Raw genomic sequence first — 113250 nt, forward strand, 5'->3', positions numbered from 1 at the left:
CGGCGAAGGCCGTCTCCCGGCCCGCTTCGGTGGGCGGAGGGGACGGCCTTCGCCGTGTCCGGGGGCGGGCGCGCAGCACCGCGGTGATCGCCGCCCGGTACCGCGTCCAGGGGCTCGCCGGGCCGCATGACGCCTCCGTCACCTGATGCGGTGAACTCCGCCTTGGCCCGTGGACACCGCGGGTAGGGCCCTGCTGATCTCTTGCGGGGGCCGGTCCAACGGCCCCCGCTCCTTTGGACGAAGGGCCTACCACGCCGTGACGCAGCCGTTCCGACTGCCGGATTTCTACGTGCCGTATCCGGCGCGACTCAACCCCCACCTGGAGGAGGCGAGGGTCCACGCCAAGCAGTGGGCGCGCGGCCTCGCGATGCTGGAGGGGTCCGGCGTCTGGGAGGAGAGCGACCTCGACTCGCACGACTACGCCCTGCTCTGCTCGTACACCCACCCCGACTGCGACGCCGAGGCGCTGTCGCTGGTCACCGACTGGTACGTGTGGGTGTTCTTCTTCGACGACCACTTCCTGGAGACCTTCAAGCGCTCGCAGGACCGCGTCGGCGCCAAGGCGTACCTCGACCGGCTGGCCGCCTTCATGCCGATGAACCTGGCCGACGGCTTTCCCGAACCCACCAATCCCGTGGAGGCCGGCCTCGCCGACCTGTGGCGGCGAACCGTTCCCTCGATGTCGGCGGACTGGCGGGAACGGTTCTCCACGTCCACCAAGAACCTCCTCGACGAATCGATGTGGGAGCTCGCCAATATCGACATCGGGCGGGTGGCCAACCCCCTGGAGTACATCGAGATGCGCCGCAAGGTGGGCGGCGCCCCCTGGTCGGCCGGGCTGGTCGAGTACGTCGCCGCCGAGGTCCCGGCGCGCGTCGCGCACTCGCGCCCGCTGGGCGTGCTGCGGGACGCCTTCTCCGACGCGGTCCACATCAGGAACGACCTCTTCAGCTACGAGCGGGAGGTCACCGACGAGGGCGAACTCTCCAACGCCGTCCTCGTCCTGGAGACGTTCCTCGGCTGCACCACGCAGGAGGCCGCGGAGGCCTCCAACGACCTTCTCACCTCCCGCCTCCAGCAGTTCGAACAGACCGCCCTGCACGAACTGCCCCAGCTCTTCATCGACTTATCACTCGAACCGGACGAGATCGCGGCCGTCCTCGCCTACGCCAAGGGCCTCCAGGACTGGCAGTCCGGCGGACACGAGTGGCACATGGTCTCCAGCCGCTACATGAACAAGGAGGCCAGGGCGACCGCCCCGGCCTCGCTTCCCTTCATGCCGTCCGGACTCGGCACCAGCGCCCTCGACCTGCGGTCGGTCTTCAACCGGCGCTCGATGGAACTGCGCCGCCGCTCCTTCACCCACGTCCCCTTCCAGCGGACCGGGCCCTCCGTCATCCCGGAGATCTACATGCCCCACCGGCTCACGCTGAGCCCTCATCTGGCGCACGCCCGAGAGGAGTCGGTGGCCTGGGCCCGTCGGACGGGTCTGTTGGATCCGCAGCCGGGCGACCCCGGTTCGGCGATCTGGACCGAGGAGAAGCTGCGCGGCTACGACTTCGCGGTCTGCTCGGCCGGGATCGACCCGGACGCCACTCCCGGCGAACTCGCCCTCAACGCCTGCTGGCTGACCTGGGGCACGTACGCGGACGACTACTACCCGGTGGTGTTCGCGCAGACCAGGAACCCGGCGGCGGCCAAGGCGGCCACGGCCGGGCTGATCGCCATGATGCCCGTCGACCACGCCGAGCAGCCGTCGCCGTCGACCGCGCTGGAACGGGGCCTCGCCGACCTGTGGGTGCGCACCGGCGCCGGCATGTCGGTGGAGCAGCGCGCCGAGTTCCGCGCGACGGTGGTGGACATGCTGGAGAGCTGGCTCTGGGAGGTGGACAACGCCGTCCACCACCGCATTCCGGACCCGGTGGACTACGCGGAGATGCGCCGGCGCACCTTCGGCAGCCAGCTCACCATGTACCTGTGCCGGCTGGGGCACGAGGGCCGGGGCATCCCCGGGGAGATCTACGCCTCGGGGACCGTCCGCTCGCTGGAGAACGCCGTCGCGGACGCGGCCTGCCTGGTCAACGACATCTACTCCTACCAGAAGGAGGTGGAGTTCGAGGGCGAGGTCCACAACCACATCCTGGTGACCCAGAACTTCTTCGACATCGGCTACCCGGAGGCCCTGCACATCTGCCATGCGCTGATGACCCGTCGCACCGAGGAGTTCGAGCACATCGTGGCGAACCAGCTGCCGGTGCTCTGCGACGACTTCCGCCTCGGGGCCGGGGCGCGGGCCGCCCTGGACGCGTACGTGGGAGAACTCCGCGACTGGCACGCGGGGGTCCTCAACTGGCACGCCACGATCCGCCGTTACCGGCCGGAGGATCTGGAGCGGCCCGGTGGCGGCCTCGTCGGCGCGGTGCTCGGTTCCGGCTTCGGCATGGCCGCCGCGCGGCTGCGCCCGCCCGCGTGAGTCCCGCGGCGGGGGCGGTCCGTGTCTGCCGCCGCTTCCCTGCTCAGAACTCGTCCGCCGTGTGCGGCAGTACGGGCGTGCGCAGGGCGTCGTCCAGGGCCGCGGCCGTTCCGGGGGTGCGCTCCTGGACCAGACCGGCGGCGACCAGCTCGGCGACCCGGGTCCCGCCCAGGTAGCAGGCGGCCAGCTCGCGCACGTCGAGGGCCAGGTCGGCGGGGCCGTCCGTGGGACCGTACGCCGCCCCGTGCGGCCCGGCCTTGAGGCGGAAGCGCCCGGCATTGTCGGGCAGCCGTGCGTCGCGGACCTCCAGCACCAGTTCGACCGGTGCGGCCCAGGACCGCGCGGTCAGCGCCGCGCGTACGTCGACCAGGCGCAGCCAGAGCGCCGGGAACTGGGCGGTGACCCGTACCTGGTCCCGGTCGGCGGCGAAGTGCAGCAGCGGGTCGTCGACCGGGCGGCCCCATGCGCGGACCTTGCCCGTGAGGTCGAGGGAGGCCAGGCACTCCCAGAGGGCGGCGGCCACCGCCGGCGTGTCCGCCTCCAGTTCGTCGACCCGGACCAGGCCCGGGGTGCGGGTGGCGGGGGCGTCGCCCTCCGGCTTGGTGCGGTAGACGACGTAACCGGCGATGGGCTCGCCCGGATCGCCCAGGACGATGATCCTGGGCGGGCTCAGCTCCTCGTCCTCCTCGTCCTGTTCGGTGAGCCACTCTTCGCGCCAGCGTTCGGGGCTGCGGCGGGGGCGGCCGGGCCGGCCGGCGCGGGTGGCCTCGTGGAAGGGGGCGATGACGTCGAGCGCGTCCGCCGGGTCGACGAGCCGCAACGGGCGCCGGTCCGGGTCGATGCGCAGGGCCAGCGGCCGGGTGGAGTCGATCTCCACGGTGGCGCCGGTGGTGGCGCCGCCGTAGCCGAAGCGGCCGTAGATCGCGGCCTCCGAGGCCCACAGCGCGGCGATCGGGCGGCCGGAGTGGCGGGCGCGCCGCATCATCCGCGCCATCATGCCGGTGAGCACGCCGCGGCGCCGATGGGTGGGCGCGACGCAGACGAAGGTGAGCCCGGGGCAGGGCAGGTCCGCGCCGGGCACCGAGAGCCGGAAGTCGTGCGCGGCCATGAAGCCGACCAGGGCGTCCCCGTCGTAGGCACCGATCCGGTCGCAGCGCGCGAGCAGCGCGTGGTGCCGCTCCCTGACCTGCCTCTCGGGCCGGTCGTGGAAGACCAGGTAGGCGAGCTCCAGGGCACGGTCGATGTCGGCCTCGGGTACCTCACGGATGTCCACCATGATCGCGAGACTAATCGGTCATCGTGGACCAGTCACACCATAATGGCTTGATCTGCGCGTTCGGCCGGTTCCAGCCGTGCTTCCGTCGGTCCGGACGGCCCGCTCAGCGGCCGGCCGGACCAGTCCAGGCGGCCGGCACGTGGCCGAGCCGGATGCGCTGGGGGTGGTCGCCTACGGGTACGGACACCCGCTTGGCGCCGGTGGCGAAGTCGATGGCCGTGACCCGGTCGGTGCCGCTCTCGGAGATCACACAGGCCGTCCCGTCGCCGGAGACCGTGGCCCAGTAGGGCTTCGCGGCGGGCACGAGCGGCCCTTCGGTGAGGGTGGCACGGTCCACGACGGTCGCGTAGTCGTCCATGGTTCCCGCGATGCAGAGTTTGGCCCCGTCGGGACTCATCGACATGCCGTGGTGGCGGGAGTCGTTGACCCAGGTGGTGCGGTTGGTACTGGTGGCCGGGTTGGCGGGGAGCTCCTTGAGGCGGGTGATGCGGTCGGTGGCCACGTCGTACTCCAGGAAGCCGCCGAAGAAGGAGACCTGGAAGTAGAGCTTCGACTCGTCGGGGCTGAAGGACACAGGGCGTACGGAGTCGGACAGGTCCCGGCGGCCGAAGGCGTCCAGCCGCTCCCGCATGTCGATCACCCGGACGGTGCGGAAGGTCTGGGCGTCGACCACGGTGATCTTCCGGTCGCCCTTCGTCCAGTCCAGCCAGGGCGCGTCGAGGGCCGTGTTCACCTCACCGATGGAGCTGTTCCACAGGTGGCGGCCGTCGTGGGTGAAGGTGTTCTCGTGCGGCTTGTCGCCGGTGCGGAAGGAACCGATCTGCCGCCCGGTGGCGATGTCCAGGACGTGCACCGTGTTGGAGGTGGAGGCCGAGACGGCGATGCGGGTCCCGTCCGGGGAGACCGCCATGTGGTCGGAGCGGTAACCGGACACCGGAAAGCGCCAGTTGATCCGCCCGGAGGTCAGGTCGATGGAGACGACGTCGGCGAAGCTGGGGCGGGACGCGACGACCGCGGAACCGTCCGGGGTGGTGAACATGTCGTCGACGAACTGGTCGTGGCCCTCACCGGCGCTTTCCCGGATGCCGAGGAAGAAGGCGAGCTTCACGGGGTTGAGGTAGATCTCGCGGAGCCGCTCCGCCCGGTCGGGGATCACGTCGATCCGGCCGACCTTGGCGAGGTCACCGGTGGAGGCGAGGACATCGGCCGTCCCCTCCCAGTTGTTCCCCACGAAGAGCACCTCGCGCAGGCCGCCCGCCGGGGCGGCCGGGACCTCCGGGGAGGGCGCGAAGGCGGTCAGCAGGGCGGCCGCGGCCAGCACGCCCAGGATTCGCACAGTACGCAACATCCGCTCAACTCCGTTGTGAGGAAGGGATGGAGAGGCCTCCGATTACCGGCGGGTAAAATAGGGGGAACGCCGGAAGGGCGCAACCCCCACAGGGTGCGCCCTTTTCTCACCTTCCGCCCTCACTCCTTCAAGCGACGGAGCCGATCCTGTCGACCACCGTGTTCGCGGCGTCCGGGTGGATGGGGATGTGCGCGCCGGTCAGGGCCGCGCCGCTGCCGCCGCGGCGGTTGGCGACGATCTCCGCGGCGATGGACAGCGCGGTCTCCTCCGGGGAGCGGGCGCCGAGGTCGAGGCCGATCGGGGAGCGCAGCCGGGCCAGTTCGAGCTCGGTGACGCCGACGGCGCGCAGCCGCTGGTTGCGGTCCTCGTGTGTGCGGCGGGAGCCCATGGCCCCGACGTAGGCGACCGGCAGCCTCAGGGCCAGCTCCAGGAGCGGGACGTCGAACTTGGCGTCGTGGGTGAGCACGCACAACACGGTCCGGCCGTCGACCTCGGTCCTCTCGAGGTAGCGGTGCGGCCAGTCCACGACGATCTCGTCGGCCTCGGGGAAGCGGTTCTTCGTCGCGAAGACGGGCCGCGCATCGCAGACGGTCACCCGGTAGCCGAGGAAGGCGCCGATCCGCACGAGCGCGGAGGCGAAGTCGATGGCGCCGAAGACGATCATCCGCGGCGGCGGCACGCTGGCCTCGACGAGGACCTTCAGCGGCTCTCCGCAGAGCCCGCCGTCGGCGCCGATCTCCAGCACACCGGTCCGGCCGGCGTCCAGCATGGCGCGGGCTTCCTCGGCGACGGTGCGGTCCAGCTCCGGGTGTCCGCCGAGGCCACCCTCGAAGGGCCCCTCGGTACGGACGAGCACGGCGCGGCCCATCAGCTCGGCGGGCCCCTCGGCCACCCGGGCCAGCGCGGCGGCCTCGCCGCGGGAGGCGGCGGCCAGCGCGGCCTCGAACACCGCGCGCGCGGGTGAGCCCGCAGGAACCGGGGTGACCAGGATGTCGATGATCCCACCGCAGGTCAGCCCCACCGCGAAGGCATCGTCGTCGCTGTAGCCGAAGCGCTCCTGAACGGTCTCGCCGTCCTCCAGCGCCTGCCGGCACAGCTCGTACACCGCACCCTCCACACACCCGCCGGAGACCGAGCCGATGGCCGTCCCCTCGCTGTCGACGGCGAGGGCGGCACCGGGCTGCCGGGGCGCGCTGCCGCCGACCGCCACGACCGTCGCGACGGCGAAGTCACGTCCCTGCTGTACCCACCGGTTCAGCTCGTCGGCGATGTCCAGCATGTGCGGCCTCCTCGGAGGATTCGGTTCCAGTATCGGGTACGCGCAGGTGCGGTTTCACTGCGGAGCGGACGGTCCGGGTCGGCGGGCGACCCGGACCGTCCGTGCCCGGGGTCAGCCGACCCCGAGCCAGCCCTCGATCGGGTGCAGGGCGAAGAAGACGACGAAGATGCCGGTCAGCGCCCACATGAAGCCGCCGATCTCCCGGGCCTTGCCCTGAGCGACCTTGATGGCGACGTAGGAGAGCACACCGGCGGCGACGCCGGCCGTGATCGAGTAGGTGAACGGCATGATCACGACGGTCAGGAAGACCGGGATCGCCGTCGCGCTGTCGGCCCAGTCCACGTGGCGGGCGTTCTGCATCATCATCGCGCCGATGACCACCAGGGCCGCCGAGGCGACCTCACCCGGGACGATCTGCGTGATCGGGGTGAAGAAGAGGCAGGCCGCGAAGAACAGGCCGGTCACGACCGAGGCGAGACCCGTGCGGGCACCCTCGCCGACACCGGTCGCGGACTCGACGAACACCGTCTGGCCGGAGCCGCCCGAGACGCCGCCGATGGCGCCGCCGGCGCCGTCGATGAAGAGTGCCTTGGACAGGCCCGGCATGCGGCCCTTGTCGTCGGCCAGCTTCGCCTCGGTGCCGACACCGATGATGGTGGCCATCGCGTCGAAGAAGCCCGCCAGCACCAGGGTGAAGACGATCATGCCGACCGTCATGTAGCCGACGTCGCCCCAGCCGCCGAACGAGACGTCGCCGAAGAGCGAGAAGTCGGGCATCGAGACCGCGGAGCCGGACAGCTCCGGCGGGCCGCTGCGCCAGGCCTTGGGGTCGATGTTCGCGACGGCGTTCACGATGGCCGCGACGACGGTGCCGCCGACGATGCCGATCAGGATCGCGCCGGGGATCTTGCGGGCCTGCAGCATGAAGATCGCGAGCAGGGTGAGGCAGAAGATCAGGACGGGCCAGCCGGCGAGCTCACCGACCGAGCCGAGCTGCAGCGGGGGGCCCTGCTCGGGCCCGCGGCCGACGAAGCCGGCCTTCACCAGGCCGATCAGGGCGACGAACATGCCGATGCCCATGGTGATCGCGTGCTTGAGCGCGAGGGGGATCGCATTCATGATCATCTCTCGGAGGCCGGTGACGACCAGGAGACAGATCACGACACCGTAGACCACGCACATGCCCATGGCCTGCGGCCAGGTCATCTGGGGGGCCACCTGCGAGGCGAGCACGCCGGAGACGGAGAGTCCGGCGGCGAGGGCCAGCGGGACCTTGCCGACGAAGCCCATGAGGAGCGTCGTGACGGCCGCCGCGAACGCCGTGGCGGTGATGATGGCCGAGGCCTGCATCGACGTGCCGGCGACGTCCTTGCCCGACAGGAGCAGCGGGTTGAGCAGGAGGATGTACGCCATGGCCATGAAGGTCGTGATACCGCCACGAACCTCGTTGCCGACGTTGGATCCTCTGTGGGTTATGTGAAAGTAGCGGTCGAGCCAAGAGCTGCCCGCCGGAGTGGGGGAGCCGTCTCCGGCTTCCTCCGCGGTGGTCTTGGACTCCACTGACGACTGGGTCATGGTGCCTAACTCCCAAGGTTCAAAGGGGCACCCGCTTGGGGATTGGAGATTGCGGGATTTGGGATGGTGCGTTTGGCTGCACGACCCGGGGTGACGGCCCGAGGCGACGCGAATGTTCACTGCGTGTACTGCGGGTAGTGCGGGGTGACCGCTGGTACTACGGGGGGGTTTCGCAGGGGTACTGCCGGCTGAAGGGACCGCGAGCGGTGCGGTACTTCGTAGGTGCTCCGGGCGGTGCGGCGGTGAAGTGTGACGTTCCCGAGTCACACCGCCCGGAGAGTCCGAGGGGGTCCGGGGGCCTCGCGGCCCCCGGACCGGGTCCGTCCTAGAGGGTCCCGGTGAGGGCTTCCGGACGGATCGGGGTCTTGTTGAGCTCCAGCCCGGTCGCCTGCCGGATCGCCGCGAGGACGGCCGGGGTGGACGACAGGGTCGGGGCCTCGCCCAGACCGCGAAGGCCGTACGGCGCGTTCGGGTCGGCGAGCTCCAGGACGTCGACCGGGATGGTCGGGGTGTCGAGGATGGTCGGGATCAGGTAGTCCGTGAAGGAGGGGTTGCGCACCTTCGCGGTCTTCGGGTCCACGATGATCTCCTCCATGACCGCCACGCCGAGGCCCTGGGTGGTACCACCCTGGATCTGGCCGACCACGGAGAGCATGTTGAGGGCCTTGCCCACGTCCTGGGCGGTCGCGAGCTCGACGACCTTGACCAGGCCGAGCTCGGTGTCCACCTCGACGACCGCACGGTGGGCGGCGAAGGTGTACTGGACGTGGCCGTCGCCCTGGCCGGTCTTCAGGTCGAAGGCGACCGTCGGACGGTGGCGGAACTCCAGCTCGAGGTCGATCGCCTCGTCCTCCAGGATGTCGGCGATGTCCGCGAGGACCTCGCCGCCGTCGGTGACGACCTTGCCGCCCTCCAGGAGGAGCTCGGCGTGGGCCCAGGCCGGGTGGTAGGAGCCGTTCTTGCGGCGGCCCATCTCCAGCAGCGCCTCGCGGACGTGCTCGCAGGTGTTCTTCACGGCGCCACCGGTCATGTACGTCTGCCGCGAGGCGGACGTGGAACCGGCGGAGCCGACCTGCGTGTCGGCCGGGTGGATGGTCACCTGGGTGACGCCGAGCTCGGTGCGGGCGATCTGTGCGTGGACGGTGACACCGCCCTGGCCGACCTCCGCCATCGCCGTGTGGACCATCGCGACGGGCTCGCCGTTGATGACTTCCAGGCGGACGCGCGCGGTGGAGTAGTCGTCGAAGCCCTCGGAGAAGCCGACGTTCTTGATGCCGACCGCGTAGCCGACGCCGCGGACGACGCCCTCGCCGTGGGTGGTGTTCGACAGGCCGCCCGGCAGCGCGCGGACGTCCGCGCCCTCGCCTGCGGTCTCCCACTGGCGCTCCGGCGGCAGCGGGCGGGCCTTGACCCGGCGCAGCAGCTCGGCGACCGGCGCCGGGGAGTCCACGACCTGGCCGGTGGGCATGATCGTGCCCATCTCCATGGCGTTCAGCTGGCGGAACTCGACCGGGTCCATGCCCAGCTTCGCCGCGAGCTTGTCCATCTGGGCCTCATAGGCGAAGCAGGCCTGGACGGCACCGAAGCCGCGCATCGCGCCGCAGGGCGGGTTGTTCGTGTAGAGGGCGACCGCCTCGATGTCGACGTCGTCGATGACGTACGGGCCGACGGAGAGGGAGGACGCGTTGCCGACGACGGCCGGGGAGGCCGAGGCGTACGCACCGCCGTCGAGCACGATCCTGCACTTCATGTGCGTGATCTTGCCGTCCTTGGTGGCACCGTGCTCGTACCAGAGCTTCGCCGGGTGGCGGTGCACGTGGCCGAAGAAGGACTCGAAGCGGTTGTAGACGATCTTGACCGGCTTGTTGGTCGCGAGGGCCAGCAGGCAGGCGTGGATCTGCATGGAGATGTCCTCGCGGCCGCCGAAGGCACCGCCGACGCCGGAGAGCGTCATGCGTACCTTCTCCTCGGGCAGGCCGAGGACGGGGGCGATCTGCTTGAGGTCCGAGTGCAGCCACTGGGTGGCGACGTAGAGGTCGACACCGCCGTCCTCGGAGGGCACGGCGAGACCGGACTCCGGGCCGAGGAAGGCCTGGTCCTGCATGCCGAAGGTGTACTCGCCCTCGACGATGACGTCGGCGCGCTTGCGGGCCTCCGCCACGTCGCCGCGGATGATCGGCTGGCGGTGCACGATGTTCGGGTGCGGGACGTGACCGGCGTGGTGGTCGTCGCGGCCCGGGTGGATCAGCGGCGCGTCGGCGGCGAGGGCGGAGGCCTCGTCCGTGACGAGCGGCAGCTCCTTGTAGTCGATCTTGATCTTGGCGGCCGCGCGGCGTGCGGTCTCCGGGTGGTCGGCGGCGACGAGGGCGACCGGCTCACCGTGGTGGCGTACCCGGCCGTTGGCGAGGACCGGGGTGTCCTGGATCTCCAGGCCGTAGTTCTTCATCGCGGCCGGCAGGTCGTCGTACGTCAGCACCGAGTAGACGCCCGGCATGGCGAGCGCCTCGGAAATGTCGATGGAGACGATCTCGGCGTGGGCGACGGTGCTGCGCAGGGTCTGGCCCCACAGCATGTCCTCGTGCCACATGTCCGAGGAGTACGCGAACTCGCCGGTGACCTTCAGGGTGCCGTCCGGGCGCAGCGTGGACTCGCCGATGCCGCCCTTGTTGTGCTTCTGGGTGACGTTCGTCGGCGTACCCACGGTGCGGGTGTTCTGAGCCATGATCAGACCGCCTCTCCCTGACGGGCGGCCGCGAGGCGGACCGCGTCGAGGATCTTCTCGTAGCCCGTGCAGCGGCAGAGGTTGCCGGACAGGGCCTCACGGATGTCCTGGTCGGACGGGTCGGCGTTCTGCTCCAGGAGGGCGTCGGCCTGGACCAGCAGACCCGGGGTGCAGAAGCCGCACTGGACGGCGCCGGCGTCGATGAACGCCTGCTGGATGCTGGAGAGCTCGACGCCCTCACCGGTCTGCGAGTCGGTGCCCTTGGCGGACCACTGCTTGGCCTCGTCCGTGGACACGCCCTTGCCGCCGCCGCACGCGCCGGTGCCGCAGCCGTGGCCGTGCTCCTCGCGCTGCTTGGCGAAATCGGCCAGACCCTCGACGGTCACGACGTCGCGGCCCTCGACCTGGCCGGCGGCCACCAGACAGGAACAGACCGGCACGCCGTCGAGGCGCACCGTGCACGAACCGCACTCGCCCTGCTCGCAGGCGTTCTTGGAGCCGGGAAGACCCAGGCGCTCACGCAGCACGTAGAGAAGGGACTCGCCCTCCCAGACGTCGTCGGCTTCCTGCGGACGACCGTTGACGGTGAAATTGACGCGCATGATTACGCAGCCCCTTCAAGCGAGCGGCCGTTCGTGCCGCGGTACTGCTCCCAGGTCCAGACGAGCTGGCGGCGAGCGAGGATGCCGACCGCGTGACGGCGGTACTTCGCCGTGCCACGGACGTCGTCGATCGGGTTGCACGCCGCGGAGGCGAGCTCACCGAACTGCTTGGCGATCGACGGGGTGATGACCTTGCCGTTGTCCCAGAAACCGCCCTCTTCGAGCGCGGCGTTGAGGAACTCCTCGGCGGCCTTGGCCCGGACCGGGGTCGGGGCGGCCGAACCGATGCCCGTACGCACGGTGCGGGTGTCGGCATGCAGGGCGAGGCCGAAACCGCACACCGCGATGACCATCGCGTTGCGGGTGCCGACCTTCGAGTACTGCTGGGGGCCCGTGGCGTTCTTGATGTGGACCGTCTTGATGAGCTCGTCGGCGGCCAGCGCATTGCGCTTGACGCCGGTGTAGAACTCGTCGATCGGGATCATGCGCGAGCCGCGTACGGACTCGACCTCGACCTCGCAGCCGGCGGCCAGCAGGGCGGGGTGGGAGTCACCGGCGGGCGAGGCGCAGCCGAGGTTGCCGCCGACACCACCGCGGTTGCGGATCTGCGGGGACGCGACCGTGTGCGAGGCGAGCGCGAGACCCGGCAGGGTGGGCCGCAGGTTCTCCATGATCTGGGTGTACGGGACGGAGGCGCCGAGCGTGGTGACCTCCTCGCCTACCTCCCACTCCCGCAGCAGCTCGATGCGGTTGAGGTCAAGGAGGTACTCCGGACGGCGGTGGTCGAAGTTGATCTCGACCATGATGTCGGTGCCACCCGCAATCGGCACAGCTGTGGGGTACTCGGCCTTAGCGGCGAGCGCCTCCTCCCAGCTGGCGGGGCGAAGGAAGTCCATGTCGGCTCTCTTCTTCTTAATCGGGTCGTTCACTTCAAGCCAGGAGGCCCAATGGCCCTCGACTGGTCGTTCACGTGCTGTTAACGCGGTGTGGACTCAGTACACAAGCCGCCCGTCCCCCGGGTGCAGTCACCGAAACCATGAAGGAGTTGGCTGACGGCCTCCCTCGTCTTGTAGATTCGTATGAAAGGCAGGATGCGACGACCTGCCCGATTTCCAACGGCAACATTCGAGACAGATCGGCGGCGACATCATGCGGCTGCGCGCACTGCTGGAGACCGAGGCGCTGGGGCTGCGGCTGCTCGGCGGCGAGGACGAACTCGACCGTACGGTCCGCGGGGTCATGACGACCGACCTGCGTGATCCCAGCCGGTACCTGTCCGGGGGCGAACTGGTCCTCACCGGCCTGGCGTGGCGGCGAAATTCGGCCGACTCCGAGCCGTTCGTACGAATCCTCGCGGGCGCCGGCGTCGCGGGGCTGGCGGCGGGCGAGGCGGAGCTGGGCGACATCCCGGACGATCTCGTTTCGGCCTGTGTGCGCAACCGGCTGCCGCTGTTCGCAGTGAACGAGGACGTTGCATTCGCCACGATCACGGAATACGTCGTGCGGCAGGTCTCGGGCGAGCGTGCCGGGGACCTGGCGGCCGTCGTGGACCGCCACCGCCGCCTGATGACATCGGGTCCGGCAGGAGGCGGACCCGATGTGGTGCTGGATCTCCTCACCACCGACCTCGACCTCCGGGCCTGGGTCCTGTCCCCCACCGGCCGGCAGATCGCCGGAGCGGGAGAGCCGCTGGCGCCGGGCATCTGCGCAGCGCTGGCGGGCGAGCACCTCGCGGCGGTCCGGACGGGCCGCAGGGGACCGCACCGGATCTCCATCCAGGGTATTACCTACTCGCTCTTCCCGATCAGGGGACACGGCCGCGGCGCGGCCGGCCCGGCCGCCCGCGACGTGCGCGAGACCGTGCTGTCCGACTGGCTGCTGGCCGTCGAGGCGGACGCCGGCGACTGGCCGGCCGAGCGCCTGGACCTGCTGCAGGGCGTCACCCAGCTGATCGCCGTGGAACGCGACCGGCGCGACGCCGCCCGGACCGTGCGCCGCCGCCTCGCGCAGGAGGTCCTGGAGCTGGTCCAGACGGGTGCCGCGCCCGCCGAGATCGCCGCCCGTCTGCGGGTCGCGGCCCCGGTGCTGCTGCCCGGGCTGGGTGCCGCACCGCACTGGCAGGTCGTGGTGGCCCGGGTGGACTGGGACAGTGGGGACATCCCCGGCGGCCCGGTCGCCCAGTCGCTCCTGGAGGAGATCCTCGTCGACCCCTCGGTCTCGGGCCCGGAGCCTTCCGACCGGATCGCGGTGGCCCACGCGGGTGACGAGGCCATCGCGCTGGTGCCGCTGCCGTCGCTGTCCGGGGACGCCGGGGAGGACAAGGGACCGGATTCGGCACTGCACGCCGACGAGCTGCTGGCGACCGTACGGGACCCCCTGGCGGCCGGCCTGGCCGACGACGGCCGGCTCACGCTGGGCGTCAGCGCGGCCGTGCACTCCGCCGAAGGGCTGCGCGGGGCGCTGGAGGAGGCCCGGCACGCCCGCCGGGTCGCGGCGGCCCGGCCGGGCCGGGTCTGCGCGGCGGGCCACCACGAGCTCGCCTCGCACGTGCTGCTGCTGCCGTTCGTGCCGGACGACGTGCGCCGCGCCTTCACCGCCCGACTGCTGGACCCGCTGCGCGACTACGACCGGCGCCACCGGGCGGAGCTCATCCCGACCCTGGAGGCCTTCCTCGACTGCGACGGCTCCTGGACCCGCTGCGCGACCCGCCTGCACCTGCACGTCAACACGCTGCGCTACCGGGTCGGGCGAATCGAGCAGTTGACGGGGCGGGACCTCTCCCGGCTGGAGGACAAGCTCGATTTCTTCCTGGCACTGCGCATGAGCTGAGGAGATCCGCTCCGCCGCCCGCCGCGGCGCGGCGGGCGGCGCTGATGATCCGTCCGGACTTTGTGAAAGAGTTCACCCGACCCCTTGGCCGGAGCCCGCGATCCGTGCTCTCATTTCGCCCCAGGGCTCAACCATGTGCTGCTTGATTGCTTTGGGGAGGGCAATGTGGCGGACACCGCCATGTCGGGTGCCGGTTCCACCGGGGGGGACGACCCCCTCCAGCGGGCGATATGGCGGCTGCGTTCGCGCGGCTGTTGGACCGACGCGGCGGCGCTGCTGACGCCCCGCGTCGGCGGGGCGGGCCAGGCTGCCGCCGCCGTGCAGCGCACCGCGCTGCTGGTGGAGCGTTGTCTGTTCACGGGCCAGGGCTGGGCGGAGGCCGAGGACGCGCTCCGGGTCGCCGAGGCGGTCGCCCAGGACGACGACGACCGGGGCGCGGCGGCGTGCGAGCGGGGCCAGCTGGCCTACGCCGCGACCGTACTGGGCGTGCGCGACCGGGCCGACGAGGCCCGCTCCGCGCTGGGCCGGGCGGCCGCCCTGCTGTCACCGGGCTCCCGGACCCGTCCGCTGCTGGATTTCCGCCGCGGCCTGGTGGCCGAGCACCTCGCGGACGCCCCGCAGTCGGCGCGGCCGGCCTACCGGCGCGCCCACGCGGGGGCCGAGGCACACGGGGACACCCTGCTGCTGTCGTTCACCTTCCGACACCTGGCCGCGCTGGCCCTGCGGGACGGCGAGGTGGCCGAGGCCCGCGAGGGGTTCGCGGAGTCGCTGCGGATCCGGGAGGACCTGGGGTTCCTGATCGGCACGGCTCCGGCGCTGGCGGCGCTCGCCGAGGCCGAGCCGGAGCCGGAGGCCACCCGGCTGCGCGCGGAGGCCCGCCGGCTGTTCCACCTGCTGGGCGGCATCCCCACCTGGCTCGCGGACCAGCTGCACCCGGCGCCTGCGGTGTAGCCCGTCCGACCGCGCAGGCCGCCCGCCGGCCCGCGGTGCGGGGCGTCCGTACCGCGCCCGCCCAGGGGTCAGGCTCCGGCGAAGTGCTCCCGTACGAGGGATTCCACCACCGGGAGGTCACGGGCGATCAGGGCCTCCAGCAGGGCCGCGTGCTCGGCCGCGTCCGCGACGAGGTCGGCCTGCCGGACCCTCGGGGCGCCCGGTAGGGGCCACTGGGCCCGGCGGTGGAGTTCCTCCGCCACCTGCACCAGCTGGTCGTTGCCGGCCAGCCGGAGCACCGCCCGGTGGAAGGCCCGGTCCGCCTCCGCGTAACCCGGCACGTCGCCCCCGGCCGCCGCCTCGGCCGTGGCGGCGACGGCCGGGCGCAGGGCCTGCCAGGTGGCTTCGGGCACGGTGCGGGCCAGTCGCAGCATGACCGGGACTTCGAGCAGTGCCCGAACCTCGGCCAGTTCGGCGCGTTCCCGCGGGGTGCGCGACAGGACGCGGAAGCCCCGGTTCGGGAGGCATTCCACCGCTCCCTCGACGGCCAGCTGCTGCATCGCCTCGCGCACGGGGGTCGCGGAGACGCCGAAGCGCTCCCCCAGCGCCGGGCCGGAGTAGATCTCCCCCGGTACGAGCTCCCCGTCGACCAGGGCCGCGCGCAGGGCGTCGAGGACCTGCCCGCGCACCGAATGGCGCAGTACCTTCCGCTGTTGTGCCGGTACCCGGGGGTGGGCCGTTTCGCGCACGCGGTCCTCCTCATCCGGGTCTCGACCTGTCCCGAGAATAGGTGACGCACCGCGCGAGGGGCCGTTCGCACCCCCTCCAGTCAGGTAAGGTAAGGCTTACCTGTTAACGATCGTGTGATCGGTGGCCCGCCATGACCGTCCCGGCCCTCCCGGCGCCGACCCCCGCCCCGCCCGGCTCCGCGGTGGCGGACGCCTACGCCCGACTGGCCGACGTGTACGGCGGGCTGCGCGTCATCGAGCGGGCCGCGCACGAACCCTCCCCACGCGGTGCGGGGTGGGTCGGCGCGGACGAGCTCGCGGCCGGCGGGCCCACCCTGGACGCCTTCCTCGCCTGGGACGACACCCAGGTCCTGCGGGACTACGGGACCAGGGCGCGGCCCGATGTGATCGCGGGCTTCGGGCTGCACCGGTACGCGTGGCCGGCCTGCCTGCTGATCACCCTCCCGTGGTTCCTCCACCGGCGGGTCCCCCGACTCCCGGTGGCCGAGGTCTCCTTCCACCGGGCCCTCGGCCGGATGAGCGTGCACGTCGGGAGCTTCGCCTGCCTGCCGGACGACCCGGCCGCCGACCTCCCCGGGGCCCGGGTCGTGCCCGACGAGGAGGCGCTGCGCGCGGAGGTGCGGGCCGCGGTCGCCTTGCACCTCGAACCGCTACTGGAGGGTTTCGGCCCGCGCCTGCGGCGCGGCCGGCGCGCCCTGTGGGGCATGGTGACCGACGAGGTCGTCGAAGGCCTCTGGTACGCCGGCCGCGTGCTCGGCGAGGAGAGCCGCGCGACGGCCGAACTGGAGGCACTCCTGCCGGGCTCGACGGCCCCGTACACCGGGGGCGCCGGATTCCGCACACTCCCGGGCCCGGACGGCGTCGAACTGCCCACCCGGGACCGGGCCAGTTGCTGCCTCTTCTACACGATCCGGCCGGAGGACACCTGCGTCACCTGCCCGCGCACCTGCGACGCCGACCGCATCACCCGCCTCACGGCCGAGGCCGCCTGACGCTCCGGACGCCGGGACGGCGGCCCACCGGGTCGCGCCCGGCGACAGGAGTGCGACGGTCGGCCCGACGAGCGGCGGCGACGAGGCCGACCCACCCGTAGAGGGGGCCATAATCGAACTCAACTCCACTTCTGCGGACGTCAGTTCGAGACACAACACCCTATCCGGCGGGCCCCGCCCCCCGTTGGCGTCCACTTGCCCCGAAACCCGCGTGCACGGCGCACCGGCTGCGCCACTATGGCGCCCGGAAAGCCGCACGACCGCATACGCGAGGCAAGGGACATCCGCATGAGACTGACCGACATATCGCTGGACTGGCTGCTGCCCGGCAGTCTGCTGATCCTGGGCGTGCTTGCGGCGGTTGCGGTCTTGGCGCGGGGAAAGCGCGAGAGCGAGAAGGCTGCGGCCGAGGACAGCTGGGAACGCAGCGAGGAGCGGCGGCGGCGCAAGGAAGCCGTCTACGGAACCGCCTCGTACGTGCTGCTCTTCTGCTGCGCGGCCGTGGCCGCCGCACTCTCCTTCCACGGGCTGGTCGGCTTCGGCCGGCAGAACCTCAACCTCTCCGGGGGCTGGGAGTACCTCGTGCCCTTCGGCCTCGACGGCGCCGCCATGTTCTGCTCGGTGCTCGCCGTCCGCGAAGCCAGCCACGGTGACGCGGCCCTCGGTTCACGCATGCTGGTCTGGCTGTTCGCGGGGGCGGCCGCCTGGTTCAACTGGGTGCACGCTCCGCGCGGGTTGGGCCACGACGGCGCTCCACAGTTCTTCGCGGGGATGTCGCTCTCGGCTGCCGTCCTCTTCGACCGCGCCCTCAAGCAGACCCGCCGGGCGGCGCTGCGCGAACAGGGCCTGATCCCGCGGCCGTTGCCACAGATCCGGATGGTCCGCTGGCTGCGGGCCCCCCGGGAGACCTTCGGCGCATGGTCCCTCATGCTGCTGGAGGGGGTGCGCACCCTCGACGAGGCCGTGGACGAGGTGCGCGAGGACAAGAAGGAGCGGGAGCAGGACCGGCACCGCAGGCGCGACCAGAACCGGCTCGACCGGGCGCGCATCAAGGCGCTGGGACGGCAGCACCGGGCGTTCGGGAGGTCCCGCGGCCGCCAGGTGGAGCTCCCGGAACTGACGCAGGGAGCGGGCTCCGCGCCGGTCGGCGCGGAGCCGGCCATACCGGAATCGGGACAGCTGCCGCTACGCCGCCGGCCCTCCCTGCAGGCCGTCAACCCCACCGAATCCCTTGATGGGACCGGGACCCGGATGGTGGACCTCACCGCCGAGGACGACACCCAGACGATCCCCCGGCTGGACTCGCTGGAGCGCAAACTGAAGGACCTGGAGCAGCAGTTCGGCTGAACCGGGCCCGGGCTCGGCCCCGGGGACAGCCCGCAGGACCCGCCCGTTCAGGCGGGTCCTGCGGCGTACGGGAGCTCGCGACGCAGGTCGAGCTCGAACCACACCACCTTGCCGCCGCCGAGGGCGAGCGGGTCCACGCCCCAGTCGTCGGCCAGCGCCTCCACCAGTACCAGTCCCCGGCCGTGCGTACCGTCGTCGGCGGTCGGTACGTACGGCCGGGGCCGGCGCACGGCGTGGTCGCGGACCTCCACCCGTAACCGCGTAGCCGTGAGGCTCGCGGACACCTCCGCACCCCGGTCGGTGTGGACGAGGGCGTTGGTGACGAGCTCCGTGATCAGCAGTTCGGCCACGGCCGTCGCCTCGTTCCCGCACCGGTGGCGCATCAGCTCCCTGAGGGACCGGCGGACCTCGCCCACCGCCTTCAGGTCCGCGCGGCGCACGCTCCGGCTGATGCGCAGCATGTCCCCCGCCGCCCCGCCCTCGGCGGTGGACGGCTCGCGCGGCCCCGGCGCCCCTCTGCTCCACAGCTTCCCCGTCTTCGCCCCCACCCGCACGGCGGTGTCCCTCCCGTGTCCACTGCTCTCGAACAGGTCTACGGGATGCATGCCCCCCGGGGGGATCCGCACTCCTTCGGGCTTACGGGCGGGGCACGTTGCGCAGGTTGGATCGAGCCATCTGGATCATTCGCCCCACCCCGCCGTCGAGCACGATCTTGCTGGCGGAGAGTGCGAATCCGGTCACCATCTCGGCGCTGATCTTCGGAGGAATCGACAGGGCCGCAGGGTCGGTCACCACGTCGACCAGAGCGGGTCCCGGATGCCGGAACGCGTCCTTCAAAGCACCGCTGAGCTGCTTGGGCTTCACCACGCGCACCCCGTAGGCGCCCGCGGCGCGGGCGATCGCGGCGAAGTCCGGGTTCTTGTTCCGCGTCCCGTAGGAGGGCAGGCCGGAAACCAGCATCTCCAACTCGACCATCCCGAGGGATGAGTTGTTGAAGAGCACCACTTTGACGGGGAGTTCGTACTGCACCAGGGTGAGGAAATCTCCCATCAGCATGGAGAAACCGCCGTCGCCGGACATCGACACCACTTGACGACTGCGGTCGGTGAACTGTGCGCCGATGGCCTGCGGGAGCGCGTTGGCCATCGAGCCGTGGCTGAAGGAACCGATGATGCGCCGCTTGCCGTTCGGGGAAAGATAGCGCGCCGCCCACACATTGCACATGCCCGTGTCGACCGTGAACACCGCGTCCTCGTCGGCCAGTTCGTCGAGCACCGAGGCCACGTACTCCGGGTGGATCGGCGTGTGCTTCTCGACCTTGCGGGTGTAGGCCTTCACCACCCCCTCCAGGGCGTCCGCATGCTTCGTCAGCATCCGGTCCAGGAAGCGGCGGTCCGTCTTCGCCTTCACCCGCGCGTTCAAGACGCGCAGGGTCTCGCGCACGTCTCCCCACACGGCGAGATCCAGCTGGGAACGCCGTCCGAGGTGCTCGGGGCGGATGTCGACCTGGACGATCTTCACGTCGTCGGGCAGGAAGGAGTTGTACGGGAAGTCCGTGCCGAGCAGGATCAGCAGGTCGCACTCGTGGGTGGCCTCGTAGGCCGCGCCGTAGCCGAGCAGCCCGCTCATCCCGACGTCGTAGGGGTTGTCGTACTGGATCCATTCCTTGCCGCGCAGCGCGTGCCCGACGGGGGCCTTGACCCGGCCGGCGAACTCCATCACCTCGGCGTGCGCCCCGGCCGTGCCGCTGCCGCAGAACAGCGTGACCCGCTGAGCCTCGTCGACGAGCCGGACCAACTTCTCGATCTCGTCGTCGCCGGGCCGTACGGTGGGCCTGGCGGTGACGAGGGCGTGCTCCACCGCCCTGTCCGGGGCGGGTCGGGCGGCGATGTCCCCGGGAAGCGCGACCACGCTGACCCCGCTGCGGCCGATGGCGTGCTGCACGGCGCTCTGCAGCAGCCGGGGCATCTGCTGCGGGTTGGAGATCAGCTCGCTGTAGTGGCTGCACTCGCGGAAGAGCTGGTCGGGGTGGGTCTCCTGGAAGTAGCCCAGGCCGATCTCGCCGGAGGGGATGTGCGAGGCCAGCGCGAGGACCGGTGCCATCGAGCGCTGGGCGTCGTACAGCCCGTTGATCAGGTGCAGGTTTCCCGGGCCGCAGGAGCCGGCGCAGGCGGCGAGGCGGCCGGTGATCTGGGCCTCGGCACCTGCCGCGAAGGCTGCGGTCTCCTCGTGGCGGACCTGGATCCACTCGATGCCGTCCGTCCGGCGGATCGCGTCCACCACGGGATTGAGGCTGTCGCCGACGACTCCGTACATCCGCCGCACCCCGGCGCGCACCAGGATGCCGACGAACTGCTCCGCCACGTTCTGCTTGGCCATGCCTCCCATCCAGCCATGCCCGCGCCGGTTACGCCTCCCAGACGGCGGCAGCCGTGCGGTCGTCGGCGTACCCCTTGAGGCGAAGCTGGGTGTCGGCGAGGAAGGCAGCCAGGCCGGGAGGCTCCGGTTCGGCCCAGCGGGCGGCGAGCTCCGCCCGGAGGGCGGCCTCCTCCCGCATCGGCTCCGCCAGGCCGCCCGAGCACAGCAGCAGGGTGTCCCCCGGCCGGGCCACAGACGCCCGGAACCGGAAGGCGCTGCCGGGCTCGTCCGCCGCGTCCGCCGGCTCGGTGGCGTCGGCCGCGGGGGCAGGCACGGGTGCGGCAGGCCCGGTGGGCTCCAGGTCCTCCCATTGGCCCGAACGGAGGCGGAACAGTCCGCCCGCGCCGGCGCCGAAGCACACCCGGGTGCGGCATTCGGGATCAACCGGGAGCAGCAGCCCGCGCAGTCCCGCCGTGTACTGCTCCTCCGCGAGCCCCAGCTCGGCGGCGCGGGCCCGCAGGCGTCCGTAGCCACGGTCGGTGAGCCGCTGCAGGCCCGAGCGCAGCGCGTCGCGGCGACCGGCCCGGATGTCGTCGGCCAGCCGGCCCTGGCTGCGGCCGACGGTCGCGGCGACCGTGCGGCACAGTTCGGCGGCGGCCTCCGCGGCGCCCGGAGCGGCCCGGTCGCCGCCGGCCAGAGCCACCAGCACCAGGGCGTCGTCGCCGCTTCCGAAGCGGGCGGTGAGCAGGAAGTCCCGACGGGTCTCGCCCCGGTAGCGGGCGGAATCGCCGCGCAGGGAGGCGGCCCGGAGGGTGTGGGCGCCGTAACGGGCGCCCTCCAGAACGGTGTCCGGGACCAGCGCGTCGAGTGCGGCCGGATCCGCAGGCGGGAGCGGGCCCGGCTCGGCGGCGTAGGTGGGGGCGCGGTCGCCGAGGTGGCGCACTTCGGGCCGCTGCCGCGGCGCGGCCGCCTCCGCGACGGGCGGGGCGGCGGGTTCGGGCGGGGCCCCGGGCTGCGGCACCTCCCTGGTGCGGTCCTCCCGGCGCGGTGCCCCGGCCGGCCGGGTGGGCAGCTCCGGGCCGGGCGCCGGCGGGACCTCGACGCCCCCGAGGGCGTAGCCGGTGGCTCCGCCGGTACGCGGATCGCGCGGCTGGGCCCCGTGCCAGGGCGGGGCCGGGGGCGGCGGCGCGGCGTACCGCTCTCCGGGCGGGGCAGCGGCGTCCGCGGCGGGCGGCTGCGCGGCGGGCGCCCCGGCTGGAGCGTCGGGAGTCGCGGCCGGTGCGTCGGGAGTCGCGGCCGGCGGCCGGCCGTACGTCCGGCCGGGCAGCGGCACCTGCACCGCCGGCTGGTCAAGTGCGGGGCCGACGGGCCGCGGCGGGACCTGCCGCTCGCCGGGCGGGGCCGCTTCCGGGGCGGGTGGCACGGCTGGTCGCGCCGGCGGCCCGGCCGGTGCGTCACCGGCCGCCGACGCGGCAGGCGTCGGCGGCGGTACGGACCGCTCGCCGGGCGGGGCGGCCACGGGCGCGGGCCGGGCGTCGGGGGCCGGACGCGGCGGCGGGACCGGCCCTGCCGTCGGGGGCCGGGCGGGTTCCCGACGGAGGCCGTCCGGCAGTGGCGGCCGCACGGGTGGGCCGGTGTCCGGTTCGGTCCGCGGGGACGGCAGGGACCCGCGCCCCTGCCCGAGCCCGGCATCACGTACCGGCTCCGGCGGCGCGGGAGGCGATGCCCCGACCGGGTCGCCCGTGACACCGGCCGCCGACCGGAACCGGTGGTCGAGGGTGTCCCCCGGGTCGGGTGCCGGGCCCGTGTCCGGGTCCTCGTAGAGCTTCTGCCACCAGTCGTCCGCGCCCTGCTGACTCATGCCCTCATTCTCGGCCCGCGGTGGGGGCCGAAAACGCCGAATGCACGAAAAGGGCCGCCCGGCCCGCGGCCCGGTGGTCCCCTCCCGTCCCACCCGTACGGATCAGCGCATCTCGCACATCCGCACGACCTCCCGAGTGGCCACCCCGGCGGCCGGGGCGTGGACGCCCGCCCGGTCCGGGCACACCGCTCCCCTCGGGCGAATTCCGGCCAACCACTGCATTGCACGGCAAGCTGCCGCGTAAATGGCGTCTGATCGAAGGATGTTGGTGCTGTGGTGGCGCAACCTTGGCAGAGGGGAGGGGGATGCGGCGATGATGTCGGCGGCGGGTTCGCGCCGTGGCCGCTTCCCGCCAGGCGCGGTGTCGAAAGGGTGGTGGACGGGTTGCTGGGTGCCATAGGCCTGGACGAGGGCCAGGAGTCTGCGTACCGCGTGCTGGTGGCGCTGGGCGCGGCCGAGGTCCCCGACCTCGCGCACCGGCTGACCCTGCCGGTGCCGCAGACCGAACGGGCCCTGCGCCATCTGGAGCGGCACGGGCTGGCCGCCCGGTCCTCGGCCCGGCCGGGGCGCTGGGTCGCGGCCCCGCCGGGGGTCGCGCTCGGGGCCCTGCTGACCCGGCAGCGGCACGAGCTGGAGCAGGCCGAGACGGCGGCGGCGCGGCTGGCGGAAGAGTACCGGGCGGAGGCGTCCGAACCGTCCGTGCACGACCTCGTGGAGCTGGTGCAGGGCGCGAGCGCGGTGGCGCACCGCTTCCACCAGCTCCGGCTGGGCGCGGAGAAGGAGGTGTGCGCCCTGGTCGGCGGAGGCTCCCCGGTGCCGACCGGACCGGACGGCGAGGCGGAGGGCCGCGGCTCGGCGGGCGGTGTCGGCCACCGGGTGGTGATCGAGCGGGAGGTGCTGGCCCTGCCGGGCGGAATCCGGGAGGTCTCCTCGGCGCTGGCCCGGGGCGAGCAAGTCCGGGTGGCGGCGGAGGTCCCGACGAAGCTGGTGATCGCGGACCGGACCCGTGCCATCGTCCCGCTGACGGGGCGCGGCGCGGAGCCGGCGGCGCTGGTGGTGCACCCGTCCGGGCTCCTGGAGTCGCTGACGGGCCTGTTCGAGGCGGTGTGGCGGGAGTCGCTGCCGCTGCGGCTGGGCACGGCCGGTTCGCCGGAGGAGTTCGGGACGGTACCGGACGCCACGGATCTGGAGATCCTCTCGCTGCTGCTGGCGGGTATGACGGACGCGAGCGCGGCCAAGCACTTGGAGCTCGGCCTGCGGACGGTACAGCGGCGGGTCAAGGGGCTCATGGAGGCGGCCGGGGTGACGACCCGGCTGCAGCTCGGCTGGCACGCGTACGAGCGTGGCTGGGTGGCCCGGTAGCCTGCGGTCGGGCACGCTGGGCGGGTGGACGTGCCGCAGCTGCTCCTGGTGGGTCTGGTGTTGCTGCTCGGGCTCGTCGGGGTGCTGGTGCCCGGGGTGCCCGGGACCTGGTTGGTGTGGGCGGGGCTGATGTGGTGGGCCCTGCACGAGCGGTCAGTGCTGGCGTGGTCCCTACTGGTCGCGGCGACGGCACTGCTGCTGGTGGTCCAGGTGGTGAAGTGGCAGCTGCCGCCCCGGCGGACGCACGGGCTGCCGGCCACCCCCCGGACGGCGGCCTTCGCCGGTGCCGGCGCGCTGCTGGGCTTCGTACTGGTTCCCGTGGTGGGGGCCGTCCCGGGATTCATGGGCGGCATCTACCTCTGCGAGCGGTTGCGCCTGGGCGGGCACGGCGAGGCCTGGGCGTCGACGCGGGCGGTGATGCGGGCGGTGGGCACGAGCGTGCTGGTGGAACTGTTCGGGTGCCTGTTGGTGGTGGGGGCATGGGTCGGCGCGGTGGCCGCGGAGTAGGACGCGGCCGGACCGCCCGTCCGGGCACCAGGGCACTCGAACCGCCCGGCCGGGAAGACGGGAGCCCCGGGCCGGTCGACCCGGGGCGGGGTGGGCGGGTCAGGCGCGGCCGCCACGCTTGGCAGCGTAATTCGCCCGGCCCTCTGCCGACTTCAGCCGCCAGTCGCGGCGGATCTCCGACCGGAGCCGGGCGTCCGTCTTGGCCACGATCCGCTGGTTCTCGCGCAGGAGCTTGCGGTAACTCTCCAGACGCCGTTCCGGCAGGACCCCCGACTCCAGCGCGGCGAGCACCGCGCACCCCGGCTCCGCCTCGTGGGCGCAGTCGTGGAAGCGGCATTCGGCGGCGTAGTCCTCGATCTCGGAGAAGACCTGCCCCACGCCCGCCTCCGCGTCGAAGAGCCCGACGCCGCGCAGGCCCGGGGTGTCGATGAGGACCCCTCCGCCGGGCAGGAGGAGGAGGTTGCGGGTGGTCGTGGTGTGGCGGCCCTTGCCGTCGGCGTCGCGGGTGGCTTGGACCTCCATGGCGTCCGCGCCGAGCAGCGCGTTCGCCAGGGTGGACTTGCCCGCGCCGGAGACGCCCAGCAGGACGCTCGTACCGTCGGCGACGATCGCACCGAGGACGTCGGTGCCCTCCCCGGTGCGGGAGGAGACCGTGAGGACCGGGACGCCTGGGGCGGTGGTCTCCACGTCCTGAACCAGGTGGCCGAGGGTGACCGGGTCCGGGACCAGGTCCGCCTTGGTGAGGACGACCAGCGGCTGCGCCCCCGACTCCGAGGAGTCGGCCGGTGTACGCAGCAGTGCCGCACCGCTCGAACTGGCCATCGCGAGCGCAAGGAACCGTTCGATCCGCCCGAGGTCGAGTTCGACCGCGAGCGACACACAGATGACGATGTGATCGATGTTGGTGGCCAGCACCTGACCTTCGGAACGCTTGGACGACGTCGACCGGACGAACGCGGTCCGCCGAGGCAGGACGGTCCGCGCGTACCGCGGATCACTGCCCTCGGGATCGACGGCGACCCAGTCCCCCGTGCACACGACCTTCATCGGGTCATGGGGAACGACGAAAGCGGTGTCGGCACGGACGACGCCGTCAGGGGTGGCCACATCACACTGACCGCGATCGACCCGGACGACCCGGCCCGGGACCAGGCCCTGGGATGCGTACGGGGCGAACTCGGCCTCCCAGCCACCGTCCCAGCCGTAGGCGGCGAGCGGGTGCTGGATCGCGGAAGAGGAAAACGGGTGGAGCGGAGCGTTGGACAAGGGGAACCCTTCGAAGGGTGGCCCCGGCGGCGCGCTCCGAGCGCGCGGATCGTGTGGGTGTCAGCCGGAGACCACAGGGGTGGGAACGATGAACTCCTGAATGCGGGCAGAGCCCGTCACCGTGACAGTCATCAATGTCCTCACCTCCTGCTTCTTCTCAACGAATCCATACGGTGTCCTCGGCAACGACCCAGCCGCGCCGTGGAACGAGCAGAACCATAGCCCCACCCCCGGACACGGCACCACCGATTAAATCCTGGGCCCACCTGCACCACGCCGACAGCGGGCGGACCAGCGTCACGCCGCATGTCGTACAGCGTCCTGCGCGAGAACTCCTCGGTTCGTAGCGCAGTACACCCACGCCCGGAGCGGTCGCAGTATCCCGGTCGACGGCCCCCATCCGCAGCGTGGATTCACAGAAGCAGCCGCACAACTAGCCTTACTGGCAGGCGAGTTGCTAGCACAATTGGCATGTCCCTGAAAGCTAGAGGTGTGTAGGGTGCATGGCGTTCGAATGAGATCACTTGTTCGACGTCAACGGGGAGGTACTTTCGTGAAGCTCAGAGGGGGGACCCTCGCGGTGGGGGCGGCCGTTCTGGCGCTGAGTCTGGGGCTTGCCCCCGCCTCGGCGTTCGGGGTGGACTCCGCGCCTCAGCAGGAGAACGCGGCGGCCCAGGCCGTGAACGACCCGTACGTGCCGAAGGGCAGGGCCGGCTGGACCGTCAAGCCCGGCCCTGAGCCGGTCGGCCTCGACGCCGCCTCGCCGACCGAGGATGTCATGCCCGTCGTGGCTGACCGTATCTACGAACTGGGTGCGGAGCGTGGATTCACGCGTCAGCAGACGGACTACAAGAATCGGTCGATCACGGTGCTCTGGAAGGGCACTCCGCCGGCCGATGTGACTGCCTACGCGGCCAGCAAGCCGCTCGGCGTGACCGTCGAACTCACCGGGGGAGCCAAGTACTCGCGCGCCGAGGCCGAGGCGGCGCGCACGCGCATCCTGAACAGCCCGGCAAGCGCCCGCCTGGGGATCACCTGGAGTGATCTCAACGACGACGGCAGCGGGGTCACGGTCGGCATCGCCTCAAGTCCGCGCAGTGCAGTCGCCCAGGAACGGCTGGCCGAGCTGCGTGAGACCGCCCGGATCCCGGACGTTGCGCTCAAGCTCGGTGTGGAGCCGGCCGTCGGCTACTCGCGGGGCAATGACGCCCCGCCGTGGAAGGGTGGCATCCGAACCCGTCACCCCGGGGGAAGCTGTTCCAGCGGGTTCGCCGTGCTGGCCGGCTCCGCCGGACGGTTGATCAGCGCGGGACACTGCGACCGCACCGGCAACGGAGCCGTCTATGACGGTGCCGGGCAGCTCATCGCCCCCGGCGGCTCCTCCGTGGCATACAGCCCGGGCATCGATTCCCTGCTGATCGACCCGTCGAACTCCCCCGCCACCACTCCGAGCATCTTCCGCGGCGGATACGCGAGCACCTCCACTTCGGTGGTGAAGAACTGGTACTCGAACTGGCCCGGAGACCCGGTGTGTTCCTCGGGCGCGAGCACGGGTGAGCACTGCGGCACGGTCTACGACGACGGCGACGTCGTCACACTCTACGGAGCGAACGTCGGCGTGATCCAGGTCGCGGCTCCGTCCGGCCAGATCATGGGCGGCCAGGGCGACAGTGGCGCACCGATGTTCAAGAAGGTCACCGGTGGGGTACAGGCCCGAGGGATTCTGCTGGGCCCGGACCTTACCGCCGGCTCCTCGACGTACTCGTGCGGTTCCACCGACCCGAACGTCGGTTTGATCCAGTGTTCGCGCTGGATCAACTATGTGCCCATCAGCACCATCCTGAACACCTGGGGCGTCTCCCTCGAAACCGGGTGAAAATCCCCGACCTCTGGCCGGCAGCCGCACCAGCGGCCCGCACCGTTCGTCTCGGCGACGGTGCGGGCCGTGTCCCCTTGCACACGTCATGTTGGAATGGCTACATCACGCGAAGGAGCGGGACGCGATGCCCGATACCCCTGACCAGCACACCAGCGCCACCGACAGGGCAGCGCTGACGGTGGAACGGAGTTCGCGTCGGGCCCTCCGTGGCGTGGTCGCTCTCGCGGGCTGCCTGCTCGTCGCCACGGCGACCGCGGCGTGCGCAGGAGCGAGTGCGGAGAACCCGAAGGCCGGGGGCACCCCCGCGGCGGTGAAGCCGGCGAACGCCGACTCGGCGGCCACCACGCACCAGAAGACCCCCGCCCAGATCGTGACCCGAGAGGCCGACGACCCCTTCCCCGGGCTCTTCGCCCATCTTCCCGGGACACTCGTGGTCACCGACGGCAACTGTGTCGGGGTGAAGACCGCCAAGAACGCGCAGCCGGAGTTGATCGCGTGGGGCCACGGCTGGTCGGCCCGTGAGGAGAACGGCACGACGGCCGTGTACGACGCCGAAGGAAAGCTCTTCGCCAAGGAAGGCGACACGGTGGGCCTGGCCGGCGGATACCTGGACCAGTTCGCCGATCATCCGTGCGCCACCGGCCGCGTCTTCGAAGCGAACGGCACCCAGGCCACCTCGTAAGCCGGCCAACCCTCTGTGCCCCGTGGTGGACCTTCGCCTTCCTCCGGGACCAGCGGGGGCATGAGGGCACCGACGGCAGGCGTCCGTGATCACGGCTTCCGTGTCGGGGCCACTTCGCTTCCGCGCCCTCAGCCGCGTGCCGGGCCGACCCGCCGGGCCAGCACCTGTCCCGGCCAGTCGCCGGACAGGAAGCGCTCGGTGGGGGCGAAGCCGCTGCGCTCGTAGAAGGCGACCAGTTCGCCGCCACCGCCCGCCCAGCAGTCGACCCGCAGGAGGGCGACGCCGGCCCGCCGGGTCTCCTCGGCGGCGTGCGCGAGCAGCGCCGCCCCGATGCCCCGGCCCGCGTGCCGCCGGTCCGAGACCAGCAGCCGCACGTACCGCTCGGGCTCGCCGGCCGGCGCGATCGGCAGCTGCGGGCTGGGCCCGTGGTCCAGGACCAGGGCGCCGACGGGCACACCGTCCAGCTCGGCGACGTACGGGGTGTTCTCGGTCGTGTACCGCTCGACCCGCTCCGGCCCGCCGGGACGCTGCGAGTACGGCGTCGTGCCCCACTGCTCGGTGTTGCCGCGGGCATTCATCCAGGCCACGGCGGAGTCGAGCATGTCCAGCAGGGCCGGTGCGTCCGCCGGGCCACCCGGTCGGATCCGCATCGCGTGTGCGGTGTCGTTCATGGCGGAAGCCTATGCGGCGGTGGTCCGTGCGGCCTCACCCGGGCTGGACCGGCGGGTGGTCGATGCCGTCGACGAGGACGCCGGCGCGGGTCGGTCCCACTCCCGGCGGACGGCTGGTCGGCGTCGTACGGGGCCGAGGGCCGACCGGCCTCCGGGCCCGGCCGGTCAGTGCTTGCGCAGGCGCGAGGAATAGTCCTCGGGCGGCAGGAACCGCGACCAGCGCTCCGGGAACTCCGACGGCATGCCCTCGTCCTCGTCGTCCTCCGACTCGCCCTCCGCCATCGCCCGCCAGGCGGCGGCCCGCGCGACCAGCTGCGCGGCCTCCGCCTCGCGGGCCCGCTCGTTGGCCTCGCGCGCCGCCGCCGTGGCCACCGAGGGCCAGACGCGGTCGATGGCGGCGTTGACGGCGGCGCCGACAAGGACCGCGAAGGCCGAGATGCCGATCCAGAGCAGCACGGCGACGGGCGCGGCCAGGGAGCCGTAGATGGTCGGCCCCTCCACGGTGTTGGTGAGGTAGATCCGCAGCAGGAACGAGCCGAGCACCCACATCGCCAGTGCCACCAGCGCGCCCGGGACGTCCTCGATCCACGGTGAGCGCACGGGCACGGACACGTGGTAGAGCGTGGTCAGGAAGGCGATGGACAGCAGGGTCACGGTCGGCCAGTACAGGACGGCGATCACCTCGGTCCCCCAGGGCACCAGCCGGACGACGGCGTCCGGCCCCACCACCATCAGCGGCAGCACGATCGCCCCGATGAGCAGGGCGATGACGTAGAGCAGAAAGGCCAGCAGCCGGGTCTTGACGATGCCGCGATGACCGTCAAGTCCGTACATCACGGTGATGGTGTCGATGAACACGTTGACGGCCCGGGACCCCGACCACAGGGCGAAGGCGAAACCGAGCGAGATCAGGTCGGGTCTGCCGCTGCGGGTGACGTCGTCCAGCAGGGGTTTGGCGATGTCGTTGACGCCGCGGTCGGACAGCACCGTGCCGACCGCGCGCAGGATGTTCTCCTCGATGCTCTCGACCGTACGGGTGTCGGTCCACCCGTCGACGTAGCCGAGCAGGCCCAGCAGGCCCAGGAAGAGCGGGGGCAGCGAGAGCAGGGTGAAGAAGGCCGCCTCGGCCGCCAGCCCGAGGATGCGGTACTCGATACACGAGTTGACGGTGTCCTTCAACAGCAGCCAGCCCATCTTCCGCTTCGAGACGTTGCGGTAGAGGGCGCGGGCCCGGTGGAGCCGTCCTGGGATCCGCTCGGGTGTTTCTTTTGCTGGCTGCACGTCCTTACGGTATCCGCATGGCAGCCACCACCCACACAGTCAGCAACCAGGCCCCGCCGCTGGTGGGCCACGACGTCTTCACCGGCGATCGGGCCCTGACCGAGGGCATCGAGCGACACCTGGCGTCCGCGGATCCCGAACTCCTCGGCGAGGTACGGGAGGAGCTCACCGCCCTCGGGCGCGCAGCCGGATCGGCGCAGGCCCAGGAATGGGGCGCGCAGGCGAACGACAACCCTCCGAAACTGCGCACGCACGACCGGTACGGGAACCGTATCGACGAAGTCGAATTCCACCCTGCGTGGCATCGGCTGCTCGGGCACGCGGTGGGCTCCGGGCTGACCGACGCCTGGGGGCGTCCGTCCGGGCATCTGCGCCGGGCCGCCGGGTTCTTCCTGTGGTCGCAGGCCGAGGCGGGCCACGGCTGCCCGGTCTCGATGACGCACGCGGCCGTGCCGGCCCTGCGGGCCGATCCGTCGATCGCGGCCGCATGGGAGCCGCGACTGACCTCGCACGTGTACGAGGAGGGGCTGCGGCCGGCCGCGCAGAAGGCCGGTGTGCTCTTCGGCATGGGGATGACGGAGAAGCAGGGCGGCAGTGACGTACGGGCCAACACGACAGCCGCCGTGCCGCTGGACGCGTCCGGGGAGTACCTGCTGACCGGGCACAAGTGGTTCTGCTCGGCTCCGATGTGCGACGGCTTCCTGGTGCTGGCCCAGGCTCCGGGCGGGCTGACCTGCTTCCTGGTGCCCCGGGTGCTGGAGGACGGCACGCGCAACGTCTTCGCGATCCAGCGGCTGAAGGACAAGCTGGGCAACAGGTCGAACGCGTCCAGCGAGGTCGAGTTCGACGGGACCTGGGCGCGGCGAGTCGGCGAGGAGGGCCGCGGGGTGCGGACCATCATCGAGATGGTCGCGGCGACCCGGCTGGACTGCGTCATCGGCTCGGCCGCGCTGATGCGGCAGGCGCTGACGCAGGCGGTGCATCATGCGGAGCACCGCTCTGCCTTCGGAGCACTGCTCGTCGACCAGCCGCTGATGCGCAACGTGCTCGCGGACCTCGCCCTGGAGTCGGAGGCAGCCACCACCCTGACGCTGCGGCTGGCCGCCGCCAACGACGCCGGGACCGAACAGGAGAAGGCCTTCCTGCGGCTCGCCGTGCCGGCCGCGAAGTACTGGGTGACCAAGCGGTGTACGCCGATGGTGGCCGAGGCCCTGGAGTGTCTGGGGGGCAACGGCTACGTCGAGGAGTCCGGGCTGCCGAGACTGCTGCGCGAATCGCCGCTGAACTCCATCTGGGAGGGCTCGGGCAACGTCCAGGCCCTGGACGTGCTGCGCGCCCTGCAGCGGGAGCCGCAGGCGCTGAACGCCTTCCTCCAGGAGGTCGGCCTGGCCCGGGGCGCCGACCACAGGCTGGACTCGGCCATCAAGGACCTGCTGACGGACCTCGCCGATCTGGAGGGCATCGAGGGGCGGGCCCGCCGCGTGGTGGAGCGCATGGCCCTGGTACTGCAGGGATCGCTACTGGTCCGCTGGGCTCCGCCGGAGGTCGCGGACGCGTTCTGCGCCTCGCGGCTGGGCGGTGACTGGGGCACGGCCTTCGGCACGCTGCCGCACAGCCTGGACCTGCGCGCGGTCGTGGAACGGGCGCGGATCGCGGGCTAGGGAGGAACCCCCGTCGGGCTCCCCTGCGGTCCCCAAACCGCTCCGAGCCGGATCCGGGCCCGTCTACCGGCTCAGAGGTGGCGCCGCGCCGACTCGGCACCACCTCTGAACCGAAGCCCCGAGGAGGAGCTGTCACGCCGCTCGGGCGGCGTCCGGACATTTTCGGTCGGACGATCGGGACTTGGCGAGAGTTGCATACCGTTGCAACCTTTGAGTCGGCAGCCGCCCGCCGGACGTGCCGGGGGAAGCGGCCCCCCGGCACCTGCGGACCTCCGGGCGGCCGGCGTCGTACGTCCTGTTCGCACGGGGAGGTTCAGGTGGCCGACAGCACAGACATGACGGTCGATGTGGCACGCATCTCGGCCATGCACCCTCGGGAGGCCACCCGGCTGCTCAAGGGGGTGCGCGCGGCCGCGCTCGCCGGCGACCGCCCGCCGGCCGTGCCCCGCCCGGAGATCGCGGAGTCCTGGCGCCGGATGCTGGCCGGCGGCGTGCACCCGGACCGGGACGCGCGCTCGCGGATGCTGTCGGACTGCGAGACGGAGGAGCGGCGCACCGTCTCCCCGCTGCGGGAGGTCCTGCCCGTGTTGCGGGAAGGGCTGCTGCCCGCGCTCGACGGGGCGCTCCACATCATGGTCGTCGCGGACGTGGACGGGCGGCTGCTGTGGCGGGAGGGGCACAGCTCCATCCTGCGCAAGGCCGACCGACTCGGTTTCACGGTCGGGGCGGACTGGGACGAGGCCGTGGTCGGTACGAACGGGGTGGGGACCGCCCTGGTGACCCGGCGGCCGGTGCAGGTGTTCTCGGCGGAGCACTTCGTCTCCAGCCACCACGACTGGACCTGCGCGGGGGCGCCCGTGCGGGACCCGCGGGACGGGCGGCTGCTGGGCGTGGTCGACGTCAGCGGGCCACTGGCCACCATGCACCCGGCGACGCTGGCCTGGGTGAGCTCGGTGGCCCGGCTGGCGGAGCGGGAGCTGCGGATCCGGCACCTGGAGTCGCTGGAGCGGCTGCGGACGGTGGCGGCCCCGCTGCTGGCCGGGCTGCCGGGACGGGCGCTGGCCGTGGACCTGCACGGCTGGACGGCCGCGGTGACGGGGCTGGCCCCGGTGGACCGGATCCCGCTGCCGAAGGACTTCGCGCCGGGCCGGATGTGGGTGCCGCAGCTGGGCGACTGCGTGGCGGAGCCGCTGCCGGGCGGCTGGCTGCTGCGGATCGCGCAGGACGCCGCGGCCACTGCGGCGACCCGGGTCGTACTGGACCTCAGCCGGGCCGGTGCGTGGTCGGCGACGGTGTACGGGGCGTCCGGGAGCTGGTCGCAGGAGCTGAGCCCGCGCCATGCGGAGCTGCTGTACCTGCTGGCGGAGAGCCCACGGGGGTGCACGGCGGCGGAGCTGTCGGCGGAGCTGTTCGGAGACCCGACCCGCACCGTGACGGTCCGGGCCGAGCTGTCGCGCGTGCGCCGCAACCTCGCGGGGGTCCTGGCGCACCGGCCGTACCGGTTCGCGCAGGACGTGGAGGTGGAGCTGATCCACCCGGAGGACCCGGCCCGGCTGCTCCCGCACTCGACGGCCCCGGCGGTGGTGCGGGCCCGCCTGGGCCGGACGCGGCCCGGCATGGTTCCCTGAGCTGCATGCGCACCCTCACACTCACCACCTGGTCGCTGGAGATGACCTCTCCGGCAGACCTCGTCCCGGCGGCTCCGGCGGGCCCGGAGATATCCGTCGTGCGGTCGGAGGTCCCCTCCCCCGAGTTCAGCCGCTTCCTCTACGCCTCGGTCGGCGGCGACATCCACTGGACCGACCGGTTGTCGCTGACCCGCGCGCAGTGGGTGGCACAGCTCGACCGGCCGGGCGTGGAGACCTGGGTGGCGTACGACCGCGGCACGCCGGCGGGGTACGTGGAGCTCGACCCGCAGGACGACGGCGTGGTGGAGATCATGTACTTCGGCCTGCTCCCCGACTTCCGCGGCCGCCGCATCGGCGGGCATCTGCTGACCGTCGGCGTGGAACGGGCCTGGGACCTCGCGTCGCGCTGGCCGGAGCGCGAGGCGACCCGCCGGGTGTGGGTCCACACCTGCAGCCAGGACGGCCCGACGGCGATGAGCAACTACCAGCGCCGCGGGTTCAAGGTCTTCCGGACGGAGACGGAACAGAAGGAAGAGACCCCGACCCCGGGCCCCTGGCCCGGCGCGTAGTCACGGCGCCTGCCGCGCGGCCCGTCCTCCCGGTTCGCGCGGCCCGTCCGCGGGAGGGGCCGCCGCGCGCGGCGGCACGGCCAGAGACCTCACCCGCCCCTTCCGCCCCTTCCGCTTCGTCCCGGCGGGACGCCGTGGGCGGGCCCCCGGACGCCGCCCCGCAGGCCCCACCTGCCGCGTCCGCGCGTGACCCCCGTCACGCCGTCCCAATATGCGGGACCAGTTCGTCCGAATCGTGGACAGTAGTGGACTCCTCCAATCGGCCCATGACACGCTTCCGCCATGAATGGAGCTGGAATTGCCTTGGTGAGTCGGCGGCACGTCGACCTCGGCCGCATGTCCAGCGCCATCTGTCCGGCGTGCTGACGGAACCAGCAACCGCCACACATCGCCGCAATCCCGGCATCGTCGCCGTGGAAGTGTCGATCATCGCAGTCCCCTGAAGGCCGAACTCCGCCCCGCTCTCCGGTCACCCCGGCACAGCGCGGGCAATCAGCCGCACCCGCTCAGCGACCAGGGGTCACGCCACCCCGCCCGCTTCACCCGCCCCTGCCCTGAGCCGCCCACGAAGGACGTACCGCCATGGCCGCCACCCCCGAAACGCCCGCGCCCGCCGCCGCAGCCGCCGCGCGCCGCAAGACCGGCCGTCACCGCGGCGAGGGACAGTGGGCCGTCGGACACCACACGCCCCTCAACGGCAACGAGCAGTTCAAGAAGGACGACGACGGTCTCAATGTGCGGACACGCATTGAGACGATCTACGCCCACCGGGGCTTCGACTCCATCGACCCCAACGACCTGCGCGGCCGCATGCGCTGGTGGGGTCTCTACACCCAGCGCAAGCCCGGGATCGACGGCGGCAAGACCGCGATCCTGGAGCCGGAGGAGCTGGACGACAAGTACTTCATGCTGCGCGTCCGCATCGACGGCGGCCGGCTGACCACCGAGCAGCTGCGCGTCATCGGCGAGATCTCCGAGGAGTTCGCACGCGGCACCGCCGACCTCACCGACCGCCAGAACGTGCAGTACCACTGGATCCGGATCGAGGACGTCCCGGAGATCTGGCGCCGCCTGGAGGCCGTCGGCCTGTCCACCACCGAGGCCTGCGGTGACACGCCCCGCGTGATCCTCGGCTCGCCCGTCGCCGGCATCGCCCAGGACGAGATCATCGACGGCACGCCCGCCATCGACGAGATCTACCGCCGCATCGTGGGCAACAAGGACTTCTCCAACCTGCCCCGCAAGTTCAAGTCCGCCGTCTCCGGTTCGCCGCTCCTCGACGTGGCGCACGAGATCAACGACATCGCGTTCGTGGGCGTGAACCACCCCGAGCACGGTCCCGGCTTCGACGTCTGGGTCGGCGGGGGCCTCTCCACCAACCCCAAGCTCGGTGTGCGCCTGGGTACCTGGGTCTCGCTCGACGAGGTCCCGGACGTGTACGAGGGCGTCATCTCGATCTTCCGCGACTACGGCTACCGCCGGCTGCGCACCCGCGCCCGTCTGAAGTTCCTCGTGGCCGACTGGGGTGCGGCCAGGTTCCGCCAGGTCCTGGAGGACGAGTACCTGAAGCGGAAGCTGACCGACGGCCCCGCGCCCGAGCAGCCCTCCGGCCAGTGGCGCGACCACGTCGGGGTCCACGAGCAGAACGACGGCAAGTTCTACGTCGGCTTCGCGCCCCGTGTGGGCCGCGTGGACGGCGCCACCCTGACCAAGATCGCGGACATTGCGGAGCAGCACGGCTCCGGCCGCCTGCGCACCACCGCCGAGCAGAAGATGATCGTGCTCGACATCGAGGCCGACAAGGTCGACTCGGTCGTCGAGGCGCTGGAGGCGCTGGACCTGCGGGTCAAGCCGTCCCCGTTCCGCCGCGGCACCATGGCCTGCACCGGCATCGAGTTCTGCAAGCTGGCCATCGTCGAGACCAAGGCGCGGGGCGCCTCGCTCATCGACGAGCTGGAGCGCCGCCTGCCGGACTTCGCCGAGCCGCTCACCATCAACATCAACGGCTGCCCGAACGCCTGCGCCCGCATCCAGGTCGCGGACATCGGTCTCAAGGGGCAGCTGGTCCTGGACGACGACGGCAACCAGGTGGAGGGCTACCAGGTCCACCTGGGCGGTGCCCTCGGCCTGGAGGCCGGCTTCGGCCGCAAGGTCCGCGGCCTCAAGGTCACCTCGGCCGGTCTGCCCGACTACGTCGAGCGGGTCGTCACGTGCTACGAGGAGCAGCGCGAGGACGGCGAGCGCTTCGCGGCCTGGGTCGCCCGCGCGGACGAGAAGAGCCTCTCGTGAGCGAGCGGGCCGCCCCCTTCTACTGCCCCTACTGCGGCGACGAGGACCTGTTCCCCCACGAGACGGGCCACGGCGCGTGGGAGTGCCGGGCCTGCAACCGGGCCTTCCAGCTGAAGTACCTCGGGCTGCTGGCCCGGGGCGTCCGGTCCGGTGCAGCCGGATCAACGGGATCTGCGGAATCAGCGGGATCAGCGGGAGGGGACGAGATATGACCACCACTCAAGATGCCAGTCTCAAGAACGCGGCGCTGAAGTCGGCCACCCTCAAGGAGCTGGCCGAGCAGGCGGGCCGCGACCTGGAGGACGCCTCCGCGCTGGACATCCTGCGCTGGGCGGTCGACACCTTCGGCGGGAAGTTCGCCGTGACCTCCTCCATGGAGGACGCGGTCGTCGCCCACCTGGCCTCGCGGGTCCTCCCCGGCGTGGACGTGGTCTTCCTCGACACGGGCTACCACTTCGAGGAGACCATCGGCACCCGGGACGCGGTCGACGCGGTGATGGACGTCAACGTCATCACGCTGACCCCGCGGCAGAGCGTCGCCGAGCAGGACGCCGAGTACGGGCCGAAGCTGCACGACCGGGACCCTGACCTGTGCTGCGCGCTGCGCAAGGTCAAGCCGCTGGAAGAGGGCCTGACCGCGTACGACGCGTGGGCGACGGGCCTGCGCCGCGACGAGTCCCCGACCCGGGCGAACACCCCGGTGGTCGGCTGGGACGAGAAGCGGCAGAAGGTCAAGGTCTCGCCGATCGCCCGGTGGACGCAGGACGACGTGGACGCGTACGTGGCCGAGCACGGCGTACTCACCAACCCGCTGCTGATGGACGGCTACGCCTCCGTCGGCTGCGCCCCCTGCACCCGCCGCGTGGCGGAGGGCGAGGACGCGCGGTCCGGCCGCTGGGCTGGGCGGGGCAAGACCGAGTGCGGGCTGCACGGCTGATGACGACCAGTGAAGAACCTACGGAGACAGAGCAGATGAGCGTGAGCGACCAGGGCGCCACCGTGTGGCTGACCGGGCTGCCGAGCGCGGGCAAGACCACCATCGCCTACGCGCTGGCCGAGCGGCTGCGCGCCGAGGGTCACCGGGTGGAGGTGCTCGACGGGGACGAGATCCGCGAGTTCCTCTCCGCCGGCCTGGGCTTCGGCCGCGAGGACCGGCACACCAACGTGCAGCGGATCGGCTTCGTCGCCGAACTCCTCGCGAGCAACGGCGTCAAGGCACTGGTGCCGGTGATCGCGCCGTTCGCCGACAGCCGCGAGGCCGTCCGCAAGCGGCACGCGGCCGCGGCGACGGAGTACCTCGAAGTGCACGTGGCCACTCCGGTCGAGGTGTGCTCCGAGCGTGACGTGAAGGGCCTGTACGCCAAGCAGGCCGCGGGCGAGATCACCGGTCTGACCGGGGTCGACGACCCGTACGAGGCACCGGAGTCCCCGGACCTCCGTATCGAGTCGCACACGCAGACCGTGCAGGAGTCGGCTGCGGCCCTGCACGCGCTGCTCACCGAGAGGGGTCTGGCATGACGACGACCGTCGCACACGTCCACGAGGAGACGGACGCGCCCTACGCGCTGTCGCACCTGGACGCCCTGGAATCCGAGGCCGTGCACATCTTCCGGGAGGTGGCGGGTGAGTTCGAGAAGCCGGTGATCCTCTTCTCCGGCGGCAAGGACTCCATCGTCATGCTGCACCTGGCGCTGAAGGCGTTCGCGCCGGCACCGGTGCCCTTCGCGCTGCTGCACGTCGACACCGGCCACAACTTCCCCGAGGTGCTCGACTACCGCGACCGAACCGTCACCGAGCACGGACTGCGCCTGCACGTCGCGTCCGTCCAGGACTACATCGACGCCGGCACCCTGCGCGAACGCCCCGACGGCACCCGCAACCCGCTACAGACCGTCCCGCTGACCGAGGCCATCCACAACCTGAAGTTCGACGCCGTCTTCGGCGGCGGCCGCCGCGACGAGGAGAAGGCCCGCGCCAAAGAACGCGTCTTCTCCCTGCGCGACGAGTTCTCCCAGTGGGACCCCCGCCGCCAGCGCCCCGAACTCTGGCAGCTCTACAACGGCCGGCACGCCCCCGGCGAACACGTCCGCGTCTTCCCGCTCTCCAACTGGACCGAGCTGGACGTGTGGCAGTACATCTCCCGCGAGGGCATCGAACTGCCCGAGATCTACTTCGCCCACGAGCGCGAGGTCTTCCGACGCAACGGCATGTGGCTGACCGCCGGCGAGTGGGGCGGCCCCAAGGAAGACGAGACCACCGAAACCCGGCTCATCCGCTACCGCACCGTCGGCGACATGTCCTGCACCGGCGCCGTCGACTCCGACGCCACCACACTCGACGCCGTGATCGCCGAGATCGCCGTCTCCCGCCTCACCGAGCGGGGCGCGACCCGCGCCGACGACAAGATGTCCGAGGCCGCGATGGAAGACCGCAAGCGCGAAGGGTACTTCTAGACATGACCAGCACCACCGACCAGGTCGCCGGACTCGACGACCTCGCAGCGACCACCCTGCTGCGCTTCGCGACCGCCGGCTCCGTCGACGACGGCAAGTCCACCCTGGTGGGCCGCCTCCTACACGACTCCAAATCGGTCCTGACCGACCAGATGGAAGCCGTCGAGGCCGTCTCCGCCCGACGCGGCCAGGACGCCCCCGACCTCGCCCTCCTCACCGACGGCCTGCGCGCCGAACGCGAGCAGGGCATCACCATCGACGTCGCCTACCGCTACTTCGCCACCGCCCGCCGCCGGTTCATCCTCGCCGACACCCCCGGCCACGTGCAGTACACCCGGAACATGGTCACCGGCGCCTCCACCGCCGACCTCGCCGTCGTCCTCGTCGACGCCCGCAACGGCGTCATCGAGCAGACCCGCCGACACGCCGCCGTCGCCGCCCTCCTGCGCGTCCCCCACGTCGTCCTCGCCGTCAACAAGATGGACCTCGTCGGCTACGCCGAATCGGTCTTCGCCACGATCGCCGAGGAATTCACCGCCTACGCCTCGGACCTGGGCGTCCCGGAGATCACCGCGATCCCGATCTCGGCGCTCGCCGGCGACAACGTCGTGGAACCCTCCGCCAACATGGACTGGTACGGCGGCCCCACCGTGCTGGAGCACCTGGAGACCGTCCCGGTCAGCCACGACCTCACCGCCTGCCCGGCACGTTTCCCGGTGCAGTACGTGATCCGCCCGCAGACCCCCGAGCACCCCGACTACCGCGGCTACGCGGGCCAGATCGCCTCCGGCGTCCTGCGTGTCGGCGAGGCCGTCACGGTCCTGCCGTCCGGGCGCACCTCGGTCATCGAGGGCATCGACGCGCTGGGCGAGCCGGTGGACATCGCCTGGGCGCCGCAGTCGGTGACGGTGCGTCTGAAGGACGACATCGACATCTCGCGCGGCGATCTGATCGCACCGTCCGCCAACGCCCCGGCCACCACGCAGGACGTCGTGGCGACCGTCTGCCACGTGGCCGACCAGCCGCTGGCCGTCGGCGCCCGGGTGCTCATCAAGCACACGACCCGCACGGTCAAGGCGATCGTCAAGGAGATCCCCTCCCGGCTGACCCTGGACGACCTGTCCCAGCACCCGGACCCCGGACAGCTGGTGGCCAACGACATCGGGCGGGTCGTCGTCCGCACCGCCGAGCCCCTGGCGCTCGACGCGTACGCCGACTCCCGCCGCACCGGGTCCTTCCTGCTGATCGACCCGGCCGACGGGACCACCCTGGCGGCGGGCATGGCGGGCGAGTCCTTCGCCTCCCAGGCCGAGGCCGCCGACGCGGTCCGGGACGACGACGGTTGGGACTTCTAGCCGTGTCCGCCGGTCCTTACTCGACCTTCGCGAAAGAGGGCGGCCGCATCGGCAGCGGCGCCCTCGGCAGCGGCCAGGGAGGGGTGGCGCGATGTGCGCGGTGAGCGCTCCCGTCGTCCACGAGCCGTACCCGCCGCTGTTCCACCGACGAAGACCCGCGCCGTAACCCACGGCGCGCCGAGAGGAAGTCCTCCCGTGCCTGCCATCCGTACCACCCTGCGCCGCGGCCTCGCCGCGGCCGCCGCCCTGCCGTTCCTGATCGGCGCGCTCGCCTCCTGCGGCTACGGCTCCCAGGCGGAGGACACGGGCGACGACACGGCGAACGCCGCCGCCTCCAACGGCAGGAAGCTGTCGGCTTCCGAGGTGCGCATCGGGTACTTCCCGAACCTCACCCACGCCACCGCGCTGGTCGGCCTCCAGGAAGGGCTGATCCAGCAGGAGCTCGGCGCCACCAGGATCAAGCCGCAGGTCTTCAACGCCGGCCCGTCCGAGATCGAGGCGCTCAACGGCGGTTCCCTCGACATCGGTTTCATCGGTCCCTCGCCGTCGATCAACGCCTACGTGAAGTCGAAGGGCCGGAACCTGCGGATCATCTCCGGGTCGGCGTCGGGTGGCGTGAAGCTGGTCGTGAACCCGGACAAGGTCAAGACCCTGGACGACCTCAGGGGCAAGAAGATCGCCACCCCGCAGAAGGGGAACACGCAGGACGTCGCGTTCCTCAACTGGATCTCCGAGAGGGGCTGGACGGTCGACCCGGAGTCCGGCAAGGGGGATGTCTCGGTCGTCCGCACGGACAACAAGGTGGCCCCGGACGCCTTCCGGCAGGGCTCCGTCGACGGCGCCTGGGTGCCCGAGCCGACGGCCTCCAAGCTGGTCTCCGACGGCGGCTCCGTCCTCCTCGACGAGACCGACCTGTGGCCCGAGAAGACGTTCGTGATCACGAACGTCATCGTGTCGCAGAAGTTCCTCAGGGAGCACCCCGACGTGGTCGAGGCCGCGCTCGCCGGCACGGTGAAGACCAACGAGTGGATCAACGCCAACCCGGAGAAGGCGAAGGCATCCGCCAACGCCAAGCTGGCGGCGGACAGCGGCAGGGGGCTCGACCCGAAGGTCATCGATCCGGCCTGGCCGAGCATCGAGATCACCGACGATCCGCTCGCCTCGACGCTGAGGACCCAGTCGGAGTGGGCGGTCAAGGCCGGCCTCATCGAGCAGCCCGACCTGACCGGCATCTACGACCTGACGCTCCTGAACAAGGTGCTCAAGGCCGCCGGCAAGCCCGAGGTCCCCGACGCCGGCCTCGGTGCCGAGTAACCCGCAGTCCAGCCAACCCAGGAGGTGACGACCATGGCCACGACACTCGCCAAGGCTGCCGAGGGCACCGCCCACGCGGCGGCGCACGCCGCCCGTATCGAGCACGTCTCGAAGTCCTTCTCCGGCCCGGCCGGAGCGCAGCTCGTCCTGGACGACATCAGCCTCGATGTCGCTCCCGGAGAGTTCGTCACCCTCCTGGGGGCGTCCGGCTGCGGAAAGTCCACCCTGCTCAACCTGGTGGCCGGCCTCGACAAGCCGTCCACGGGAGCCATCGAGACCCCCGGCGGCCGCCCCGCGCTCATGTTCCAGGAGCACGCCCTCTTCCCGTGGCTGACCGCGGGCAAGAACATCGAACTCGCCCTGCGCCTGCGCGGGGTCGCCCGGGCCGACCGCACGGCCGAGGCCGAACGCCTGCTGGAGCTGGTCCGCCTCGGCGGCGCCCACGGCAAGCGCGTGCACGAGCTCTCCGGCGGCATGCGCCAGCGCGTCGCCCTGGCCCGAGCGCTCGCCCAGGACAGCCGCCTGCTCCTGATGGACGAACCGTTCGCGGCCCTCGACGCCATCACCCGCGACGTCCTTCACGGCGAACTCACCCGCATCTGGCAGGAGACGGGGCTGTCCGTCCTGTTCGTCACCCACAACGTGCGCGAAGCCGTCCGTCTCGCCCAGCGCGTGGTCCTGCTCTCCTCCCGCCCGGGACGGGTCGCGAAGGAATGGACCGTGGACATCCCGCAGCCGCGCCGCATCGAGGACGCGGACGTCGCGGAACTGTCCCTCGAGATCACTGAACACCTGCGTGGGGAGATCCGCCGCCATGGCCAGCACTGATACGAAGGCGAAGACGGACGACCTCGCGGGCCTGGAGGCCGGGCTCGACGCCCTGGACGCGGTCCAGACCCACCGAACGCCGGTCCGCGAGGTCCTCGTCAGGAAGGCCCTGCCGCCGTTCCTGGCGGTCGGCCTGGTCCTGGTGCTCTGGCAGGTCCTGGTCTCCCTGAAGCTCACCGACGAGACAAAGCTCCCCGCCCCCTCCGCGGTGTGGGACAGCCTGTCCGACATGTGGCTGAAGGGGACCCTGCTGGAGGTCATCTGGACCTCCGTGTCTCGTGGTCTGCTCGGCTTCCTGCTGGCCCTGGCCATCGGCACTCCACTCGGCCTGATCGTCGCCCGGGTGAAGTTCGTGCGCGCCGCGATCGGCCCGATCCTCCAGGGCCTGCAGTCCCTGCCGTCCGTGGCGTGGGTACCGCCTGCCGTGCTCTGGTTCGGCCTCAACGACGCCATGATGTTCACGGTCATCCTGCTGGGCGCCGTCCCGTCCATCGCCAACGGCCTCGTCTCCGGTATCGACCAGGTCCCGCCGCTGTTCCTGCGAGCCGGCCGCACGCTCGGTGCCACGGGCCTGCGCGGCGCCTGGCACGTGGTCATGCCGGCCGCGCTGCCGGGCTACGTGGCCGGCCTCAAGCAGGGCTGGGCGTTCTCCTGGCGCTCGCTGATGGCCGCCGAGATCATCGCCTCCTCCCCCGACCTCGGCCTGGGCCTGGGCCAGCTGCTGGAGAACGGCCGCAACAACATCGACCTGCCCGGGGTGTTCCTCGCGATCATCCTGATCCTCGTCGTCGGCATCGCCATCGACCTGCTGATCTTCAGCCCCCTGGAGCGGTACGTCCTGCGCAGCCGCGGCCTGCTGGTGAGGAGCTGATCCGCGTGGCGTCCGTACTGCTGGTCATCGCCCACGGCAGCCGCGACCCACGGCACGCCGCGACCGTGCACGCCCTCACCCGGCGGGTGCGGGCGCTGCGCCCCGGACTGCGGGTGGAGACGGCCTTCCTGGACTTCAACGCCCCGCGGGTCGATCAGGTGCTGTCGGCGCTGCACGCCGAAGGCGCCCGCGACGTGGTGGCCCTGCCACTGCTACTGACCCGGGCCTTCCACGCGAAGGCCGACATCCCGGCGGCGCTGTCGGACGCGCTGACGCGTCTGCCGGGCCTGTCGGTCTCGGTGGCGGACGTCCTCGGCCCGTCGCCGCTGCTCGTCGAGGCTCTCGAACGCCGGCTGTCCGAAGCCGGCCTCTCCCCGGCGGACCGGGCCACCACCGCGGTGGTGCTCGCGTCCGCCGGCTCCACGGACCCGGAGGCGATCGCAGTGATCGCTGAAATCGCGCGGGAGTGGCGGCACACCGGTTGGTGCGCCGTGCGGCCTGCGTTCGCCTCCGCCGCTCTGCCCCGTACGGAGGACGCCGTACGGGCCCTGCGCGCCGAGGGCTTCGCCCGGGTCGCGGTGGCGCCGTACGTCATCGCCCCCGGCCGGCTCCCCGACCGCATCGCGGCCGGCGCCGAGGCCGCAGGCGCCGACGTGGTGGCCGACGTCCTGGGCGCCGCCCCGGAACTGGCGCGACTGCTGCTGCGCCGCTACGACGCGGCTGCCGCGGCGCCCGCGCGGCGACCGGCGCTGACGGCCTGAGGGCCTGAGGGCCCCGCCCGCTACGCCCGGGCGGCGGCCTCGTCGGCCAGGGCCGTCAGGTCCGCGACGGACATCGCGCCCGGCGGCAGGCCCTCGCGGGCGAAGATGTTCGCCGCGTGCCGCAGGACGTCGTTGACCGGGGTGGGCACCCCGTGCAGACGGCCCAGCAGCGAGATCTCCCCGTTGAGGTAGTCCGCCTCGACCGAGCCCGTGCCGCGCGCCAGGCTCTGCCAGGAGGACCCGCCCCGCACGCCCGGCGGCTGGTCCACCTTCCCGTCGCGGGCCTGCGACTGCTCCGCGTCCGAGGCGTAGGCGATGCCGGCGGCACCGAAGGCGGCCTTCCCCTCGCGGACGGCCCGCAGCAGCAGCGCCGCCTTCGCCGGGTCGGGCTCCGGGCCGGTCGTCGCCTGGATCGCGTTGCCCAGGTTCCCCAGCAGCTTCGCGTACTTCCAGCGCATGACGTCCTCGACGGGCGGCGCCTCGAAGCCTGCCCGGTCGAGGTCGGCCGCGACCGCCCGGGCGAGCGCGTCGGTGCCGCCCGCGGCCCGGCCCAGGTGCAGGATGCCGGTCAGCGGGGTGCACAGCGCCGAGACCACTCCCGGCTCCAGGAAGGTGGCGGGCAGCCAGACGCACACCCCGTACACGCGCGCGAAGCGCCGCAGCGCCAGCCGCTCGCTCTCCACGCCGTTCTGCGCGCAGAGCACCGGGAGCCGCTGTGCGGCCGTGCCGCCGCCCGCGACCTCGGCGTCGCCCCACGCGTCGAGCGCCGCGACCGCGTCCTGGGTCTTGACCGCCAGCAACAGCACGTCGTCCGGGCGCAGTTCGCCCATCTCGTCCGGTCCGGTGACCACCGGCAGCCGGTGCACCCGGCTGCCGTCCGCCGTCGTCAGGCGCAGCCCCCCGACGCGCAGGGCCTCCGCGTGTGCGCCGCGCGCGGCGAGGACGACCTCGCCGCCCGCCTCCGCGAGCCGTCCGCCGATGGTGGCGCCGACGGCGCCCGCGCCGATGATGATGTACCGCATGCCGATGAGCCTGGCACACCCCGCCCCGGGCGTCGCCCCCGGGGGCCCGGGGCGCGGCGGCCGGGGGCCAGGATGATCCCCATGAGTGCTGATGAAGAGGGCGGCAGTGTGGCCATGGCGATCGCGGGCGAGATCCTGTTGATGAGCCCCGGCGTGCGGACGTCGAGGACGTTGACGGATCCGCTCCTCGATCCGGAGTTCGTCGAGGTGGGCGCCTCGGGCCGCAGGTGGGACAGGGAAGCGATGCTCGCGGCGCTGCCGGACCTGGAGGGCGGCTGCGCCGGCGGGCCGCGGTACGAGCCGGCCGGCCTGGCGGGTGTCGAACTGGCACCGGGGTTGGTGCACCTCACCTACGAGACCGTGATCGGCGGGCGGCGGGCGCGCAGGAGTTCGCTCTGGCGGTTGTCCGAGGACGGGACCGGCTGGCGGATGTACTACCACCAGGCCACCCCGGTGCCGGGCGGGTGAGGACCCGGCACGTGGTCAGGCGCCGGTCATCTCCACGAGCTTGGCGACGGTGTTCCAGTTGCGGGTGGTCACGTCGATGCCCTTGACGACGGCTGGCCTGGCGAGGGCCTCCGCCAGCTTGGAGCGGCCCAGGCCGTCAGGGGCGTAGAGGTAGAGGACGCGGTCGCCGAGCCGGTACTCCTCGGGGAGGAACGCGGCCGCGTCGAGCGCGGCGAAGCGCTCCGCGCCGGGCTGCTCGGAGAGGAAGGTGGCGTGGAGCTGCCTGCCCTCCAGCTCCGCCGCCGGGAAGGGGCACGCCTGCTCGACCGCGCGCAGGTACGCGCCGTCGAGCACCAGGCACGCGACCCGGAAGCCGAAGTGGGCCTCGATGGCCGCCTCCAGTTCCCGGGCGAGCGCCACCGGATCGGTCTGCGCACTGCTGAAGACGGCGTTGCCGCTCTGCAGGTACGTCTGCACGTCACCGTGCCCCAGTCCTTCGATCACGGAGCGCAGCTCCGCCATCGGGACCTTCTTGCTGCCGCCGACATTGATCCCGCGCAGCAGCGCCGCGTACTTCGTCGTCACCGTGGTCTTCGTCATGGGGGCACCCTAGGGTGCGCCTACGACAGTTCCGCCTCGATGAGGTCGGCGGCCCGGCGTGTGCCGCCCTCGGCGGCCATCCCGGCACGGATCTCCTCGGCGCGGGCGGCGACGGCGGGATCGGCGACGAGAGCGAGGACCGCCTCGCGGAGGGTGGCCGCATCCGCGTCGGCCATCGGGACGTGCCGGGCCACGCCCAGGGAGGCCAACACGTCGGCGTTGCCGAACTGGTCGACGGCCTGGGGGACGGCGACCATCGGGGTGGCGGTGGCCAGCCCCTCCTGGCTGCCGCCGGCGCCCGCGTGGGTGATGAAGGCGTCGGCCTGGCGCAGGATGTCCAGCTGGGGCACCCAGCGGTGGACCTCCACGTTGGCGGGGATCTCACCGAGGTCCGCCTGGTCGGTGTGCCTGCCGATCTGCAGGACGACGTACCAGTCGGGCAGGTCGGCGAAGGCGTCGATGCAGGCGCGGTAGAAGGCGGGCTGCTTGGTGAAGGCCGAGCCGAGCGAGACCAGGACGACCTTCCTGCCGCGGGCGGCCTCGGGCCTGGTCCAGGTGCCCTGGGCGGCGCTGCGGTCGCCCTGGCAGGCTCCGACGAAGGTGTGGACGGACTCGTCGACGCGGTCGGCGTGGGGTTGGAGGGCCTTGGGGATGAGGACGAGGCTGCGGCGGGGGCGGCCCTGGAAGCGGTCGACCTGGCTGCCGAGGCCGTTCTCGGTGAGCCACGCCGCGAACGCGGCGTAGTAGGCCTGCCCGCGTTCGGAGGCCTTCAGCTCGGCGAACATCGGCTCGGCCACCTCCTGTTCGTACCCCTCCCAGGCGACGAGGTTCGGGGAGAGCGAAACGGCGGGGACGCCCCAGCGGTGGGCGAGCACCGGCGCCGGGTAGGCGGTGATGTCGTGGAGGACGAGGTCTGGTTCGTCGCCCTCGAAGGCGGCGGCGAGCTGCGGGAGGGCCTGGACCGCGTCGTTCAGGAAGGTCTCCAGGTGGTCGATGAGTTCGGTGCCCCAGGCCTCCGGTTCGTCTTCGGTGGGGAGGGTGGAGGTGTAGACCACGGGTGTGGCACCGGTCCCGGCGACCTGCTCGGCGAAGGAGGCGGGGATGGCGTAGCTGACCCGGTGGCCGCGGGCGACGAGCTCCCGGATCACCTCGATGCTGGGGTTCACGTGCCCGGGCGCGGCGATGGAGAACATGGCGATGTGGGCGGGCTTGGCGGAGGTCATGGCCCGACCCTAACGAGACGAGACGTCTCGTGCAATCATTTTCAGGTCGTCCTGGACGGCCCCGGGGAGGCGGACGGGTCACGGCCGGCCGGGTCGGCGGGATCGACGGCGCGGCAGGGCGCCAGCACGCGCTCGACGTCGAGGGTGAGCGAGTCGAGCCAGGTCTGGGCGGCGAAGAACTCCGCCGGGGCGACGCCCTCCGGGCGCCGCGCCGCACCGCCCGCACCACTCGCACCGCCCGCACCACTGGTTCCGCCCACACCGCCCGTACCACTGGTTCCGCCCGCACCGCCCGTACCGTCTGCTCCCTCCGGTCCCGCTGCTCCCTCTACTCCCTCCGTCACGGCCGCCCGGCCGGCGGCCCCGCCAGCGCGCGCCGCGGTCTCCGGCGGCACCGCGGCCGCCCACCGCGCCGCACCCCGCATCCGGGCCGCCACCCCGTCCGCCCGATCACCGAGCCGCTCCCCGTTGCCCGGCCCGAGGTCCGGGCCGGCCCGGGCGAGCAGCCTCCGGGATCCCCAGAGCACGTGGTGGCCGGTGATCATGGCGGCCTGCCAGTCCGGAGCCCCGGCCACCGGGGCCCGCGGCTCGCTCTGGCGCTGCGCGTACGCGCACTCCGCCAGCGAGAGCGCGAGCCTCAGCGCCCGGTCGTCGGGCGCGGTGTCCCGTCTCCCGGCGGCCACGGCGGCTGCGGTCGCCTCGACCGTCTCGGCCTCCCTCGCCAGCAGCAGCGCGACCGCGCGGTGCAGCTCCGCCTGCGCTCCCCGCGGCCAGGCGAGCAGCCCGAAGACGATGCCGATCATGCTCCCGACGACCACGTCCATGAGCCGGATCTCGGCCAGCCGCCAGGTCACGGGCGCCAGCTGCGCGAAGACGAAGGACACCACGAGGGTGAACATGCCCTGGGCCCAGCCCACGCCCCGGACCGGCCCGACCAGGAAGGCGACGAGCATCACCAGCGGCAGGACGACGGCGTAGACGGTGGTGTGGCCGCCGACCAGGACCAGGACCCCGGCGGCGAGGAGCGCGCCGAGCAGGGTTCCGGCGAGCGCTTGGCGGACGGTCGCCCTCGTCTGGGTGACCGTGGTCCGGGTCAGGCTGAGGACGGCCAGCATCGCCCAGAAGCCGTGGGGCAGCGATTCGACGCCGGCGACCGCACGGGCGGCCGCGAGCGCGAGGCTGATCCGGACGGCGTTCTGGAAGTGCACGGAGCGCGGCCCTGCGTGGGCCGCCAGCCGGTGCCACCACAGGCCGGGCGCGCGCCGGCCCGCGTACCAGAACCGGCCGGAGTCCGTCCCGGTCGGCATCGGGGCGCGCCTGCCCCGGACCGCCAGCTCGGCCGCGGTGGCGAAGGCCACGGCTGCGTCCGCCACCTCCAGCAGCGCCGCGCGGCGGCGGCCGCGCACCTCGGTGACCGGCTGCGGCTCCCGCTCGGCCGCCTCCCTCACCTCTTCCCGCAGTCGCCGCAGGGCGGCGGCCCCGTCGGTCGCCCGGCCCGTCCCGGCCAGCAGGGCACTGGTCTCGGCGGCCGACCGACCGACCGCCTCCAGCAGCTCCAGTCCGGTCTTCGCCGGCGCCAGGCCCGGGGGCGGTGGAGGCAGGCCGGCCAGCCGCCCGAGCAGGGTCCGCACCCCCAGGCCGGTGTGAGCGAGGGCCCGGTCGCGCAGGCCGGGCCCGGCGGGGCGCTCGGCCTCCTCCACATGGAGGGGGCGCAGGGACTCACCGGCCTTCCGGGCGGCCTCCACCTCGGCCGCCGGCAGCGTGTACGGCGGGCGGCCCAGCTCGGCGGCGAAGCGGGCGGCGGTGTCGCCCGCCCCGGCGACGAGCTCGCGGTAGGTGGTGCCGCGCGGTTCCGGTAGGACGAACTTCTCGGCGAGGACGAGCAGGACCAGGCCGAAGATCGCACCCCCCAGCCGTTCGCCGAGGGTGCCGGGCGCGTAGGGCGGGAAGCACGGCAGGATGTAGAGCAGTTGCAACCCGGGGGCGGCACCGGCGGCCCGGGGGCCGGCCGCGGCCACGAAGGCGATGGCGAAACCGAAGACCAGCATGCCTGCCACGGCGGTCCAGGTCCGCACGGCGAGGAAGGTGCCGGCGGTCAGCAGCAGGCACGCCACCGGCAGCGTCCTGACCACGACGGCGGCCCGCTGTTCACCGGTGCCGGGGATGCGGGACAGGGCCGCCATCGATACCACCGCGAAGAGTGCGTACGTCGCCGCCACGGGCCGGTCCAGCCCGTACAGGCACGCGTAGAACGCGGTGCAGGCGCTGAGGGTGGTGCGGATCGCGTGCCGCGCCACCCTGCTGGGGCCGCGGCCCGCGCTCACGTGTTCTTCGGCAACCACCACTCCAGCATCGGGCGAGTCAGCGCGGGCCACCACCCGCCGACCACAGCCACAGCGGGTTTGCCAGGTCGGCCCACGAAGCGATTGAATGAATGAACATGCATTCATTAATAAGGAGGTGGCCGGTCGTGGCACGCCCACGCGGAGTCGAGGACGCGGTGATCCTGCAGGCCGCGGCTCGGGTCATGGGCCGGGTCGGGCCCGTGGGCCTCACCCTGGCGGCCGTGGCCGGCGAGGTCGGTCTGGTGCCCGGCACCCTCGTACAGCGCTTCGGCTCCAAGCGCGGGCTCCTGCTGGCGCTCGCCGACCGGTCCGCCGAGGAGGCGGGCGAGCTGGCCTCGCGGGCCCGCGCGGCCCACCCGTCCGCGCTCGGGGCCCTGGCGGCTCTGGTGTCGCAAAACCTGGCCGGGATGGACACGCCGGAGAGCTTCGCCCACCACTTGGCCTTCCTGTGCACGGACCTGACCGATCCGCAGCTGTACGAACGCGCCCTGGCCGTGCACCGCGCCCAGCGGCGGGCGATCGAGGAGTTGCTGGCCGAGGCCGTCGCCGCGGGCGAGCTCCGTGCCGACACGGACGTCGCGGGCCTGGCCGGCACCGTGCAGGCGATCACCGCCGGCGCGGGCCTGGCCTGGGCCGTGGAACGCCGGGGCACCCTCGCGCAGCGGCTGCGGCGGGAACTCGACACCGTACTGCGCCCCCGTCTGGCGCCGGTCCACCCCGACGAACCGGAGGAATCATGACGACCGACGCACGCCCGCTGGCCGGCAAGGTGGCCCTGGTCGCGGGCGGCACCCGCGGCGGCGGCCGGGGCATCGCCGTGGAGCTCGGCCGCGCCGGCGCGACCGTATACGTCACTGGGCGCAGCAGCAGCGGTGCTGGGCGGTCGGACCTGGACCGTCCGGAGACGATCGAGGACACGGCGGCGCGGATCACGGCGGCGGGGGGCCTGGGCATCGCCGTCCGCACTGACCACAGCCGCCCGGAGGAGGTCCGGGCCCTCGTCGAGCGGATCGCCGCCGAACAGGCGGGGCGGCTCGATGTCCTGGTCGACTCGGTGTGGGGCGGAGACCCGCTGACCGACTGGGAGCACCCGCTGTGGGAACAGGACCTGGAGACCGGCCTGCGGCTGCTGCGCCAGGCGGTGGAGACCCACCTGATCACGAGCCGGTTCGCGCTGCCGCTGATGGTCGCGCGCGGGAGCGGCCTGGTGGTCGAGGTGACCGACGGCAACACCGCCCGCTACCGCGGTTCGCTCTTCTACGACCTGGCCAAGTCCGCGGTGATCCGCCTGGCGTTCGCGCAGGCCGCCGAGCTCAGGCCGCACGGCGTCGCCGCCGTGGCGATCACCCCGGGCTTCCTGCGTTCGGAGGCCGTGCTCGACCATTTCGGCGTCACCGAGGCCACCTGGCGCGACGGCGTGGCACAGGACCCGGACTTCGCCCACTCCGAGTCCCCCGCGTACCTGGGCCGGGCGGTCGCGGCGCTGGCCGCCGACCCCCGGATCATGGCCAAGTCGGGCCGGGCCCTGGCCACGTGGGGCCTGTACCGGGAGTACGGGTTCACCGACGCCGACGGCACCCGGCCCGACTTCGCCGCCCACTGGGCGAAGAGCCTGGAGGCGGAGCACGGCCCGCTGGGCGACCCCCTCTGACCGGGCGGTGGCGCAACGCGGTGGTAGAACGGCGGCATGGACGAAGCACGGGCCAGGGACGTACTGACGACGGCGGGCCTCACCGGGGACGTCGGCCGGGGCGGGGCCGCGGAGCCCGTCCTGCTCGCGCTCGGCGAGAACGCCGTGTTCGCCGTCGGCGCCCTCGTGGTCAAGGTGGGCCGGGAGGCCTCGCTGCTGGAGCGGGCCGAGCGCGAACTGATGGTGGCGGACTGGTTCGCCGCCGCCGGCATCCCGGCGGTCCGCGCCGCCGAGCCGAAGCCGCGGCTGGTGGGCGGCCATCCGCTGACCCTGTGGCACCGGCTCCCGGACCCGGTGCGGCCCGCGGGGCCCGAGGACCTGGCGGTGCTGCTGCGGGCCGTCCACGCGCTCCCCGAGCCGCCGTTCGCCCTGCCGGCGCGGGACCTGCTGGGGGGTGTGGAGCGCTGGCTGCGGCTGGCGGGGGACGCGATCGACCCGGCCGACGCGGCGTACCTGCGCGCCCGCCGCGACGCCTGCGCGGACGCGTTGGCGGGCCTGTCCCCGCACCTGCCCCCCGGTCCGGTCCACGGCGACGCCCTGCCGCGCAATGTCCACGTCGGCCCGGACGGCCCGGCCCTCGTCGACCTGGAGACCGTGTCGGTGGACCTGCGCGAGCACGACCTGGTGGTGATGGCCCTGTCCCACGACCGGTACGGGATGCCCGCCGGGGAGTACGACGCCTTCGCGGCGGTGTACGGATGGGACGTCCGCGACTGGGAGGGCTGCGCGGTCCTGCGCGGCGCCCGCGAGACCGCCGGCTGCGCCTGGGTCGCCCAGCACGCACCCGCCCGCCCGGGCGCCCTGGCCGAGTTCCGCCGCCGCGTGGCCTCGCTCAGGGACGGCGACCTGCGGACGCGGTGGCATGCCTTCTAGCGCTGTGGCCGGATGGGCGTGCCGGCTCGCGGCGTGCGGTGCGGTGCATCGCACGGTGGAGGGCCGCAGCTCGTACCCGGCGTCCTCGCACGGTCCGACGACGCAGCGAGGTGCCGTGCCGGGGGCCGTGAGGCGGTGAACCCTTCCGGTCACAGCACCATCCTCCCGACCCGCAGGGTCGCTGACGCGCGTCGATGCACCTGGGCCGCGACCCCGACGCTGGTGGGCACGCCACCGGCCTGCGAACATCTGCGGATGATCACACTATCCGACGACCTCGGACACCTCTCCTACGTCGTCACCGGCGACGGGCCGCCCGTCGTGCTGGTGCACGCCGGGATCGCCGACCACCACATGTGGGACGCGGTCGTCCCCGCTCTCGCGGAACGGCACTCGGTCATCCGCTACGACCTGCGGGGCTTCGGGCAGTCCGCGCCGCCGAGCGGTCCGTTCAGGGAGACCGACGACCTGCGCCGGCTCCTGGACCACCTCGGGCACGAGCGCGTCCGGCTCGTGGGCGCGTCCTGGGGCGGCCGGGTGGCCGTGGACTTCGCCCTCACCCACCCGGACCGGGTCCACTCCCTGGCCCTGCTGGCCGCGCCGTGGCCCGGGTACGACTGGTCCGCGGAGATGATCGCCTACGACGAGGCCGAGACGCGGGCGCTGGCCTCGGGCGACCTGGACGCCGCCGTCGCCGCGAACCTGGACATGTGGGTGCGCGGGCCGGCCCGCGCGTGGGAGGACGTCGCGGCCGGACTGGCCGAGCGGCTCCGGGAGCCGATCCGCACCTCGCTGGTGAACCAGGACGCCGTCGGGGAGCACGCGCAGGGCGTCGTCCGGGGCGACCTGTCCGGCATCGCCGTACCCGCCCTGGTCGGGATCGGCGCACTCGACGTCGCCGACTTCCAGGACATCGGCCGGCGCTACGCCCACGAGATCCCCGGCGCCACCCTGGTCGAATTCCCGACCGCCGCCCACCTCATCGCGATGGACGCGCCCGCCGAACTCACGGCGCAGCTGATCCCGTTCCTCGCCCGCTGACGGCCCGCCGGTCCCTGCACCGGCCCGTCCGGCCGGGTCCGGTCAGACCGGCAGCGGGTCGCGCAGGGGCCAGGCCGTGTCGATCACCGCGTCCGGGGTGCCCTGGCGGCGCAGGTAGGACTGGAAGTCCCGGGCCCAGCGGGCATGCCAGGTGCCCTGCTGTGCGTGCAGGTCGGCCGGGGTCAGCTCGGCCACCTGGGGGTGCCGCTCGGCTATCGCGCGGGCCACCTGGACCGCGGCCAGGGCGTCCGAGCCGGCGTCGTGCGCCGACTCCAGGGTGACCCCGTACACTCCACAGACCGCCTCCAGGGTCCGCTTGCCGCGCCGGAAGCGGTCCACGGCCCGGTCGATGGTCAGCGGGTCCACCACCGGACCGGTCCGCGCCCCGCCCAGCCGCTCGGCCAGCGAGGGCAGTTCGTGCCGGGCCAGTTCGGCGCTGAGCAACGTGAGGTCGAAGGCCGCGTTGTAGGCGACGACCACGGCCCCCGCACGCCAGTGTCCGACCAGCGCCTCCGCGACCTCGTCGGCGACCTCCCGCACCGGGCGGCCCTCGGCGACCGCCCGTTCCGTGCTGATTCCGTGGATGGCCGAGGCCCCCTCGGGGATCGGTATCCCCGGATCCGCCAGCCAGCCGCGCCGCTCGTGCACCGCACCGCCGCGCACTTCGACCACGGCCGCCGTCACGATCCTCGATTCGCCCGGCTCCGTGCCGGTCGTCTCCAGGTCGAACCCGATCAGCACCCGGCCGTGCCAGCCCCCCGTACCGCGCTGGTCCTCCACCCCTCGTCCCTCCCCCGTACGTCTTCGGTCAACGGGTTTCAGCCTGCCACGGGCCACTGACAGGCCGGGCGTCCCCCTCCCGGGAGGTGCTCACGACACCGGCCGGGAGTCCTCCCACATCGACTCGAACTCCTCCCGGTAGGTCGCGAACAGTCCGTGGTCCGCGTCCTTGGGCACCCCGCGTCCGCCACCGCGCAGCACCAGGACGGGCGATTCCATGCCGCGCGCCCGCCGCAGGTATGACTGGACCACCGCGATGCCCGAGGCCTGCCCCTCCACCAGGTACGCGGTGAACCGCGGCGTCTCGTCGAAGACGTGGATCTCGAAGCGCGAGGGGTCCCGCAGGCCCGCCCTGACCCGCCGCACGTGCAGGATGTTCATCTCGACCGAGCGGCTCAGCTCGCCCTTGCGCAGTCCCAGCTCCCGCTCGCGCCGTTTGACCGCGCTGCTCGCCGGGTTCAGGAACAGCAGGCGCACCCGGCAGCCCGCCTCCGTCAGTCGGACGAGTCTTCGCCCCGAGAAGTTCTGCACCAGCAGGTTGAGCCCTATCCCGATGCCGTCGAGCCGCCGCGCGCCCCCGAAGAGGTCCTCCGCCGGCAGGTTGCGCTGGAGCCGGACCCGGTCCGGATGGACCGAGACCACGTCCGCGTACCGGTCACCCACCAGGTCCTCGACGGCGTCGATCGGCAGCCGGTCCGCGGCGGGGCTGCCGGAGCCCCCGCCGAGCACCTCCAGCAGCCGCGCCGAGGCCCGCTCGGCCTGCTCCAGCACGGGCCGCGACAGTGCCCGGTTGCGGGAGACGACGTTGCGGGTGACCTCCAGCTCGTCCAGGGCCAGCTCGATCTCGCGCCGGTCGTCGAAGTACGGCTCGAAGCAGGGCCAGTGCTGGACCATCAGCTCCCGCAGCTGCGGGAGGGTCAGGAAGCTCAGCACGTTGTCGTCGGCGGAGTCGAGCAGATAGCCCTTGCGGCGGCTGACCTCGCGCACGGCCACGGCCCGCTGCACCCACTCCTGCCCGGCGGGGCCGGCGGCCGCGACGACCCAGTCGTCCCCGCCGTGCACCGGTTCGTAGATCGGCCTCAGCACCGCGCCGACCACCGACCGCAGCCGCTGTTCGATCAGGTTGAGCCAGATGTAGGCCCGGCCGGCCCGCTGCGCCCGCGTACGGACCTCGGTCCAGGCCTCCGCACCCCAGTCCAGTTCGGCGCCGGCCCGGGCGATCCCGGCCTCCGCCGGTCCGCCCGCCAGGGAGACCGCCCCTGCCGGGACCTCCGTCGGCGTCCCGCCGGGGACGCCGCCTGGGGCGTCCGCCGGGCCACCCTCGTGACTGCCGTCACCAGGGGGCAGCTCCAGACCTCCCGAGCTCACCCGTGCACCGCCTTCTGCGTCTGGACGCCCGTCTCCAGTGATCACGGAAGGGTATCCCGCGCGCGCGGCCCGATGCAGCCCGATGGCCCGCACCACGGCCGTCCATTGACCCATTATCCGATGCACAGACAGTCCGCTGACCCGCATATCAGGCCTGCGGGTCACCCGGCAGGACCACTGCCAAGTCCGCGCGTGAGGGCCCACTTTCGGGGAAGATCTGGCAGTGACGCGGTCCATGCCGGATCATCCGGGACGTCTTTCGACACCGAGGGAAGAGTCGTTGTCTATGCAGGTCTGGCCGGGACAGGCGTATCCCCTCGGCGCCACGTACGACGGCGCCGGGACCAACTTCGCGGTCTACTCAGAGGCCGCACGGCGCATCGAGCTGTGCCTCCTCCACGACGACGGTTCCGAGACCGCCGTCGAACTGCGGGAGACGGACGCCTTCGTGCGCCACGCGTACCTGCCCGGCATCATGCCCGGGCAGCGCTACGGCTTCCGCGTGCACGGCCCCTACGAGCCCGAGCGCGGCCGGCGCTGCAACGCGGCGAAGCTGCTGCTGGACCCGTACGCGCGGGCGATCAGCGGGCGGGTCGACTGGAACGAGGCGGTGTACGGCTACCACTTCGGCCGCCCCGACTCCCGCAACGACCTGGACTCCGCCCCGCACACCATGAGCTCGGTGGTGGTGAACCCGTACTTCGACTGGGCCAACGACCGCCCTCCGCGGCACGAGTACCACCACACCGTGCTGTACGAGGCCCACGTCAAGGGCCTGACCATGCGTCATCCCGACCTGCCCGAGGAACTGCGCGGCACCTACGGGGCGCTCGCCCACCCGGCGGTCATCGGCCATCTCACCAAGCTCGGGGTGACCGCGCTGGAGCTGATGCCGGTGCACCAGTTCGTCAACGACCACCGGCTGGTCAACGACGGGCTGAGCAACTACTGGGGCTACAACACGATCGGCTTCTTCGCCCCGCACAACGGCTACGCCTCGGGCGACCGCGGCCAGCAGGTGCTGGAGTTCAAATCGGCCGTGCGGGCCCTGCACGAGGCGGGCATCGAGGTGATCCTCGACGTGGTCTACAACCACACCGCCGAAGGCAACCACCTGGGCCCGACGCTGTCCTTCCGGGGTCTGGACAACGCTTCCTACTACCGGCTGTCGGACGATCCTCGGCACTACATGGACACCACGGGCACGGGGAACTCGCTGCTGATGCGCTCCCCCCACGTGCTCCAGCTGATCATGGACTCGCTGCGCTACTGGGTCACCGAGATGCACGTGGACGGCTTCCGATTCGACCTCGCGGCGACGCTGGCCCGCCAGTTCCACGAGGTGGACCGGCTGTCGTCGTTCTTCGACCTGGTCCAGCAGGACCCGGTGGTCAGCCAGGTGAAGCTGATCGCGGAGCCGTGGGACCTCGGCGAGGGCGGCTACCAGGTGGGCAACTTCCCGCCGCTGTGGACGGAGTGGAACGGCAAGTACCGGGACACCGTCAGGGACCTGTGGCGCGGGCAGCCGCGCACCCTCGCCGAGTTCGCCGGGCGGTTGACGGGGTCCTCGGACCTCTACCAGGACGACGGACGGCGGCCGCTGGCGTCCATCAACTTCACCACCTGCCACGACGGCTTCACGCTGAACGACCTCGTCTCGTACAACGACAAGCACAACGAGGCGAACCGGGAGGGCAACCGGGACGGCGAGAGCCACAACCGGTCGTGGAACTGCGGGGTCGAGGGTCCGACCGAGGACCCTGAGGTCCTGGCGCTGCGCGAACGGCAGATGCGCAACTTCACCGCCACCCTGCTGCTGTCGCAGGGGGTTCCGATGCTCAGCCACGGCGACGAGTTCGGCCGCACGCAGGGCGGCAACAACAACGCCTACTGCCAGGACAACGAACTGGCGTGGGTGCACTGGCCCGAGCCCGGCAAACCGGCCCCGTCGCTGCTGGAGTTCACCCGCCGCATGGTGTGGCTGCGCCGCGACCACCCGGTCTTCCGGCGGCGCAGGTTCTTCCACGGGAGGCCGGTGGAGGGCACCCACGACGAGCTCTCCGACATCGCCTGGTTCACCCCGCACGGCGAGGAGATGCGGGCGCGCGACTGGCAGGCGCAGCATGCGCGGGCGCTGACGGTGTTCCTGAACGGGGAGGCGATCTCCGAGCCGGGCAGCCGCGGGGAGCGGATCACCGACGACTCGTTCCTGCTGATGTTCAACGCGGCTCCGGAACCGCAGGAGTTCACCGTTCCGCCGGGGCACGGCGCACAGTGGCGGCTGGTGGTGGACACCTCCCGGCCGGACGTACTGCCACCCGGCACCGGGCCGCAGTACGCGGCCGGCGACCGGGTGGCGCTGACGGGGCGGTGCCTGGTGGTGCTTCAGCGGCCGGCGTAGGCGGGGTCCGGGTCCGGCTGCCGGACCGTTTCGGCGTCCGGTCCGCCGGCCGGTGCACCGTTCGGCCCGCCGGCCGGCTCCGCGGGCGGCTCGCCGGCCGGTGCACCGTGCGTACGGGCGGCGGGCACGCGGGTGACGAGGGCGAGGGCCAGGCAGAGCGCGGCGGCTCCCACGGCCACGGCGAAGGCCCCGCTGGGGCCGTACCGCTCGGCGAGGCGCCCGGCGACGACCAGGGCCACGGCCTGCCCGGCGACCAGGCTGCTGGCGGCGAAGGCCATCGCGGTGGCGAGCCGGGCCGGTTCCACGGCGCGCTCGGTCAGCGCGAACGCGGTGATCAGGTGCGGTGCATAGGCGGCTCCGAGCACGGTGACGACCGCGTACAGCGGCCACAGGCCGTCGGTGACCAGCAGAGGCGCCGAGAACACCAGGGCGGCGCCGGTCGCCACCCGCCAGCGCAGCCGCAGCCCGAAGCGGGCGGGCAGCGCGCCGAGTGCGAGGCCGACGGCGGCGCTGACGATGCCCATCGCCGCGTAGACGACGGCGGCCTGGTCCGGAACTCCGAGACGGATGGTGAGCGCGGTGATGCCGGCCTGGCACGCACCGAACATCACGCCCTGGAGAGCGAGGGAGCCCCGTACGGCATGGACCACGGCGGGCGGCCGGCGCCGCCCTCCCGTGCGCCGTTCCCGCGCCGGGGAGCCGGCGGTGGCGGCGGCGGTCGGGTGCAGGGCGAAGGCGCTGCCGAAGACGGCGACGAGGCAGGCCGCGCCCGCCAGGGCGAAGGCCGGATGGGCGACCAGGGAGGCGAGTCCGACCAGGGCGGGTCCGAAGACGAAGGAGACCTCGTCCAGGGTGCCTTCGAGTGCGTGCACGGCGCCCGTGACGCCCTCGTCCGCCTGGGCGCTGCGGGCCAGGGCGACGGAACGGGTCCGGGCCAGGGGCCCGATCAGCGGCACGGAGGCCCCGGTGAGGGCGCCGACCGCGGCGAGCGGGAGGGTGGCGAGATGGGTGAGCGCACCGGCCACCAGGGCGGCGGTGGCGGCGGCGTTGACCGCGGCGGCGGCGAGGACGACGCGCCGCTGTCCGTGCCGGTCGGCGAGTCGGCCGAGGACGGGTCCGAAGAGGACCTGTCCGGTGGAGAGCGCACCTCCGACGATGCCCGCGGTGGCCAGGGAGCCGCTGGTCTGGGCGACCAGCAGGAAGCTTCCGAACTGGGACATCGCGACGGGCAGGCGGGCGAGGAAAGAGACGAGCGGGAGCAGGGGCCCGGTCAGGGCGATGACACTTCGATAGGTGCTGACGGTTCCGACCACTTGATCGACACTAACCCGACGCAGTCACTCGGATGCATTGGGTCATGGCACGGAATCCGGCAGGTTGGGTACGTACGTTCTCATGAGCCAGCCGCACCCGCCCCCCGCATCGGATTCCGATGTTCCGAAACCCGTTACCCCGACGTCGACGTACCGCCTCCAGCTGAGCCCGGAATTCACCTTCGCGGCCGCCGAGGCGGCCGTGCCGCACCTCGCCTCGCTCGGCGTGTCGCACCTGCACCTCTCCCCCGTCCTGGAGGCGGTGCCCGGGTCGGCCCACGGGTACGACGTCACCGACCACTCGCGGGTACGGGCCGAGCTGGGCGGCGAGCCCGGCCTGCGGGCCCTGGCCCGCCGCGCCCGGGAGCACGGGCTCGGCCTGGTCCTCGACATCGTGCCGAACCACATGGCGGTGCCGACGCCGCTGCGGCTCAACCGGCCCCTGTGGGAGGTGCTGCGGGACGGGCCGGGCTCGCCCTACGCCCGCTGGTTCGACATCGACTGGGAGGCCGGCGGCGGGCAGGTGGTACTCCCCCTGCTCGCCGGACCGGTGGACTCCCGCGACCTGCGGGTCGACGGCGGGACACTGCGTGACGGGGAACAGGAGTTCCCGCTGCGGGCCGGGACGGAGGGCCTGGCGCTGCCGGAGCTGCTGGCCGCTCAGTGGTACCGGCCGACCTGGTGGCGGGAGACCTCGACCACGCTCAACTACCGCCGATTCTTCACGATCTCGGAGCTGATCGGGGTCCGGGTGGAGGATCCGGAGGTGTTCACCGCCACCCACGCGAAGGTCCTGGAGCTGGTCCGGGACGGGGTCGCGCAGGGGCTGCGGATCGACCACGTGGACGGGCTGGCCCACCCCGAGGAGTACCTGGGCCGGCTGCGGGCCGCTGTCGGCGACGACTGCTGGGTGGTGGTCGAGAAGATCCTGGCCCGCCACGAGCGTCTGCCGGCCGGCTGGCCGGTGGCGGGCACCACCGGCTACGACGCGCTGCACCGGGTCGACGGGGTGTTCACCGACCCGGGGGGTGCCGCCGAACTGGCCGCCCGCTACGGGCGGTCCACCGGTCTTCCCCCGTGGCCGCAGACCGCCCGGGCCTGTGCGCGGGAGGTGCTGACCGGCGACCTCGCCGCCGAGCTGAGGACCCTGGAGCGCCGGGCCGGGGCGGAACTCGCCCCGGCCGTACGCGAGTTGCTGATCGCCTTCCCCGTCTACCGGCCCTATCCCGGCGAGTGCGAGCTGCCGGCGCAAGCGGTGGAGCCGGCGGCCGAGCTGGCCGGTCCGGCCGCGGTGGCCGGCGTACGGGAGCTGCTGCTACGGGACCCGGCCTTCGCCGCCCGGTTCGCCCAGACCTCGGCAGCCCTGCGCGCCAAGTCCCTGGAGGACCGGGCCTTCTACCGGTACGCGCCGCTGCTGTCGGCCACCGAGGTGGGCGGGGAGCCCGGGTGTCCGGCCGTGTCGCCCCAGGAGTTCCACGCGTACTGCGCCGTGCTGGCGCGGGACTGGCCGGATACGGGCACGGTGCTGTCCACGCACGACACCAAACGCAGCGCGGACGTCAGGGCCCGGATCTCGGCGCTGTCGCAGGCGCCGGAGCTGATGGGCGGGCCGGACCCGTCGCCGGACCCCCACCTGGCGTGGGTGGCCCGCCAGACGGCTCTGGGGCTCGGCCGGACGCCCGAGGCGGTACCGCGGCTGGCCGAGGCGCTGCTCAAGGCGGCCCGCGAAGCAGCCCTGCACACCAGCTGGACCGACCGGAACGAGGAGTACGAGGCCGGCGTCCCCGAGTACGCCCGGGCCCCGCTGGACCTGCCGGCGCAGCTCGCGGAGGCGGCCCGCGCCAACCTGCTCGGCATGGCGCTGCTGCACCTGGCGATGCCGGGGGTGCCGGAGGTCTACCAGGGCGCGGAGACCGAGTACCGGGCCCTGGTGGACCCGGACAACCGGCGGCCGGCGCGCTTCCCCCGCGATGCGCTGGCACGGCTGGACGCGGGGGCCGCCCCGCAGGCCCCGGCCGAGGAGAAACTGGCCCTCACGGCAGCGCTGCTACGGCTGCGCCGGGACCGGCCGGACCTCTTCCGCGGCTACGCGCCCGTCACGGCCGGTGGCCCGGCGGCCGACCACCTGGTGGCCTTCACCCGCGCCCCGGGTCTGCTGGTGGCGGCCACCCGGCTGTCCCACCGGCTCGCGGCCTCGGGCGGCTGGCGCGACACCCGGCTGGACCTGCCGCCCGGCAGGTGGACGCCGGTCCTGCCGCCGCACGGCGAAGCGAACTCCCCCGTACTGCACGGCAGTACGATCGAGGTGTCCGCGCTGCTGTCCGATCGTCCGGTGGGCGTCTGGCTCCGCCTCTGAACCCCTGCGGCGCCGCCCGGCGCCCGCGGGGCCGCCTGGTATCCGTGCCGCACGGCCCGCCACGGCCACTGACCGGACGAACAGGCCCCGGATCGCTCCTGGAGCCGTTTCCGGAGGATGCGGCGGCGGCCGCGGCCCGGACGCTGTCGAGGAGGGGCCGGAAGAGGTCCTCGAAGGCTGCGCCGAGGGTGACGACGGGCACGGAGCGGGGTCGCCTTGCCGGGCGTGCACGCGCACCCGCCCCTCTCGCAGGCGGTCGGCGATGCCTTCCTGAGCCCGGCGGGCCACGGACTGCGCCCGCACAGGAGCGCGGTGCCCCGCCGGGCATGCCCGTGCAGCCGCTGGGCCAGGGGTTTCCCGGGGAGTCCGGGCAACTGCGGGGCCCGCACAGCAGTAGGCGGCGGGCGTGGCGGGCATGGCATCCCTTGTGACTCTCCTCCGTGACATGTGCTACCCCACACCGCATGAACTCGGGCTGGCCGCCCGCGCTCTGGCGGACGAACACCCCGGCGAGGTTCGGCTCCGCCAGGCCGGCACCTCGCGGGCCGGACGGCCGATCTGGGTGCTGTCCGTCGCGGCGACGGTTCGGGCCACCGCGGACGGCGGCCCGAGCGGCACCGCGGGCCGTGCCGCCCCTGACCTCCCGGCCGGCACGGACGGCCCCGGCCCGCTCGGCCCGCCGCGAGGGGACGCCCGCGACGTCCTCGTCGTCGCCGGAGCGCACGCCAACGAGCCCGTCGGCGGCGCCACGGCACTCTCACTCGCCCACCGGGTCCTGCGCGACCCCGCGCCGCGGGCGGGCTGCGGCTGGCACTTCCTGCTCTGCGCCGACCCGGACGGCGCGGACCTGCACCGCACGCCCCGCCCGTACTCGCTGCTGGACTACCACCGGCACTTCTTCCGACCGCCCGGACCCGAACAGCCCGAGTGGGCGCCGTCCCTCCTGCCCGGAGATCGGCTACCGCCGGAGACCCTGGCGCTGCTGGCGCTCATCGACGAACTGCGGCCGGTCTTGCAGGTCTCCCTGCACGCCACCGACCTCGGCGGCTCCTGGGTGCAGCTCACCCGGGACATACCCGGCCTCGCGGAGCCGTTCGGCAAGTCGGCCGCGGAGCTGCACATCCCGGTGGAGAACGGGGCCTCGGACGCCGCCGGCTGGCCCTCCCCCGGGCCCGGGATCTTCGTGATCCCGGAGCCGGGGAGCGAGGCCGCCGGGGCGTTCCACCCGGAGGACACCCGGCTGAGCACCTGGTATCACGCGCACCTGTACGGCGGCACCACCGCGATCGTCGAAGTCCCCATGTGGGCCTCCGACCTGGTGGACGATCCGACGCCGCATCCCGACCCGCGCCGCGCCCTGCGGATGCTGGCCGGGCGGCTCACGGCGGACGCCGCGCTCGTCGGCGCCACCCGCGAGCGGACCCGGGGCCGGGACCGGCAGGGACCGGGCGGGCCCAGGGACCCGGCCGCGGCCCCGCTGCTGCGCGCGGTGGACTGGACGCTCGCGCTGGTCCCCCGGATCACCCGCGAATGGACCGGCCCCGGCGCACCCGCCGAGGCAACGGCGGCGTACATCGCCAGCATCGACGCCTTCGGGCGGCGGCTGTCGCTGCGTGCGGCCGCGATGCTGCTCCGGGTCCTGCGCGCCGAGGGGCATCCGGCGGCCCCCGGGCTGGAGCGGCTGGTCACCGAGTGGTGCGAGGAGTTCGCGGCCCGGTTCGGGGCCCGCTGGATCCCGGTGGCCACCCAGGTGGAACACCAGTCCCGCACCGTTCTGGCCGCCTACGACAAGCTCGTGGCGGCGCGGCGCCCCACGGGCGGGCTGTAGCGGGGCCGGGGGTTCGGGGCGGCGCCGACCGCCCCGATCGCCTTGTCGCTCCCGACTCCCCGACCCCGACCCCACCAGCCGCGCCCTCCTCCTGACCCGCCCCCGGGAAGCCGGCATCCTCACCCGCGCCTCCTGGCCGACGTCCGGGGACTCAGCGGCCGGGTTGGAGGGAGGCCAGCGCGGCGTCGAGGCGGTGGGTGGCCTCCTCGGCGACGCCTTCCAGGGCGGGCAGTCCGGTCAGGGTGGACATGACCGCGGGATCCAGGGCCTGAACGACGGTGCGGTCGCCGTCGGCGCGGACGACGACGTTGCAGGGCAGCAGGAGCCCGATGGTGCGGTCGGCGTCCAGGGCCTGCCGGGCCAGCGGCGGGTTGCAGGCGCCCAGGATCAGGTAGTCCTCCATTGCGTGGCCGAGCTTGGCCCTCAGGGTGGCGGTGACGTCGATCTCGGTGAGGATGCCGAAGCCCTGAGCGGCCAGGGCCTCGCGGACGGCGGCGACGGTGTCGGCGAAGCCGGCGTCGAGGTGGACGGTGCGGTCGTAGCGCATGGCGCCATCCCTTCACGTCGGGGTCGGGTACGGCGGCCGGAGACTGGTGGCCGCCGGGCGGGAGAGCGGGTGCCCCCACACGGTCAAAAATACCCCCGGGGGTACCCGTGCTAGTCTCGATGCATACCCCCGGGGGTAAAAGAGCAGCCGAAAGGAGCAACCGCGTGTTCTTCATCGACACCATCGAGACCGAGGGCCTGGGAAACCGCAGCTATCTCGCCGGCGGCGACACGACCGCCGTCGTGGTCGACCCGCCGCGCGACATCGACCGGGTCCTCTCGGCGGCAGCCCTGCGCGGCGTGCGGATCTCCCACGTGGTGGAGACCCACGTCCACAACGACTACGTCACCGGCGGCCTAGACCTGGCCCGCCTGACCGGCGCCGCCTACCTGGTGCCGGCCGCCGCCCGCGTCTCCTTCGCCCGCACCCCGGTCGCGGACGGCGACACCGTCGGCGTCGACGACGGCATCACGCTGCGGGCGCTGGCCACCCCAGGCCACACCCCCCACCACACCTCCTACGTCCTCCAGGAGGACGGGCGGGTCGCGGCGGTCTTCACCGGCGGTTCGCTGCTGATCGGCTCGGTGGGCCGCCCCGACCTGGTCGAACCGCGCCTGACCGCACAGCTGGCCCGCGCCCAGCACGCCTCCGCGCACCGCCTGGCCGCCGAGCTCCCCGACGAGACGCCGGTGCTGCCCACCCACGGGTTCGGCAGCTTCTGCTCCTCCTCCCAGGCCGAGGGCGACGCCACCACCATCGGCAAGGAGAAGACCGCCAACGACGCCCTGGTCAAGGACGTCGACTCCTTCGTCGCCGGCCTGCTGGCCGGCCTGGACGACGTACCCGCCTACTACGCGCACATGGGTCCGACCAACGCCGCCGGCCCCACCCCGGTCGACCTCGCCGCTCCGCCCCTGACCGACGCCGCCGACATCGCAGCCCGCCTGGCCGCCGGGGAATGGGTCGTCGACCTGCGCAACCGCATCGCGTTCGCCGCCGGGCACGTCGCGGGCTCGTTCAATTTCGAGGCCGACGGGAAGATCGCCACCTACCTGGCCTGGATGATCCCCTGGGGCAAGCCCGTCACCCTGCTCGCCGACTCACCCGCCCAGCTCGCCGCCGCCCAGCGCGAACTGGTCCGCGTCGGCATCGACCGCCCCGCAGCCGCGGCCACCGGGACCCCCGCCGACTGGATACCCGAAGGCCACACCCCCCGCGCCTTCCCCCGCGCCACCTTCGCCGACCTCGCCGAGCAGACACCCGGCACCGTGGTCCTCGACGTGCGCCGCGACTCCGAGCGCGCCGCGGCGTTCATCACCGGATCCACCCACATCCCGGTCCACGACCTCCACCGCCGCCTGGCCGACGTCCCGGCAGGGACCGTATGGGTCCACTGCGCCGGAGGCATGCGCGCGGGCATCGCCGCCTCCCTCCTGGACGCGGCCGGACGCGATGTCGTCGCCGTCGACGACTCCTTCGACGCCGCGGCGCGAGCCGGCCTGCCCCTCACCAGCGGCGGCCACACCCCCTGATCCCAGCCCCCGACCCCACCCCACCCCACCGACCCGGAAGGAAGGCGCATGATCTCCTTCTTCCGCCGCGGCGCCGCCCGCGGCAGCGCCCGCGTCACCCCCACCCAGGCCCACCAGCGCACCACCGACGGACACGCCGTGCTCCTCGACGTGCGCGAACAGGTCGAGTGGAACGCCGGACACGCCCCCGGCGCCGTCCACGCCCCGCTCTCCCGCCTCCTGGCCGGCGCCGCCCTGCCCGCCGCCGCCGAGAACCGGCCGCTGGTGGTGATCTGCCGCTCCGGACACCGCTCCCAGCAGGCCGCCGAACTCCTGACCGACCGCGGCGCCCAGGCCGTCGACGTCAAGGGCGGCATGAACGCCTGGGCCTCGGCCGGACTCCCGGTCGTCGACGCACGCGGAAGCAGCGGCCGGACGGCGTGAGCACGCTCCTCCTCGCCCTCGCCGCCGGAGCCGTCATAGGACTGGCCCTCGGGGCACTCGGCGGCGGTGGCAGCGTGCTGGCCGTCCCCGCCCTGATCTACCTCCTCGACTTCACCCCGGCCGCCGCGACCACCGCTTCCCTCGTCATCGTCACCGCCACCTCCGCCACCGCCCTGTACACCCACGCCACGTCCGGCAACGTCCGCTGGAGGACCGGTGCCCTGTTCGCCGCCGCCGGCATCCCACCCGCCATCGCCACCGCCACCCTCTCCGCCCGCGTCCCCGAAGCGGTACTGACGGCCGCGTTCGCCGTGATCGCAGCCCTCGCCGCCCTCGCCATGTTCAGACCCCCGGCCACCGAGCGGCAGCCCCGGCCCGCACGGCCCGCACGGGCCGCGGGAGCGGGCGCCGGACTCGGCGCGGCCACCGGCTTCCTCGGCGTCGGCGGCGGCTTCCTCGCCGTCCCCGCCCTCGTCTCCGTCCTCGGACTGCGCATGCGCACCGCGGTCGGCACCAGTCTCCTGATCATCACCGTCAACTCGCTCGCCGCGCTCACCGCCCGGGCCGGCACCCACACCCCGCTGCACTGGGCAGTCATCGCCCCCTTCACGGGCGCGGCGATCCTCGGCGCCTGGGACGGCAAACGCCTCGCATCGAAGATCTCCGGCCCCGCCCTGCAGCGGACCTTCGCGGCCGTCCTGCTGGCCGTCGCCGCCCTCATGCTCGCCGACGCCCTCCGCTGACCGCACCGGGGCTCGACCCTCCGACCGCACCACGCCCCCCATGTCCCCCCACCCCCCACACAAGGACGGAACACCGCACCATGCCCCATCCCCGCGCCCTCGACGCCCACCAGGCCCACAGCCGCCTCCACGAACTGGTCGTCCTCGACGTCCGCACCCCCGGCGAATACGCCACCGGACACCTTCCCGGCGCCCTCAACATCCCCCTCGACCACCTCACCGGCGCCCTGCCCGACATCCGCAAGGCCGCCGAACGCGGCGACATCCTGGTCGTCTGCGCCTCCGGCGCCCGCTCCGAGAGCGCCTGCAGGACCCTCGCCGACGCCGGCGTCACCACCGCCACCCTCGCGGGCGGCACCACCGCCTGGGCCGACGGCGGCCACCCCCTCCACCATCCCGAAAGCAGCCGCAGCACCTGGGCCATGGAACGCCAGGTCCGCTTCACCGCCGGCGCCGTCGTCCTGACCGGCCTCGCCCTCGGCCGCCTGCGGCCCGCCTTCCGCCTCACCTCCGCAGGCATCGCCGGCGGCCTGGTCTTCTCCGCCCTCACCAACACCTGCGGCATGGCGGCCCTCCTCGCCAAACTCCCCCACAACCGCCCCCGCCAGGGCGACCTCGAAGCCGCCCTCGCCTCCCTCCGCGGCTGACCCCACCACCCACCCATACCCCCTGGGGTACCATGGAGTGATCGAGCACAAGCCCAGGAGGCACCGGTGAAAGTCGACGAAGAAGCCGTCAGCGCAGTCCTCAACCGGCTGCGCCGCGCGCAGGGCCAGCTCGCCGGAGTCATCGCCATGATCGAAGCCGGGCGCGACTGCAAGGACGTCGTCACCCAGCTCGCCGCCGTCTCCAAAGCCCTCGACCGCGCGGGCTTCAAAATCGTCGCGAGCGGCATGCGCCAGTGCATGGCCGACGCCGACGCGAGCCAGGCCCCGATGTCCGAGGAAGAACTCGAAAAGCTCTTCCTCGCCCTCGCCTGAACCCGCCCCCCTGCCCGACGCCCGCCCGGCGCGAGCCCCCGCCCGTGGGCCGGGCAGGCCGGACCCGGGAGGGCTCCCGGGTCCGGGGCTCAGCCCGCCGAGAGGCGGAAGGTCATGTTCCCGAAGCTGACCTGGTCCCCGTCCCGGACGACCGCGGAGCCGGTCACCCGGCGCCCGTTGACACTCGTCCCGTTGGTGGAGCCGAGGTCCGTGAGCACCCACACCCCGTCGCGCAGGCTCAGTTCCGCGTGCGCGCGGGAGACGGTCTCGTGGCTGAGCCGCAGCCCGTTGTTGGGGTCGCGGCCGATCCGCAGGGCCGCCGCGCTCGGATGCGGCAGCAGCAGCTTGGGCAGCCGCTCGGCGTTCCAGGCGCGACGAACCCCGGCGGACACCGCCGAGACCCGCCCCACCCAGCCGAACAGCCGACGGATCCAAGGGCTTTCGGCGGCCTCCCTGGACCCGAGGTCGGAAGTGAGGACCTCGAGGTCCTCGGAACGGCGGGCCACCAGGGCGAGTTCCATGCGGCGTATGAAGGTGTCGTGGGACAGCTTGCCGAGCGCCGCGCCCTCCCTGAGCTGGCCCAGCGCACAGTCTCGCTCGGCGTCCGACAGCCGCGGCGCGGGGAAGGCAGGAAGTTCGAAACTCGACGTCACAGGGTGATTGTCGGCCCGTCGGGGGCCGAGTGTCCAGAACTCCCCCGCCAGCGGCGGAATGATGGGCACGATGAGCACGCTGGACGCCGCCGACAGACGAGGGGACCGCCCGTGCAGTTCGAGGTGTGGGCACCGCTGACGGGCCGGGTCGCACTGCGACTCGACGACGTGACGTACGACATGGCACCCGATCGGGAGCGGGACGGCTGGTGGACGGTACAGGCGCCCGCCGGGGACGGCAGCCGCTACGGCTTCCTCCTGGACGGGGACACCCTCCCGCGGCCCGATCCGCGCGGCCGGCGGCTGCCGGACGGCCCCGACGGGCTGTCGGCCGTCGTCGACCTCGATGCCCTGGCCCCGCAGTCCGCACCGGCCGGCCCTCAGCCCCTCCCGCTCCAGGACGCCGTCCTGTACGAGCTCCACATCGGCACCTTCACCTCCGAGGGCACCTTCGATGCGGCCGCGGCCCGCCTCGGCCACCTCGTCTCCCTCGGCGTCACGCACGTCGAGCTGATGCCGGTGTGCTCCTTCTCCGGCCGGCACGGCTGGGGCTACGACGGGGTCGCGCCCTGGTCGGTGCACGAGCCGTACGGCGGCCCGGCGGGCCTGGCCCGGTTCACGGCAGCCGCGCACGCGGCCGGGCTCGGCGTGGTCCTCGACGTCGTACACAACCACCTCGGACCCTCCGGCAACCACCTGCCCGCCTTCGGCCCGTACTTCACCGACACCCACCACACCCCGTGGGGCGCCGCGGTGAACCTCGACGCGCCCGGCTCCGACGAGGTGCGCGCGTACCTCACCGGCAGCGCACTGGCCTGGCTGCGCGACTACGGCATGGACGGGCTGCGGCTGGACGCCGTCCACGCGCTGGCCGACGGACGTGCGCTGACCTTTCTGGAAGAGCTGTCCGCGGCCGTGGACGCGCTCGCCGCGGAGACCGGCCGGCCGCTGTTTCTGATCGCCGAGTCCGACCGGTGCGACCCGCGCACCACCACCCCCCGCGCCGCCGGGGGCCTGGGTCTGAACGCCCAGTGGAACGACGACTTCCACCACGCCCTGCACTGCGCGCTGACCGGTGAATCCCAGGCGTATTACGCCGACTTCGCCGAGGCACCGCTGGCCGCCCTGGCCAAGACCCTGACCCGGGTCTTCTTCCACGACGGGACCTGGTCCTCCTTCCGGGGCCGCACGCACGGCCGGCCGGTGGACCACCGCCGGACCCCGGCCCACCGGTTCGTCGGCTACTCCCAGACCCACGACCAGATCGGCAACCGGGCGCTCGGCGACCGGCTCTCGGCGTCGCTCTCCCCCGGGCTGCTGGCCTGCGCGGCGACGGTGGCGCTGACCGGGCCCTTCGTGCCGATGCTGTTCATGGGCGAGGAGTGGGGCGCCCGCACCCCGTGGCAGTACTTCACCGACCACCCCGATCCGGGGCTCGCCGAGGCCGTACGGGACGGCCGGCGCCGGGAGTTCGCGGCGCACGGCTGGAAGGCCGAGGAGATTCCCGACCCGCAGGACCCGGCCACCCGGGACCGTTCCTGCCTGGACTGGTCGGAGCCCGAACAGCCGGTCCACGCCCGCCTGCTGGACTGGTACCGCACCCTGGTCGCGCTCCGCCGCACCCACCCGGACCTGCGCGACCCGGACCTGGCGGCGGTCCGGGTCGCCCACGACGAGGAGCGGCGCTGGCTGACCTTCCGGCGGGGCGACGTACGGGTGGCCGTGAACCTCTCCGCCGAGCCCGTGACGATCGCGCTCGGCCGCAACGGAGTACGCGTGCTGGCGTCGTGGGAGCCGCTCGGACACCCCGGCCCGGACGGACGGATCCACCTCCCCGGCGAGTCGGCGGCGGTGCTCGGCCCCTGAGCGAAGGGCTACTCCACGACGGCCAGTTCGCGCGGGGCGCCGTTCAGGCGGCGCCCGCCGTCCTCGGTGACGGTCACGATGTCCTCGATGCGCACGCCGAACCGGCCCGGCAGGTAGACGCCCGGCTCCACCGAGAAGCACATGCCCGGCACCAGGGGCTGCTCCTCGCCCTCGACCATGTACGGCGGCTCGTGGGTGGTGACGCCGATGCCATGGCCGGTGCGGTGGATGAAGCGGTCCCCGTACCCGAATCCGGTGATCACCGCACGCGCCGCCCGGTCCACCTCCTGGCAGGGGACACCGGGCCGGACCGCCGCGAAAGCCGCCTGCTGGGCCTCCCGGACGACATCGTGGACCCGCTGCTCCTCGGCGGTGGGCTCGCCCACGTGCACGGTGCGGGAGAGGTCCGAGCCGTAGCCGAAGCGCAGACCGCCGAAGTCGAGAACCACCATGTCGCCGTGGCGGATGACGCGCTCGCCGGCCTCGTGGTGCGGGTCGGCGCCGTTGGGGCCGGAGCCGACGACGGTGAAGTCGACCTGGGAGTGGCCGTGCGTGCGCAGCAGGGCGGCCAGGTCGGCGGCGACCTCCGTCTCCCGGCGGCCGACGAAGGGGAGGTGGAGGATCTGCGCGTAGACGGCTGCTCCGGCCGCGGCGAGGCGCTCCAGCTCCCGCGCGTCCTTCACGGCGCGGAGCATGGGCAGGCAATCGGTGAGCGATGTGTAGGAGCTGTTCGGCAACTGCCTCTGGAGTCCGAGGAGATGCAGGGCCCAGGTGTTGTCGCTCACCCCGAAGCGGCCGCGGGGGTCCAGCAGCGGGGCGGCCAGGGCGTAGGGGTCCTTCCCGTCGGCCCAGTCGCGCAGGGTCAGCGCACCGGCTCCGGGCGCCCGTGCCGCGTCAGGGGCCTCCAGGGCGGGCACGACGAGCACCGGGTCCTTGCCGGCGGCGAGGATGAGGAGGGTCAGCCGTTCGGTCTCGGCGGTCGGGCGGTATCCGGTGAGGTGGGCGAGGTCGGGGCCGGCGGCGATCAGCAGCCCGGCGAGCCCCGCCTGCGCTGCGCTCCGTGCGGCTGCGGCCATACGGGCGGCGTAGTCGGCCGTGGTGAAGGGCGCCGGGCCCGCGGTGCCGGCGTCGGCGTCGGCGTCGGTGTCGGTGTCGGTGTCGGTGTCGGCGATGTCATCGGTCATACGGGGGATCCTGCCGTGAGCCGTGCGGCCAGAGCGGCGGCCGCGCCGGTCGGGGCGCCGGGCGAGAGCAGTTCCGTACGGTGCACCAGTCGCGGGGCGGACAGCGGTACGGCGACCCCTGCGCCGGCGGCCTCGGCGACGCGACGCGGGAGCAGTGCGAGACCGTGCCCGGCGACGGCCAGGGCGCAGAGGGCGAGCAGGTCGGTGCCCTCGTAGCGGACGGAGGCACGGGCGGCGGTGAGCGGCAGGCCGACGCCGGGGGCGTCGATCCAGCGGGCGTCGCCGAGGTCGTCCAGCCGGACGGCGGCCCGTCCGGCGAAGGGGTGTCCCCCGGGCAGCAGCACGGCCAGTTCCTCCTCCGCCACGCCCTTCACGGTGAGCGGTGCCACGTCGGGCAGCCGCAGCGGATCGCTCGGCGCGGCCGGGCCGTCGACCAGTCCGAGATCGCAGCCGCCGGTGGCCACGGCGGCGGGCACCTCGGCCGGGGGCAGCACGCGCAGGGTGACCCCGGTGGCGGGCAGGGCGGCGAGCAGCCGGGGGCCGACGGCGAGCGGGGAGGCGGCGAGCGTGACGTGCCCGGGCGGGGCGGCGGCCAGCCGCAGCACGTCGGCCCGGGCGGCATCGAGCCGCAGCAGCAGCGGGCCGGCATGCTCCAGCAGCCGCACGCCGGCCGGGGTCGGTGCGACGGGGCGGCGGGTGAGGAGCTCCGCCCGCAGGTCGCCTTCCAGTGCGGCGATGTGCTGGGAGACGGCGGACTGGGTGTAGCCCAGCTCGCGGGCGGCTCCGGAGAAGGAGGCGAGCCGGGCCACGGCGACGAAGGTACGCAGCAGGTGCGGGTCCATGGCCATCAGGATCACTTATCGCAGGTGCAGGAACAATCGTTGGCGCTGAAGCAGGCGGCGGCCACACGATGATCTGCATGACCACCGCACACACCGCACACTCCGAACACTCCGAACACACCGCAGGCACCGCGGCCCTCACGGGCACCGGGGTGGCGCGGATCGCCCTCGTCGGCGACCGCTCCCCGCACGTGAAGTCCCACACCCGGATCCCGGTCCTCCTCGACGCCCTCGCCACCCGCGACGGGCTGGTCCTCGACGCCTACTGGATCCCCACCGGCGACGCCGCGGCCGAGGCGGCCGCCGGGAACCTGGCGCGCTTCGACGCCGTGTGGGTGCTGCCGGGCAGCCCGTACGCCAGCGAGGCCGGGGCGCTGGCCGCGATCCGGGTGGCCCGCGAGAAAGGCATCCCCTTCCTCGGGACCTGCGGCGGCTTCCAGCACACCCTCCTGGAGTACGCCCGGTCGGTCTGCGGGCTGGCCGACGTCGCGCACGCCGAGAACGACCCCGGGGCGCAGGACCTGCTGATCGCCCCGCTCGCCTGCTCGCTCGTCGGGCACGAGGGCCTGGTACGGGCCGAGCCCGGTTCGCTCGCCGAAGCCGCGCTCGGCGCGGAGCGGTCCACGGAGCGCTACCACTGCACCTACGGGCCCGCTCCGCGGCACCTGCCGACCCTGACCGCGCACGGGCTGCGGCTGTCGGGGCACGACGAGGACGGCCAGGTGCGCATCGCGGAGCTGCCCGGGCACCCCTTCTTCCTGGCCACGCTCTTCCAGCCGGAGCTGGAGGGCGACGGCAGCAGGCCCCACCCGATCATCAGGGCACTCGCCGTCGCGGCCGCCCGGCACGCCGCCGGCCGCCGCGGTTGGAACTCGACGCGGCCGGCCGCGAGCCGGGCGGCCGGATAACGCGTCGCAGGACCACCCCGCAGATCGGCTATGCTGTGCATGCACATCGACGGGCGGTCCGCCGCCCCTCGTGGTGGGTGTAGCTCAGCTGGTAGAGCACCTGGTTGTGGTCCAGGTGGCCGCGGGTTCAAGTCCCGTCACTCACCCTGATCCCCCGGGGTACGAGGTCTCCTCGTACCCCGGGGGTTTTTCGTCGGTCCGGCGGTCCCGGGGCGCGGCAGCCGCAGGCGCCGCCGGACCGGATCAGGCGGTCCTGATCGCCGGGTCGGAGACGCCGGGGTCGCCGGTCTCCACGTGCCCGGCGAAGCGCCGCAGGAAGGTGGTGTCGAGGTCGGAGACGACCTCGACGTCGTACCAGCGGCCGGTCGCACCAAGGTTCACGGTGTGGGTGACCGTACCGCCGGCCGCGATCCGGAAGGTCTGGGCCGCCCCGCCGTAGGCGTTGGCCACGGTGAGGTTGACCGCGGCCGTGCCGGAGTTGGTCATCGTCAGCGCCAGGTCGCCGGTGGCGCTCACATGGCGCGCCGTGACCTCGGGCCCGGCCTTCTTCGCGGGGCCCTTGAAGGTGCGCAGGAAACCGTTGGGGCCCCATACCGTCAGGTCGATCCGGTGACCGCTGGAACTGCTGGTGGACCAGGTGTCCGAGAGCGTCCTGCCGGCCTCCACCGTGTAGGGCCAGGGGCCGTCCGTGCGATGGCCCGAGGTGCTGTGGAAGTGGGCGCCGAGGGTCGGTCCGGAGGCGAAGGTCAAGGTGAACTTGCCGGTGGAGACGGTGCGGGCGCCGTCCACGTACGGGGCGTAGCCGAGCGCGCGGGTGGGCTTGGACCCTGCCTCCTGCGGCGGCAGGGTGCCGGTGGCGGGGGGCGTCGGGTGGTAGGAGGGGTGCCGGTCCCGGTCCGCCGGGACGTACGCGGCCGTGGACGGCAGCGCGGCGGGGGCGGTGTCGGCCCGGGTGAAGTCGAAGGCCGAGGTCAGGTCGCCGCAGACGGCGCGGCGCCACGGGGAGATGCTCGGTTCCTGCACCCCGAAGCGCTTCTCCATGAAACGGATCACCGAGGTGTGGTCGAAGGTTTCGGAGCAGACGTAGCCGCCCTTGCTCCAGGGGGAGACCACGATCATCGGGACGCGCGGGCCGAGCCCGTACGGGCCGGCCGTGTAACCGCCGCCGCCCGGGTAGAGGTCCTTCGACACGTCGGCGGTGGACAGGCCCCAGGCGGCGGAGGCCGGCGGGTAGGGCGGGACGACGTGGTCGAAGAAGCCGTCGTTCTCGTCGTAGGTGAGGAACAGGGCGGTCTTCGCCCACACCGCCGGGTTCGCCGTGAGCGCGTCCAGGACCTGCGAGATGTACCAGGCGCCGAAGTTCGTCGGCCAGTTGGAGTGTTCACTGAACGCCTCGGGGGCGGCGATCCAGGACACCTGCGGCAGGGTGCCGTTCACCACGTCGGCACGCAGTCGGTCGAAGTAGCCCTCGCCCGCCTTGACGTCGGTGCCGGTGCGGGCCTTCTCGTACAGGGGGCTGCCGGGCCGGGCACTGCGGTAACTGTTGAAGTACAGCAGCGAGTTGTCGCCGTAGTTCCCGCGGAAGGCGTCGTTGATCCAGCCCCAGGAGCCGGCGGCGTCCAGACCGTCGCCGATGTCCTGGTAGACCTTCCAGGAGATCCCGGCCGCCTCCAGGCGCTCGGGGTAGGTGGTCCAGCCGTAGCCGGCCTCCTGGTTGCCGAGGACCGGGCCGCCGCCCTTGCCGTCGTTGCCCGTGTGACCCGACCAGAGGTAGTAGCGGTTGGGGTCCGTGGCGCCGATGACGGAGCAGTGGTAGGCGTCGCACACCGTGAAGGCGTCGGCGAGGGCGTAGTGGAACGGGATGTCGTTCCGCGTCATGTACGACATGGTCGTGGCCGTCTTGGCCGGGATCCACTGGTTGTACTTGCCCTTGTTGTAGGCGTACTGGCCGCCGGCCCAGTCGTGGTTCAGGCCGGTCAGGAACTGCATGCCGAGGTCTTCCACCTGCGGGTGGAACGGCAGGACGTCCTTGGTCCCGTTCGGCTGGTGGAAGACCGACGTGCCGTTGTCGTGGAGCACCGGCCGCGGGTCGCCGAAGCCGCGGACCCCCTTCATCGCGCCGAAGTAGTGGTCGAAGGACCGGTTCTCCTGCATGAGGACGACGATGTGCTCGATGTCCTGGATCGTTCCGGTGGTGCCCTGCGCCGGGATGGCGGCGGCCCGCGCGATGCTGTCGTTCAGCATCGCGAAGGCGGCGGTGCCACCGGCTATCTGCAGGAACCTGCGGCGGTCGAGTTCTGCCATGGGGTGTCGACCTCTGGTGTGAGGGGGAGTCGAGGGGCGCCCCAAGGACAGCGGCCCTCGGGTACCGGCCGGAGATGCCCCCGTGACACCACGCCGTACACCTGGAGAACGGACGGCGTTCCAGCGGCACCGCGCCGCCCGCCCGGCGGCCCGCCGCTGCCGGAGCGGCGTCCCGGCCTCGCGCCCCCGGTGGCGGTCAGCCGGTGACGGCGGCCGGGGGCTGTTGCGCCTTGTCGATGAGCACGTCGAGCAGGGCGAGCAGGCAGGCGCGGACGTCCGTGCGGGAGCGGGCGTCGAGCATCAGGACGGGGGTGTCCGGGTCGCGGAGGTGCAGCGCTGCCGCGATCTCCTCTGCGGTGTAGGGCTGTTCGCCGTGGAAGCAGTTCGCGCCGACCACGAAGGGCAGGCCGCGGCTCTCGAAGAAGTCGATGGCCGGGAAGCTGCGGTCCAGGCGCCGGGTGTCGACCAGGACGATCGCCCCGAGGGCACCGCCGAGCAGGTCGTCCCACATGAACCAGAAGCGTTCCTGGCCCGGCGTGCCGAACAGGTAGAGGACGACTCCGGCGTCGGTGAGGGTGATCCGGCCGAAGTCCATCGCAACGGTGGTGAGGGTCTTGGACTCGATGCCGTCGAGGTCGTCGACGCCGACGCCGGCCGCTGTCAGCCGTTCTTCCGTCCGCAGCGGCTCGATCTCGGAAATCGTCTGTACCAGGGTGGTCTTGCCGACCCCGAAGCCGCCGGCGATGAGGATCTTGACCGGGGCCGGTTCCCGGGAGGAGGGCGGGGCGGGCGTGTCATATCCGGGCAAGGTTGTCCCTGATTCTCATGAGCAGGTTGACATCGGTGGTGTCGGACGCCGCCAGGGGCGGCCGGTGGCTGATCAGCCCGCGGTCGGCGAGTTCGCCGAGGAGCAGCGTCATCGGTGTGAGGCGGATGTTCATCCGCGCCGCGATCTCCGCGACCGCGCGCCCGCCCGGCGGCGCGCACATGACGAGGATCTCCTGCCACTCGGTGGGCAGTCCCCCGTGCGCGTCGCCGGCGACCGCCGCCGTGATGGTGGTGTCCATGGTCAGGACGGTGTGCTCGGCGGCCGTACGTCCGTCGGTGAGGGCGTACAGCCGCGTACGGCGGCGGCGCGCGGGCTGCGGCGGCTCGTCCTGCGGCATTACGCGTTCGGTGCCTGGCCGCGCTCGGGGGTGCCCAGCCATTCGCCGAGCGCCTGCGCGGTGCGTACGGCCTCGCCGCCGAGCTCGCCGAGGCGCGCCTTGCGGGAGGTCACCACGATGAGCGTGCTGCCCTCGCCGCACCCGACGATGCAGAGGTACCTGTCGTCCATCTCGACGAGCTGGCGGATGACGCGGCCACCGTCGATCTCCCGGGATATCGCCTTCATCGTGGAGGCGATGCCGGAGGCGGCGGCCGCCATGCGCTCGGCCTGGGGCTGGTCCAGAAGGTAGTCGCTGAGCCTGATGCCGTCGTTGGACAGGAGCACGGCGCCCTGGATGCCGGCGATCCTGCTCAGGTTGTTGTCGAGGACGCTGTAGATCGCGTCGTTGGATGCCGCGGTGTTCGATGAGGTGGTCATGGCTGATCCCGTCGGAGCTCTTCTTCCACTGTCTGGGTCCCCTGTTCGTAGTCCGCCCAGGCGTCGGCGACCTCTTCGGGCGTCGCGGTGTCCTGGGGGACCGGTGCTTCCGGCGCGTGGGGCGCGCGCAGTTGGTCGGCTATGTGGGTCTGCGGGACCCGCTCGGGGAGGGCCGGCCGCGTCGGGGCGGTCGCCGGGGCGGGCCGGTCCGCGAGGGCGGTGGCGGGTGCGTGCCGCGGCGTCCTGGTGCGGCGGCTGGGCAGTCCGGCGCTGGTGTGCGCCACCGGCTCGGGCACCGGCTCGGGCTCGGGCTCCTGCTCGGTCCCCTGCTCGTGCTCGGTGCCGGGCGCGGTCCTGGTGGCGGGCTCGTCGGAGCGGACCGGTACGGGGTCCGACGGGGCCGGAGCGGACCCGGGGGCCGCCGCCGGGGCGGGCACCTCGGCAGGGGAGGCGGGTCGGCTGCCGGCGCCCTCACTCGGGGTCTCCCCCTCGCTCGGGAGCAGCAGGTGCGCGGGCAGGATCACCACGGCGCAGGTGCCCCCGTACACCGAGCGGCGCAGGGTGACCGTGGCTCCGAGCTGGTCGGCGAGGTGGCCCACGACGAAGAGGCCGAGGCGGTGGGCGTTCTGCGCGAGGACGGAGTACGGCGGGGCCTGGTGCAGGCGCCCGTTCATCTCCTCGTACCGCTCCGGGGAGACCCGCGGGCCGCGGTCCTCGATCTCGACGGACAGGCCGTCCGCCACCAGTTCGGCGCGGATGACCACCTTGGACTTCGGTGGGGAGAACCGGGTGGCGTTGTCGAGCAGCTCGGCCAGCAGGTGGCTGATCTGACTGATGGCGCCCGGTTCCACACTGGTCTCGTCCAGGGCCTGCCGCTCGATGCGGCGGAAGTCCTCGACCTCCGCGGCGGCTTCGCGCAGCAGGTCGGCGACGCGCATGGGCTCGGTGTGCGGGTCGGGGACCTCGCCGCCCGCCAGGATCAGCAGGTTCTCGATCTGCCGCCGCATGCCGACGGTCAGCTGGTCGGACCGCATCAGCTGGGCGAGCAGTGCCTCGTCGTGGCCGAAGGCGTCCTGGAGGTCCTCGGTGAGGCTCAGCTGGCGACTGACGAGGTTTCCGGTGCGGGAGGCGATGCCCGAGGCGAACAGGCCGAACCCGTGGCGCTCGGCGGCGAGCCGGCGGTGTCCGTCCACCGACACGGCGACGGCCCGGGCGAAGGCGTCGCTGATGCGTCCGACCTCGTCCCGGTCCCCGCTCACGGCCGGCAGGACCTCCGGGTCCACGCTCTGTCCGTGCTGGAGCCGGGCGACGACCTCGGGGAGGGTCTCCTCGGCCACGGTCACGGTGCGTTCGTGCAGGTCATCCAGGCGGCGCAGGACCGACCGGGTGGTGAGCACGACCACGATGACGACGGCGAGGAGCCCGCCGCCGCTGCCGGCTATCAGCCAGGCGACCTCGGCCTGCAGTTCTGCGGCCTTGGCCTCGCCGCGGGCGAGCACCGAGCGCGCCAGGTCGATGTTGAGCGTGGTCATCTGCACGGAGAAGTTGGAGTGCGCGGACGACCAGTCGGCCACCTCGCCGGGGAGTTTGACACCCGAGACGGTGTCCTTGTGCCCGGAGAGGACGGCGTTCTCGATGCGCGTCTTCGCCTGCCAGTCCTCGGAGCCGACGACCCGCTCGTAGAACCGCTCGTCCCGCGCCGTCAGATGCGGCACGATCAGAGCTTCGTGCAGGTAGCGCTGGGCTCCCAGGGAGCTGACGAACTGGTCGTAGCCGACGAAGCCCAGTTCCCCGGACGGCCCGGCGAGGGCCAGGACGGTGTCCTCGCGGGCCACCATCTCGGTGGCCTGGAGCATCGAGACCACGGGGCGGCTCGCCTGGGCGAGTTCGGCGTCCTCCGCGTGGCTGAATTCCTGCTGGTAGACCTGGATGACCTTGCCGATGACGTCGGAGTAGTAGGCGAGGGTGCTGTCGGCGGCACCGCTGCGGGTGTCGGCGCGCTGGCGGTAGGCGGCCAGTTTGTCGAGCGGCCGGGTCACTTCCGTGAAGGACCGTGAGGGATCGTCGGCCAGCGCGCGGAACTCGGCCGCGGCGGAGTCCGTGGCGGCGCGCCGTACGCGCAGCTCCCCCTCGGACCCGGCGGTGCCCGCCCACAAGGAGGCGGTCGCCGTGCGCTCCGCCTGCATGTCGACCATCAGGGTGTAGAGCGGGGCTCCGACCCGCTCGGCGGCCTCCACGTCGGCCCGCAGTTGGGCCGACTGCTCCAGCAACCGTTGCGCGGTCAACGTGACTTGGGTGCCCATCGCCACGGTGGGAACCACTGCCAGCCAGATGAGGAGGGTGCGCAGGCGCACGGTGCGCCAGCGACGCGGCATCGGCCGTCCTCTTGCGCCTTCGGGTTCTATGGGAGACATCGGTCCTCGGGAGCGGGGGCGTGGGGACGTCGGGGGTGGCCGAACGGCCGGACCGGGCACGGCACTGCGGAGGGGACTGTCACAACCGGTGTGGTGGTGACGGGATGTGAGGGGCCGATCATAACCAGACAGACGGAGGAATCGGATAGGTGTCTTCACCGGCCGACCGTGCTATCTCCGTTGGATCGTCCCAGGCCAGAGACCGGATCGGAATCGAACCGCGACGTCCCCGACATCAGGGCGGCCCGATTCCGGCCAGCCGCCCCTCCGGTCGCACCGGGCCGGGGGCGGGGTGACGATGGAAGAGCGGTGCCCGCGGCCCGCGCCCCGCGGTCCGCGGCCTCCCGATTCCTCTCGATTCCCCCTGGTCAAGGAAGGCTCATGAACCGGCGCACACGGCTTCTCATCCTCGGCCCCTTGGCGGCCGCCTCGTTCGCCGCCGCCCCCGCCGCCCTCGCGGCGATACCGCAGACCACGCCGGCCGCCGTCCCGGCCGCGACGTGTTCGACCTCCGGGGTCCTGGAGAACGGGAAGGTGCACCTGTCCGGCGGCGGCTTCACCCCGGGCCCTGCCTACGTGTACGGGTCGGCCGGCTTCGGCGGGACGGTCGAGATCGCCCAGAACGGCGGGTTCCAGGTCATGAACGTGCCGCCCGGCCAGTACAGCGTCCGCCAGGGCGGCGAACTGACCCAGTGCAGCGGCTGAGCACGCGACCGCCCGGGCCCGTGCGGAGCCCGGATCCCTCACGGCATCCCGCGGACAGGAGTGTGGGCCCTCCCGGTCCGCTCGGGTCCGGGAGGGCCCACCGATGTCCTGGGCGGCCCCGGTCGGTCCTGGGCGCCCCTGATGCGTCCTGAGGGTCAGCCCGCGTCCGCGGCGGGGGTCAGCCGCAGCGAGATGCTGTTGATGCAGTAGCGCTGGTCCGTGGGCGTCGGGTAGCCCTCGCCCTCGAAGACGTGCCCCAGGTGGGAGCCGCACTTCGCGCAGCGGACCTCGGTACGGACCATGCCGTGCGAGGTGTCGGCGAGCAGTTCGACGGCGTCGCTGCCCTTCGGGTCGAAGAAGGACGGCCAGCCGTCATCCCTGGCGATTCACACTTCTCCGGCGTCCGGACGCCTCAACCCGTCCCATCAGGGTGTGAGGCCGGCACGGTCAGCGAGGAGTTCGGCCCGGACGAGCTCAAGGAGTCGCCCCATCCAGTTGAGCCCTGCCCGGCCGTGCTGGCCCCAATACCCGGGAGATCCCATATCGGTGTAGAGCAGCGTGGCATCCCCCGTGCCGAGCAGCTCCTCGGCAAGCGCGGGGTTCTGCGTGTACTTGGCTCGGAGTAGCCGTGCCATCACGGCTGGGCGGGCTTCGTCCCACTGCGCCCGCCGAGGGGCGTCCTGCGCCAGGCTCCGCGCCTCAAGTGCGTTCTTAGTGGACGTCCGCGAACCTCCACCCGGCCACATGGTGCGCGGAGGCTTCCGCCCCCTCCTCCAGCTCCGTCGCGACCCACCCCGTCCGGAGCTTCTCGGCGAACTCGTCCAGCGTGACCAGTCCCCAGCAGTCAATCAGCCCGTCGGCGTAGATCAGGAGGTCCGTCAGGAAGTAGGAGGAGCCGTTGCAGATGAAGGCGTGCCGCCAGGTCCCGGGTATGCGCTCGCCGTCAACGAACCGATAAGTGAGGTTTCTGCCTGCCATGGCAAAAGGCTAGGCGAATGACGGAAGGAAAGACCGCCGATTATCCGGTGGAGGTCCCGTGCGGGCGCTGGCAAGGTGTGGCGCATGCCGTCGCACTATGCCGAGCAGCTGCTGCGCGAGCTGCACGCCTCGCTCGGGCTCCGCAAACGCCCCGAGGACATAGCCCAGCTGATCCAGGACCTGTTCGCTGCCCGAGAGGTCGCCCTCGACCCCGCCACCGCCGGCGCCCTGGAGAAGGCCGCCGAGCATTCGCTGCACAGGCTGTGGCACGGCTACACCTCCATGCTCGAGGACTTCGTCCGACCCGTCGGCGCGCAACGCCAGCTCGCCCGAGCCGGGGCGCTGTTCGCGTCCATGCCCGGAATCCCCGGGGGAGCCGGAGACGATCCCGCGGAGATCGAGGCCGTGATCCGCCGGGCCGGCGAGGAAATCCACCGGCAGTACGGGGAGAACGACTTCGGCCTCGACCGGCTGAACCGGGCCGAGCGCGCCGAAGCCGGCATCGGCGAGGTCTCCAAACGCCAGTACAACAAGCGCTTCCGGCTGCTGCGCCGGATGGAGGCCAAGCTGGCCCGGCTCATCCACGAGCAGTGCCGCCGCGAGGTCACCATGACCGGCAAGGGCGCGCTCGCACACACCCTGCCGTACGAGCTGTTCGCCGCCGACCCGGACTCCGCGGCCTTCATCGCCTACCTCACAGCCCGCGCGAACATGCGCAGCATCTTCACCAACGGCACGCAGCGCCGCCCGTACGACGAGATCGCCGACGCTCTCTTCCGACGGCTGCGCGCGGCGCCCGGGCGGGCGAACTGGTACGCCGTCGCACACGTCCACCCCACCGCCGAGGTGTTGGGGCACCTCTCCGACGAGGAGCTAACCCGGCTCCTGGTCCGCTGGAACGGCTTCCTGCGGACCGTGGCCGAGCTGCTGGAGGACGCCTGGAACCGCTCCCGTATCGAAGCCGCGAGCATGATCGTGCGGCGTGGCGACGACTCGTCGACGTGGAACCAGGCTGCACAGGCCTGGAGCACCGCCCGCGCGCACTGGTTCGCGCTGTTGACGGAGCTGGGCCAGGAGGAGTTTTTGGACCGCGTGTGCCCGGGCAAGGTGCCCCGGCTGATGGCAGCCGACGTGGCCTACTGGCACCGCAGGAGCGGTGGCGGACTGCATCCGGACACCTACGTGTGGGCGGAACTGCCCCGGCCGTGGGAGGTCCTGCGGGGCGAGAAGGACTGCCCCCGCTCACTGGTCGAGGCGGCCTGCAAGCGCAACGGTGTTGACCCGGTGGCCGGCGGCTGGACGGCGCCCCGGCCGGCCGCGCAGGCCGTCCGTTTCAGCCGTACGCCGGAGCTGGTGCACGGCGTGGCCGTGGCCGATCCTCTGATGGCGAGCGCCCTGCGGTCCACCGGCGTGTTCTCGGGCCGGGGCAAGCGAGCCGCCGCCGAGGAATGGATCTGACGTTCCGACCGCCCCGGGCCGCAAATCAGTTGCCCGGGACGTCCGCGCTTGACGAGAATCGGGGCGGCGGCGAGGAAGCTCTGCGGAGGAGCGCCCGGCTCGATCTCCGGGTGGACGTAGGTTCGAATCCTGCCCTTGCCGCCATCCTCACCACTCCGCCTGCACGGCACACGCGCCGGAGAGCCGAACACTGAAGTCGCGTTGGCTCGCCCCGCCGGGCCCGAAGGCCCGGGCTACGGTGGTCTTCCCCCGACCGACAGCGACGGAGTGTACGGACCCCGTGACACGAGATGAACTGATGAGCGCGCTGTCCGGGCTGCGCCGGGCACAGATAGGTGGGCGGCGAGCCCCGCACAAACCACTGCTCGTGCTCTGGCTCCTGGGTCGGTTCGCCGCCTCGGGCAGCACCGCGGTCGCGTACGACGAAGCAGAAGAGCCCGTCAGTCGGCTGATCAACGACTTCGGGCCTGCCGTGACGAGCCCCACTCGGGCGCGCGAGCGCGCTGCGATGCCCTTCGTGCACCTGGAGCGAGGGCTGTGGGAACCACGCGATAGCGACGACCGCACCATCACTCCGGACGCCCCGGAGCGGGGCAGCTGGCTGCGATCCCGGGGAGCCCACGGGCGACTGCGACCCGATGTGGAGACGTTGCTCACCGACTCGGGCACGCTCGCGGCCGCGGCCCGCCTGCTGCTGGAGCAGCACTTCACCACCGCGCTGGAGGCGTCCATCTGCGACGCCGTCGGCCTGGACCTGACAGCCCTCGACGAGACCGCTTACGTGCCGGAACAGCGGAAGCGGCGCGCACGGCGCGCCGGCTTCGCGGAGGAGGTACTGCAGGCATACGCGTACGCCTGCGCCTTCTGCGGGTTCGATGGCGCACTGGGCAGGAATCCCGTGGGGCTGGAGGCCGCCCACGTGCGCTGGCACAGCCAGGACGGCCCGGACGAGGTGAACAACGGGCTGGCCCTGTGCTCCCTCCACCACTCCCTCTTCGACCTCGGAGTGCTGGGGCTCCTGCCCGACCTGCGCATCCAGGTCTCCCAGCTGTACGTGGCACGGAGCCGTTCAGGACAGGCCGTCGACGCCCTCCACGGCCAGCCGGTGTCAGCGCCCAGGCCCGGACGGCCCACCATCGACCCGAAGTTCGTCCTGTGGCACGGGCGCCAGGTCTTCAAACGCCCGGGCGCACAGGTCGCTTAGCAACACGAGAGCCCCGGAAACCATCGGTGTCCGGGGCTCAAGTCATCTCGGGCGCGGTCGACTACGGCGGCCGCGCCTGTCAGCCCTCGTTTGGTGTCAGCCGCAGCGAGATGCTGTTGATGCAGTAGCGCTGGTCCGTGGGCGTCGGGTAGCCCTCGCCCTCGAAGACGTGCCCCAGGTGGGAGCCGCACTTCGCGCAGCGGACCTCGGTACGGACCATGCCGTGCGAGGTGTCGGCGAGCAGTTCGACGGCGTCGCTGTCCTTCGGGTCGAAGAAGGACGGCCAGCCGCAGTGCGACGCGAACTTCTCCGAGGAGCGGAACAGCTCGGCCCCGCAGCCGCGGCAGGAGTAGACGCCCTCCGTCTTGGTGTCGGTGTACTCACCGCGGAAGGCCGGCTCGGTGCCGGCGAGGCGCAGCACCTGGTATTCGGACGGGGTCAGCTCCGCCTGCCACTGCTCGTCCGTCTTCTCGACCTCGTACGACATGACTCTTCCGCTCCCTCGTTCCGTCAGCTCGACAGGCGGGCCAGGATGGCCGGACCGAGGTCCGTGACATCGCCCGCGCCCATCGTGAGAACGAGATCGCCGGGCTTGGCCATTCCCGCGACGACGTCGGCGACGGCGCTCTTGTCGTGCTCGGCGGCGACGTCGGCGCCCGCGGCCCGCGCCGCCGCGATGATGATCTCACTGGTGACGCCGGGGATCGGGTCCTCGCGGGCGGGGTAGATGTCCAGGACGACGGAGGCGTCGGCGAGGGCCAGGGCCTGGCCCATCTCCTTGCCCAGTTCCTGGGTGCGGGAGAAGAGGTGCGGCTGGAAGACGACCAGGATGCGGGAGTCTCCGGCGGCTCCGCGGATGGCCTCCAGGTCGGCGTTCATCTCGGTCGGGTGGTGCGCGTAGGAGTCGATGACCTGCACGCCGGCGGCCTCGCCCTTGAGCTGGAGGCGGCGCTTGACGCCGGTGTACTTGCCGAGCGCGGAGGCCAGGTTGTGCGCGGGGATGCCGAGGGCCACGCCCGCGGCGAGGGCCGCGACGGCGTTGTGCGCGTAGTGGCGGCCGGGGACGGAGACGGTGAAGGTGAGCATCCGGCCGTCCAGGACGACGGTGACCTCGCTGGTCAGACCACGCGGAGTGATCTTGGCGATCCGGACGTCGGCTCCCTCCTCCTCTCCGTACGTGACGACGGTCAGGCCCTCCCTGCCCGCGACCCGGCGGGCGATCTCGGCGGCGCCCTCCTGGCCGTGCGCGACGACCAGGGTGCCGCCGGGCACGATCTTGCCGACGAAGGTCTCGAAGGACTCGTAGATCTCCTCGATCGACGCGTAGTTCGCGTGGTGGTCGAGCTCCGCGTTGAGGATGATGGCGACCTGCGGGGCGTACGTGTGGAACGAGCGGTCGCTCTCGTCGGCCTCGGCCACGAAGATGTCGCCCTCGCCGTGATGGGCGTTGGAGCCGGGGGCGTCCAGATCGCCGCCGATGGCGTACGAGGGGTCAAGGCCCAGGGCCGCGAGGGAGACCGCCAGCATCGAGGTGGTGGTGGTCTTGCCGTGCGTACCGGCGACGGCGATCGGGCGCAGTCCGTCCATCAGCGCGGCGAGGGCGTCGGAGCGGTGCACGACGGGGATCCCCAGCTCGGCGGCGCGGGCCAGCTCGGGGTTGTCGGCGCGGATGGCGCTGGAGACGACCACGCAGGTGGAGTCGGCGGCGAGGTGGTCGGCCGCGTGTCCGCCGTGGACCGTGACGCCGTGGGCGCGCAGCGCCTCGGCGGTGTCGGAGTCGCCGCGGGCGTCGCTGCCCGCGACCTTCCCTCCGCGCTGGGCCAGGATCTTTGCGATGCCGGACATTCCGGCGCCGCCGATGCCGATGAAGTGGGGCCGTTCCATGGCGGTCGGCAGGCCGGGCTTCATTCAGGTCGCTCCAGGATCGAGTGCGGTGCTTGTACGTGTCGGGCTCTGGGCCCAAGCCTATTCGTTGTGGGCGAAGAGCTTGAGCACGGGAACGCCGACTTTGTGGCGCGCCCGGGAGGCCCAGTCCCGGTGGAAGAACTCCTCCACGAAGTGCGGGGAGGTCAGGACGATCACCTCGTCGGCCCCGGTCTCGTCCACGACGGCCTGCAGTTTGTCGAGCGGATGTTTCTCGACGATCTGCCCGACGGCCTTGGCGCCCTTCTGGCGCAGGGCGTTCAGGGAGTGCGCGAGGGCGTGCGCGGCGGGGCCGAGCGCGTCCTCGCCCTCGGGTTCGTCGCCCTCGCGGATGGCTTCCGGGAGCTCACCGAGCGCTACGTCGTCGATGGCGCGCAGCAGTCGGTCCTGGTCGCCCCGGGGCTGCATGAGGACGACGAAGGAGACCGGGTCGTCTCCGTGGAGGCTGGTGACGAAGTCCACGTCCACCGTGGTCAGCGGCTGCTCGATCATCAATACGCTCGTGAACACGGACGCCCTCTCCTTCATGGGCCGAGGCCGGTCGGCCGGCCCCTGCGGAAACCATCCTGCCCCGCTGTCGCACGGGGCCTGCGCAGGTATATGTGCCCAGCGGAAGCAAAGCGGAACGGGAAATTCCGCCCCTTGTCAGATCCGACGGTAGCTCGTGAACAGGAACCCGGCCTCCTCCAGTACGCAGGCGGGCGCGAGCCGGTGCGGAACCGTGACGGCAGGGCCCCCGGTGATGCGCTGGGCGCCGCCCGCCGTGAGCGTCGGGGAGATCGTCAGGCACAGCTCGTCCAGCACGTCGGCCGCCACGAACTGGCCCAGCAGCCGGGGCCCGCCCTCGGTGAGCTGGCGGCGCAGCCCGCGCCCGGCGAGCTCCCGCACGGCCCGGGCCGCGTCCACGGCCGCACCCTCGCCGGCCACCACCACCTCGGCGCCGGCGGCCTGCGCCTCGGCCACCCGGCCGGGCGGCGCCGCGGCGCCGGTGACCACCAGGGTCGGCACCAGCGGTGAGCTGAAGAGGGGAAGGGAGAAGTCCAGGTCCATGCTCGCGGTGACCACGGCGATGGCGGGGGCCGGGCCCTGCCCGGCGGCTTCGCGGCGGGCCGCGAAGGCCTCCCGGGCACGGGCCGGGCGGTAGCCCTCTTGGCGAACCGTTTCCGCGCCGACGACCACCACATCCGCCAGCGCCCGCAGGGTGCCGAAGATCCGCATGTCGGTCTCGCCGGAGATGGGCTGGGAGCGGCCGTCGTGCTGGGCGGCGCCGTCCAGGGTGGAGACCATGTTGGCCCTCAGCCAGCGGCCGTCCGCCGCGAGGGCGGGGTAGGCGTAGGCGTCCGCGAGCTCGTCGAGCGACCACTCCCGGTCCGTCCCGTCCTGGCTCTGGTCTGGTGTCTGATCGGTCACAGGGAACAGGCGTCGCATCGGTGCAGTGTGCCACGCCCCGTAGAGTTAAGGGCTGTGTCGACATCTCTCCCCACCTCCGGCCGGCCCCCGATAGCCGACGCCGGGCCGCAGGCCCTGTGCGCGCGCGAGCCGCGGGTTCCCGCCGAGCGGCTGGTGGCCGAGATGGTGCCGCCGCCGCGGTTCGACTCCGTCCGTTTCGACACCTACAACCCCGATCCGGCCCAGCCGAGCCAGGCCGAGGCCGTCACCGTGCTGAGCGGCTTCGCCGCGGGCCTGGGCGGGGCGCACGCGAGCGGCTCCGGCAGGAAGCGCTGGTTCTCCAGGAAGCCGGCGGCTCCCGCCGCGCCCCGCGGGGTCTACCTCGACGGCGGCTACGGTGTCGGCAAGACCCATCTGCTCGCCTCCCTGTGGCACGCCACCCCGGCCGAGCCCGCGCTCAAGGCCTTCGGCACCTTCGTCGAGCTCACCAACCTCGTGGGCGCGCTCGGCTTCCAGCAGACCGTGCAGACCCTGGGCGGGCACAGGCTCCTGTGCATCGACGAGTTCGAGCTGGACGACCCCGGCGACACGGTGCTGGTGTCCTCGCTGCTCAGCCGTCTCGTCGAGCAGGGCGTGGCGCTGGCCGCCACCTCCAACACACTGCCCGGCAAGCTCGGCGAGGGCCGCTTCGCCGCCGCGGACTTCCTGCGGGAGATCCAGGGGCTGTCGGCGCACTTCCGGCCCCTGCGGATCGACGGCCAGGACTACCGCCACCGCGGCCTGCCCGAGGCCCCGGCGCCGTTCTCCGACGAGCAGGTCGCCAAGGCCGCCTACGCGACCGATGGCGCGAGCCTGGACGACTTCCCCGGCCTGCTGGAACACCTGGCCCGGGTGCACCCGAGCCGGTACGGCGCACTGACCGACGGGATCACGGCCGTCTGCCTGACCGGCGTCGGCCCGGTGCCGGACCAGTCCACCGCGCTGCGGCTGGTGGTACTGGCCGACCGGCTGTACGACCGCGAGGTCCCGGTCCTGGCCTCCGGGGTCCCCTTCGACAAGCTGTTCAGCGATGACATGCTGAACGGCGGTTATCGCAAGAAGTACTTCCGCGCCATATCACGGCTCACCGCGCTGGCGCGCGACGCGAAACCCCTGGTGTCCCAGTAGGTTTGGGGACGCCGGGCCCCCTTCTCGGGAGCCCGGCCGTTTCCCCACCTCTGCGAAGGGATCACCATGGCCACCACGCGTCACGCGCACACCGTCTGGGAAGGCGACCTGCTGAAGGGCAAGGGCGTCGTCAGCCTCGACTCCTCGGGCATCGGTTCGTACGACGTCTCCTGGCCCGCGCGCGCCGAGGCTGCGAACGGCAAGACCAGCCCGGAAGAGCTGATCGCCGCCGCCCACTCCAGCTGCTACTCGATGGCGCTCTCGCACGCCCTGGCGGGCGCCGGAACCCCGCCCAGCCGGCTGGAGACCAAGGCCGACGTCACCTTCCAGCCGGGTGAGGGCATCACCGGTATCCACCTGTCCGTCGAGGGCACGGTCCCGGGTGTGGACGAGGCCGCCTTCCTCGCCGCCGCCGAGGACGCCAAGAAGAACTGCCCGGTGAGCCAGGCCCTGACCGGTACGACGATCACCCTGAGCGCCAAGCTCGTCTGATCCCGGTTCCCGGGACACCGGCCGGGGGTGCGGGCCGCACGACGCGGCCCGCACCCCCGTCAGGCCGTCGCCAACTGCGGGATCAGCCGCATGGCGTTGTCGTGGTAGATCCCCCGCAGCTGCTCCGGGGTGAAGGCCGGGTCCGCGTCGAGGGCGGGCAGGGCCAGGTCCATGACCGTGTCGGCGGGTGCGGCGGGCCAGTCCGTGCCGAAGAGGATGTGGTCGGCCGGCACGTGCTCCAGCAGGGTCGCCGCGGGCGCCATGGGCCCCGCGGTGTCGTAGTAGAAGCGGCTCAGATGGTCGCGGACGGCGGCGGGCTCGACGCTCGGTTCGCAGAACCGCCCGAGGGCCTGCAGCCGCGTCGCGATGTACGGCAGGAAGCCGCCTGCGTGCGGCAGGACCACGGAGATGTCCGGGAACCGGTCCAGCGTCCTGCGGCTGATCATGTTCACCGCGGCCCGGGTGGTGTCCAGCAGGAAGTCGCACACGAAGTTCGGGATGCCCGGGACGGTCGGTGCGCCGGGCGGGCCGCCCGGGAGGTTGTGCGGGTGGGTGTCCACCACCGCGCGGCACTCGTTCAGCTCGTGGAACAGCCGGTCGTAGGCGGGGTCCCCGAGATAGACGCCCCCGTAATTGGCGGTGACGTTGACGCCGACGGCGCCGAGCTGCCCGAGGCCGCGGCGCACCGCCCAGGACGACGCCTCCGGGTCGTCCAGGAAGAGCGGCACGTAGTACGAGAACCGCCCCGGGTGCGAGGTCGCCACCTCGATCATCGACCTCAGCGTGATGTTGATCGCCTCGCGCAGCTGCGCCGACGAGCGGTACCGCGCGGGCAGCATCGGTTTGAGGACCGCGGTGGTGATGCCCGCGTCGTCCATGAAGCGGATCGCCGCCTCGGTGTCGAGCCGGCTCCACGCCGGCAGCCGCTCCGGCTCGATCAACCCGTGGTGCACGGCCCACTCCCGCCACTCCGGGGCGCAGAAGTGGTGGTGCATGTCGATCTTCGAGTGGACCGTGCCCGCGGTGTCCGGGCCCGGCGCTGAGGGTCCGCGCGCGATCCGGATGACCTCGCTGGTGCCCACCGCGGCGATGCGCAGTTCGTCCGCCGGTGTTCCCAGGAGGCGCACTCCGGGGGTACTCACGGAATCCGTCATGCCAATCCACCGTCCATCGGGTCTGGGTTACTTTCCGGAAGCCACGGAGGCCAGGGTCGGCTCGCCCGGCTCGCCCGGCTCGCCCGGCTCGCCTGGGCCGCCGCCCGGCCCGCCGTCCGGGCGCGACGGCTCCAGGACGATCCGCAGGTGCTCCAGCCCGCGGAAGGCCGCCACCGGTCCCTTGAGCCACGCTCCCCCGGTCTCCTCCAGGTCCACGGGCCGCATGTCCGGGAACTCCCGCAGGAGGCAGGCGAGCGCGATCTCGAGTTCGAGCCGCGCCAGCGGCGCCCCCAGGCAGTAGTGGGTGCCGTGGCCGAAGCCCAGGTGCGTGCCCTGGAGTCCCTCGCGCGTCACGTCCAGGTCGTCGGGCGCGTCGAACCGCTCCGGGTCCCGGTTGGCCGAGGAGATCGCGATCTGCACCAGGGCGCCCTTGGGGATCACCGTGTCCCGGATCCGGGCCTCCTCGGCGGCATACCGGAAGGTCGACGTCTCCACCGATCCCTCGTAGCGCAGCATCTCCTCGACCGCCCCCGGAATGAGCCCGGGGTCCGCGCGGAGCCGGGCCGCCTGGTCGGGGTGGAGCAGCAGGTTGAGGACGGAGTTGCCGATCTGGTAGGCGGTGGTCTTGTGGCCGGCGAAGAACAGGACCCACAGCGACGCGACCAGTTCGGGGTCCTCCAGCCGTTCCTCCGCCTGGACCAGGTCGCTGAGGAAGGTGTCCGACGGGTGGTCGCGGGTGTCCGAGATCAGCCGCTCCAGCCGGTGCTGGAGCCGCTCCTCCGCGGCCTTGAGCTCCGCCCTGCGGCTGGGGTCGAACCGGGAGCGGGTTACCACCGCGAACTGCTCCAGGATCTCCGGGCGGTCCTCCTGCGGGATGCCCATCAGTTCGCACAGGACCGCGATCGGCAACGGGAACGCGAACGCGGCCATCAGGTCGACCGTCCCGGCCCGGCGGCACTCGGCGAGGATCGTCTCCGCGATCTCGGTGATCCTCGGACGCATCTGCTCCACCCGCCTGGGGGTGAAGGCGCTGCGCAGGATGCGGCGCAGCCGCGTGTGCCGCGGCGGGTCCGAGAAGAGCACGTTGTCGTCGAGCGCGTCGAAGAAGCTGCCGTACACGGCGTGGTAGGTGTCGATGGCGCCGCGCATGTCCTTGCTGAACCGGGGGTCCGACAGGGCGTCGCGGGCGTCGTCGTGGCGGGTGATCAGATACGTGTCGACCCCGTGGGGCGGGGTCAGCCGGCACACCGGGGCCTGCTCGCGCAGGGCCGCGTACACGGGGTGGGGGCACTGCCGGTACTCCGGTGCGCCCCGGGAGACGGCGGACACGATGTCGCGCAGTGCTCCGTCGCCGTTCGGTGCCGCATCCCGCTGCGCCATGTTCCGCACCCTCCGTCGCGTCGGCCGCCGTGGCCGTGGCCGTGGCCGTCGCAACGGCCGTCTGCGGACTCACCGGTTCCCCGGGCCGGTGCGCCGTGAAACGGAGCCGCTCCCGTTCGGGTGAGCCACCGGAGCCGGGGAGGGGGCCGTCCGCGGGCGGAGCGCCCGGCCGCCGGCCCGGCCGGGTGCGGCGGGCCGGCCGCCGGCCGACCGTCGGCCGACCCACGGCCGATCGGCGGTCGCCCGTCCGTGCCGTGTCGGGACGGACCCGGGCCGGATGCGGCGGCCAGCGGGAAGGGCTGCCGTGCCACCAGCCAGCCCGTCACGAGGAGCCCGCGCATGGCCCGACGTCTCGCCCCCGCCCTCACCGCAGCCGCCGCGCTCGTCCTGGCGGCCGTCGCCGCACCGCCGGCCGCCGCCGGCCACGGCCCGGACCGCGGCCGGGCCACGGCCGACCTGGGGGTCGCGTACGCCGCCACCGCCAGGTTCCAGGTGCACGCCAACGCGGTGGCGGCCGGCTACGTGCCGGACAGGTACTGCGTCTTCGACCGGGCGGGCGGGAGCGGCGCGCTCGGCTACCCGCACTTCAACCACGCGTACGACAATTCCGTGGACCCGGCCAAGCCCGCCGCGCTGTACTACGAGGACGACGGGCGCGGCGGAAAGCGCCTCGTCGGGGTCCAGTGGCTGGTCTACGACCGCGACCAGAAGCTGACCACGGACGACGACCGTCCCGCCCTGTTCGGCACCGCCTTCAAGGGCCCCAAGCCCGGCAACTTCCCCGGCCAGCCGGTGCACTACGCCCTGCACCTGTGGCTCTGGAAGAAGAACCCCGGAGGCCTGCACGAGACCTTCAACCCGGCGGTGGCCTGCCTGCCGGGCACCACGCGCCCGTAGGCCCGTCCCGCTCGGACCGCTCGGACCGCTCGGACCGCTCGGCCCGCTCGGCGCCGTTCCAAGCTGTTCGGCGCCGAACGGGCCCTTTTCGACACGCTTCGGTACCTGTGGGCACCTGTCGGTCCGGCAGGACCGGCCGCACGCCCGGCATGATCGGCGGGACACCCCCTCAGGGGCCCGACGTCCTCCCGGGAGCCGCCGATGTCCGTCACCCGACGCAGCCTGATCGCCGCCGGCGCGATCACCTTCAGCGGAGCTCTGGGCGCGCTGTTCGCCGGCGGCTCCCCCGCCTCGTCCCGGGCGGCGCGCGCCGGCGGCGGGTACGGGCCGCTGCTCCCCGACCCGCGCGGGCTGCTCGACCTGCCCGCCGGGTTCGGCTACCGGGTGCTCTCGCGGGCGGGCGACCCGATGCGCTCCGGTGAGGGCGCCGTCCCCGCCCACTGCGACGGCATGGCCGCCTTCGACGCAGGGGGCGGCCGGGTGCGGCTGGTGCGCAACCACGAGAACAGGGCCGGCGCCGCCCTGCGGGTGCCCGCCGTGGCGGGGCTGACGTACGACCCTGGGGCGCTCGGCGGCTGCACAGCCCTCGACCTCGCCCCGGACGGGCGGGTCACCGGCGAGCGGGTCGCCCTCGCCGGCACGGCGGTCAACTGCGCGGGCGGGCGCACCCCCTGGAACACCTGGCTGAGCTGCGAGGAGACCGAGGACCGGGCCGGTACCTCGGGCTACGAGCGCGACCACGGCTACGTCTTCGAAGTGGACCCGGCCCACCCGCGGCGCACCGGCGCGGTGCCGCTGACCGCCATGGGCCGCTTCGCGCACGAGGCCGTCGCCGTGGACCCGTACCGCGGGGTGGTCTACGAGACCGAGGACGCCTTCGTGCGGCCCTTCGGGCTGTTCTACCGCTTCCTGCCGGCCCGGCCGCTCGGCGCCGCCGGTTCGCTGCGGGCGGGCGGCGCCCTGGAGGCCCTGCGGGTCCCGGGTGTGGCGGACCTTGCGGTGGTGGACGAGCCCGGGGCCGAGTTCCCGGTGGAGTGGGTGCCCGTACCGGACCCGTCGGCGGCCGTCACCCCGATCCGGCACCAGGACTTCGGGGCGGGCGGCATCACCCACGCGCAGAAGCTGGAGGGCTGCTACTGGGGCGGCAACGGCGTCCACTTCGTGTCCAGTTACGCCCGCAGGGGCGAGGGCGCACCCGCCGACCACCACGGGCAGGTGTGGTTCTACGATCCGGGCCGGGCCCGGCTCCGGCTGGACGTGCTCTTCGGGCCGGCCGCGGACGTACAGCTGCCCGGGGACTCCCCCGACAACATCTGCCTGGCCCCGGACGGCGGGCTGATGGTGTGCGAGGACGGCGGCGGGGCGCAGTACGTGTTCGGGGTGACGGCGGGCGGCGAGGTCTATCCGGTGGCCCGCAACGCCGACGACATCGGCGGACCGGGGGCCCCGGAGTGGGGAGAGTTCGCCGGGGTCACCTTCTCCCCCGACGGGCGGACCATGTACGTCAACGCCTACGCACCGGGCACCACCTTCGCCGTCACGGGTCCCTGGCGGCGCTGACCGGGAGCCTGCGGCACGCGGGGAAGTACCGCATGCACCCACTTGTCACATAATCATATATTTTGCGTGCGTGACCATTTCTGTACGCAAGGTTGCGGCCGCGGCCGCACTCAGTGCCGCCCTCGCCGCTTCCCTCGCGGGCTGCGGGGGCGGATCCGGCACCAAGGACACCGGCCGTGAAGCCCGCACGGGCACGCCGCCGGCGTCCGCCCCCGCGGCTTCCGCGCCCGGCACCGCGGCCGCCTCCTCCCCGAGCTCCTCCCCCGGCACCCCGGGCGCCCCGCTCGCCGGCGCGCCCGGCACGGCACCGACGCTCGCGCCCGGCCCGAACGGCCTGACCCCCGTCTTCGAACGGGCCGGGCAGCGCACGGACAAGACCGTGGCGCTCACCTTCGACGCCGACATGACCTCCGACCAGGGGCCGCGCGCGGCCGGCGGGGAGCGCTTCGACAACCCTCAACTGATCTCGGCGCTGCGGACCCTCAAGGTACCTTCGACGATCTTCATGACGGGCCGCTGGGCCGAGGAGTACCCGGACCAGGCCAAGGCCATCGGGACCGACCCGAACTTCGAGATCGCCAACCACTCCTACAGCCACCACGCCTTCACCTCCCCCTGCTACGGGTTGCCCCGGCTCGACGGCGCCGCCGCGCGCGCCGACGTGGACCGGGCCTTCGCCGCGTTCCGCCAGGCAGGCGCCGTCAACACGGTCCCGTACTTCCGCTTCCCCGGCGGCTGCTACGACGACCCGGCGCTGCGGGCCCTGTCCACGGCCAAGGTCACGGCGGTCCAGTGGGACGTGGTCAGCGGGGACGCCTTCGCGACGGACCCGGACGCGGTGGCCGAGCAGGTCCTCGCCGGGGTGAAGCCCGGCTCCGTGGTCGTGATGCACTGCACGCGCAGCGCCGCCCCGGTCACCGAGGAGGCCGTCCGGAAGATCGTGCCGGAACTGCGCAAGCGCGGCTACCGGTTCGTAAAGGTCTCACAGCTGATCGGGACGTAGCGGTCGGCCCTCCTCCGGGAAGCGCGCGGGGACGTGGGCGGTGCGGGCCGGGCGCCGAGCGGCAGCTCCGGAGAGGCCCCGCGCAGCGCCCAGGGCCGGCGGCAGCCGGAGCGGCGGCCCACACCGGCCGGGTTCACCGCGCGACCGCCGTCTCGGTGAGCTCGCTCGGCCGGACGATGACGAATCCCTCGCCGCTCAGCTTCAGCTGGACCGCCTCGCCGGAGCCGCCACGGATCATCGACCCGACCGACTGGGAACGGTGCAGCCCGGTCTCCAGCCGGGCGCTCCAGCCGACCACCGCGTCCGTGTCGACGTAGACGGGGGCCTGGGCCGTGACCGGGATGATGATCGGGTGTCCGTCGCAGACCACGGCAAGCTTGCCGGTGCCGGTGAAGACGCTGTTGAAGAGGCCGCCGCCGGTCATGCCGGCGCCCTTGACCATCTTGATCTCGTAGGACAGCGTCGGGTCGAAGCACAGCACGTTGCGCCCGTTGACGGTGAGGGCGTCTCCGGGTTCGAGGTCGATGATGAAGCAGTCACCCGCCTGGTGGGCGAACCAGGCCTCGCCCTGGCCGCGTACGGACATCAGCGCCAGGCCCTCGCCCGTGACGGCGCGCTTGAGCATGCCGCCTATGCCCTGTCCCTTGCGCTCGAACTGCAGATTGCCGCGGAAGGCGACCATGGATCCCTGACGGGCCAGCATCTCCCCGTTGACGTTGTACTTCACCGATTTGGCGTTCTGGAGGCTCATCCCGGGGGCAGCGGCTGCCCGGGCCAGGTGCTCGGACGCAAAAAGATCACTCTTCATGGCCCCGATCCTCGCCCGGGTCCGCCACCCGGGACATCCTCCCCGAGGTGGAGCCTGGCATCCTTGGCGGGATGAGTAGCCAGCACACCGACGACACCTCCGGCGTACCCGCGGTCGGGGCCGACAGTGCCTTCCGACGGGAGCACGTACTGCGCGACGAGGCCCCGCAGTTCGTCCTGCCGCTGGTGGTCCGCATCGAGAAGGCGGAGCCCCCGGCCCGGACCGATGCCCTGGAGACCGCGGCACGGGCCGTGTTGGTCCTGCTCACCGACGAGCGGGCGGACGGCGAGGGCGAGTGGGCGCAGGCGGTCCGGGACTGGCAGGACGCGCGGATCCGCAAGGTGGTCCGGCGGGCGCGCGGGGCGGAGTGGCGCAAGGCGCAGGCCCTGCCCGGCGTCACGGTCCACGGCGAGGCGGCACAGGTCCGGGTGTTCCCTCCGGTGCCCCTCGACGGCTGGCCCAAGGAGCTCGCCAAGCTGCAGGTGTCGGGCACCGACCTCGACGACCCGGAGCCGGCCGCCGAAGCCGACGCCTCCGCCCTGCCGGTGCTGTGGCTCAACCCCGGTCTGGAGATGTCGGCCGGCAAGGCGATGGCCCAGGCCGGGCACGCGGCGCAGCTGGCGTGGTGGGAGCTGACGCGGGCGGAGCGGGCCGCCTGGCAGGAGTCGGGCTTCCGCCTGGCCGTGCGCACGGCCGCGCGCGAGCGGTGGACGGAGCTGAGCGGGAGCGGGCTGCCGGTGGTCCGCGACGCCGGGTTCACCGAGATCGCGCCCGGCAGCGCGACGGTGGTCGCCGAGCACCCGGCGCTGCGGGCCCGGCTCTGAGAGACCCGGTGGCCGCCCGGAACCTGCCGGGCCGAACCTGCCGGGCGGAACCTCAAATGTTGCTCTGAACGTCCCCTGCTGGGATTGGCGCGACCGCGTCGGGTGCATGACACCGGCACACGGTGCTTGAGAGGGGGCGAGGGGACATGAAGCCCATGGCACACCTGGGGGTGGGCATCGGCTGGCGGCCGGAGATCGCGGATGCGGTCGAACGGCTGCACGGCCTGGACTGGGTCGAGGTGGTGGCCGAGAACATCTGCCCGGGCCACCTGCCCGAGGCTCTCGGACGGCTGCGCGAGCGGGGCACCCGCATCGTGCCGCACGGGGTGTCGCTCGGCCTCGGCGGGGCCGACCGCCCGGATCCGCAGAAGCTCGCGGCGCTCGGCGAGCGGGCGGTGGCGCTGGGGGCGCCGCTCGTCACCGAGCACATCGCCTTCGTACGGACCTCCTCGCCGGTGCTGGAGGCCGGGCACCTGCTGCCGGTGCCGCGCACCCGCGACGCACTGGACGTGCTCTGCGAGAACGTACGGATCGCGCAGGACGCGCTGCCGGTGCCGCTGGCGCTGGAGAACATCGCCGCGCTGTTCTCGTGGCCGGGCGAGGAGATGACGGAGGGGCAGTTCCTCACCGAACTGGTTGAGCGGACCGGGGTCCGGCTGCTCGTCGACGTGGCCAACCTGCACACCAACCGGGTCAACCGGGGCGAGGACCCGACCGCCGTCCTGGACGCGATCCCGCTGGAGGCCCTGGCGTACGTGCACGTCGCGGGCGGCATCGAACGGGGCGGCGTGTGGCACGACACCCACGCGCACCCCGTACCGCCGGTCGTGCTCGCACTGCTGGCCGAGCTGCGCTCCCGGGTGGAGCCGGCGGGCGTCCTGCTGGAGCGGGACGACGATTTCCCGCCCGAGACGGAGCTGGCGGCCGAACTGGCCGCGATCCGTCAGGTCGTGACGGCCGGCCGGACGGCCCCGGCGGCATCCGGGGCCGAGCCGGGAGCCGTCCAGGAACTCCCGGGGCAGGGAGCCTGCGAGGCCAGGCGGACCCGCGTGGCACTGGGACAGGCGGCCCTGCTGTCCGCGCTCGTGGCCGGGACCCCCGTGCCCGAGGGCTTCGACCGTGCGCGCATCCGCGTGCAGGCGCGGGCGCTGGCCGCCAAGCGGGCCGAGGTGGTCGCCAAGGTGGCTCCGGAACTGCCCGGGATCCTCGGCGGCCGCGAACCGTACCGCAAGGCCTTCCTCGCCTACGCGAAGGGCCGCCCCATGACCGCGGGATACCGCAGGGACGCCCTGGACTTCGCCGAGCACCTGCTGATCCGGGACCTTCCGGCCGACCCGGCCGCCCGGCGCCGGCTCACCGCCTGGTGGCGGGAGCGGGCGGGGGCGAGGCCGCCGCGCCGTATCGTCCGCTGGGCCCGGGCGCTCACGGGGAGGGCCGCGTGAACGTCCTCGCCGCGGCCGTCTGGCTCGCCGTCGCCGTCTCCTGCGGCCTCCTCCTGCGCGGGCTGCGCCGCGCCCGGCCCGCGGGCGCGGCCCCCTCGGCAGCCCTGCGCGACCTGTCCGAGGCCGCCTTCCTGGTGGGCGGACCCGGCACCGTGGTGGACGCCGCGCTCGTCTCGATGCTCGGGGACGGCCGGCTCGTCGTCGGCGGCCCCGGCATCGTCCAGGTGCGCCCGGGAGCGCGGGCCGGCGGCCCCGCCGAGCGGGCCGTGCTCCAGGCGCATGCCGGAGCCCCCTCGGGCTGGCTCTACCAGGTGCGCTATGCCGCCATGCGCGACCCGGCCGTGCAGCGGATCGGGGACGCGCTGGCCGCCCGCGGGCTTCTCGCACCGCCCGGCGGCGGCCGGACCTGGCGCCGCTGGGGGCTGGTCCAGGCCGTCGTGTGCGCGGTCTGGCTGCTGGTCTCGATCCCGCTGACGGTCGTGGGCTTCGCCCTCGACCCCGACCCCGGTGTGCCGTTCATCGCGCTGGTGGCGCCCGTGCTGCTGGCGGGCATCGTCCTGGGCCTGTTCTGCATGGCCCGCGCCGGGAACCGGATCACCCGGGCCGGGCGGCGGGCGCTGCTCGCCATGCGCTCCGCGTACGTGAACGACCCCACCCCGCACGTGCACACCGCGCTCTTCGGCCTGCGCGGCCTGCGCGATCCCTTCCTGCGCCAGCAGTTGGTGCCCGCCGCGCGCGGCACCCGGCTGGCGGCCGCGCAGGCGGGTGCGCGCCCACACCGCCCGGACACCCGCTCGTCCTCGTCCGACTCCTCGCCCGAGCTGCTGCCGGTGATGTGGTGCGCCACGAGCGACGGGGGCGGCGGGAGCGGTTCGGGCTGCGGCTCCTCCTCCGGCGGCTCCTCCGGCGGTGGCTGCGGAGGCGTTGGCGGATCCGGCTGCTCGGGCGGTGGCGGTAGCGGTTCGAGCTGTGGCGGCTCCTCCTCCGGTTGTTCGAGTTCGAGCAGCTCCAGCTGCTCCAGCAGTTCCTGATGCGTCCATAGGGGTCACGGCCGCCGACACCGGCCGGTGATCCTTTACAACCGCGGCGCGCAGGCCTCTCATCGGTTCATCGGATGGAAGGCAGGGGACGTCATGCGCACGCCGACCGCACACCACGGGGCCGCCGCGGCCGCACTGCTGCTCGCCCTGTGCGCGCCCACCGCGGTGGCCGCCCCGGTTCCGCGGCCCCCGCAGCCCCCGGTGGGCACCCCATCCGCCGGCGCCACCGGATCCGCCGACGCCGAGAGCGCCGGAGCCGCCCTCGTCGCCCGCCGCGCGGCCCTCGCAGCCGCCTCCCGGCGCGGCGGGGCCTCCGGCCTCGACTTCCGCACCTGCCCCGCCGTCGAGGAACTGCCGTCCCGTGTCCGGTGCGCCACCCTGCGCGTACCGCTCGACTACGCCCGCCCCGACGGCCCGCAGATCTCCCTGACCGTCAGCCGCGCCGCCGCCACCGGGGCCGGCGGCGCGGCCCGCCAGGGCGCGCTCGTCCAGAACCCGGGCGGCCCCGGAGCCTCCGGAATGCGCTTCCCACTCGTCGCCGGCCTGGCCGGCTGGGAGCGGATCGCCGCCGCCTACGACCTCGTCGGCTACGCCCCGCGGGGGGTCGGGCGCTCGGCCCCGCTGTCCTGCACGGACCCGGCGGCCCGCACCCACGGGCCCGTACAGGAACAGGTCCACCCCTCCCCCGCGTACAAGGCGGAACGGCTGACGCGGGCCCGCGAGTACGCGCGGGGGTGCGCGCGCCGGGCCGGTGCCGCGCTGCCGTACTACACGACGCTGAACAATGCCCGTGACCTGCACGTGCTGCGGGCCGCGCTCGGCGAGGAGAAGCTGACCTTCATGGGCGCCTCGTACGGCACCTACCTCGGCGCCGTCTACGCCACCCAATACCCTCGCCACGTCCGCCGGATGGTCCTCGACTCGGCGGTGGATCCCGATCCGCGCCGCGTCTGGTACCGCAACAACCTCGACCAGGCACGTGGGTTCGAGGGCCGCTGGCACGACTTCCGCTCCTGGGTGGCCCGCCACCACGGCACGTACGGGCTCGGCACCACCCCGGCAGCCGTGCAGGCGGGCTACGAGCGGGTCCGTGACGCGGTGTCCCGCACCCCGGCGGGCGGCACCGTCGGAACCGGCGAGCTGCGGGCCGCCTTCCTCCAGGCGGCCTACTACGACGACGTCTGGCCGGACCGGGCCGCGGCCCTGGCCGCCTTCCTGCGCGGGGATCCCTCACTGCTGGCCGCCCAGGCCACGCCCGACCCGGCGACGGCGGCCGCGGCCGAGAACGCGACGGCCGTCTACACGGCGGTGCTGTGCAACGACGCCTCCTGGCCGGCGGACTGGGAGACCTGGGACCGCGACAACACCGAGCTGGCGCGAACGGCCCCCTTCGAGACCTGGGCCAACGCCTTCCTCAACCTGCCGTGCGCGTCCTGGCCGGTTGCCGGGCCGCGCGCGCCCGTGGCGGTGGGGGCGCAGCCCGAGCGGCTGCCGCGGACCCTCGTGGTCGCGGCGGAACGGGACGGCGCGACGCCGTACCCGGGCGCGCTGGAACTCCAGCGGCGGCTCGGCGCCGGGGCGTCACTGGTGACGGAGACGGGGGCCGGTTCCCACGGAGTCGTCGGCGGACGCAACGGCTGTGTGGACCGGCACGTGGAGCGGTATCTGCTGACGGGCGCCACCCCGGGGTGGCGCGCCACGTGCGCGCCGCATCCGGAGCCCGCACCGGTGTCGCTGGACGACGGGGCGGCGGGCGCCCGCAGGGCGCTGCTGCCGCCGGTCGTCTGAACTTCCGGGCGGGGTCTCCGGCTGCGTCGTTTCGGGGGCTGTGCCTCCCGATCCACCGGAGGCACTCACCTGACGGTGTGGTCGTCCTCCGGTCCGTCCCCCCAGGGGAGGTATCAGGCGAGCCCGGCCACCAGGTCGGCGACGGACTTGCGGCGCCCGGTGTAGAAGGGCACCTCCTCACGGACGTGCATGCGGGCCTCGGAGGCGCGCAGGTGACGCATGAGGTCGACGATGCGGTACAGCTCGTCCGCCTCGAAGGCGAGCAGCCACTCGTAGTCGCCCAGCGAGAAGGAGGCGACGGTGTTGGCGCGCACGTCCGGGTAACCGCGGGCCATCTTGCCGTGGTCGGCGAGCATCCGGCGGCGGTCCTCGTCGGGCAGCAGGTACCAGTCGTAGCTGCGGACGAAGGGGTAGACGCTGACGTAGTCGCGGGCGACCTCGTCGGCCAGGAAGGCCGGGATGTGCGACTTGTTGAACTCGGCCGGGCGGTGCAGGGCCATGTTCGACCACACCGGCTCCATCGCGCGGCCCAGCTTGGTGCGGCGGAACAGGTTGTACGCGCTCTGCAGCTCGTCCGCGGTCTCCGCGTGCCACCAGATCATGATGTCGGCGTCGGCACGCAGGCCGGAGACGTCATAGGTGCCGCGGACGGTGATGTCCTTGGCGGCCAGCTGGTCGAACAGCTCCTGGACCTCGTCGGCGAAACCGGCGCGGTCCTCCGGCAGGACGTCCTTCAGCTTGAAGACGGACCACAGGGTGTAGCGGATGACCTCGTTGAGGTCCTTCGCCTTCTTCCCCGCGTTGGGAATCTTCTCTGGTGCAGTCATGTGTCTATTGTCCCGTGCGCTGATCAGTGGTCGGAGCCAGGGGTGCCGTACGCGCAGCGAGCGCGGCGATCACCGTGTCCGCCGCCCGGCCGGCGCTCGCGATGCAGGCGGGGATGCCCACACCGTCGTAGAGCGCGCCGCACACCGCGAGGCCGGGCAGGGCCTCGACGGCGCCGCGGATCCGGGCGACCCGTCCGAGGTGGCCGACCGGATACTGGGGCAGTCCGCCGTCCCAGCGGGTGACCGTGGAGGCGACCGGGCGGGCCGTCAGGCCCACGGCCTCGCCGAGGTCGGTGAGGGACACCTCGACGAGTTCGCCGTCCTCGCGGTCCAGGTCGCGCTCGTCGGCGTACCGGCCGACGGAGGTGCGCAGGAGGAAGAGGTCGGTGTCCCGGCCGGCCCAGGCCCATTTGTTGCTGGAGAAGGTGGACGCCTTGATGGTCCGGCCGTCGACGGGCGGTACGAGGAATCCGCTGGCGCCGCCGCCGGTGACGGCCGACGGCAGGTCACCGCGCCGGAAGGCCATGGTGACCAGCGCCATGGAGGCGTATTCGACCTGGTCCAGCTCGGCCGCGGCGGCCGGCGCGAGGGCGTCGAGCAGCCGGGCGGCGGGCCCGGCCGGGACGGCCAGGACGACGCCGTCGGCGTCGACGGTCTCCCCGGCGGCCACGACCCGCCATCCGTCGGTCGTACGGAGGACCTCGCGCACGGGGGCGCCGGTGACGATGCGCGCACCGGCCCGGCGGCAGGCGTCGGCCACCGCGAGCGGGAGGCGTCCGATGCCTCCGTCGATGCCGGCGAAGACCGGGCCGGCCTGCTGGGGGCCGCTCTGCGTCGCGCGCTGCAGTTCCCGCACACCGTCGCCCAGCAGGGCGTGCCTGCGGGCGGCCTCGAAGAGCTGGGGCACGGCGGCCCGCATGGAGATGCGGTAGGCGTCGCCCGCGTAGACCCCGCCGAGCAGCGGTTCCACCAGCCGGTCGACCACCTCGCGGCCGAGGCGGGCCGCCACATACGCGCCGACGGCGACGTCCTCGCCGATCTCGGTGGGCGGCAGGGTCCGCTCGGCCTCGATGCGGGCGAGGCCCTCGGCGGAGAGGACCCCGGAGGCGGCGAGCGGCCCGAGGTCGCCGGGGACGCCCATGACGTGGCCGCGCGGCATGGGCCGCAGCGCGCCGCGGGTCCACAGGTGGGCGGTGGCGGTGGCGGGCGGCTGCACGGCGTCGGCGAGACCCACGGCCTCGGCGAGGGCGACCGCCTCGGGGCGGCGGGCGAGCACGGACTCGGCGCCGAGGTCCACGCGGGCTCCGGCGAGTTCACCGGAGTACAGCTTTCCGCCGAGCCTCGCTCCCGCTTCCAGGAGCGTGACGCGGGCGCCTTCGGCGAGCAGCCGGTGGGCCGCCGCGAGGCCCGCGATGCCGCCGCCGATGACGACGACATGGCTCGGGGAGCCGTCCGGCCGAGTGGGGCCCGCCGATCGATCCGTACGCATGTCCGCTTCGTGCATGGACACATCGTCTCAGACCGATCACCGAGGCCGGACCGTGACCTCATCGGGACCGGCCCGGAACCGCGTGTGCGAAACCCGCGGCGGGACCCTGTACGTCGAAACGGCAACACCAGCCGATCATCGGGGGTTCAAGGCGATGCGCAGCATCAGCAGACACCGTTCCGCGGCGGCCCTGGCCGCCCTCTGTCTCACCGGGGCGCTCGCGCTCACCGGCTGTGGCGCGGGCGGCGGGGGCTCCGCGAGCGACAAGGCGGCCGTCGCGCCGCAGGATGCGGACGGGAAGGCCCGGGAGGGGGCGGCGGGCGCCGCGGCGGCGCCGGGCCCGGCCGGGTCGGCGGGGGCGGCGGAGTCGGCCGGCAGGAACGACGGGGCGCCGGTCGCGGTCCGCCCGAACGTCATCCGTACGGCGACGCTCGGCATCGAGACGCCCGACGTCCAGCGGGCCCTGGCGGCGGCCCGCACCGCGGCCGAGGGCGCGGGCGGCTACGTCGGTAACGAATCGACCAAGCGCGGCGAGGACGGCCGGATGACCTCGACGGTGACCCTGCGGGTGCCCGCCGAGCGCTACGACGCCGTGCTCGGTGCGATGGAGGGCAGCGGGAAGCTGCTGCGCCGCAAGGTCGACGCACAGGACGTCACCGAGAAGGTCGCCGACATCGACAGTCGTGTCTCCTCGCAGCGGGCGAGCGTGGCGCGGGTGCAGGAGATGATGGGCAAGGCCTCGGCGCTGAGCGAGGTGGTGATGCTGGAGGGCGAGCTGAGCCGGCGCCAGTCCGATCTGGAGTCGCTGCTGGCGCAGCAGACGGCGCTGAAGGACCGGACCTCGATGGGCACGATCACCCTGGAGGTCTCCGAGCCGTCCCCCGCGAAGGCGGTGGAGGAGCAGGAGCCCACCTTCCTCGGCGCGCTGAACGGCGGCTGGGAGGTCTTCACGAAGATCCTGCGTTACCTCGTGGTGGCGCTGGGGGCGCTGCTGCCGTTCCTGCTGACGGCTGCGGTGGCGGCACTGGTGGTCCGGGTCCGCCGGCGGTGGCGGCCCGGGCGTCCGGGGACGGGCCCGGCACCGGAGCAGATGCCGGCCCCGGAGCAGACGCCGGCCCAGGAGCGAATGCCGGTCCCGGCCGCCCGGACGGCACCGCCGGCCGAAGGCCCGGCCGTGGACAGCGGGGCGGACGTGCGGGACTGAACGCACCGTCCCCCGTAGCGTGTTCACCATTCGACGGCGGTGAAGGGGCGGTACGGGCAGATGGTGACGGAACGACTGGTGGTGGTCGGGGGCGACGCGGCGGGGATGTCCGCCGCGTCGCAGGCCCGCAGGCTCAAGGGCGCCGGGGAACTGGAGATCGTCGCCTTCGAGCGTGGACGCTTCACCTCCTACTCGGCGTGCGGCATCCCGTACTGGGTCGGCGGGCTGGTCGCCGAGCGCGACGACCTGATCGCCCGTACCCCCAAGGAACACCGGGCCCGGGCCATCGACCTGCGCACCCGCACGGAGGTGGTGGAGCTCGACCCGGCCGGCTCCCGGGTCCGCGCCCGCGATCTGGACAGCGGGTCCGAATCGTGGATGCACTACGACAAGCTGGTGCTGGCCACGGGCGCCCGGCCGGTGCGCCCGCGCCTGCCCGGCTTCGGCGCGCAGGGGGTGCACGGCATCCAGACCCTGGACGACGGCCGCAGGCTGATGGACTCCCTGGAACGCGCACGGGGCCGGCGGGCGGTCGTGGTCGGCGCCGGCTACATCGGCGTGGAGATGGCCGAAGCCCTGAAGCTGCGGGGCTACGAGGTGACGGTCCTGCACCGGGGGGAGCAGCCGATGGCCACGCTGGATCCGGACATGGGCGGCCTGGTCCACACCGCGATGAACCTCATGGGGATCCGCACGGTGGCGCGCACCGAGGTCACCGGGGTCCTGACCGACGAGGCGGGCCGGGCCCGCGCGGTCGCCACGGCGGCCGGCGAGGAGTACCCGGCGGACGTGGTCGTGCTGGGCATCGGCGTGGAGCCGCGGACCGCGCTGGCCCGCGCCGCCGGCCTCCCGCTCGGATCCTCGGGCGGGATCCTCACGGACCTGTCGATGCGCGTCCGGGGGCACGGGAACGTCTGGGCGGGCGGCGACTGCGTGGAGGTCCTCGACCTGGTCGCGGGCCGCACCCGGCACGTCCCGCTCGGCACTCACGCCAACAAGCACGGCCAGGTCATCGGCTCCGGCGTGGGCGGCGGCTACGCGACCTTCCCCGGGGTGGTCGGCACGGCGGTCAGCAAGGTGTGCGATCTGGAGATCGCCCGTACCGGGCTGCGCGAACGGGACGCGCTGGAGGCGGGCCTGCGCTTCGTCACGGCCACCGTCACCTCCACCAACACCGCGGGCTACTACCCGCGGGCGGCGGAGATGACGGTGAAGATGCTGGCGGAACGCCGGACGGGGCGTCTGCTGGGCGTGCAGATCGTCGGCGGCGCCGGCGCCGCGAAGCGGGTGGACGTCGCGGCGGTGGCGCTCACCGCGGGAATGACGGTGGACCAGATGGTCTCGCTCGACCTCGGCTACGCGCCGCCGTTCTCCCCAGTCTGGGACCCGGTCCTGGTGGCGGCCCGCAAGGCCGTCTCCGCGGTCCGCGCGGCGGGGGTCTGACCGGCGCGGTACCGCACCCGCTCGGGTACGGCTGGGCTCAGCGGGCCGTCTTGGTGTGGACGTAGTCCACCAGGCGGGTCAGCGCCTCGGGGTCGGTCGTCGGCAGGACTCCGTGGCCGAGGTTGAAGACGTGGCCCTCCAGGCCGGCGGCCGCGGCGAGGACCTCGTCCGTCTTGGCTTCGACCGCCTCCGTGGTGGAGAAGAGCACGGCCGGGTCCAGGTTGCCCTGGAGGGCCTTGCCCGGACCGACCCGGCGGGCCGCCTCGTCGAGCGCGACCCGGTAGTCGACGCCCACGACGTCCGCGCCGGCCTCGCCCATCAGGCCGAGCAGCTCGCCCGTGCCCACGCCGAAGTGGATCCGCGGGACACCGTAGGAGGCCACGGACTGCAGGACCTTCGCCGAGGCGGGCATGACGGAGCGGCGGTAGTCCGCCGGGGCGAGTGCGCCCACCCAGGAGTCGAAGAGCTGCACGGCGGAGGCGCCGGCTTCGATCTGGACCTTCAGGAAGGCGGAGGTGATCTCCGCGAGGCGGTCGAGCAGGTCGGCCCAGAGCTGCGGGTCCCCGTACATGAGGGCTTTGGTGTGCTCGTGGTTCTTCGAGGGACCGCCCTCCACCAGGTAGCTCGCGAGGGTGAAGGGCGCGCCCGCGAAACCGATCAACGGCGTGGAGCCCAGTTCACTCGTGAGCATGCCGATCGCCTCGGTGACGTACGAGACGTCCTCAGGAGTGAGGTCGCGCAGCTGTGCGAGGTCCTCACGGCGGCGGATCGGCTGGGCGACGACGGGGCCGACGCCCGGCTTGATGTCCAGGTCGACGCCGATGGCCTTGAGCGGGACCACGATGTCGGAGAAGAAGATCGCCGCGTCGACGTGGTGGCGCCGCACGGGCTGCATGGTGATTTCGGTGACCAGGTCGGGCCGCATGCAGGACTCGAGCATCGCGGTGCCCTCGCGGACCTTGCGGTACTCGGGGAGGGAGCGCCCGGCCTGCCGCATGAACCACACCGGCGTGTGCGGCACCGGCTCCCGCCGGCACGCCTTCAGGAAGGCGGAATCGTACGTCTGGCTCGGCTGGCCCTGGGGGCGGTCGTTGGCGCTCACGACCCAAATCTTCGCACGTATGAAGAAGTGCCCGTCGCGGCACGGGTGTCCCTGCGCCGTACGGCTGCACATACCGCCTAGTCTTCCCCGCATGGCTGCGGCTCAGGGACGATTTTCAGATGGCGCCGACGGTGCGGACAGTGCGAAGGAGAGCTCGGTCCCGCTCCCGTTCCGGCGGGCGGTCGAAGGCTTGAAGAAGGCCCGGCTGCGCCCGGGGGTCGAGATCGATCCGGCGAAGCCGCCCCAGCGGCTGGCCCCGTACGCGTACGCGCTGGAGGCCGCGGTGGTGGACGGGGAGGACGACCTGGCCGACGGCCGGCTCATCCTGCTCCACGATCCGGCCGGGCACGACGCCTGGCACGGGACCTTCCGGCTGGTGACGCTCGTGCGGGCGGAGCTGGAGCCGGAGATGGCCGCGGACCCGCTGCTGCCGGAGGTGTGCTGGTCGTGGCTGACGGGGGCCATGGAGGCGCGCGGGCTGGCCTACGGGGAGGCGAGCGGCACGGTGACCATGGCGAGCTCGCACTACTTCGGCGGGCTCGCCGAGCGGCGGCCCGCGACGCAGATCGAGATCAGAGCGTCCTGGACGCCGCGCGAGGGCGTGGGCGGGGTGCCAGACACCCCGGCGCACCTGTCGGCGTGGTGCGAACTGATCTGCCAGATCGCGGGGCTGCCGCCGGTGGGCCCGACGGACACGGCGACGGGCGTGGTCTCCCTGCCACAGCGCCGCGGTCCGCACCACCCGTAGACACGGGGCCGTCCGGCCCCACGGGGCGGGGAGCGCCCGACCGCGGTCCGCGGCGGAGTACCGGAACGCGGCCTCCGTTGTGGGCTTCTGATCACCCGATGATCGATCGTGCGTCTGAATTGCCCGAATTGTTACTCACCAAATCGTGATCATTCCCTAAAGCCGGGCGGGTGACGTGCCGAAGGAGTCAGTGACCATCCGCACGGTTCGCACCGGCTTCCTTCCCCGAGCCGGCCGTCCCGCCACTCCCCCAGGAGGCCTAGGTGTCCGTTCTTCTCGAGCAGCCCGCAAGCCTGGTCGCCTACCGCCCGAACAAGCCGACGGCCATGGTCGTCGTGGCCGACCCGCGCGTCCGTTCCACCGTGACCCGCCATCTGTGGGCCCTCGGAGTCCGTGACGTGATCGAGGCGTCGTCCATCGCGGAGGCCCGCCCCCGCGTCGGAAGCCCGCGCGACATCTGCGTGGCCGACGTACACCTGCCCGACGGTTCCGGTCTCACGCTGCTCTCCGAGACCCGTGCCGCAGGCTGGCCAAACGGCCTGGCCCTGTCCGCCGCCGACGACATCGGCGCCGTGCGCAACGCCCTCGCGGGCGGCGTGAAGGGCTACGTCGTCACCGGTACGCGCACCAACATCGGGCTCCCCAGCCGGCCCGGCGCCGCCCCCATCGGCGCTGCCGCCGCCCGCATGCACCGCCGCCCCCCGGGCGCCCCGAGCCACCCGGGCGGTTACCGGGAGCTCTCCGGCCGCGAGGTCGAGGTCCTGCGCCTCGTCGCCGAGGGCCAGTCCAACAAGGCCATCGGCGTCTCGATGGGCCTGTCCGCCCTGACCGTCAAGTCCCACCTCGCCCGCATCGCCCGCAAGCTGGGCACCGGAGACCGCGCGGGAATGGTCGCCGTGGCCCTGCGGACCGGGATCATCCACTGAGCACGGGCCGGAGCGCCCGGATAGACGTCCGGGATACCCCCGGAAAACACCCCGCATACTGATCGCGCCCGTCGACGGAACGTTCCGGCGACGGGCGCGTCGTATACACGGATACCCTTGACCGGTGACCGACGCCCAAGAGACCGCAGCAGACCTGCGCACCACCACCGGGGGCGGCCCCCCGGACGACGTCGTTGTTCCGCCCGGTGGGGTGCCGATCCCTTTGCTGGAGCCCCGTGAGGGGATTCCTCCGGTGGTCGCCGACGCGGACGCCCTCGCCGAGGTGGTCGCGGCCTTCGCCGCGGGCACCGGCCCCGTCGCCGTCGACGCCGAACGCGCCTCCGGATACCGCTACGGCCAGCGGGCCTACCTCGTGCAGCTGCGCCGCGAGGGCGCCGGATCCGCGCTGATCGACCCGGTGGGTTGTCCCGACCTGTCCGCACTGGGCGAGGCCCTCTCCGGCACCGAGTGGATCCTGCACGCCGCCACCCAGGACCTGCCGTGCCTGCGCGAAATAGGCATGGTTCCCACCTCCCTGTTCGACACCGAACTGGCGGGCCGGCTCGCCGGCTTCCCGCGGGTCGGCCTCGGCGCGATGGTCGAGGGCGTTCTCGGCTACGCGCTGGAGAAGGGCCACTCCGCCGTCGACTGGTCCACCCGCCCGCTGCCCGAGCCCTGGCTGCGCTACGCCGCCCTGGACGTCGAGCTGCTCGTGGACCTGCGGGACGCGCTGGAGAAGGAACTGGACCGGCAGGGCAAGCTGGAGTGGGCCCGGCAGGAGTTCGACGCGATCGCCTCCGCCCCGCCGGCCCCGCCGCGCAAGGACCCGTGGCGCCGTACGTCCGGCATGCACAAGGTGCGCCGCCGCCGCCAGATGGCCGTCGTACGGGAGCTGTGGGAGTCCCGGGACCGGATCGCGCAGCGGCGTGACGTGTCGCCGGGCAAGGTGCTGGGCGACGCCGCCATCGTCGAGGCCGCCCTGGCCATGCCCGCCAACGTGCACACCCTGTCGGCCCTGCCCGGCTACGGGCAGCGGATGGGCCGCCGTCAGCTCGACCAGTGGATGGCCGCCGTGGACCGGGCGAAGGCACTGCCCGAGAACGAGCTGCCCCAGCCGGGGGCGACCCCGGCCGGCCCGCCCCCGCCGCGCTCCTGGGCGGACAAGGACCCGGCCGCCGCGGCCCGGCTGGCCGCGGCCCGCACCGCCGTCTCGGCGCTGGCGGAGCAGCTGAACCTGCCGCAGGAGAACCTGATCACCCCGGACACGGTCCGCCGCCTGTGCTGGGAGCCGCCACAGCGGCTGGAGGCGGACGCGGTGTCCCAGGCCCTGGCCGCACACGGCGCCCGGGCCTGGCAGATCGAACAGGTGACCCCGGTGCTCCTCACCGCCCTGGCCGCCACGGCGTAGCAGAGCAGACCACCGACGTGCCCCGGTCCCCGACGCGAGGACCGGGGCACGGCCGGATCAGAGCGGTCGCTCGGTGTAGTCGCCCTCCGTGTCCATGGCGAAGGTGCCCTGGGTGTGGCCGTCGATCGCGGTGTGCTTGAGCCACTTCCGGGACAGGTGGTGGACGTGCTTGACCACCCGCTCCCACGGGATCTGGTGGCCCGCGCAGGCAACCTCGAAGTGCATCTTCTTCGGGCCCGGGATGGCCTTGTAGAGCTCGGTGACCGAGAGGAAGGGAACGGCGCCGGGAGCACTGTTCACCGTCTTGTCATGCTCGCCGACGACGATGAGCACCGGCACCTCGTGGCCCAGGACGTGGTCCACTTTGGCGCCCGCCTTGTTCCAGCCCCACCAGAACGCGTTGCGGTAGCGCAGCACACCCGAGGGCACGCCGGACACCGGCGGCCCCCAGTTGCGGCCCAACACGTCACTCTCCATGATCGCCGCCCACACGGTCTCGACCATGCCCTCCGCGCGCTGCTCGGAGCCGCAGCCGAGTTCCCTGTCCCAGGTGTCCTCGAAGCCCTCCCGGCCGGTGATGTTCATCGGGTAAGTCCACAGGGACGGCGGAGGGGGCAGCGCGTCCGGCCGCTCCCACTTGGTGCCGGGCTTGCTCGCGGGTCCGTCCGGCCGGAAGACCGGGGCGAGCAGGAACAGGCTGGAGACGTTCTCCGGGTGCTGGATCGCGTACGGTCCCAGCGCGACCGCCGCGGCGGACCAGCCGAAGAGAGCGACCTTCTCCACGCCGCGCTCGGCCTTGATGTACTCGACGACGGTGTGGACCGCGGCCCAGTCATCGGCGGAGTCGCCGAGGTGCTGGGCGTAGTGGGGGGTGCAGGGGGCCTCCAGCGGGTGGCCGTCGAGCAGGAGCTTCGCCTGCGGTCCGGCCGGGGTGTTGCACGGCTCCTCCATGACCGCCGGGCGCTGCGAGCGGCCGTGGCCCTGGAGGTCCATGGCGAAGACGTCGAAGCCCGCCTGGGCCAGGAACTGCATCCAGTTGTACTCGCCGGTGCCCAGATCCGCGCCGGGCAGCACGGGGACGCTGCGCCCGTGCAGCATCAGGACGGCCGAGCGCTTGGTGGGATTCCTCGTCCCGTCCCGCTCGCGGACGAAGAGTCTGACGACCTCGTCCTGGTTGATCGGGAGCGTGGAGGTGTGCTTGACGTCGTGGTCGATCGACGGGATGAGCATGGCCGGGATCTCCGTTCGCGCGGTGCGCTCGGGGGCGGGCGTACAGGGGACGCGACCAGGGTTCGCACGGGCCGGGTGCCCGATGCCATCGACGCGACCGGGACGACCGGGCGGCCCCACTCCATCGGGTAGCCCCGGGCGCTCCGATCGGACGGCGCGAGGAGGGGGCGCGTGCCGGGCCGGGACGGGGATGAACGGAGTGTGACCTTCGCCGCTCCTCGGGGAGGGGGTGTGCACATTGGTTACCCGCAAGTAGCATGGTCGGGTGAGCGGGCGCTCAGCAACGTAAGCCGAACGCGCCCCCGCGCAGCAGTGCCATCCCGCACCTGGAGGAGAGCCAACGTGCCTCGTACCGTCAGGGACGTCGTCTTCGTCGACGGCGTCCGCACCCCGTTCGGCAAGGCGGGCCCGAAGGGCATCTACAACGAGACCCGCGCCGACGATCTCGTCGTGAAGGCGATCCGGGAGCTGCTGCGCCGCAACCCGGACCTGGACCCCAAGAAGATCGACGAGGTCGCCATCGCCGCGACCACGCAGATCGGCGACCAGGGCCTGACGCTGGGCCGCACGGCCGGCATCCTCGCGGGCCTCCCGCAGTCCGTCCCGGGCTACTCCATCGACCGCATGTGCGCCGGCGCGCTGACCGCCGTGACCGCCGTCGCGGGCGGTGTGGCGTTCGGCGCGTACGACGTCGCCCTCGCCGGCGGCGTCGAGCACATGGGCCGCCACCCCATGGGCGAGGGCGTCGACCCGAACCCGCGCTTCGTCTCCGAGAAGCTGGTAGACGAGTCCGCCCTGTTCATGGGCATGACCGCCGAGAACCTGCACGACCGGTACCCGACGATCACCAAGCTCCGCGCCGACGAGTACGCCGTGCGCTCGCAGGAGAAGGCCGCCAAGGCGTACGCCGACGGCAAGATCCAGCAGGACCTGGTCCCGATCTCGGTGCGCAACACCAACGAGGCCGCGGGTGAGACGGGCTGGGGCCTGGTCACCACCGACGAGCCGATGCGCCCGGGCACCACCCTGGAGAACCTGGCGAACCTGAAGACCCCGTTCCGTACGCACGGCCGGGTCACCGCGGGCAACGCCGCCGGTCTGAACGACGGTGCCACCGCCGCGATCATCGCGTCCGAGGACTTCGCCCGCGAGAACAACCTCCCGGTCAAGATGCGCCTCGTCTCCTACTCCTTCGCGGGTGTCGAGCCCGAGGTCATGGGCTACGGCCCGATCCCGGCCACCGAGAAGGCCCTGGCCCAGGCCGGTCTGACGATCGACGACATCGGTCTGTTCGAGATCAACGAGGCCTTCGCCGTGCAGGTGCTGGCCTTCCTGGAGCACTACGGCATCGCCGACGACGACGCCCGCGTGAACCAGTACGGCGGCGCCATCGCCTTCGGCCACCCGCTGGCGTCCTCCGGCGTCCGCCTGATGACCCAGCTGGCCCGCCAGTTCGAGGAGCAGCCGCACGTCCGCTACGGCCTGACCACCATGTGCGTCGGCTTCGGCATGGGCGCGACGGTCATCTGGGAGAACCCGAACTTCAACGCCGAGGGAGACTCCAAGTGAGCACCACCGCTGAGCTCCTGAAGGGCGCGGCCGAGCTGTTCCCCGACGAGGTCGTCACGTCCGCGCACGTCCGCCACCTGGATCTGCCGTTCGGCGCCGGGCGCTTCGCGCTCATCACGCTGGACAACGGCTTCGACCACACCAAGCCGACCACCTTCGGCCCGCAGTCCCTCGCCAATCTGAACGCGGCGATCGACCAGGTCGAGCAGGAGGCCGCGGCCGGCAGCATCGTCGGCGCGGGCATCACCGGCAAGCCGTTCATCTTCGCGGTCGGCGCCGACCTCAAGGGCGTCGAGCTGCTCAAGAAGCACGACGAGGCGCTCGCCATCGGCAAGGGCGGCCACGACGTCTTCAAGCGCCTCTCCGCGCTGGCCGTGCCGACCTTCGCGTACTACAACGGCGCGGCGATGGGCGGCGGCGTCGAGGTCGGCCTGCACTGCAGCTACCGCACCGTCTCGAAGGCCATCCCGGCCTTCTCGCTGCCCGAGGTCTTCCTCGGCCTGGTCCCCGGCTGGGGCGGCTGCGCCATCCTGCCGAACCTGATCGGCGCCGAGCGCGCGGTCTCGGTCATCATCGAGAACTCGCTGAACCAGAACCGGCAGCTGAAGGGCAAGCAGGTCTTCGAGCTCGGCATCGCCGACGCGATCTTCGAGGGCGCGGACTTCCTGGAGCAGTCGCTCCTGTGGACCGCGAACGTCCTGAACGGCACCACCGAGGTCGTCCGTGCGGAGATCGACCGCGGCGAGGCCTGGGACACGGCCGTCGCCAAGGGCCGCTTCATCGCGGACTCCAAGGTGCACGGCGCCGCTCCGGCCGCCTACCGCGCGCTGGACATCATCGCCGCGGCCAAGGACGGCAACCTGCAGAAGGGCTTCGACGCCGAGGACACGGCCCTGGCCGACCTCATCATGGGCGGCGAACTGCGCTCCGGCATCTACGCCTTCAACCTGGTGCAGAAGCGTGCCAAGCGCCCGGCCGGCGCCCCGGACAAGTCCCTGGCCCGTCCGGTCACCAAGGTCGGCGTCGTCGGCGCGGGCCTGATGGCCTCGCAGCTGGCGCTGCTGTTCCTGCGGCGCCTGGAGGTGCCGGTGGTCCTCACCGACATC

The 113250-nt window shown here is 72.9% G+C and carries 99 protein-coding genes, 2 tRNA genes and 2 pseudogenes (1 of these 103 only partly in view); 59 read left to right on the top strand and 44 right to left on the bottom strand.

The genetic code is table 11. The features are described 5' to 3' along the window. The first annotated feature begins 256 nt into the window (after positions 1–256). Complete coding sequence (locus tag ACFW2G_RS02850) at positions 257–2473, top strand: germacradienol/geosmin synthase (protein WP_384580360.1); 2217 nt, start codon at positions 257–259, stop codon at positions 2471–2473. A 43-nt stretch (positions 2474–2516) separates the two neighbouring features. Here the strand turns inward: ACFW2G_RS02850 and ACFW2G_RS02855 are convergent, their stop codons facing one another. The 7 genes from ACFW2G_RS02855 to ACFW2G_RS02885 form a co-directional block, all read right to left on the bottom strand. Further along, entirely contained in the window at positions 2517–3749 is a 1233-nt protein-coding gene (locus ACFW2G_RS02855; RefSeq protein ID WP_384580358.1) for a GNAT family N-acetyltransferase, read from the bottom strand. A 103-nt stretch (positions 3750–3852) separates the two neighbouring features. Then, positions 3853–5097: a YncE family protein gene (locus tag ACFW2G_RS02860; RefSeq protein ID WP_384580356.1), complete on the bottom strand. Its 1245-nt coding sequence runs from the start codon at positions 5095–5097 to the stop codon at positions 3853–3855. 127 nt (positions 5098–5224) lie between these two features. After that, on the bottom strand, positions 5225–6376 hold the full coding sequence (locus tag ACFW2G_RS02865) for an XdhC family protein (RefSeq protein ID WP_384580353.1): 1152 nt from the start codon (positions 6374–6376) through the stop codon (positions 5225–5227). Between the two features lie 111 nt (positions 6377–6487). Next, on the bottom strand, positions 6488–7951 hold the full coding sequence (locus ACFW2G_RS02870) for an NCS2 family permease (RefSeq protein ID WP_037915492.1): 1464 nt from the start codon (positions 7949–7951) through the stop codon (positions 6488–6490). 325 nt (positions 7952–8276) lie between these two features. After that, positions 8277–10673 carry a xanthine dehydrogenase subunit D gene (pucD, locus tag ACFW2G_RS02875; RefSeq protein ID WP_037915489.1) on the bottom strand — a complete coding sequence of 799 codons (2397 nt, stop codon included), beginning with the start codon at positions 10671–10673 and terminating at the stop codon, positions 8277–8279. Positions 10674–10675: 2 nt separating this feature from the next. After that, positions 10676–11275 (bottom strand): (2Fe-2S)-binding protein, encoded by a 600-nt coding sequence (locus tag ACFW2G_RS02880; protein ID WP_384455398.1) that lies wholly within the window; start codon positions 11273–11275, stop codon positions 10676–10678. Between the two features lie 2 nt (positions 11276–11277). Then, positions 11278–12171, bottom strand: a complete 894-nt coding sequence (locus tag ACFW2G_RS02885) for an FAD binding domain-containing protein (RefSeq protein WP_384580351.1) — start codon at positions 12169–12171, stop codon at positions 11278–11280. 253 nt (positions 12172–12424) lie between these two features. Here ACFW2G_RS02885 and ACFW2G_RS02890 point away from each other — a divergent pair, with 253 nt between their 5' ends. Both ACFW2G_RS02890 and ACFW2G_RS02895 read left to right on the top strand, forming a co-directional pair. Continuing rightward, positions 12425–14104 carry a PucR family transcriptional regulator ligand-binding domain-containing protein gene (locus ACFW2G_RS02890; RefSeq protein ID WP_037915480.1) on the top strand — a complete coding sequence of 560 codons (1680 nt, stop codon included), beginning with the start codon at positions 12425–12427 and terminating at the stop codon, positions 14102–14104. 165 nt (positions 14105–14269) lie between these two features. Continuing rightward, positions 14270–15055, top strand: a complete 786-nt coding sequence (locus tag ACFW2G_RS02895) for a hypothetical protein (RefSeq protein ID WP_037915477.1) — start codon at positions 14270–14272, stop codon at positions 15053–15055. A gap of 68 nt (positions 15056–15123) precedes the next feature. Here the strand turns inward: ACFW2G_RS02895 and ACFW2G_RS02900 are convergent, their stop codons facing one another. Further along, positions 15124–15783 (bottom strand): GntR family transcriptional regulator, encoded by a 660-nt coding sequence (locus ACFW2G_RS02900; RefSeq protein ID WP_052029999.1) that lies wholly within the window; start codon positions 15781–15783, stop codon positions 15124–15126. A gap of 131 nt (positions 15784–15914) precedes the next feature. On the opposite strand from ACFW2G_RS02900, the gene ACFW2G_RS02905 reads away from it, so the two are divergent. Both ACFW2G_RS02905 and ACFW2G_RS02910 read left to right on the top strand, forming a co-directional pair. Then, the gene (locus ACFW2G_RS02905; RefSeq protein ID WP_384580349.1) at positions 15915–16775 is read left to right on the top strand and encodes a (2Fe-2S)-binding protein; all 861 of its coding nucleotides are present in this window, start codon (positions 15915–15917) and stop codon (positions 16773–16775) included. A gap of 288 nt (positions 16776–17063) precedes the next feature. Continuing rightward, positions 17064–18122 (top strand): DUF2637 domain-containing protein, encoded by a 1059-nt coding sequence (locus ACFW2G_RS02910; protein ID WP_037915469.1) that lies wholly within the window; start codon positions 17064–17066, stop codon positions 18120–18122. 47 nt (positions 18123–18169) lie between these two features. On the opposite strand, the gene ACFW2G_RS02915 is transcribed toward ACFW2G_RS02910, so the two are convergent. The 3 genes from ACFW2G_RS02915 to ACFW2G_RS02925 form a co-directional block, all read right to left on the bottom strand. Next, the gene (locus ACFW2G_RS02915; protein ID WP_384580438.1) at positions 18170–18583 is read right to left on the bottom strand and encodes an ATP-binding protein; all 414 of its coding nucleotides are present in this window, start codon (positions 18581–18583) and stop codon (positions 18170–18172) included. Between the two features lie 175 nt (positions 18584–18758). Continuing rightward, complete coding sequence (locus tag ACFW2G_RS02920; RefSeq protein WP_384455408.1) at positions 18759–20501, bottom strand: pyruvate dehydrogenase; 1743 nt, start codon at positions 20499–20501, stop codon at positions 18759–18761. A gap of 28 nt (positions 20502–20529) precedes the next feature. Further along, a complete protein-coding gene (locus ACFW2G_RS02925) occupies positions 20530–22341 on the bottom strand; it encodes a protein phosphatase 2C domain-containing protein (protein WP_384580347.1) in 1812 nt (603 codons plus the stop codon). A gap of 384 nt (positions 22342–22725) precedes the next feature. Here ACFW2G_RS02925 and ACFW2G_RS02930 point away from each other — a divergent pair, with 384 nt between their 5' ends. Next, a complete protein-coding gene (locus ACFW2G_RS02930) occupies positions 22726–23703 on the top strand; it encodes a helix-turn-helix domain-containing protein (RefSeq protein WP_384451347.1) in 978 nt (325 codons plus the stop codon). Between the two features lie 24 nt (positions 23704–23727). Next, positions 23728–24210 (top strand): DUF456 domain-containing protein, encoded by a 483-nt coding sequence (locus ACFW2G_RS02935; protein WP_037915460.1) that lies wholly within the window; start codon positions 23728–23730, stop codon positions 24208–24210. A 99-nt stretch (positions 24211–24309) separates the two neighbouring features. Here the strand turns inward: ACFW2G_RS02935 and rsgA are convergent, their stop codons facing one another. Beyond that, complete coding sequence (gene rsgA, locus ACFW2G_RS02940) at positions 24310–25476, bottom strand: ribosome small subunit-dependent GTPase A (protein WP_384580345.1); 1167 nt, start codon at positions 25474–25476, stop codon at positions 24310–24312. A 553-nt stretch (positions 25477–26029) separates the two neighbouring features. On the opposite strand from rsgA, the gene ACFW2G_RS02945 reads away from it, so the two are divergent. Together ACFW2G_RS02945 and ACFW2G_RS02950 are read left to right on the top strand one after the other, a co-directional pair. Continuing rightward, entirely contained in the window at positions 26030–27352 is a 1323-nt protein-coding gene (locus ACFW2G_RS02945) for a hypothetical protein (protein WP_157840140.1), read from the top strand. Between the two features lie 127 nt (positions 27353–27479). Beyond that, on the top strand, positions 27480–28037 hold the full coding sequence (locus ACFW2G_RS02950; protein WP_384580343.1) for a hypothetical protein: 558 nt from the start codon (positions 27480–27482) through the stop codon (positions 28035–28037). A 128-nt stretch (positions 28038–28165) separates the two neighbouring features. Here ACFW2G_RS02950 and ACFW2G_RS02955 read toward each other — a convergent pair whose 3' ends face one another. After that, positions 28166–28708, bottom strand: coding sequence for a GNAT family N-acetyltransferase (locus tag ACFW2G_RS02955; RefSeq protein ID WP_037915445.1), 543 nt, complete (start codon positions 28706–28708; stop codon positions 28166–28168). Positions 28709–28873: 165 nt separating this feature from the next. Beyond that, positions 28874–29989: a YihY/virulence factor BrkB family protein gene (locus ACFW2G_RS02960; protein ID WP_384451248.1), complete on the bottom strand. Its 1116-nt coding sequence runs from the start codon at positions 29987–29989 to the stop codon at positions 28874–28876. A gap of 17 nt (positions 29990–30006) precedes the next feature. On the opposite strand from ACFW2G_RS02960, the gene ACFW2G_RS02965 reads away from it, so the two are divergent. The 14 genes from ACFW2G_RS02965 to ACFW2G_RS03030 all read left to right on the top strand — a co-directional run bounded on the left by ACFW2G_RS02965 (position 30007) and on the right by ACFW2G_RS03030 (position 43718). After that, entirely contained in the window at positions 30007–31650 is a 1644-nt protein-coding gene (locus tag ACFW2G_RS02965) for an acyl-CoA dehydrogenase family protein (protein WP_037915440.1), read from the top strand. A gap of 335 nt (positions 31651–31985) precedes the next feature. After that, positions 31986–33278, top strand: coding sequence for a GAF domain-containing protein (locus ACFW2G_RS02970; RefSeq protein WP_384451350.1), 1293 nt, complete (start codon positions 31986–31988; stop codon positions 33276–33278). 5 nt (positions 33279–33283) lie between these two features. After that, complete coding sequence (locus ACFW2G_RS02975; protein WP_037915436.1) at positions 33284–33847, top strand: GNAT family N-acetyltransferase; 564 nt, start codon at positions 33284–33286, stop codon at positions 33845–33847. 282 nt (positions 33848–34129) lie between these two features. Then, complete coding sequence (locus ACFW2G_RS02980; protein ID WP_310942095.1) at positions 34130–34213, top strand: putative leader peptide; 84 nt, start codon at positions 34130–34132, stop codon at positions 34211–34213. 216 nt (positions 34214–34429) lie between these two features. Beyond that, on the top strand, positions 34430–36136 hold the full coding sequence (locus ACFW2G_RS02985; protein ID WP_037915434.1) for a nitrite/sulfite reductase: 1707 nt from the start codon (positions 34430–34432) through the stop codon (positions 36134–36136). Continuing rightward, entirely contained in the window at positions 36133–36348 is a 216-nt protein-coding gene (locus ACFW2G_RS02990; protein ID WP_078555752.1) for a hypothetical protein, read from the top strand. The genes ACFW2G_RS02985 and ACFW2G_RS02990 overlap by 4 nt, the downstream gene beginning before the upstream one ends. Beyond that, complete coding sequence (locus ACFW2G_RS02995; protein ID WP_037915431.1) at positions 36345–37073, top strand: phosphoadenylyl-sulfate reductase; 729 nt, start codon at positions 36345–36347, stop codon at positions 37071–37073. The genes ACFW2G_RS02990 and ACFW2G_RS02995 overlap by 4 nt, the downstream gene beginning before the upstream one ends. Before the next feature lie 35 nt (positions 37074–37108). Next, entirely contained in the window at positions 37109–37654 is a 546-nt protein-coding gene (gene cysC / locus ACFW2G_RS03000) for an adenylyl-sulfate kinase (RefSeq protein WP_037915427.1), read from the top strand. Continuing rightward, complete coding sequence (cysD, locus tag ACFW2G_RS03005) at positions 37651–38589, top strand: sulfate adenylyltransferase subunit CysD (RefSeq protein ID WP_384451255.1); 939 nt, start codon at positions 37651–37653, stop codon at positions 38587–38589. The genes cysC and cysD overlap by 4 nt, the downstream gene beginning before the upstream one ends. A 2-nt stretch (positions 38590–38591) precedes the next feature. Continuing rightward, positions 38592–39944 carry a sulfate adenylyltransferase subunit 1 gene (locus ACFW2G_RS03010; RefSeq protein WP_384451258.1) on the top strand — a complete coding sequence of 451 codons (1353 nt, stop codon included), beginning with the start codon at positions 38592–38594 and terminating at the stop codon, positions 39942–39944. Between the two features lie 195 nt (positions 39945–40139). Next, on the top strand, positions 40140–41258 hold the full coding sequence (locus tag ACFW2G_RS03015) for an aliphatic sulfonate ABC transporter substrate-binding protein (protein ID WP_384451261.1): 1119 nt from the start codon (positions 40140–40142) through the stop codon (positions 41256–41258). Positions 41259–41291: 33 nt separating this feature from the next. Next, a complete protein-coding gene (locus ACFW2G_RS03020; protein ID WP_384451264.1) occupies positions 41292–42086 on the top strand; it encodes an ABC transporter ATP-binding protein in 795 nt (264 codons plus the stop codon). Beyond that, positions 42073–42957: an ABC transporter permease gene (locus ACFW2G_RS03025; RefSeq protein ID WP_037915410.1), complete on the top strand. Its 885-nt coding sequence runs from the start codon at positions 42073–42075 to the stop codon at positions 42955–42957. The genes ACFW2G_RS03020 and ACFW2G_RS03025 overlap by 14 nt, the downstream gene beginning before the upstream one ends. Before the next feature lie 5 nt (positions 42958–42962). After that, complete coding sequence (locus ACFW2G_RS03030) at positions 42963–43718, top strand: sirohydrochlorin chelatase (RefSeq protein ID WP_037915408.1); 756 nt, start codon at positions 42963–42965, stop codon at positions 43716–43718. 20 nt (positions 43719–43738) lie between these two features. On the opposite strand, the gene ACFW2G_RS03035 is transcribed toward ACFW2G_RS03030, so the two are convergent. Then, positions 43739–44740, bottom strand: coding sequence for a ketopantoate reductase family protein (locus ACFW2G_RS03035; RefSeq protein ID WP_037915403.1), 1002 nt, complete (start codon positions 44738–44740; stop codon positions 43739–43741). Between the two features lie 81 nt (positions 44741–44821). On the opposite strand from ACFW2G_RS03035, the gene ACFW2G_RS03040 reads away from it, so the two are divergent. Continuing rightward, positions 44822–45208 carry a DUF4440 domain-containing protein gene (locus ACFW2G_RS03040; protein ID WP_384451269.1) on the top strand — a complete coding sequence of 129 codons (387 nt, stop codon included), beginning with the start codon at positions 44822–44824 and terminating at the stop codon, positions 45206–45208. A gap of 15 nt (positions 45209–45223) precedes the next feature. Here ACFW2G_RS03040 and ACFW2G_RS03045 read toward each other — a convergent pair whose 3' ends face one another. The 3 genes and pseudogenes from ACFW2G_RS03045 to ACFW2G_RS03055 all read right to left on the bottom strand — a co-directional run bounded on the left by ACFW2G_RS03045 (position 45224) and on the right by ACFW2G_RS03055 (position 49352). Continuing rightward, a complete protein-coding gene (locus ACFW2G_RS03045) occupies positions 45224–45787 on the bottom strand; it encodes a DUF1697 domain-containing protein (protein ID WP_384451272.1) in 564 nt (187 codons plus the stop codon). A 20-nt stretch (positions 45788–45807) separates the two neighbouring features. After that, positions 45808–47045 (bottom strand): annotated as a pseudogene (gene mgt, locus ACFW2G_RS03050) (macrolide-inactivating glycosyltransferase). Positions 47046–47051: 6 nt separating this feature from the next. Then, a complete protein-coding gene (locus ACFW2G_RS03055; protein WP_384580341.1) occupies positions 47052–49352 on the bottom strand; it encodes an FUSC family protein in 2301 nt (766 codons plus the stop codon). A gap of 128 nt (positions 49353–49480) precedes the next feature. Between ACFW2G_RS03055 and ACFW2G_RS03060 the strand changes: the two genes are divergently transcribed. From ACFW2G_RS03060 to ACFW2G_RS03075, 4 genes are all read left to right on the top strand, one after another. After that, positions 49481–50095: a TetR/AcrR family transcriptional regulator gene (locus tag ACFW2G_RS03060; protein ID WP_236647427.1), complete on the top strand. Its 615-nt coding sequence runs from the start codon at positions 49481–49483 to the stop codon at positions 50093–50095. Next, positions 50092–51006, top strand: a complete 915-nt coding sequence (locus ACFW2G_RS03065) for an SDR family oxidoreductase (protein WP_037915389.1) — start codon at positions 50092–50094, stop codon at positions 51004–51006. The genes ACFW2G_RS03060 and ACFW2G_RS03065 overlap by 4 nt, the downstream gene beginning before the upstream one ends. 36 nt (positions 51007–51042) lie before the next feature. Further along, positions 51043–51918, top strand: coding sequence for an aminoglycoside phosphotransferase family protein (locus ACFW2G_RS03070; RefSeq protein WP_037915386.1), 876 nt, complete (start codon positions 51043–51045; stop codon positions 51916–51918). A gap of 255 nt (positions 51919–52173) precedes the next feature. Beyond that, positions 52174–52959: an alpha/beta fold hydrolase gene (locus ACFW2G_RS03075; protein ID WP_384451279.1), complete on the top strand. Its 786-nt coding sequence runs from the start codon at positions 52174–52176 to the stop codon at positions 52957–52959. Positions 52960–53001: 42 nt separating this feature from the next. On the opposite strand, the gene ACFW2G_RS03080 is transcribed toward ACFW2G_RS03075, so the two are convergent. Together ACFW2G_RS03080 and ACFW2G_RS03085 are read right to left on the bottom strand one after the other, a co-directional pair. Further along, a complete protein-coding gene (locus tag ACFW2G_RS03080; RefSeq protein WP_037915380.1) occupies positions 53002–53739 on the bottom strand; it encodes a 3'-5' exonuclease in 738 nt (245 codons plus the stop codon). A 90-nt stretch (positions 53740–53829) separates the two neighbouring features. After that, positions 53830–55107 carry an SAV2148 family HEPN domain-containing protein gene (locus ACFW2G_RS03085; RefSeq protein WP_037915379.1) on the bottom strand — a complete coding sequence of 426 codons (1278 nt, stop codon included), beginning with the start codon at positions 55105–55107 and terminating at the stop codon, positions 53830–53832. Positions 55108–55393: 286 nt separating this feature from the next. On the opposite strand from ACFW2G_RS03085, the gene glgX reads away from it, so the two are divergent. Continuing rightward, entirely contained in the window at positions 55394–57508 is a 2115-nt protein-coding gene (glgX, locus tag ACFW2G_RS03090) for a glycogen debranching protein GlgX (RefSeq protein WP_037915376.1), read from the top strand. On the opposite strand, the gene ACFW2G_RS03095 is transcribed toward glgX, so the two are convergent. Continuing rightward, positions 57493–58821, bottom strand: a complete 1329-nt coding sequence (locus tag ACFW2G_RS03095) for an MFS transporter (RefSeq protein WP_384580339.1) — start codon at positions 58819–58821, stop codon at positions 57493–57495. The genes glgX and ACFW2G_RS03095 overlap by 16 nt on opposite strands. 82 nt (positions 58822–58903) lie before the next feature. Here ACFW2G_RS03095 and treY point away from each other — a divergent pair, with 82 nt between their 5' ends. Together treY and ACFW2G_RS03105 are read left to right on the top strand one after the other, a co-directional pair. Beyond that, positions 58904–61177, top strand: coding sequence for a malto-oligosyltrehalose synthase (treY, locus tag ACFW2G_RS03100; RefSeq protein ID WP_384580337.1), 2274 nt, complete (start codon positions 58904–58906; stop codon positions 61175–61177). 427 nt (positions 61178–61604) lie between these two features. Next, on the top strand, positions 61605–63005 hold the full coding sequence (locus ACFW2G_RS03105) for a M14 family zinc carboxypeptidase (RefSeq protein ID WP_384580336.1): 1401 nt from the start codon (positions 61605–61607) through the stop codon (positions 63003–63005). Positions 63006–63156: 151 nt separating this feature from the next. Here the strand turns inward: ACFW2G_RS03105 and ACFW2G_RS03110 are convergent, their stop codons facing one another. After that, entirely contained in the window at positions 63157–63552 is a 396-nt protein-coding gene (locus ACFW2G_RS03110; RefSeq protein WP_384451292.1) for a DUF302 domain-containing protein, read from the bottom strand. A gap of 164 nt (positions 63553–63716) precedes the next feature. Here ACFW2G_RS03110 and ACFW2G_RS03115 point away from each other — a divergent pair, with 164 nt between their 5' ends. From ACFW2G_RS03115 to ACFW2G_RS03135, 5 genes are all read left to right on the top strand, one after another. After that, a complete protein-coding gene (locus ACFW2G_RS03115) occupies positions 63717–65084 on the top strand; it encodes a rhodanese-like domain-containing protein (protein WP_384451295.1) in 1368 nt (455 codons plus the stop codon). 48 nt (positions 65085–65132) lie between these two features. Beyond that, positions 65133–65507, top strand: coding sequence for a rhodanese-like domain-containing protein (locus ACFW2G_RS03120; protein ID WP_037915363.1), 375 nt, complete (start codon positions 65133–65135; stop codon positions 65505–65507). Beyond that, positions 65504–66250 (top strand): sulfite exporter TauE/SafE family protein, encoded by a 747-nt coding sequence (locus ACFW2G_RS03125; protein ID WP_384451298.1) that lies wholly within the window; start codon positions 65504–65506, stop codon positions 66248–66250. The genes ACFW2G_RS03120 and ACFW2G_RS03125 overlap by 4 nt, the downstream gene beginning before the upstream one ends. 80 nt (positions 66251–66330) lie before the next feature. Further along, the gene (locus tag ACFW2G_RS03130) at positions 66331–66897 is read left to right on the top strand and encodes a rhodanese-like domain-containing protein (protein WP_037915358.1); all 567 of its coding nucleotides are present in this window, start codon (positions 66331–66333) and stop codon (positions 66895–66897) included. A 66-nt stretch (positions 66898–66963) separates the two neighbouring features. After that, a complete protein-coding gene (locus tag ACFW2G_RS03135) occupies positions 66964–67230 on the top strand; it encodes a metal-sensitive transcriptional regulator (protein ID WP_037915354.1) in 267 nt (88 codons plus the stop codon). Between the two features lie 89 nt (positions 67231–67319). On the opposite strand, the gene ACFW2G_RS03140 is transcribed toward ACFW2G_RS03135, so the two are convergent. Further along, entirely contained in the window at positions 67320–67883 is a 564-nt protein-coding gene (locus tag ACFW2G_RS03140; protein WP_384580334.1) for a DUF1707 and FHA domain-containing protein, read from the bottom strand. Positions 67884–67994: 111 nt separating this feature from the next. Between ACFW2G_RS03140 and treZ the strand changes: the two genes are divergently transcribed. Further along, on the top strand, positions 67995–69749 hold the full coding sequence (gene treZ / locus ACFW2G_RS03145; protein WP_384580332.1) for a malto-oligosyltrehalose trehalohydrolase: 1755 nt from the start codon (positions 67995–67997) through the stop codon (positions 69747–69749). Positions 69750–69757: 8 nt separating this feature from the next. Here the strand turns inward: treZ and ACFW2G_RS03150 are convergent, their stop codons facing one another. Then, the gene (locus ACFW2G_RS03150; RefSeq protein ID WP_384580436.1) at positions 69758–70825 is read right to left on the bottom strand and encodes an aminopeptidase P family protein; all 1068 of its coding nucleotides are present in this window, start codon (positions 70823–70825) and stop codon (positions 69758–69760) included. 104 nt (positions 70826–70929) lie between these two features. Beyond that, positions 70930–71775, bottom strand: a complete 846-nt coding sequence (locus ACFW2G_RS03155; RefSeq protein ID WP_384451310.1) for a LysR family transcriptional regulator — start codon at positions 71773–71775, stop codon at positions 70930–70932. A gap of 77 nt (positions 71776–71852) precedes the next feature. Here ACFW2G_RS03155 and ACFW2G_RS03160 point away from each other — a divergent pair, with 77 nt between their 5' ends. Further along, a complete protein-coding gene (locus ACFW2G_RS03160; protein ID WP_384580331.1) occupies positions 71853–72683 on the top strand; it encodes a hypothetical protein in 831 nt (276 codons plus the stop codon). Positions 72684–72756: 73 nt separating this feature from the next. Continuing rightward, positions 72757–72829 (top strand) — tRNA-His (locus ACFW2G_RS03165). A 97-nt stretch (positions 72830–72926) separates the two neighbouring features. Here ACFW2G_RS03165 and ACFW2G_RS03170 read toward each other — a convergent pair. From ACFW2G_RS03170 to ACFW2G_RS03190, 5 genes are all read right to left on the bottom strand, one after another. Further along, a complete protein-coding gene (locus ACFW2G_RS03170; protein ID WP_384580329.1) occupies positions 72927–74987 on the bottom strand; it encodes a phosphocholine-specific phospholipase C in 2061 nt (686 codons plus the stop codon). 196 nt (positions 74988–75183) lie between these two features. Then, positions 75184–75795, bottom strand: coding sequence for an ATP/GTP-binding protein (locus ACFW2G_RS03175; RefSeq protein ID WP_384451315.1), 612 nt, complete (start codon positions 75793–75795; stop codon positions 75184–75186). After that, entirely contained in the window at positions 75782–76153 is a 372-nt protein-coding gene (locus ACFW2G_RS03180) for a DUF742 domain-containing protein (protein ID WP_384451318.1), read from the bottom strand. Before ACFW2G_RS03180 ends, ACFW2G_RS03175 begins: the two co-directional genes overlap by 14 nt. Beyond that, entirely contained in the window at positions 76153–76572 is a 420-nt protein-coding gene (locus tag ACFW2G_RS03185) for a roadblock/LC7 domain-containing protein (RefSeq protein WP_037915341.1), read from the bottom strand. Before ACFW2G_RS03185 ends, ACFW2G_RS03180 begins: the two co-directional genes overlap by 1 nt. After that, positions 76569–78947 carry a nitrate- and nitrite sensing domain-containing protein gene (locus ACFW2G_RS03190; RefSeq protein WP_384580327.1) on the bottom strand — a complete coding sequence of 793 codons (2379 nt, stop codon included), beginning with the start codon at positions 78945–78947 and terminating at the stop codon, positions 76569–76571. Before ACFW2G_RS03190 ends, ACFW2G_RS03185 begins: the two co-directional genes overlap by 4 nt. Before the next feature lie 420 nt (positions 78948–79367). Here ACFW2G_RS03190 and ACFW2G_RS03195 point away from each other — a divergent pair, with 420 nt between their 5' ends. Beyond that, positions 79368–79691: a hypothetical protein gene (locus tag ACFW2G_RS03195; RefSeq protein WP_384451324.1), complete on the top strand. Its 324-nt coding sequence runs from the start codon at positions 79368–79370 to the stop codon at positions 79689–79691. A 155-nt stretch (positions 79692–79846) separates the two neighbouring features. Here the strand turns inward: ACFW2G_RS03195 and ACFW2G_RS03200 are convergent. The 3 genes and pseudogenes from ACFW2G_RS03200 to ACFW2G_RS03210 all read right to left on the bottom strand — a co-directional run. Then, positions 79847–80062: pseudogene (locus ACFW2G_RS03200) on the bottom strand (peptide-methionine (R)-S-oxide reductase); the annotation flags it as partial. A gap of 54 nt (positions 80063–80116) precedes the next feature. After that, complete coding sequence (locus tag ACFW2G_RS03205; protein WP_384580325.1) at positions 80117–80437, bottom strand: NADAR family protein; 321 nt, start codon at positions 80435–80437, stop codon at positions 80117–80119. Continuing rightward, the gene (locus ACFW2G_RS03210) at positions 80403–80669 is read right to left on the bottom strand and encodes a hypothetical protein (protein ID WP_384580323.1); all 267 of its coding nucleotides are present in this window, start codon (positions 80667–80669) and stop codon (positions 80403–80405) included. Before ACFW2G_RS03210 ends, ACFW2G_RS03205 begins: the two co-directional genes overlap by 35 nt. Positions 80670–80753: 84 nt before the next feature. Here ACFW2G_RS03210 and ACFW2G_RS03215 point away from each other — a divergent pair, with 84 nt between their 5' ends. The 3 genes from ACFW2G_RS03215 (at position 80754) to ACFW2G_RS03225 (ending at position 83331) form a co-directional block, all read left to right on the top strand. Then, a complete protein-coding gene (locus ACFW2G_RS03215; protein ID WP_384580321.1) occupies positions 80754–82127 on the top strand; it encodes a hypothetical protein in 1374 nt (457 codons plus the stop codon). A gap of 68 nt (positions 82128–82195) precedes the next feature. After that, positions 82196–82271: transfer RNA gene (locus tag ACFW2G_RS03220), tRNA-Ser, on the top strand. 136 nt (positions 82272–82407) lie between these two features. Further along, complete coding sequence (locus ACFW2G_RS03225) at positions 82408–83331, top strand: phosphorothioated DNA-binding restriction endonuclease (RefSeq protein WP_384451335.1); 924 nt, start codon at positions 82408–82410, stop codon at positions 83329–83331. A 79-nt stretch (positions 83332–83410) separates the two neighbouring features. On the opposite strand, the gene msrB is transcribed toward ACFW2G_RS03225, so the two are convergent. From msrB to ACFW2G_RS03245, 4 genes are all read right to left on the bottom strand, one after another. Further along, positions 83411–83818 carry a peptide-methionine (R)-S-oxide reductase MsrB gene (gene msrB, locus ACFW2G_RS03230; protein ID WP_384451338.1) on the bottom strand — a complete coding sequence of 136 codons (408 nt, stop codon included), beginning with the start codon at positions 83816–83818 and terminating at the stop codon, positions 83411–83413. Positions 83819–83841: 23 nt separating this feature from the next. After that, a complete protein-coding gene (gene murC, locus ACFW2G_RS03235) occupies positions 83842–85239 on the bottom strand; it encodes a UDP-N-acetylmuramate--L-alanine ligase (protein WP_384451341.1) in 1398 nt (465 codons plus the stop codon). A gap of 57 nt (positions 85240–85296) precedes the next feature. Next, positions 85297–85764: a hypothetical protein gene (locus ACFW2G_RS03240; protein WP_037915327.1), complete on the bottom strand. Its 468-nt coding sequence runs from the start codon at positions 85762–85764 to the stop codon at positions 85297–85299. Positions 85765–85899: 135 nt separating this feature from the next. Continuing rightward, positions 85900–86682, bottom strand: coding sequence for a pyrimidine reductase family protein (locus tag ACFW2G_RS03245; RefSeq protein ID WP_037915324.1), 783 nt, complete (start codon positions 86680–86682; stop codon positions 85900–85902). A gap of 36 nt (positions 86683–86718) precedes the next feature. On the opposite strand from ACFW2G_RS03245, the gene zapE reads away from it, so the two are divergent. Next, complete coding sequence (zapE, locus tag ACFW2G_RS03250; RefSeq protein WP_384580319.1) at positions 86719–87810, top strand: cell division protein ZapE; 1092 nt, start codon at positions 86719–86721, stop codon at positions 87808–87810. 66 nt (positions 87811–87876) lie between these two features. After that, positions 87877–88302 (top strand): OsmC family peroxiredoxin, encoded by a 426-nt coding sequence (locus ACFW2G_RS03255; RefSeq protein WP_037915319.1) that lies wholly within the window; start codon positions 87877–87879, stop codon positions 88300–88302. Positions 88303–88361: 59 nt separating this feature from the next. Here the strand turns inward: ACFW2G_RS03255 and ACFW2G_RS03260 are convergent, their stop codons facing one another. Further along, positions 88362–89456 (bottom strand): amidohydrolase family protein, encoded by a 1095-nt coding sequence (locus ACFW2G_RS03260; RefSeq protein WP_078555738.1) that lies wholly within the window; start codon positions 89454–89456, stop codon positions 88362–88364. 27 nt (positions 89457–89483) lie between these two features. Continuing rightward, positions 89484–90836: a cytochrome P450 gene (locus tag ACFW2G_RS03265; RefSeq protein WP_384580317.1), complete on the bottom strand. Its 1353-nt coding sequence runs from the start codon at positions 90834–90836 to the stop codon at positions 89484–89486. Positions 90837–91175: 339 nt separating this feature from the next. Between ACFW2G_RS03265 and ACFW2G_RS03270 the strand changes: the two genes are divergently transcribed. The 3 genes from ACFW2G_RS03270 to ACFW2G_RS03280 all read left to right on the top strand — a co-directional run bounded on the left by ACFW2G_RS03270 (position 91176) and on the right by ACFW2G_RS03280 (position 94296). Further along, positions 91176–91733 (top strand): hypothetical protein, encoded by a 558-nt coding sequence (locus ACFW2G_RS03270; protein WP_384456008.1) that lies wholly within the window; start codon positions 91176–91178, stop codon positions 91731–91733. A gap of 201 nt (positions 91734–91934) precedes the next feature. Next, the gene (locus ACFW2G_RS03275; protein ID WP_037915314.1) at positions 91935–93293 is read left to right on the top strand and encodes an alkaline phosphatase PhoX; all 1359 of its coding nucleotides are present in this window, start codon (positions 91935–91937) and stop codon (positions 93291–93293) included. 70 nt (positions 93294–93363) lie between these two features. Further along, complete coding sequence (locus tag ACFW2G_RS03280) at positions 93364–94296, top strand: polysaccharide deacetylase family protein (RefSeq protein ID WP_037915311.1); 933 nt, start codon at positions 93364–93366, stop codon at positions 94294–94296. Between the two features lie 133 nt (positions 94297–94429). On the opposite strand, the gene ACFW2G_RS03285 is transcribed toward ACFW2G_RS03280, so the two are convergent. Then, complete coding sequence (locus ACFW2G_RS03285) at positions 94430–95104, bottom strand: AIM24 family protein (RefSeq protein ID WP_037915308.1); 675 nt, start codon at positions 95102–95104, stop codon at positions 94430–94432. A gap of 71 nt (positions 95105–95175) precedes the next feature. On the opposite strand from ACFW2G_RS03285, the gene ACFW2G_RS03290 reads away from it, so the two are divergent. From ACFW2G_RS03290 to ACFW2G_RS03305, 4 genes are all read left to right on the top strand, one after another. After that, positions 95176–95928 (top strand): aminoacyl-tRNA hydrolase, encoded by a 753-nt coding sequence (locus ACFW2G_RS03290; RefSeq protein ID WP_037915304.1) that lies wholly within the window; start codon positions 95176–95178, stop codon positions 95926–95928. A 146-nt stretch (positions 95929–96074) separates the two neighbouring features. Beyond that, positions 96075–97370 (top strand): DUF692 domain-containing protein, encoded by a 1296-nt coding sequence (locus tag ACFW2G_RS03295; RefSeq protein WP_384456013.1) that lies wholly within the window; start codon positions 96075–96077, stop codon positions 97368–97370. After that, positions 97367–98401, top strand: a complete 1035-nt coding sequence (locus tag ACFW2G_RS03300) for a TIGR04222 domain-containing membrane protein (protein WP_384580314.1) — start codon at positions 97367–97369, stop codon at positions 98399–98401. Before ACFW2G_RS03295 ends, ACFW2G_RS03300 begins: the two co-directional genes overlap by 4 nt. Before the next feature lie 102 nt (positions 98402–98503). Continuing rightward, a complete protein-coding gene (locus ACFW2G_RS03305) occupies positions 98504–100198 on the top strand; it encodes an alpha/beta hydrolase (RefSeq protein WP_384580312.1) in 1695 nt (564 codons plus the stop codon). 113 nt (positions 100199–100311) lie between these two features. On the opposite strand, the gene hemQ is transcribed toward ACFW2G_RS03305, so the two are convergent. Next, positions 100312–101025, bottom strand: coding sequence for a hydrogen peroxide-dependent heme synthase (gene hemQ, locus ACFW2G_RS03310; protein ID WP_037915293.1), 714 nt, complete (start codon positions 101023–101025; stop codon positions 100312–100314). A 4-nt stretch (positions 101026–101029) separates the two neighbouring features. Next, entirely contained in the window at positions 101030–102529 is a 1500-nt protein-coding gene (gene hemG / locus ACFW2G_RS03315) for a protoporphyrinogen oxidase (protein WP_370466460.1), read from the bottom strand. A gap of 139 nt (positions 102530–102668) precedes the next feature. Here hemG and ACFW2G_RS03320 point away from each other — a divergent pair, with 139 nt between their 5' ends. After that, entirely contained in the window at positions 102669–103718 is a 1050-nt protein-coding gene (locus tag ACFW2G_RS03320) for a DUF4349 domain-containing protein (RefSeq protein ID WP_384580310.1), read from the top strand. Positions 103719–103778: 60 nt separating this feature from the next. After that, positions 103779–105161, top strand: a complete 1383-nt coding sequence (locus ACFW2G_RS03325; RefSeq protein ID WP_384580308.1) for an FAD-dependent oxidoreductase — start codon at positions 103779–103781, stop codon at positions 105159–105161. Between the two features lie 37 nt (positions 105162–105198). Here the strand turns inward: ACFW2G_RS03325 and hemE are convergent, their stop codons facing one another. Continuing rightward, positions 105199–106263, bottom strand: a complete 1065-nt coding sequence (gene hemE / locus ACFW2G_RS03330; RefSeq protein ID WP_037915287.1) for a uroporphyrinogen decarboxylase — start codon at positions 106261–106263, stop codon at positions 105199–105201. 91 nt (positions 106264–106354) lie between these two features. Here hemE and ACFW2G_RS03335 point away from each other — a divergent pair, with 91 nt between their 5' ends. The 3 genes from ACFW2G_RS03335 to ACFW2G_RS03345 all read left to right on the top strand — a co-directional run bounded on the left by ACFW2G_RS03335 (position 106355) and on the right by ACFW2G_RS03345 (position 109345). Then, positions 106355–107011, top strand: a complete 657-nt coding sequence (locus ACFW2G_RS03335) for a DUF3000 domain-containing protein (RefSeq protein WP_384446599.1) — start codon at positions 106355–106357, stop codon at positions 107009–107011. A 263-nt stretch (positions 107012–107274) separates the two neighbouring features. Next, positions 107275–107937, top strand: a complete 663-nt coding sequence (locus ACFW2G_RS03340) for a response regulator transcription factor (RefSeq protein WP_069922445.1) — start codon at positions 107275–107277, stop codon at positions 107935–107937. Between the two features lie 124 nt (positions 107938–108061). Next, positions 108062–109345, top strand: a complete 1284-nt coding sequence (locus ACFW2G_RS03345; RefSeq protein ID WP_384446601.1) for an HRDC domain-containing protein — start codon at positions 108062–108064, stop codon at positions 109343–109345. A 57-nt stretch (positions 109346–109402) separates the two neighbouring features. Here the strand turns inward: ACFW2G_RS03345 and ACFW2G_RS03350 are convergent, their stop codons facing one another. Then, positions 109403–110575, bottom strand: a complete 1173-nt coding sequence (locus tag ACFW2G_RS03350) for an alpha/beta hydrolase (protein ID WP_384580306.1) — start codon at positions 110573–110575, stop codon at positions 109403–109405. Positions 110576–110917: 342 nt separating this feature from the next. Between ACFW2G_RS03350 and ACFW2G_RS03355 the strand changes: the two genes are divergently transcribed. Both ACFW2G_RS03355 and ACFW2G_RS03360 read left to right on the top strand, forming a co-directional pair. Continuing rightward, on the top strand, positions 110918–112144 hold the full coding sequence (locus tag ACFW2G_RS03355) for an acetyl-CoA C-acyltransferase (RefSeq protein ID WP_030847655.1): 1227 nt from the start codon (positions 110918–110920) through the stop codon (positions 112142–112144). Continuing rightward, positions 112141–113250, top strand: partial view of a 3-hydroxyacyl-CoA dehydrogenase NAD-binding domain-containing protein gene (locus ACFW2G_RS03360; protein ID WP_384580304.1) — the 5' portion only. The gene runs 1020 nt beyond the window's last position; only the first 1110 of its 2130 coding nucleotides appear in the window; it begins with the start codon at positions 112141–112143; its stop codon lies off the right edge, out of view. The genes ACFW2G_RS03355 and ACFW2G_RS03360 overlap by 4 nt, the downstream gene beginning before the upstream one ends.

Origin of the sequence: Streptomyces sp. NPDC058880, from assembly GCF_042742535.1 — a bacterium.
Classification (GTDB): Bacteria; Actinomycetota; Actinomycetes; order Streptomycetales; family Streptomycetaceae; genus Streptomyces.

Excerpts from the sequence above, each read along its gene's own strand:
- ACFW2G_RS02995 (WP_037915431.1), top strand. The coding sequence starts at position 36,345 with ATGACCACCACTCAAGATGCCAGTCTCAAGAACGCGGCGCTGAAGTCG.
- ACFW2G_RS03040 (WP_384451269.1), top strand. The coding sequence starts at position 44,822 with ATGAGTGCTGATGAAGAGGGCGGCAGTGTGGCCATGGCGATCGCGGGC.
- ACFW2G_RS02925 (WP_384580347.1), bottom strand. The coding sequence starts at position 22,341 with ATGAGTCAGCAGGGCGCGGACGACTGGTGGCAGAAGCTCTACGAGGAC.
- ACFW2G_RS03205 (WP_384580325.1), bottom strand. The coding sequence starts at position 80,437 with ATGTGGCCGGGTGGAGGTTCGCGGACGTCCACTAAGAACGCACTTGAG.
- hemG (WP_370466460.1), bottom strand. The coding sequence starts at position 102,529 with ATGCACGAAGCGGACATGCGTACGGATCGATCGGCGGGCCCCACTCGG.
- ACFW2G_RS02880 (WP_384455398.1), bottom strand. The coding sequence starts at position 11,275 with ATGCGCGTCAATTTCACCGTCAACGGTCGTCCGCAGGAAGCCGACGAC.
- ACFW2G_RS02855 (WP_384580358.1), bottom strand. The coding sequence starts at position 3,749 with ATGGTGGACATCCGTGAGGTACCCGAGGCCGACATCGACCGTGCCCTG.
- ACFW2G_RS03020 (WP_384451264.1), top strand. The coding sequence starts at position 41,292 with ATGGCCACGACACTCGCCAAGGCTGCCGAGGGCACCGCCCACGCGGCG.
- ACFW2G_RS02885 (WP_384580351.1), bottom strand. The coding sequence starts at position 12,171 with ATGGACTTCCTTCGCCCCGCCAGCTGGGAGGAGGCGCTCGCCGCTAAG.
- ACFW2G_RS02870 (WP_037915492.1), bottom strand. The coding sequence starts at position 7,951 with ATGACCCAGTCGTCAGTGGAGTCCAAGACCACCGCGGAGGAAGCCGGA.
- ACFW2G_RS03120 (WP_037915363.1), top strand. The coding sequence starts at position 65,133 with ATGATCTCCTTCTTCCGCCGCGGCGCCGCCCGCGGCAGCGCCCGCGTC.
- msrB (WP_384451338.1), bottom strand. The coding sequence starts at position 83,818 with ATGTCGTACGAGGTCGAGAAGACGGACGAGCAGTGGCAGGCGGAGCTG.
- murC (WP_384451341.1), bottom strand. The coding sequence starts at position 85,239 with ATGAAGCCCGGCCTGCCGACCGCCATGGAACGGCCCCACTTCATCGGC.
- ACFW2G_RS03045 (WP_384451272.1), bottom strand. The coding sequence starts at position 45,787 with ATGACGAAGACCACGGTGACGACGAAGTACGCGGCGCTGCTGCGCGGG.
- ACFW2G_RS02985 (WP_037915434.1), top strand. The coding sequence starts at position 34,430 with ATGGCCGCCACCCCCGAAACGCCCGCGCCCGCCGCCGCAGCCGCCGCG.
- ACFW2G_RS02915 (WP_384580438.1), bottom strand. The coding sequence starts at position 18,583 with ATGCTGCGCATCAGCCGGAGCGTGCGCCGCGCGGACCTGAAGGCGGTG.
- ACFW2G_RS02980 (WP_310942095.1), top strand. The coding sequence starts at position 34,130 with ATGAATGGAGCTGGAATTGCCTTGGTGAGTCGGCGGCACGTCGACCTC.
- ACFW2G_RS03320 (WP_384580310.1), top strand. The coding sequence starts at position 102,669 with ATGCGCAGCATCAGCAGACACCGTTCCGCGGCGGCCCTGGCCGCCCTC.
- ACFW2G_RS03155 (WP_384451310.1), bottom strand. The coding sequence starts at position 71,775 with ATGGACCCGCACCTGCTGCGTACCTTCGTCGCCGTGGCCCGGCTCGCC.
- treY (WP_384580337.1), top strand. The coding sequence starts at position 58,904 with ATGAGCCAGCCGCACCCGCCCCCCGCATCGGATTCCGATGTTCCGAAA.
- ACFW2G_RS03260 (WP_078555738.1), bottom strand. The coding sequence starts at position 89,456 with ATGACGGATTCCGTGAGTACCCCCGGAGTGCGCCTCCTGGGAACACCG.
- ACFW2G_RS03290 (WP_037915304.1), top strand. The coding sequence starts at position 95,176 with ATGAGTAGCCAGCACACCGACGACACCTCCGGCGTACCCGCGGTCGGG.
- ACFW2G_RS03065 (WP_037915389.1), top strand. The coding sequence starts at position 50,092 with ATGACGACCGACGCACGCCCGCTGGCCGGCAAGGTGGCCCTGGTCGCG.
- ACFW2G_RS02955 (WP_037915445.1), bottom strand. The coding sequence starts at position 28,708 with ATGAACGACACCGCACACGCGATGCGGATCCGACCGGGTGGCCCGGCG.
- ACFW2G_RS03255 (WP_037915319.1), top strand. The coding sequence starts at position 87,877 with ATGGCCACCACGCGTCACGCGCACACCGTCTGGGAAGGCGACCTGCTG.
- ACFW2G_RS03180 (WP_384451318.1), bottom strand. The coding sequence starts at position 76,153 with ATGCCGCAGGACGAGCCGCCGCAGCCCGCGCGCCGCCGCCGTACGCGG.
- ACFW2G_RS03190 (WP_384580327.1), bottom strand. The coding sequence starts at position 78,947 with ATGCCGCGTCGCTGGCGCACCGTGCGCCTGCGCACCCTCCTCATCTGG.
- ACFW2G_RS03325 (WP_384580308.1), top strand. The coding sequence starts at position 103,779 with ATGGTGACGGAACGACTGGTGGTGGTCGGGGGCGACGCGGCGGGGATG.
- glgX (WP_037915376.1), top strand. The coding sequence starts at position 55,394 with ATGCAGGTCTGGCCGGGACAGGCGTATCCCCTCGGCGCCACGTACGAC.
- ACFW2G_RS03110 (WP_384451292.1), bottom strand. The coding sequence starts at position 63,552 with ATGCGCTACGACCGCACCGTCCACCTCGACGCCGGCTTCGCCGACACC.
- ACFW2G_RS03245 (WP_037915324.1), bottom strand. The coding sequence starts at position 86,682 with ATGCGACGCCTGTTCCCTGTGACCGATCAGACACCAGACCAGAGCCAG.
- ACFW2G_RS02905 (WP_384580349.1), top strand. The coding sequence starts at position 15,915 with ATGACCGTCCCGGCCCTCCCGGCGCCGACCCCCGCCCCGCCCGGCTCC.
- cysD (WP_384451255.1), top strand. The coding sequence starts at position 37,651 with ATGACGACGACCGTCGCACACGTCCACGAGGAGACGGACGCGCCCTAC.
- ACFW2G_RS03265 (WP_384580317.1), bottom strand. The coding sequence starts at position 90,836 with ATGGCGCAGCGGGATGCGGCACCGAACGGCGACGGAGCACTGCGCGAC.
- ACFW2G_RS02865 (WP_384580353.1), bottom strand. The coding sequence starts at position 6,376 with ATGCTGGACATCGCCGACGAGCTGAACCGGTGGGTACAGCAGGGACGT.
- ACFW2G_RS03170 (WP_384580329.1), bottom strand. The coding sequence starts at position 74,987 with ATGGCAGAACTCGACCGCCGCAGGTTCCTGCAGATAGCCGGTGGCACC.
- ACFW2G_RS03185 (WP_037915341.1), bottom strand. The coding sequence starts at position 76,572 with ATGACCACCTCATCGAACACCGCGGCATCCAACGACGCGATCTACAGC.
- ACFW2G_RS03150 (WP_384580436.1), bottom strand. The coding sequence starts at position 70,825 with ATGGCCGCAGCCGCACGGAGCGCAGCGCAGGCGGGGCTCGCCGGGCTG.
- ACFW2G_RS03130 (WP_037915358.1), top strand. The coding sequence starts at position 66,331 with ATGCCCCATCCCCGCGCCCTCGACGCCCACCAGGCCCACAGCCGCCTC.
- ACFW2G_RS02860 (WP_384580356.1), bottom strand. The coding sequence starts at position 5,097 with ATGTTGCGTACTGTGCGAATCCTGGGCGTGCTGGCCGCGGCCGCCCTG.
- ACFW2G_RS03025 (WP_037915410.1), top strand. The coding sequence starts at position 42,073 with ATGGCCAGCACTGATACGAAGGCGAAGACGGACGACCTCGCGGGCCTG.
- ACFW2G_RS03305 (WP_384580312.1), top strand. The coding sequence starts at position 98,504 with ATGCGCACGCCGACCGCACACCACGGGGCCGCCGCGGCCGCACTGCTG.
- ACFW2G_RS03335 (WP_384446599.1), top strand. The coding sequence starts at position 106,355 with ATGGCTGCGGCTCAGGGACGATTTTCAGATGGCGCCGACGGTGCGGAC.
- ACFW2G_RS02890 (WP_037915480.1), top strand. The coding sequence starts at position 12,425 with ATGCGGCTGCGCGCACTGCTGGAGACCGAGGCGCTGGGGCTGCGGCTG.
- ACFW2G_RS02965 (WP_037915440.1), top strand. The coding sequence starts at position 30,007 with ATGGCAGCCACCACCCACACAGTCAGCAACCAGGCCCCGCCGCTGGTG.
- ACFW2G_RS03070 (WP_037915386.1), top strand. The coding sequence starts at position 51,043 with ATGGACGAAGCACGGGCCAGGGACGTACTGACGACGGCGGGCCTCACC.
- ACFW2G_RS02975 (WP_037915436.1), top strand. The coding sequence starts at position 33,284 with ATGCGCACCCTCACACTCACCACCTGGTCGCTGGAGATGACCTCTCCG.
- ACFW2G_RS02920 (WP_384455408.1), bottom strand. The coding sequence starts at position 20,501 with ATGGCCAAGCAGAACGTGGCGGAGCAGTTCGTCGGCATCCTGGTGCGC.
- ACFW2G_RS03160 (WP_384580331.1), top strand. The coding sequence starts at position 71,853 with ATGACCACCGCACACACCGCACACTCCGAACACTCCGAACACACCGCA.
- ACFW2G_RS03035 (WP_037915403.1), bottom strand. The coding sequence starts at position 44,740 with ATGCGGTACATCATCATCGGCGCGGGCGCCGTCGGCGCCACCATCGGC.
- ACFW2G_RS03285 (WP_037915308.1), bottom strand. The coding sequence starts at position 95,104 with ATGAAGAGTGATCTTTTTGCGTCCGAGCACCTGGCCCGGGCAGCCGCT.
- ACFW2G_RS03210 (WP_384580323.1), bottom strand. The coding sequence starts at position 80,669 with ATGGCAGGCAGAAACCTCACTTATCGGTTCGTTGACGGCGAGCGCATA.
- ACFW2G_RS02970 (WP_384451350.1), top strand. The coding sequence starts at position 31,986 with ATGACGGTCGATGTGGCACGCATCTCGGCCATGCACCCTCGGGAGGCC.
- ACFW2G_RS02910 (WP_037915469.1), top strand. The coding sequence starts at position 17,064 with ATGAGACTGACCGACATATCGCTGGACTGGCTGCTGCCCGGCAGTCTG.
- ACFW2G_RS03275 (WP_037915314.1), top strand. The coding sequence starts at position 91,935 with ATGTCCGTCACCCGACGCAGCCTGATCGCCGCCGGCGCGATCACCTTC.
- ACFW2G_RS03075 (WP_384451279.1), top strand. The coding sequence starts at position 52,174 with ATGATCACACTATCCGACGACCTCGGACACCTCTCCTACGTCGTCACC.
- ACFW2G_RS03010 (WP_384451258.1), top strand. The coding sequence starts at position 38,592 with ATGACCAGCACCACCGACCAGGTCGCCGGACTCGACGACCTCGCAGCG.
- ACFW2G_RS02950 (WP_384580343.1), top strand. The coding sequence starts at position 27,480 with ATGCCCGATACCCCTGACCAGCACACCAGCGCCACCGACAGGGCAGCG.
- cysC (WP_037915427.1), top strand. The coding sequence starts at position 37,109 with ATGAGCGTGAGCGACCAGGGCGCCACCGTGTGGCTGACCGGGCTGCCG.
- ACFW2G_RS03270 (WP_384456008.1), top strand. The coding sequence starts at position 91,176 with ATGGCCCGACGTCTCGCCCCCGCCCTCACCGCAGCCGCCGCGCTCGTC.
- pucD (WP_037915489.1), bottom strand. The coding sequence starts at position 10,673 with ATGGCTCAGAACACCCGCACCGTGGGTACGCCGACGAACGTCACCCAG.
- hemQ (WP_037915293.1), bottom strand. The coding sequence starts at position 101,025 with ATGACTGCACCAGAGAAGATTCCCAACGCGGGGAAGAAGGCGAAGGAC.
- ACFW2G_RS03215 (WP_384580321.1), top strand. The coding sequence starts at position 80,754 with ATGCCGTCGCACTATGCCGAGCAGCTGCTGCGCGAGCTGCACGCCTCG.
- ACFW2G_RS03295 (WP_384456013.1), top strand. The coding sequence starts at position 96,075 with ATGAAGCCCATGGCACACCTGGGGGTGGGCATCGGCTGGCGGCCGGAG.
- ACFW2G_RS03195 (WP_384451324.1), top strand. The coding sequence starts at position 79,368 with ATGAACCGGCGCACACGGCTTCTCATCCTCGGCCCCTTGGCGGCCGCC.
- ACFW2G_RS03350 (WP_384580306.1), bottom strand. The coding sequence starts at position 110,575 with ATGCTCATCCCGTCGATCGACCACGACGTCAAGCACACCTCCACGCTC.